At 55.2% G+C, this 111,051-nt stretch carries 122 protein-coding genes, 4 tRNA genes, 3 pseudogenes and 1 riboswitch (1 of these 130 only partly in view); of the genes and pseudogenes, 68 read left to right on the top strand and 61 right to left on the bottom strand.

The window, feature by feature from the left end:
* From C7964_RS13830 to C7964_RS13795, 8 genes are all read left to right on the top strand, one after another.
* Positions 1-307, top strand: partial view of a UPF0262 family protein gene (locus C7964_RS13830; protein WP_110280202.1) — the 3' portion only. The gene continues 173 nt to the left of window position 1, outside the view; 307 of the gene's 480 nt are visible here — the last part of the coding sequence; its start codon lies beyond the left edge, outside the window; the stop codon is at positions 305-307.
* 3 nt (positions 308-310) lie between these two features.
* Entirely contained in the window at positions 311-781 is a 471-nt protein-coding gene (locus C7964_RS13825; RefSeq protein ID WP_110280201.1) for an arsenate-mycothiol transferase ArsC, read from the top strand.
* 65 nt (positions 782-846) lie between these two features.
* Positions 847-2,184 (top strand): methyl-accepting chemotaxis protein, encoded by a 1,338-nt coding sequence (locus C7964_RS13820; RefSeq protein WP_110280200.1) that lies wholly within the window; start codon positions 847-849, stop codon positions 2,182-2,184.
* Between the two features lie 162 nt (positions 2,185-2,346).
* Positions 2,347-2,565, top strand: a complete 219-nt coding sequence (infA, locus tag C7964_RS13815; RefSeq protein WP_007205486.1) for a translation initiation factor IF-1 — start codon at positions 2,347-2,349, stop codon at positions 2,563-2,565.
* A gap of 78 nt (positions 2,566-2,643) precedes the next feature.
* Positions 2,644-3,249 carry a Maf family protein gene (locus C7964_RS13810; protein WP_110280199.1) on the top strand — a complete coding sequence of 202 codons (606 nt, stop codon included), beginning with the start codon at positions 2,644-2,646 and terminating at the stop codon, positions 3,247-3,249.
* A complete protein-coding gene (locus C7964_RS13805; RefSeq protein ID WP_110280198.1) occupies positions 3,246-4,280 on the top strand; it encodes a ribonuclease E/G in 1,035 nt (344 codons plus the stop codon). The genes C7964_RS13810 and C7964_RS13805 overlap by 4 nt, the downstream gene beginning before the upstream one ends.
* Positions 4,280-4,465 (top strand): DNA gyrase inhibitor YacG, encoded by a 186-nt coding sequence (locus C7964_RS13800; RefSeq protein WP_110280197.1) that lies wholly within the window; start codon positions 4,280-4,282, stop codon positions 4,463-4,465. Before C7964_RS13805 ends, C7964_RS13800 begins: the two co-directional genes overlap by 1 nt.
* A gap of 95 nt (positions 4,466-4,560) precedes the next feature.
* A tRNA-Phe gene (locus C7964_RS13795) sits at positions 4,561-4,635 on the top strand.
* A 356-nt stretch (positions 4,636-4,991) separates the two neighbouring features.
* On the opposite strand, the gene C7964_RS13790 is transcribed toward C7964_RS13795, so the two are convergent.
* The 11 genes from C7964_RS13790 to C7964_RS20230 all read right to left on the bottom strand — a co-directional run bounded on the left by C7964_RS13790 (position 4,992) and on the right by C7964_RS20230 (position 8,921).
* Positions 4,992-5,276 (bottom strand): hypothetical protein, encoded by a 285-nt coding sequence (locus C7964_RS13790; RefSeq protein WP_110280196.1) that lies wholly within the window; start codon positions 5,274-5,276, stop codon positions 4,992-4,994.
* 11 nt (positions 5,277-5,287) lie between these two features.
* The gene (locus tag C7964_RS13785) at positions 5,288-5,611 is read right to left on the bottom strand and encodes a nuclear transport factor 2 family protein (RefSeq protein WP_110280195.1); all 324 of its coding nucleotides are present in this window, start codon (positions 5,609-5,611) and stop codon (positions 5,288-5,290) included.
* Between the two features lie 41 nt (positions 5,612-5,652).
* Positions 5,653-5,907, bottom strand: a complete 255-nt coding sequence (locus C7964_RS13780; protein WP_110280194.1) for a DUF3303 domain-containing protein — start codon at positions 5,905-5,907, stop codon at positions 5,653-5,655.
* Entirely contained in the window at positions 5,907-6,248 is a 342-nt protein-coding gene (locus C7964_RS13775; RefSeq protein ID WP_110280193.1) for a hypothetical protein, read from the bottom strand. The genes C7964_RS13780 and C7964_RS13775 overlap by 1 nt, the downstream gene beginning before the upstream one ends.
* Before the next feature lie 29 nt (positions 6,249-6,277).
* On the bottom strand, positions 6,278-6,607 hold the full coding sequence (locus C7964_RS13770; protein WP_110280192.1) for a nuclear transport factor 2 family protein: 330 nt from the start codon (positions 6,605-6,607) through the stop codon (positions 6,278-6,280).
* Between the two features lie 3 nt (positions 6,608-6,610).
* A complete protein-coding gene (locus tag C7964_RS13765; protein WP_110280191.1) occupies positions 6,611-6,958 on the bottom strand; it encodes a cupin domain-containing protein in 348 nt (115 codons plus the stop codon).
* A gap of 89 nt (positions 6,959-7,047) precedes the next feature.
* The gene (locus C7964_RS13760; protein ID WP_286163944.1) at positions 7,048-7,332 is read right to left on the bottom strand and encodes a hypothetical protein; all 285 of its coding nucleotides are present in this window, start codon (positions 7,330-7,332) and stop codon (positions 7,048-7,050) included.
* 223 nt (positions 7,333-7,555) lie between these two features.
* The gene (locus C7964_RS19755) at positions 7,556-7,885 is read right to left on the bottom strand and encodes a hypothetical protein (RefSeq protein WP_146214864.1); all 330 of its coding nucleotides are present in this window, start codon (positions 7,883-7,885) and stop codon (positions 7,556-7,558) included.
* Between the two features lie 54 nt (positions 7,886-7,939).
* Positions 7,940-8,314, bottom strand: a complete 375-nt coding sequence (locus tag C7964_RS13755; protein WP_110280190.1) for a hypothetical protein — start codon at positions 8,312-8,314, stop codon at positions 7,940-7,942.
* A gap of 34 nt (positions 8,315-8,348) precedes the next feature.
* Positions 8,349-8,633: a hypothetical protein gene (locus tag C7964_RS13750; protein ID WP_110280189.1), complete on the bottom strand. Its 285-nt coding sequence runs from the start codon at positions 8,631-8,633 to the stop codon at positions 8,349-8,351.
* A gap of 27 nt (positions 8,634-8,660) precedes the next feature.
* A complete protein-coding gene (locus tag C7964_RS20230) occupies positions 8,661-8,921 on the bottom strand; it encodes a hypothetical protein (RefSeq protein ID WP_286163943.1) in 261 nt (86 codons plus the stop codon).
* A 693-nt stretch (positions 8,922-9,614) separates the two neighbouring features.
* On the opposite strand from C7964_RS20230, the gene C7964_RS13740 reads away from it, so the two are divergent.
* The 4 genes from C7964_RS13740 to C7964_RS13725 all read left to right on the top strand — a co-directional run bounded on the left by C7964_RS13740 (position 9,615) and on the right by C7964_RS13725 (position 13,195).
* Positions 9,615-10,076: a winged helix-turn-helix transcriptional regulator gene (locus C7964_RS13740; protein ID WP_286163942.1), complete on the top strand. Its 462-nt coding sequence runs from the start codon at positions 9,615-9,617 to the stop codon at positions 10,074-10,076.
* Positions 10,077-10,188: 112 nt separating this feature from the next.
* Complete coding sequence (locus C7964_RS13735; protein WP_110280187.1) at positions 10,189-10,743, top strand: hypothetical protein; 555 nt, start codon at positions 10,189-10,191, stop codon at positions 10,741-10,743.
* 71 nt (positions 10,744-10,814) lie between these two features.
* The gene (locus C7964_RS13730) at positions 10,815-12,050 is read left to right on the top strand and encodes a tyrosine-type recombinase/integrase (protein ID WP_110280186.1); all 1,236 of its coding nucleotides are present in this window, start codon (positions 10,815-10,817) and stop codon (positions 12,048-12,050) included.
* 302 nt (positions 12,051-12,352) lie between these two features.
* A complete protein-coding gene (locus C7964_RS13725) occupies positions 12,353-13,195 on the top strand; it encodes a heparin lyase I family protein (RefSeq protein ID WP_181417181.1) in 843 nt (280 codons plus the stop codon).
* Positions 13,196-13,202: 7 nt separating this feature from the next.
* Here C7964_RS13725 and C7964_RS13720 read toward each other — a convergent pair whose 3' ends face one another.
* Positions 13,203-13,769: a tyrosine-type recombinase/integrase gene (locus C7964_RS13720; RefSeq protein ID WP_110280184.1), complete on the bottom strand. Its 567-nt coding sequence runs from the start codon at positions 13,767-13,769 to the stop codon at positions 13,203-13,205.
* A gap of 392 nt (positions 13,770-14,161) precedes the next feature.
* On the opposite strand from C7964_RS13720, the gene C7964_RS13715 reads away from it, so the two are divergent.
* Positions 14,162-14,401, top strand: a complete 240-nt coding sequence (locus C7964_RS13715; RefSeq protein WP_110280183.1) for a hypothetical protein — start codon at positions 14,162-14,164, stop codon at positions 14,399-14,401.
* Positions 14,402-14,423: 22 nt separating this feature from the next.
* A tRNA-Ile gene (locus C7964_RS13710) sits at positions 14,424-14,500 on the top strand.
* Between the two features lie 794 nt (positions 14,501-15,294).
* Here C7964_RS13710 and C7964_RS13705 read toward each other — a convergent pair.
* Complete coding sequence (locus C7964_RS13705) at positions 15,295-15,591, bottom strand: DUF3768 domain-containing protein (protein ID WP_286163951.1); 297 nt, start codon at positions 15,589-15,591, stop codon at positions 15,295-15,297.
* A gap of 22 nt (positions 15,592-15,613) precedes the next feature.
* On the bottom strand, positions 15,614-16,072 hold the full coding sequence (locus tag C7964_RS13700) for a hypothetical protein (RefSeq protein ID WP_110280181.1): 459 nt from the start codon (positions 16,070-16,072) through the stop codon (positions 15,614-15,616).
* Positions 16,073-16,285: 213 nt separating this feature from the next.
* Here C7964_RS13700 and C7964_RS13695 point away from each other — a divergent pair, with 213 nt between their 5' ends.
* The gene (locus C7964_RS13695; RefSeq protein WP_110280180.1) at positions 16,286-16,612 is read left to right on the top strand and encodes a DUF6626 family protein; all 327 of its coding nucleotides are present in this window, start codon (positions 16,286-16,288) and stop codon (positions 16,610-16,612) included.
* Between the two features lie 369 nt (positions 16,613-16,981).
* On the opposite strand, the gene C7964_RS13690 is transcribed toward C7964_RS13695, so the two are convergent.
* The 4 genes from C7964_RS13690 to C7964_RS13675 form a co-directional block, all read right to left on the bottom strand.
* Positions 16,982-17,305, bottom strand: a complete 324-nt coding sequence (locus C7964_RS13690; protein ID WP_110280179.1) for a hypothetical protein — start codon at positions 17,303-17,305, stop codon at positions 16,982-16,984.
* A gap of 71 nt (positions 17,306-17,376) precedes the next feature.
* Positions 17,377-17,667, bottom strand: a complete 291-nt coding sequence (locus C7964_RS13685; protein WP_110280178.1) for a hypothetical protein — start codon at positions 17,665-17,667, stop codon at positions 17,377-17,379.
* Positions 17,667-18,374 carry an AAA family ATPase gene (locus C7964_RS13680; RefSeq protein ID WP_110280177.1) on the bottom strand — a complete coding sequence of 236 codons (708 nt, stop codon included), beginning with the start codon at positions 18,372-18,374 and terminating at the stop codon, positions 17,667-17,669. Before C7964_RS13680 ends, C7964_RS13685 begins: the two co-directional genes overlap by 1 nt.
* A 72-nt stretch (positions 18,375-18,446) precedes the next feature.
* Positions 18,447-19,256, bottom strand: coding sequence for a hypothetical protein (locus C7964_RS13675; protein ID WP_110280176.1), 810 nt, complete (start codon positions 19,254-19,256; stop codon positions 18,447-18,449).
* A gap of 231 nt (positions 19,257-19,487) precedes the next feature.
* Here C7964_RS13675 and C7964_RS13670 point away from each other — a divergent pair, with 231 nt between their 5' ends.
* The 4 genes from C7964_RS13670 to C7964_RS13655 all read left to right on the top strand — a co-directional run bounded on the left by C7964_RS13670 (position 19,488) and on the right by C7964_RS13655 (position 23,599).
* On the top strand, positions 19,488-20,291 hold the full coding sequence (locus tag C7964_RS13670) for a hypothetical protein (protein WP_146214861.1): 804 nt from the start codon (positions 19,488-19,490) through the stop codon (positions 20,289-20,291).
* Positions 20,292-20,757: 466 nt separating this feature from the next.
* A complete protein-coding gene (locus C7964_RS19750; protein WP_146214860.1) occupies positions 20,758-21,084 on the top strand; it encodes a DUF6626 family protein in 327 nt (108 codons plus the stop codon).
* 496 nt (positions 21,085-21,580) lie between these two features.
* Complete coding sequence (locus tag C7964_RS13665) at positions 21,581-22,000, top strand: hypothetical protein (RefSeq protein WP_110280174.1); 420 nt, start codon at positions 21,581-21,583, stop codon at positions 21,998-22,000.
* Positions 22,001-22,543: 543 nt separating this feature from the next.
* Positions 22,544-23,599 (top strand): glycosyltransferase family 8 protein, encoded by a 1,056-nt coding sequence (locus tag C7964_RS13655; protein ID WP_181417180.1) that lies wholly within the window; start codon positions 22,544-22,546, stop codon positions 23,597-23,599.
* Between the two features lie 18 nt (positions 23,600-23,617).
* Here C7964_RS13655 and C7964_RS13650 read toward each other — a convergent pair whose 3' ends face one another.
* From C7964_RS13650 to C7964_RS20135, 6 genes are all read right to left on the bottom strand, one after another.
* Entirely contained in the window at positions 23,618-24,691 is a 1,074-nt protein-coding gene (locus C7964_RS13650) for a glycosyltransferase family 8 protein (RefSeq protein ID WP_110280171.1), read from the bottom strand.
* Entirely contained in the window at positions 24,688-25,503 is an 816-nt protein-coding gene (locus tag C7964_RS13645) for a class I SAM-dependent methyltransferase (RefSeq protein WP_110280170.1), read from the bottom strand. Before C7964_RS13645 ends, C7964_RS13650 begins: the two co-directional genes overlap by 4 nt.
* A gap of 148 nt (positions 25,504-25,651) precedes the next feature.
* Positions 25,652-26,590 (bottom strand): glycosyltransferase family 2 protein, encoded by a 939-nt coding sequence (locus tag C7964_RS13640; RefSeq protein ID WP_110280169.1) that lies wholly within the window; start codon positions 26,588-26,590, stop codon positions 25,652-25,654.
* A gap of 37 nt (positions 26,591-26,627) precedes the next feature.
* A complete protein-coding gene (locus C7964_RS13635; protein WP_110280168.1) occupies positions 26,628-27,386 on the bottom strand; it encodes a glycosyltransferase family protein in 759 nt (252 codons plus the stop codon).
* An 8-nt stretch (positions 27,387-27,394) separates the two neighbouring features.
* Positions 27,395-28,540: a capsular polysaccharide export protein, LipB/KpsS family gene (locus C7964_RS13630; RefSeq protein WP_110280167.1), complete on the bottom strand. Its 1,146-nt coding sequence runs from the start codon at positions 28,538-28,540 to the stop codon at positions 27,395-27,397.
* Between the two features lie 1,177 nt (positions 28,541-29,717).
* Positions 29,718-29,891, bottom strand: a complete 174-nt coding sequence (locus C7964_RS20135; RefSeq protein ID WP_220000178.1) for a hypothetical protein — start codon at positions 29,889-29,891, stop codon at positions 29,718-29,720.
* Positions 29,892-30,339: 448 nt separating this feature from the next.
* Between C7964_RS20135 and C7964_RS13625 the strand changes: the two genes are divergently transcribed.
* On the top strand, positions 30,340-31,311 hold the full coding sequence (locus C7964_RS13625; protein ID WP_181417178.1) for a glycosyltransferase family 8 protein: 972 nt from the start codon (positions 30,340-30,342) through the stop codon (positions 31,309-31,311).
* Positions 31,312-31,320: 9 nt separating this feature from the next.
* Here C7964_RS13625 and C7964_RS13620 read toward each other — a convergent pair.
* Both C7964_RS13620 and C7964_RS13615 read right to left on the bottom strand, forming a co-directional pair.
* Positions 31,321-32,058 (bottom strand): annotated as a pseudogene (locus C7964_RS13620) (IS5 family transposase).
* Positions 32,059-32,279: 221 nt separating this feature from the next.
* A complete protein-coding gene (locus tag C7964_RS13615; RefSeq protein WP_110280165.1) occupies positions 32,280-32,963 on the bottom strand; it encodes a fumarylacetoacetate hydrolase family protein in 684 nt (227 codons plus the stop codon).
* Positions 32,964-33,221: 258 nt separating this feature from the next.
* Here C7964_RS13615 and C7964_RS13610 point away from each other — a divergent pair, with 258 nt between their 5' ends.
* Complete coding sequence (locus C7964_RS13610; protein ID WP_110280164.1) at positions 33,222-33,992, top strand: fumarylacetoacetate hydrolase family protein; 771 nt, start codon at positions 33,222-33,224, stop codon at positions 33,990-33,992.
* Positions 33,993-34,030: 38 nt separating this feature from the next.
* On the opposite strand, the gene C7964_RS13605 is transcribed toward C7964_RS13610, so the two are convergent.
* Positions 34,031-34,468 (bottom strand): EF-hand domain-containing protein, encoded by a 438-nt coding sequence (locus C7964_RS13605; RefSeq protein WP_110280163.1) that lies wholly within the window; start codon positions 34,466-34,468, stop codon positions 34,031-34,033.
* 107 nt (positions 34,469-34,575) lie between these two features.
* On the opposite strand from C7964_RS13605, the gene C7964_RS13600 reads away from it, so the two are divergent.
* The 7 genes from C7964_RS13600 (at position 34,576) to arsB (ending at position 41,559) form a co-directional block, all read left to right on the top strand.
* Positions 34,576-35,040 carry an RrF2 family transcriptional regulator gene (locus tag C7964_RS13600; protein ID WP_110280162.1) on the top strand — a complete coding sequence of 155 codons (465 nt, stop codon included), beginning with the start codon at positions 34,576-34,578 and terminating at the stop codon, positions 35,038-35,040.
* Positions 35,037-35,708 (top strand): Crp/Fnr family transcriptional regulator, encoded by a 672-nt coding sequence (locus tag C7964_RS13595; RefSeq protein ID WP_110280161.1) that lies wholly within the window; start codon positions 35,037-35,039, stop codon positions 35,706-35,708. Before C7964_RS13600 ends, C7964_RS13595 begins: the two co-directional genes overlap by 4 nt.
* A gap of 85 nt (positions 35,709-35,793) precedes the next feature.
* Entirely contained in the window at positions 35,794-36,006 is a 213-nt protein-coding gene (locus tag C7964_RS13590; protein WP_110280160.1) for a YgaP family membrane protein, read from the top strand.
* A gap of 41 nt (positions 36,007-36,047) precedes the next feature.
* Positions 36,048-36,929: an MBL fold metallo-hydrolase gene (locus C7964_RS13585; RefSeq protein ID WP_110280159.1), complete on the top strand. Its 882-nt coding sequence runs from the start codon at positions 36,048-36,050 to the stop codon at positions 36,927-36,929.
* Positions 36,930-36,944: 15 nt separating this feature from the next.
* On the top strand, positions 36,945-38,618 hold the full coding sequence (locus C7964_RS13580) for a bifunctional protein tyrosine phosphatase family protein/NAD(P)/FAD-dependent oxidoreductase (protein WP_110280158.1): 1,674 nt from the start codon (positions 36,945-36,947) through the stop codon (positions 38,616-38,618).
* A gap of 57 nt (positions 38,619-38,675) precedes the next feature.
* Positions 38,676-40,400, top strand: coding sequence for a SulP family inorganic anion transporter (locus C7964_RS13575; protein WP_110280157.1), 1,725 nt, complete (start codon positions 38,676-38,678; stop codon positions 40,398-40,400).
* Between the two features lie 139 nt (positions 40,401-40,539).
* Complete coding sequence (gene arsB, locus C7964_RS13570) at positions 40,540-41,559, top strand: ACR3 family arsenite efflux transporter (RefSeq protein WP_110280156.1); 1,020 nt, start codon at positions 40,540-40,542, stop codon at positions 41,557-41,559.
* A 24-nt stretch (positions 41,560-41,583) separates the two neighbouring features.
* Here the strand turns inward: arsB and C7964_RS13565 are convergent, their stop codons facing one another.
* Together C7964_RS13565 and C7964_RS13560 are read right to left on the bottom strand one after the other, a co-directional pair.
* Complete coding sequence (locus C7964_RS13565) at positions 41,584-42,252, bottom strand: YjbF family lipoprotein (protein ID WP_110280155.1); 669 nt, start codon at positions 42,250-42,252, stop codon at positions 41,584-41,586.
* Positions 42,249-44,225, bottom strand: a complete 1,977-nt coding sequence (locus C7964_RS13560; RefSeq protein WP_110280154.1) for a YjbH domain-containing protein — start codon at positions 44,223-44,225, stop codon at positions 42,249-42,251. The genes C7964_RS13565 and C7964_RS13560 overlap by 4 nt, the downstream gene beginning before the upstream one ends.
* A gap of 102 nt (positions 44,226-44,327) precedes the next feature.
* Here C7964_RS13560 and C7964_RS13555 point away from each other — a divergent pair, with 102 nt between their 5' ends.
* From C7964_RS13555 to C7964_RS13515, 9 genes are all read left to right on the top strand, one after another.
* Positions 44,328-44,720 carry an STAS domain-containing protein gene (locus C7964_RS13555; protein WP_110280153.1) on the top strand — a complete coding sequence of 131 codons (393 nt, stop codon included), beginning with the start codon at positions 44,328-44,330 and terminating at the stop codon, positions 44,718-44,720.
* Entirely contained in the window at positions 44,717-45,085 is a 369-nt protein-coding gene (locus C7964_RS13550; protein ID WP_110280152.1) for a response regulator, read from the top strand. The genes C7964_RS13555 and C7964_RS13550 overlap by 4 nt, the downstream gene beginning before the upstream one ends.
* A 3-nt stretch (positions 45,086-45,088) precedes the next feature.
* Entirely contained in the window at positions 45,089-47,185 is a 2,097-nt protein-coding gene (locus C7964_RS13545) for a chemotaxis protein CheA (protein ID WP_110280151.1), read from the top strand.
* Positions 47,172-47,639: a chemotaxis protein CheW gene (locus C7964_RS13540; protein ID WP_110280150.1), complete on the top strand. Its 468-nt coding sequence runs from the start codon at positions 47,172-47,174 to the stop codon at positions 47,637-47,639. Before C7964_RS13545 ends, C7964_RS13540 begins: the two co-directional genes overlap by 14 nt.
* Positions 47,636-48,547, top strand: coding sequence for a CheR family methyltransferase (locus tag C7964_RS13535; protein WP_220000175.1), 912 nt, complete (start codon positions 47,636-47,638; stop codon positions 48,545-48,547). Before C7964_RS13540 ends, C7964_RS13535 begins: the two co-directional genes overlap by 4 nt.
* On the top strand, positions 48,544-48,930 hold the full coding sequence (locus tag C7964_RS13530) for a response regulator (protein ID WP_110280149.1): 387 nt from the start codon (positions 48,544-48,546) through the stop codon (positions 48,928-48,930). The genes C7964_RS13535 and C7964_RS13530 overlap by 4 nt, the downstream gene beginning before the upstream one ends.
* Positions 48,927-49,310, top strand: a complete 384-nt coding sequence (locus tag C7964_RS13525; RefSeq protein ID WP_110280148.1) for a DUF8776 family protein — start codon at positions 48,927-48,929, stop codon at positions 49,308-49,310. Before C7964_RS13530 ends, C7964_RS13525 begins: the two co-directional genes overlap by 4 nt.
* Before the next feature lie 174 nt (positions 49,311-49,484).
* Positions 49,485-50,468: a CheB methylesterase domain-containing protein gene (locus C7964_RS13520; RefSeq protein WP_110280147.1), complete on the top strand. Its 984-nt coding sequence runs from the start codon at positions 49,485-49,487 to the stop codon at positions 50,466-50,468.
* Positions 50,465-50,986, top strand: coding sequence for a chemotaxis protein CheD (locus C7964_RS13515; RefSeq protein WP_181417177.1), 522 nt, complete (start codon positions 50,465-50,467; stop codon positions 50,984-50,986). Before C7964_RS13520 ends, C7964_RS13515 begins: the two co-directional genes overlap by 4 nt.
* 2 nt (positions 50,987-50,988) lie before the next feature.
* On the opposite strand, the gene C7964_RS13510 is transcribed toward C7964_RS13515, so the two are convergent.
* The 4 genes from C7964_RS13510 to C7964_RS13495 form a co-directional block, all read right to left on the bottom strand.
* Entirely contained in the window at positions 50,989-51,873 is an 885-nt protein-coding gene (locus tag C7964_RS13510) for an NAD(P)-dependent oxidoreductase (protein ID WP_110280146.1), read from the bottom strand.
* Positions 51,874-51,911: 38 nt separating this feature from the next.
* Positions 51,912-53,798: an acyl-CoA synthetase gene (locus C7964_RS13505; RefSeq protein WP_110280145.1), complete on the bottom strand. Its 1,887-nt coding sequence runs from the start codon at positions 53,796-53,798 to the stop codon at positions 51,912-51,914.
* Between the two features lie 108 nt (positions 53,799-53,906).
* Positions 53,907-55,697, bottom strand: coding sequence for an ABC transporter transmembrane domain-containing protein (locus C7964_RS13500; RefSeq protein ID WP_110280144.1), 1,791 nt, complete (start codon positions 55,695-55,697; stop codon positions 53,907-53,909).
* A gap of 97 nt (positions 55,698-55,794) precedes the next feature.
* A tRNA-Gly gene (locus C7964_RS13495) sits at positions 55,795-55,868 on the bottom strand.
* Positions 55,869-56,159: 291 nt separating this feature from the next.
* Between C7964_RS13495 and C7964_RS13490 the strand changes: the two genes are divergently transcribed.
* The 3 genes from C7964_RS13490 (at position 56,160) to C7964_RS13480 (ending at position 59,063) form a co-directional block, all read left to right on the top strand.
* Complete coding sequence (locus C7964_RS13490; RefSeq protein WP_110280143.1) at positions 56,160-57,170, top strand: helix-turn-helix domain-containing protein; 1,011 nt, start codon at positions 56,160-56,162, stop codon at positions 57,168-57,170.
* A 280-nt stretch (positions 57,171-57,450) separates the two neighbouring features.
* On the top strand, positions 57,451-58,458 hold the full coding sequence (locus C7964_RS13485; RefSeq protein ID WP_110280142.1) for an SDR family oxidoreductase: 1,008 nt from the start codon (positions 57,451-57,453) through the stop codon (positions 58,456-58,458).
* Entirely contained in the window at positions 58,455-59,063 is a 609-nt protein-coding gene (locus C7964_RS13480; protein ID WP_110280141.1) for a glutathione S-transferase family protein, read from the top strand. The genes C7964_RS13485 and C7964_RS13480 overlap by 4 nt, the downstream gene beginning before the upstream one ends.
* Positions 59,064-59,155: 92 nt before the next feature.
* On the opposite strand, the gene C7964_RS13475 is transcribed toward C7964_RS13480, so the two are convergent.
* The 3 genes and pseudogenes from C7964_RS13475 to C7964_RS20225 form a co-directional block, all read right to left on the bottom strand.
* Positions 59,156-59,338 carry a helix-turn-helix domain-containing protein gene (locus C7964_RS13475; RefSeq protein WP_353652417.1) on the bottom strand — a complete coding sequence of 61 codons (183 nt, stop codon included), beginning with the start codon at positions 59,336-59,338 and terminating at the stop codon, positions 59,156-59,158.
* 27 nt (positions 59,339-59,365) lie between these two features.
* Positions 59,366-59,500, bottom strand: a pseudogene (locus C7964_RS20395) (IS3-like element IS1133 family transposase); the annotation flags it as partial.
* Positions 59,496-59,696: pseudogene (locus tag C7964_RS20225) on the bottom strand (transposase); the annotation flags it as partial. The pseudogenes C7964_RS20395 and C7964_RS20225, both read right to left, overlap by 5 nt.
* Before the next feature lie 248 nt (positions 59,697-59,944).
* Between C7964_RS20225 and C7964_RS13470 the strand changes: the two are divergent.
* Positions 59,945-61,684 (top strand): Tad domain-containing protein, encoded by a 1,740-nt coding sequence (locus C7964_RS13470; protein ID WP_110280140.1) that lies wholly within the window; start codon positions 59,945-59,947, stop codon positions 61,682-61,684.
* A gap of 739 nt (positions 61,685-62,423) precedes the next feature.
* Here the strand turns inward: C7964_RS13470 and C7964_RS13465 are convergent.
* The gene (locus C7964_RS13465) at positions 62,424-62,729 is read right to left on the bottom strand and encodes a hypothetical protein (protein ID WP_220000177.1); all 306 of its coding nucleotides are present in this window, start codon (positions 62,727-62,729) and stop codon (positions 62,424-62,426) included.
* A gap of 996 nt (positions 62,730-63,725) precedes the next feature.
* On the opposite strand from C7964_RS13465, the gene C7964_RS13455 reads away from it, so the two are divergent.
* Entirely contained in the window at positions 63,726-64,880 is a 1,155-nt protein-coding gene (locus tag C7964_RS13455) for a helix-turn-helix transcriptional regulator (RefSeq protein ID WP_110280137.1), read from the top strand.
* A gap of 707 nt (positions 64,881-65,587) precedes the next feature.
* Here the strand turns inward: C7964_RS13455 and C7964_RS13445 are convergent.
* Positions 65,588-66,022 (bottom strand): thioredoxin family protein, encoded by a 435-nt coding sequence (locus tag C7964_RS13445; RefSeq protein ID WP_110280135.1) that lies wholly within the window; start codon positions 66,020-66,022, stop codon positions 65,588-65,590.
* 351 nt (positions 66,023-66,373) lie between these two features.
* Between C7964_RS13445 and C7964_RS13440 the strand changes: the two genes are divergently transcribed.
* The 4 genes from C7964_RS13440 to C7964_RS13425 all read left to right on the top strand — a co-directional run bounded on the left by C7964_RS13440 (position 66,374) and on the right by C7964_RS13425 (position 71,879).
* Entirely contained in the window at positions 66,374-67,093 is a 720-nt protein-coding gene (locus C7964_RS13440; protein WP_110280134.1) for an SGNH/GDSL hydrolase family protein, read from the top strand.
* Positions 67,094-67,197: 104 nt separating this feature from the next.
* The gene (locus C7964_RS13435) at positions 67,198-68,157 is read left to right on the top strand and encodes a DUF808 domain-containing protein (protein WP_110280133.1); all 960 of its coding nucleotides are present in this window, start codon (positions 67,198-67,200) and stop codon (positions 68,155-68,157) included.
* Positions 68,158-68,270: 113 nt separating this feature from the next.
* The gene (locus C7964_RS13430; RefSeq protein WP_146214859.1) at positions 68,271-69,587 is read left to right on the top strand and encodes a 3-deoxy-D-manno-octulosonic acid transferase; all 1,317 of its coding nucleotides are present in this window, start codon (positions 68,271-68,273) and stop codon (positions 69,585-69,587) included.
* A 693-nt stretch (positions 69,588-70,280) separates the two neighbouring features.
* Entirely contained in the window at positions 70,281-71,879 is a 1,599-nt protein-coding gene (locus tag C7964_RS13425) for a phosphate ABC transporter substrate-binding/OmpA family protein (RefSeq protein ID WP_110280131.1), read from the top strand.
* Between the two features lie 148 nt (positions 71,880-72,027).
* On the opposite strand, the gene proB is transcribed toward C7964_RS13425, so the two are convergent.
* A complete protein-coding gene (proB, locus tag C7964_RS13420; RefSeq protein ID WP_110280130.1) occupies positions 72,028-73,188 on the bottom strand; it encodes a glutamate 5-kinase in 1,161 nt (386 codons plus the stop codon).
* A 273-nt stretch (positions 73,189-73,461) separates the two neighbouring features.
* On the opposite strand from proB, the gene proC reads away from it, so the two are divergent.
* The 3 genes from proC to C7964_RS13405 all read left to right on the top strand — a co-directional run bounded on the left by proC (position 73,462) and on the right by C7964_RS13405 (position 76,202).
* Positions 73,462-74,241: a pyrroline-5-carboxylate reductase gene (gene proC / locus C7964_RS13415; protein ID WP_110280129.1), complete on the top strand. Its 780-nt coding sequence runs from the start codon at positions 73,462-73,464 to the stop codon at positions 74,239-74,241.
* A 17-nt stretch (positions 74,242-74,258) separates the two neighbouring features.
* Positions 74,259-75,539, top strand: coding sequence for a glutamate-5-semialdehyde dehydrogenase (locus tag C7964_RS13410; RefSeq protein WP_110280128.1), 1,281 nt, complete (start codon positions 74,259-74,261; stop codon positions 75,537-75,539).
* Positions 75,540-75,653: 114 nt separating this feature from the next.
* Positions 75,654-76,202 carry a YaeQ family protein gene (locus C7964_RS13405; protein WP_110280127.1) on the top strand — a complete coding sequence of 183 codons (549 nt, stop codon included), beginning with the start codon at positions 75,654-75,656 and terminating at the stop codon, positions 76,200-76,202.
* A gap of 24 nt (positions 76,203-76,226) precedes the next feature.
* Here C7964_RS13405 and C7964_RS13400 read toward each other — a convergent pair whose 3' ends face one another.
* From C7964_RS13400 to C7964_RS13380, 5 genes are all read right to left on the bottom strand, one after another.
* Positions 76,227-77,600, bottom strand: coding sequence for an aspartate aminotransferase family protein (locus tag C7964_RS13400; RefSeq protein ID WP_110280126.1), 1,374 nt, complete (start codon positions 77,598-77,600; stop codon positions 76,227-76,229).
* Positions 77,601-77,859: 259 nt separating this feature from the next.
* Positions 77,860-78,576: an LrgB family protein gene (locus C7964_RS13395; RefSeq protein WP_110280125.1), complete on the bottom strand. Its 717-nt coding sequence runs from the start codon at positions 78,574-78,576 to the stop codon at positions 77,860-77,862.
* Positions 78,573-78,926, bottom strand: coding sequence for a CidA/LrgA family protein (locus C7964_RS13390; protein ID WP_076659001.1), 354 nt, complete (start codon positions 78,924-78,926; stop codon positions 78,573-78,575). Before C7964_RS13390 ends, C7964_RS13395 begins: the two co-directional genes overlap by 4 nt.
* Before the next feature lie 79 nt (positions 78,927-79,005).
* The gene (locus C7964_RS13385; protein ID WP_110280124.1) at positions 79,006-79,842 is read right to left on the bottom strand and encodes an alpha/beta fold hydrolase; all 837 of its coding nucleotides are present in this window, start codon (positions 79,840-79,842) and stop codon (positions 79,006-79,008) included.
* 174 nt (positions 79,843-80,016) lie between these two features.
* Positions 80,017-80,092, bottom strand: a tRNA-Thr gene (locus tag C7964_RS13380).
* 206 nt (positions 80,093-80,298) lie between these two features.
* Between C7964_RS13380 and C7964_RS13370 the strand changes: the two genes are divergently transcribed.
* Positions 80,299-81,180: an alpha/beta hydrolase gene (locus C7964_RS13370; protein WP_110280122.1), complete on the top strand. Its 882-nt coding sequence runs from the start codon at positions 80,299-80,301 to the stop codon at positions 81,178-81,180.
* Between the two features lie 3 nt (positions 81,181-81,183).
* On the opposite strand, the gene C7964_RS13365 is transcribed toward C7964_RS13370, so the two are convergent.
* A complete protein-coding gene (locus tag C7964_RS13365; protein WP_110280121.1) occupies positions 81,184-81,441 on the bottom strand; it encodes a DUF2312 domain-containing protein in 258 nt (85 codons plus the stop codon).
* Between the two features lie 107 nt (positions 81,442-81,548).
* On the opposite strand from C7964_RS13365, the gene C7964_RS13360 reads away from it, so the two are divergent.
* Complete coding sequence (locus C7964_RS13360; RefSeq protein ID WP_110280120.1) at positions 81,549-81,764, top strand: hypothetical protein; 216 nt, start codon at positions 81,549-81,551, stop codon at positions 81,762-81,764.
* Here C7964_RS13360 and C7964_RS13355 read toward each other — a convergent pair.
* A complete protein-coding gene (locus C7964_RS13355; RefSeq protein ID WP_110280119.1) occupies positions 81,761-82,810 on the bottom strand; it encodes a phosphotransferase family protein in 1,050 nt (349 codons plus the stop codon). The genes C7964_RS13360 and C7964_RS13355 overlap by 4 nt on opposite strands.
* A 98-nt stretch (positions 82,811-82,908) precedes the next feature.
* Between C7964_RS13355 and C7964_RS13350 the strand changes: the two genes are divergently transcribed.
* Positions 82,909-84,138, top strand: coding sequence for an acyl-CoA dehydrogenase family protein (locus tag C7964_RS13350; protein WP_110280118.1), 1,230 nt, complete (start codon positions 82,909-82,911; stop codon positions 84,136-84,138).
* Here the strand turns inward: C7964_RS13350 and C7964_RS13345 are convergent.
* Positions 84,111-84,428 carry an ArsR/SmtB family transcription factor gene (locus tag C7964_RS13345; protein WP_055296461.1) on the bottom strand — a complete coding sequence of 106 codons (318 nt, stop codon included), beginning with the start codon at positions 84,426-84,428 and terminating at the stop codon, positions 84,111-84,113. The genes C7964_RS13350 and C7964_RS13345 overlap by 28 nt on opposite strands.
* Before the next feature lie 87 nt (positions 84,429-84,515).
* Here C7964_RS13345 and C7964_RS13340 point away from each other — a divergent pair, with 87 nt between their 5' ends.
* Genes C7964_RS13340 through C7964_RS13325 form a run of 4 tightly spaced genes read left to right on the top strand, consistent with a single transcriptional unit; the run spans position 84,516 to position 86,698 of the window.
* Positions 84,516-85,379, top strand: coding sequence for an MBL fold metallo-hydrolase (locus tag C7964_RS13340; RefSeq protein ID WP_110280117.1), 864 nt, complete (start codon positions 84,516-84,518; stop codon positions 85,377-85,379).
* A 27-nt stretch (positions 85,380-85,406) separates the two neighbouring features.
* Positions 85,407-85,832 carry a YeeE/YedE family protein gene (locus tag C7964_RS13335; RefSeq protein ID WP_110280116.1) on the top strand — a complete coding sequence of 142 codons (426 nt, stop codon included), beginning with the start codon at positions 85,407-85,409 and terminating at the stop codon, positions 85,830-85,832.
* On the top strand, positions 85,832-86,263 hold the full coding sequence (locus C7964_RS13330) for a DUF6691 family protein (RefSeq protein WP_110280115.1): 432 nt from the start codon (positions 85,832-85,834) through the stop codon (positions 86,261-86,263). The genes C7964_RS13335 and C7964_RS13330 overlap by 1 nt, the downstream gene beginning before the upstream one ends.
* 9 nt (positions 86,264-86,272) lie before the next feature.
* A complete protein-coding gene (locus C7964_RS13325) occupies positions 86,273-86,698 on the top strand; it encodes a protein tyrosine phosphatase family protein (protein ID WP_110280114.1) in 426 nt (141 codons plus the stop codon).
* On the opposite strand, the gene C7964_RS13320 is transcribed toward C7964_RS13325, so the two are convergent.
* The 5 genes from C7964_RS13320 to C7964_RS13300 all read right to left on the bottom strand — a co-directional run bounded on the left by C7964_RS13320 (position 86,695) and on the right by C7964_RS13300 (position 92,536).
* Positions 86,695-87,777, bottom strand: a complete 1,083-nt coding sequence (locus tag C7964_RS13320) for a FliM/FliN family flagellar motor switch protein (protein ID WP_110280113.1) — start codon at positions 87,775-87,777, stop codon at positions 86,695-86,697. The two genes, C7964_RS13325 and C7964_RS13320, sit on opposite strands and share 4 nt — an antisense overlap.
* Positions 87,778-87,820: 43 nt before the next feature.
* Entirely contained in the window at positions 87,821-90,517 is a 2,697-nt protein-coding gene (locus C7964_RS13315) for a sensor histidine kinase (protein ID WP_110280112.1), read from the bottom strand.
* Complete coding sequence (locus C7964_RS13310) at positions 90,514-90,789, bottom strand: hypothetical protein (protein ID WP_110280111.1); 276 nt, start codon at positions 90,787-90,789, stop codon at positions 90,514-90,516. The genes C7964_RS13315 and C7964_RS13310 overlap by 4 nt, the downstream gene beginning before the upstream one ends.
* A complete protein-coding gene (locus C7964_RS13305; protein ID WP_110280110.1) occupies positions 90,786-91,154 on the bottom strand; it encodes a response regulator transcription factor in 369 nt (122 codons plus the stop codon). The genes C7964_RS13310 and C7964_RS13305 overlap by 4 nt, the downstream gene beginning before the upstream one ends.
* Positions 91,155-91,234: 80 nt before the next feature.
* Positions 91,235-92,536, bottom strand: coding sequence for an XRE family transcriptional regulator (locus tag C7964_RS13300; protein ID WP_110280109.1), 1,302 nt, complete (start codon positions 92,534-92,536; stop codon positions 91,235-91,237).
* A 221-nt stretch (positions 92,537-92,757) separates the two neighbouring features.
* On the opposite strand from C7964_RS13300, the gene C7964_RS13295 reads away from it, so the two are divergent.
* From C7964_RS13295 to aat, 9 genes are all read left to right on the top strand, one after another.
* Positions 92,758-94,101 carry a substrate-binding protein gene (locus tag C7964_RS13295; protein ID WP_110280108.1) on the top strand — a complete coding sequence of 448 codons (1,344 nt, stop codon included), beginning with the start codon at positions 92,758-92,760 and terminating at the stop codon, positions 94,099-94,101.
* A 130-nt stretch (positions 94,102-94,231) separates the two neighbouring features.
* Complete coding sequence (locus C7964_RS13290) at positions 94,232-95,263, top strand: branched-chain amino acid ABC transporter permease (RefSeq protein ID WP_110280107.1); 1,032 nt, start codon at positions 94,232-94,234, stop codon at positions 95,261-95,263.
* Between the two features lie 3 nt (positions 95,264-95,266).
* Positions 95,267-96,466, top strand: a complete 1,200-nt coding sequence (locus C7964_RS13285) for a branched-chain amino acid ABC transporter permease (protein ID WP_110280106.1) — start codon at positions 95,267-95,269, stop codon at positions 96,464-96,466.
* 11 nt (positions 96,467-96,477) lie between these two features.
* Entirely contained in the window at positions 96,478-97,236 is a 759-nt protein-coding gene (locus tag C7964_RS13280; RefSeq protein ID WP_110280105.1) for an ABC transporter ATP-binding protein, read from the top strand.
* A 54-nt stretch (positions 97,237-97,290) separates the two neighbouring features.
* Positions 97,291-98,040 carry an ABC transporter ATP-binding protein gene (locus C7964_RS13275; protein WP_110280104.1) on the top strand — a complete coding sequence of 250 codons (750 nt, stop codon included), beginning with the start codon at positions 97,291-97,293 and terminating at the stop codon, positions 98,038-98,040.
* 110 nt (positions 98,041-98,150) lie between these two features.
* On the top strand, positions 98,151-98,486 hold the full coding sequence (locus tag C7964_RS13270) for a hypothetical protein (protein WP_110280103.1): 336 nt from the start codon (positions 98,151-98,153) through the stop codon (positions 98,484-98,486).
* A 118-nt stretch (positions 98,487-98,604) separates the two neighbouring features.
* The gene (accB, locus tag C7964_RS13265; RefSeq protein WP_110280102.1) at positions 98,605-99,099 is read left to right on the top strand and encodes an acetyl-CoA carboxylase biotin carboxyl carrier protein; all 495 of its coding nucleotides are present in this window, start codon (positions 98,605-98,607) and stop codon (positions 99,097-99,099) included.
* A gap of 10 nt (positions 99,100-99,109) precedes the next feature.
* On the top strand, positions 99,110-100,456 hold the full coding sequence (gene accC / locus C7964_RS13260; protein WP_110280101.1) for an acetyl-CoA carboxylase biotin carboxylase subunit: 1,347 nt from the start codon (positions 99,110-99,112) through the stop codon (positions 100,454-100,456).
* A gap of 6 nt (positions 100,457-100,462) precedes the next feature.
* Positions 100,463-101,113 (top strand): leucyl/phenylalanyl-tRNA--protein transferase, encoded by a 651-nt coding sequence (gene aat / locus C7964_RS13255; RefSeq protein WP_110280100.1) that lies wholly within the window; start codon positions 100,463-100,465, stop codon positions 101,111-101,113.
* Here aat and C7964_RS13250 read toward each other — a convergent pair.
* The 7 genes from C7964_RS13250 to metZ form a co-directional block, all read right to left on the bottom strand.
* Positions 101,077-101,562: a DUF2155 domain-containing protein gene (locus tag C7964_RS13250; RefSeq protein ID WP_110280099.1), complete on the bottom strand. Its 486-nt coding sequence runs from the start codon at positions 101,560-101,562 to the stop codon at positions 101,077-101,079. The genes aat and C7964_RS13250 overlap by 37 nt on opposite strands.
* A gap of 11 nt (positions 101,563-101,573) precedes the next feature.
* Positions 101,574-101,957 (bottom strand): NADH:ubiquinone oxidoreductase subunit NDUFA12, encoded by a 384-nt coding sequence (locus C7964_RS13245; protein ID WP_055296442.1) that lies wholly within the window; start codon positions 101,955-101,957, stop codon positions 101,574-101,576.
* Positions 101,958-102,016: 59 nt separating this feature from the next.
* A complete protein-coding gene (locus tag C7964_RS13240) occupies positions 102,017-102,400 on the bottom strand; it encodes a RidA family protein (protein ID WP_110280098.1) in 384 nt (127 codons plus the stop codon).
* Between the two features lie 4 nt (positions 102,401-102,404).
* Positions 102,405-103,670 (bottom strand): ATP-dependent Clp protease ATP-binding subunit ClpX, encoded by a 1,266-nt coding sequence (gene clpX / locus C7964_RS13235; protein WP_110280097.1) that lies wholly within the window; start codon positions 103,668-103,670, stop codon positions 102,405-102,407.
* Positions 103,671-103,893: 223 nt separating this feature from the next.
* Entirely contained in the window at positions 103,894-104,514 is a 621-nt protein-coding gene (locus C7964_RS13230) for an ATP-dependent Clp protease proteolytic subunit (RefSeq protein ID WP_055687549.1), read from the bottom strand.
* Between the two features lie 147 nt (positions 104,515-104,661).
* On the bottom strand, positions 104,662-105,765 hold the full coding sequence (folE2, locus tag C7964_RS13225; protein WP_110280276.1) for a GTP cyclohydrolase FolE2: 1,104 nt from the start codon (positions 105,763-105,765) through the stop codon (positions 104,662-104,664).
* A 174-nt stretch (positions 105,766-105,939) separates the two neighbouring features.
* A complete protein-coding gene (metZ, locus tag C7964_RS13220) occupies positions 105,940-107,115 on the bottom strand; it encodes an O-succinylhomoserine sulfhydrylase (protein ID WP_110280096.1) in 1,176 nt (391 codons plus the stop codon).
* 63 nt (positions 107,116-107,178) lie between these two features.
* Positions 107,179-107,256, bottom strand: a riboswitch (SAM riboswitch).
* A gap of 185 nt (positions 107,257-107,441) precedes the next feature.
* On the opposite strand from metZ, the gene C7964_RS13215 reads away from it, so the two are divergent.
* Genes C7964_RS13215 through C7964_RS13205 form a run of 3 tightly spaced genes read left to right on the top strand, consistent with a single transcriptional unit; the run spans position 107,442 to position 109,452 of the window.
* Positions 107,442-108,329: an alpha/beta fold hydrolase gene (locus C7964_RS13215; RefSeq protein ID WP_181417175.1), complete on the top strand. Its 888-nt coding sequence runs from the start codon at positions 107,442-107,444 to the stop codon at positions 108,327-108,329.
* Positions 108,330-108,358: 29 nt separating this feature from the next.
* Complete coding sequence (locus C7964_RS13210) at positions 108,359-109,066, top strand: glutathione S-transferase N-terminal domain-containing protein (RefSeq protein ID WP_110280094.1); 708 nt, start codon at positions 108,359-108,361, stop codon at positions 109,064-109,066.
* A gap of 56 nt (positions 109,067-109,122) precedes the next feature.
* Entirely contained in the window at positions 109,123-109,452 is a 330-nt protein-coding gene (locus tag C7964_RS13205) for a PilZ domain-containing protein (protein WP_110280093.1), read from the top strand.
* On the opposite strand, the gene C7964_RS13200 is transcribed toward C7964_RS13205, so the two are convergent.
* A complete protein-coding gene (locus C7964_RS13200; RefSeq protein ID WP_110280092.1) occupies positions 109,449-110,060 on the bottom strand; it encodes an inner membrane-spanning protein YciB in 612 nt (203 codons plus the stop codon). The two genes, C7964_RS13205 and C7964_RS13200, sit on opposite strands and share 4 nt — an antisense overlap.
* An 11-nt stretch (positions 110,061-110,071) precedes the next feature.
* Complete coding sequence (locus C7964_RS13195) at positions 110,072-110,983, bottom strand: DMT family transporter (RefSeq protein ID WP_110280091.1); 912 nt, start codon at positions 110,981-110,983, stop codon at positions 110,072-110,074.
* Between the last annotated feature and the right edge of the window lie 68 nt (positions 110,984-111,051).

Here is a 111,051-nt window from a genome sequence, read left to right as displayed (position 1 = left end):
GATCAAGGAACGCAGGCTTGTCTTTGATATCAAACAAGAAGATGACAGCGTGGCCGGTGAATTCCATCTGTCGCTCGGGCCGTTCCGGCAGGTCGTGAAGGACTATTTCCAGATTTGCGAGAGCTATTTTGACGCGGTCAAAACCCTGCCCCCCAGCCAGATCGAGACAATTGATATGGCGCGGCGCGGCATCCACAACGAAGGCGCGCGGGTGTTACAGGAACGTCTGGAGGGCAAGGCCGACGTTGATATTGATACCGCCCGCCGGCTCTTTACGTTGATTTGCGTGCTGCACTTTGGGGGCTAGGTAATGACGCAAGACAGCACATACGCACCCCTTCCCCAGTCGGTGCTGTTTTGCTGTGACCACAATTCTGTCCGCTCCCCCATGGCCGAAGGGATCATGAAAAAGCTCTATGGCAAACAGTGCTATATCCAGTCGGTTGGCGTGAAAAACGATCTGGAGATTGACGGGTTTGCAGTGGCTGTCTGTGCCGAATTGGGGGTGGAACTGTCGCGGCACCGGTCGCGATCTTTTGACGAAATGGAAGACTGGGGCGATGACCTGTCGTCGTTCGATCTGGTGCTGGCGCTATCGCCCGCAAGCCAGCGGCGCGCGCTTGACCTGACCCGGTTCTATCATCTCGACGTCGAGTACTGGCCGATCCTTGACCCCACAGGCCTTGGCGAGAGCCGCGAGGCGCGGCTGGACAGTTATCGCAAGACCCGCGATCAAATCATGAACAAGCTTGTGTCGCGGTTCGGCCCGGCATCCGTGTGACTTTTACCAAAGCTTAATTGCACCTTTGTATGGGTTGAAGAAATTCTTCCCGAGGTGATGAGATTATGTTTTGGACCAGGTCACTTGCACGAAATGCTGATGACGACGCCGTTCTTGCGGCCGCTTATCAGTCGCAAGCGATTATCTTCTTTGAGCCCGATGGCACGATCGTCAATGCTAACGCGGCGTTTGTTGCGACGATGGGTTATGACGACGCGTCAGAAATTATTGGCAAACACCACCGTATCTTTCTCTCCGAGGCGGACAGCAATTCCGACGGATACAAAGAGTTCTGGCCCAGCCTCGCGCGCGGTGAAATATCGTCGGGCGAATTCAAACGGATTTCGAAATCCGGGGATGAGGTCTGGATTTCCGCCTCTTATGCGCCCGTTCGCGATGCGCAAGGCAATGTCAGACAAGTCGTGAAGCTGGCCAGTGACGTCACTGCCTCGCACCGGATTATGCAGTTGCTGGTCGAAGGGCTTGCCGCACTTCGTGAAGGTGACCTTACGGCGCGCATTTCCGATCCTGTCGCGCCACAACACCAATCCGTCAAATCAAGCTTCAACGAAACGCTCGCGGGGCTGGAGGATCTGATGAATACGATCCGGTCCGGATCGGTCCGGCTGCATGATGTCGGCAGGGCTGTACAAAACGGGGCGCGGCAATTGCAGCAAAAGGCGCAAGCGCAAAAGGATATGCTTGCGGAAACCACAAGCTCTCTCAGCCAGATATCACAAGCGGTCGCAGGCACGAGCAATTCAACCCGTGAACTTGATCAAGAGGCCGCGCTAACGGCGGACAAGTCGCGCGAGGGCAGCCGAATCGTCGCGGACACGATCACAGCGATCAAACGTATCGAAACCCTCTCGAAAGAGGTTTCAAAAACCACAGAAGTCATTGAGGGCTTTGCATTTCAAACAAATCTGCTGTCGTTAAATGCCGCGGTCGAGGCCGCACGCGCCGGCGCGGCCGGCAGCGGGTTTGCGGTGGTCGCAAGCGAGGTGCGCAATTTGTCGAACCGGTCTGCAGAGGCCTCGAAAGAGATCGCGAAACTGACCCGCAGTTGTGAAACCGAAGTCATGAAGGGCCGCACTTTGATTGAAACTGCCGGTGCCTCGCTGGATGCTATCAATCACGGCGCTGCAACTGTGGCAGAGGCGGTTGACCGGATTGCCCGCACGGCGACACAACAATCACAAAGCGTTTTGGACATCGAATCCGCAATTCGCGCCATCGACATTGGCGTGCAGAATGTGGCCACCCTTTCAGATGACAGCGCGGAGCAAGTCAAACGGCTTTCGGATGAATTGGCGATCCTGGACAACCTGCTGTCACGCTTCCAAACCAGGCAAGCCCTGCCGCAAATACCTGCGCAGATGAACCTTCGACAAGCAGGATAGCACCTGATGTGGCGGTCATGACGGGCCGTGGCGACACTGCTTGCGCACGTCACGGCCAGCGCATCGCCGAGATATTCACGATTCACCCTTGAAAAATACTGTATTCAGGCGCATCTAGGCGGCGCCCGCTTGTTGATGCGGGTGTGAAACATAGGAGATCACATGGCCAAGGAAGAACTGCTCGAATTCCCAGGTGTCGTGAAAGAACTTCTGCCAAACGCGACGTTTCGGGTCGAGCTGGAAAACGGCCATGAGATTATCGCGCATACGGCAGGAAAGATGCGCAAGAACCGCATTCGTGTTCTGGCTGGCGACAAGGTACAGGTGGAAATGACACCTTACGATCTGACCAAGGGTCGGATTAACTATCGCTTTAAGTAGCGTGAAGCGCAGCTTCGCGCGGCGCGGTGAACGGACTTGCCGGTCGCAAGTCACCGCCGCGCTGGTGGATGTTGATAGATGACCACCCTCCCCCCAAATCCCGCTTTGAAGCTTGTTCTTGGCTCCGGTTCTCCCCGGAGGCTGGAGCTGTTGGCGCAGCTTGGGCTGGTGCCCAGCGCGGTGCGCCCGCCCGATATTGATGAAGACGTGCGCAAGGGTGAATTGCCCCGCGATTACGTCAAACGGATTGCTGCGGAAAAGGTGGCGGCTGTGCCTGCTGGCGCGGATGAAGTCGTCCTCTGTGCCGATACCACGGTGGCCTTGGGGCGGCGGATCATGGGCAAACCCGCAGATGCCGCCGAGGCTGCGCAGTTTCTTTTTGCCCTGTCAGGGCGGCGCCATAAGGTTATCACCGCACTCGCGGTAAAACGTGAAGGGCAGATCTGGACGAAAGATGTGCAAAGCACGGTCGCGTTCAAGCAATTGTCGGACACGGAGCTGAACGCCTACCTCGCGTCGGGCGACTGGCACGGCAAGGCCGGGGGTTATGCGATCCAGGGGCCGGCTGGTGTATTCATTCCCTGGATCAACGGGTCCTATACCGGCATCGTTGGTCTGCCGCTTACCGAAACCGCCGGTCTGCTGACAGCGGCGGGCGTTGTGCTTTATGGAGGTGGCGCATGAAGGGCCGCATGATTGTTCTGGACCATATCGGCGAAATAGAGGCGGCTGCCTATCTGGTGGATGGCAAGCTGGATGATCTCCTGATTGATCACGAAGACGCCCCCCGCCCGGGTGCGATCTTTCGTGCGATCTGTGACCGGCCGATCAAGGGCCAGGGGGGCATGATGCTGCGCCTGCCCGCGGGTGAAACGGCATTTCTGCGCCACGGAAAGGGCCTGAAACCCGGTCAGGCGATGCTGGTGCAGGTCACGGGTATTGCAGAGGACAGCAAGGCTGTGCCGGTCACGGACCGCGTGTTGTTCAAGAGCCGCTATGCGATTGTAACGCCGGGCAAGCCCGGGCTGAATATTTCGCGCCAGATCACCGATGAAGATGTGCGCGATGAGCTTTTGGCGGTCGCACATGAGGTGTTTGACAGCCCGCATGGTTTGATCCTGCGCTCCTCCTGCGAAGGCGCCGACGAGGCCGAGATTGCCGATGATATCCTCGCCATGGTCGCTTTGGCCGACGCGGTGCTGGCAGATGCCGACGGCAATGAGCCCGAGGCCCTGACCGAAGGCGACGGCCCGCACCTGGTCGCGTGGCGCGAATGGACAGGTGCGGCAGAGGTGATTACGCGTGCAGGGTCTTTTGCCGATCTTGGCGTGCTGGATCAGGTTGGTGCACTCAGCCAGCCACAGGTGGTCCTGGGCGAAGGGTATATGTATGTGGAGCCCACGCGCGCACTTGTGGCAGTGGATGTGAATACCGGCAACGATACCTCGCCTGCGGCTGCACTGAAGGCGAATTTGGCGGCGGCGCGCGCTTTGCCGCGTGCCTTGCGTTTGCGGGGGCTCGCGGGGCAGATTTCGGTGGATTTCGTGTCCATGTCAAAGGCGCACCGCAAGCAGGTGGAACAATCGCTGCGCGCCTCGTTCAAGGCTGATCCGATCGAGACGTCTTTGGTGGGCTGGACCCCCATGGGCCTGTTCGAATTGCAGCGCAAACGCGAGCGCCCGCCCTTTCCCAAACACCTGTTCAAGGACATCTGATGCCCTGCCCGATCTGCGACAAACCGACCGAAACCGACTTCCGCCCGTTCTGTTCAAAGCGCTGCGCGGACATTGATTTGGCGAAATGGTTTTCGGGGGCATACGCCATTCCTGCGGACAATCCCGAGGATCTGGAAGAGCTTGAACAGGAGTTGGACGCGGCACAAAGGCAGAAACCGCATTAGCGATCTGCTTTTCCAACAAATCCCTCTGGACACCCCCCTTTCCCGCGTCTAAAACGCCGCTACCCGATGTGGGCGCATAGCGCCAACATCCCGGTGCCCGGGTAGCTCAGGGGTAGAGCAGTGGATTGAAAATCCTCGTGTCGGTGGTTCGATTCCGCCCCCGGGCACCACTTTTACCAATTAAAACAGTGGCTTAGATCGTCGCCAAACGCCCTATGCGTGTGTAAATCAAAAACACACCAAACACACACTTTTTGCCGTGTTTTGGGGCTGGGCAGTGAGTGGAATCACGGTGTTGAACACTGTGAAGTTGCTGTGTGCTGTGTTGGCGCAAGAACAGTGAGCACAGTGTTGCCCTCTATGTTCGGAATACTGTGTTGTGGGTTTGTGTTTCAAACACTGTGTTGGGGACACTGTGTTGGCGGAATTTTGGGGCAAAATGGTTCGTGACACAGGCTTTACTGGAACTGGGTTCATTTCATTAAGCTGCTTGGCCATGTTGAGACACTTACCCAACTAAGTACAACTATACTACCAAGTCACCTGTCATGGGCAGCGTGTGTCGATCAACTTCATTATATTCCTGCAAGAGTGGTCTTTGGCTATCCAACCAAGCCACGCCGCGTTGGATATTCTCATGAAGCATTTCGCTATCCCTCACTACTATGGCGACTACTTCCTCATTGGTACGCATAAGCAGGTGGTCGTCATCTGCGTGAACTTGCGACTGCCAGGCTTGGATATTCTGCAAGAATTCATCAAAACATTCAGGTTTAGGTTTGAAGCGCACTATTGATAGCTTTTTGGTCATGTCTTTCTCCTTTATTTTATTGGTGTGGAGCCTGTTTCTATTTTTCGCATTAGCCCATCTTCTTTTTGAACATAATACAGAACAGCATCTTTCGTTCCATTTGGAAATGGCATGATAAAATGCATTATCATCACATCTTCATTTTCGTACAAACAACGTCTATTCTTAGGTGTGAACTTTTGGATCAGAGGTCCAAGGCGTTCAAGATATTCGTTTTTTGACGCAACGGAACCTGACGAGTGCATAACCATCTCAAAGTTCGGATGACATAGAGCGGCTAGCATATCAATGTTTTTTGCATCCAAGGCTTCCGCATACTTTTCGTAAAGCGTCATATATGATTTCTCCACATCCTACTTTTTCAATATTCTTTCAGTCACCTTTTGACGACTGGTGTAACCTCGAAATTTCCCATTTCAAGAATTGGGTCGAAAGCAGCATCTAGTTGCTCAAAGGTATCTGCTTCAAGTATCATAAACGAAGTATGCTCAAGGCGATTTGAATAGCTTCCATGAACTTTGATTCCGTGGTTGCCAACATTTGCTAAGGTGTCCCTAAACAAAGGGAACTTCTCCGGATGATGCGCTTGGCACGTTGTATAATCATGCGTAAGTTTTACCATGAATAACATTATGTTCTCTCCTGCTTGTGTGCGCGACTGTCAAAGATTAATTCAGGCAGTGGCGGCGGAGAGGCGTTGACATCCATTCCATGAACGTCAGCTGCGAATTCAGCAAAATCAGGAGGCATTGTTGCCATGATTTTTGTCCAACTTGCAGCGGGATCATCACCTTCCAAGGTTATGATCAATAAGTCCCCTGCCGGTGTCCGCTGTACAAAGGTTCTTTCGTGCACACCAACTGCTTCCCTGGATTCGGAAAATTCAGGTGTAGACTTCACGTGATCCATCATCGCTTGCCACTTTTCCATCTTACCTGGCAAAATCGGCATACATATCGCTAGCAAAGGCATGAATTGTATCTCTCTATATGTTGGGCAAATCACCTGATGGGTGTCGCGCCTGTTTCAGTCCGGATGATTTTGCCATCTTGCAAAAAATTGACGACCAGCACTGCTTCTGACGTACCGTCGGGAAAAGTCATAAACGAGTGTTCGACCATGATCTCGTCGTTTTCATAAAGGCATCTTTGATTATTGAACGACAAGGCGTCGCTCTGCATCATGCTCATCAGTGTTGGTGTCCAATCGGACTTGCTAACTTTCGTTCCAGATTGATGCCGAACAAATACGAAGTCTTCGTGGAGACAGTCCAAGTAGGCTTCGATGTCTTTGCTATTCTGTGCCGCATTTATTTTCTGATACAGAGACATCCCTCATTCTCCCCACATGCCAGCGAATTCATAGACAACGGCACGCTTCCCACCGACACACCAAGCGTCATGGTTAGGTGAAATCGCATAAGCATCGCCTGCTGTGTAGGTTGCTTCAGAGCCGTCGTCGCAGACACAATGGATAGTGCCCTCAACGATGATACCTGTGTGCGTGGCTTGGCAGCTTGGCGTGCCCACAAGTGGCTTGATGTCGGTGGACCATTTCCAGTCCGGCGCAAGCGTCAACTTCATGATACGCTGACCAAGAACGTTTACAGCCTCCATACGTGCATTTGGCATGTCCTTGGCTTCGTCAGCTTGAGTTGCGAAGTTTTTTACTTCTAATGGCATACTGATCTCGCTTCCTTTGTGGTTATTTGGATAAGTTGGGTTGAAAAGTAGTGAATTAGCACTGTAATTTTCACCCCATTCTCTTTACGTCATCGAGTGAAGGATTCTCCACTCATTGGTGTAATCACAGTAGTTTCCAAGATGGCGCCTGCGGCGGCTCTTTTGGCCTTGAGTCCCTCATGGCCGCCAAAGGCTTTCATGGCTTCAGGCGACTCAAAATCGATTATTACCATCAATTTATTATCGTTGTCCTTTTCGGTGCCTGCGAAAATTAACTTTCCGCCAAGTGCATTTAGAGCGGCTTCGTTTTCATGAAACATATCTTTCCAGGGTTTAAAGCCACGTGCCAAATCCTGTGTGAGTTTTACAATCATGATAGATTTCCATTGTTTTTTGGTTATGCGCCAAAATCATTGTTGGGCACAGCACTACGTTGGTTTGGCGATAGGGTTTTAGTTCGCAGCGACTACGTGATACATCTGCTGGCCTGTGTTCAGCATGCCAGTGACAGTGCCAACAAATTCCTGTCCGACATATTGCTCGTACTTGCCACTGCCTGCAGTGAGTGAGCCAACATATTCAAGTTGTGGCGTTATCTCACCAAAAAAAAATGGCCAAATCGCCATCTGGATCCACCATGCTACAAACGCCCACGCCTCCGAATGGCGCACCTTCCGCAGTTAGTGCTACTGTTTGATTGCATTCGGCCGTTACCAGTGTTGGGAAGCCCTCAGGCGCTTCTGACCAATCCCATAAATCGGTTGAGCTATTGATTATGATCGATCCAGTTGTGCCTTCCATCATCTGAGAAGAAGACGGTGCGTTTGCAAGGCCTGCCATGTTCCAAAGTTGCGAGTGACTATCTGCGAGAACAGCACTAGAGCTGCATACAAAGAGTGCCGCAACGATTTTAGTAATTTTGATCATACGTACGTTCCTATATTCCTAGTTTTTCTCTAGTTGGATCTGTTGCGCTGAGTCTTACAGCGTCTCAATGACCTCACCGTTCACGACCAGGACACTCCCAAACTCAGTGATTGTAGTGATAAAGGATTGAAAGTTATTCCAGCTTTGTCCCGCAGCCAAATGTTGATCGATGCCCTCAGGCATCACGTAGACTTCGTTGATGGAATAGAGAACTCGACCGGTTGTGCCTTGAGTTGGGTCAGCGGCGTTTACAAGCTCATGTGCTTTTGAGACATAGTAGTGTACGAGCTGTATCTTGCTGTCGTCATAACTATGGGCTTCACGCATCCACTTAGCATGATCGGACAGGGAAGCTTCAACTTCGTCCACTGAATCCGCAGGTACGGACAGGGCGAAATTAAAGGTTCGTTGTTGGAGTTGTACGTTCATCTTGTTTATCCTAAATTCTGGTGATTTTGAGACCTTAACTGCATGCAAAAACTTCACCTTCTTTCGCATCCAGCATAGTCATTGGTAGTTCCGTCGCTGCTTGAGAGCGGATGGCTGCGATTTTCTCTTTCGCTTGAGCGGCCGCCTCTGAACTAGTAAAGTGAGAAATAACTGATAGATTATTCTCTCCGGTGCGAACCATTTGTACTGCAGTAGCGCCAACACTCATGATCATCGGGACAAATTTACTCTGCCCAATCTCATCCATTTCAGTTGTCCATTCCTGCGTCGACCAGTTAGATACCATTATATAAGACATGTTCGCTTTCCTTGAATTTTAGAGGAATTAACCGTTAGGGAGGGCAGGCAACGACCGGAGATACATGATCACCGCATCAAGATCGTTCTGGGTCATTCGGGCAAAGTTGATGTATGGCATTGGGGGCATCATCGGTATGCCCCCTGGACGTACGCCCCCAGCAATCATGCCGATAAGTTCCGCGTCGGAGTATTCGGACAGACCGGTTGGTGTGATGTTGGGGGCAACTGAGACGCCCCAAGGGCCATGGAATTCGTAACCACCGGCCCCGAGGTGTGTATCGAACATTGGTCCTTGCGGTCCAAACGTGGAGTGACATTCAATACAGTGTGCGACCGGACCAGCGAGGTATTCTCCGTATGTAACGGTCACACTGGGCACTAGGGCTTCCACAGTATCGATGGGCGGGCCATAGGAGTCTGGCAGTGGAATATTGTAGACGCTTTGTCCTGGATCATGCTCCACGGCTGGCACCTGCCGAAGATACATGACGATGCTCATCAAATCATCATCCGATAGACCCCGATACAGACCGATCGGCATCGGCGGGCCAATGATAGAACCGTCTGGCCGCATGCCCTCTCTAATAGCGCGAGCGAGTTCGGCGTCAGTCCACTCTGCTATTCGGCTTCCAGGTGTTATGTTTGAGGCCACAGCAGTGAACGCTGCATTTTGTTCGATGAGCATGCCACCAAGATAGAGCGAAGGAATGGGGCCATCAGGACCTTGTGGCGTGTGGCAGTTACCGCAGGCGGCAGGGCCTTCTACCAGATAGATGCCCCTCTCGAGTGATGGTTCGGCACTGGCAAAGTTTGCCATGTTCAAGGCTAAAGTTCCGGTCAGGACCGCTATGTATGCCTTGTTACAATTATGTTGCATTCGCGGTGTACCTCATCATCAGCGTTGTGATCATGCTTGCATCCGCACTCACTTCAATCTAGTCTAAATATTGAAGTAGTTTTCCGGGGGGGGGGTGAAACGATGCCCGATCATTATGTTGAGCAAGAAATGTGTCCGATCGCGCTGGCTTCGCATCTTCTTGGCGACAAATGGATACCTATCATCATTAGAGACATCGCTCTTTTTGATAGGCGAACGTTCAATGATCTATTGAAAAACAACCTGGAAAAAATTTCGTCTGGTTCTTTGACATCTCGCTTACAGCGACTTGTCCATTTAGAGATGTTAGAAGTAACGAGCGACGACACGCATTCTCAGAAAAGAATCTATAGCTTGACCGAATCGGGAATTGGGTTTGTTCCAGTTGTCTTTAAGATGGCAAGTTGGACTGCAGAGTTCCGAAATCCATCTCCAGTGGTTGTTGCGATGTCTCAGCCCTATATTGATGGTGATGCTGATGCTATTGATTTCTTTTTGAAGACTATTCGTGATATTCACATTCACAAGACTACTGTTCCTGAGCCATTGTGGTGGAAGAGTTAATCCGGATAATTCGCGAAGAAGCGGTGAGGGTGGCGTTAGCTTTTGAGCTGCGGTATTTTTGGGTGTGGTCGCAAATATAAGCGTTGCTGCGGCTCGAATTGAGGAAATGCAGATGAGCGCAAAAAAGCCAACTTGGCGCGATGTTAAGTCGGTGCTGCAGGACTGGGAAAAGGATCGGCTGATTGGCTTGATCCAAGACCTGCACAAACTGAGCGCGGCAAACGCAGATTTTCTAAATGCCCGTCTGCTTGACGCAGATGCCGCGCAGAGCCTCGCGCCATACAAGAAGCGGATCATGCAGGCCATCAGTCCAGCACAGCCGTGGAAGCAAGACGTACAGCTACGCGAAGGCAGAAAAGCGATCAGCGATTACAAGAAGGCCAGTGGGGATGTGCGCGGCGTACTGTCTCTGATGGTTTACTACATTCAATGTGGCAACGATTTCACGTTGGAGTTTGGGGATATCGACGACACCTTCTACAACAGTCTTTGCTCGATGCTGGATCAGGTGAAGAAACAGCTTATTGCTGGAGGCGACCCTAAGCTGGCTGCTGAGTTTATTCCTGTGCTTGAGCAGGAGTTTCAGCGTATTGATGGGCAGATGGGCTGGGGCTATCCAGACGAATTTGGTGAGCAGGTAGCAGAGTTGCGCGAACGGTTCGGCTAAAGCTATGCTTCAAGCACACTTTCATAGACTTGTTGGTGCAGTGAGCCTACTGTTGCTGCGAGGGGCATGGAATGCGGCAGCTGCGCGACGACACACATCTGATACTGGACGGCGAAGTTCGCGTGTACAGGCGCGAGCGCAGTAAACGTTGGCAGGCGGCGTTCAACATCGACGGACACACCATCCGAATCAGCACGGGCAAACGCGACTTGGCTGAAGCCAAGGAATACGCCCGTGACACCTACCTTGAATACAAGTTCCGCCACAAAAACGATCTGCCCATTGTCACTAAAAAGTTCTCTGACGTGGCCAGACTGGCGATAGTGGATATGCGCAAGCAGCTGGATGCGGGCTTGGGCAAGAAGGTGTATGCAGATTACTGCGTCTGCATTGAACGCTATCTGATCCCGTTCTTCGGCGCTCAGTATGTCACATCCATCAACTACGAAAAAATCCAACAATTCTACGAATGGCGGCGGGAGCGTATGGGGCGCGAACCGAAAGCCTCAACGCTGAACACCCATAACTCCGCAATGAACCGCGTGTTTGAAGAAGCTGTGGCACGGGGTTTTCTGGCCCATAAAGATGTACCCATACTGGCCAACAAAGGCGAAGGCAGTGAGCGTCGTCCTGACTTTACACGCGATGAATACAGGACGCTGATCCGCAAACTGCCCCATTGGATCAAGCAGGGCAAAGCAGGCAAGCCAACCGACATGCGGGACCTGATGCGCGACTATGTGTTGATACTGGCCAATACGGGAATGAGGCATGGCACGGAGGCGCTGAACCTGCAGTGGAAGCATGTGACGCTGTTTGAGGAAAAGGGGCTGCAGTACTTGGAGATGTCAGTACGCGGCAAAACTGGGCGTCGTGACATTATCTGCCGTTCAGGTGCGATCAACTATCTCAGGCGCATTCACGAACGCAGCAACGACATCAAGCACATCCCATTCGAAGACTTGCTCCGTCAACGAGTGGATTTGCCTGTGTTCCGTTTACCGGATGGCACAGTCTCAAAAAACCTGCATCAGACATTTCGTGCTTTCGTAACAGAGACAGGGCTGATCACCTGTCCACGTACTGGGCAAAACCGAACGCTGTATAGTCTGCGGCATACCTATGCCACGTTTGCACTGCTGAATGACGGGATGGATATACATGCGCTGGCCATACAGATGGGCACAAGCATTGGCATGATTGAGCGGCATTACAGTCATCTTACGCCGCGTCTGAAGAAGGACATGCTCACAGGCAAGCGGCATGACTTGCCAGCGGACGAGTTCCTGCAGCGATATAAGTCATAGCAGCTCAACAGCAGCCGTCAGCTGTTCCGCTTCTACTTCGATATAACGCTGCGTGGTTAAGATATGGCCACGCTCAAAGAAAGCATCACGCATCTGATGTGGCGGAACAGGGTGAATGCACGACGCCTCGCTGTTAAAAAAACTCGGCTGAAAAATTTACTAAAGTTCATGACCTTTTTGGTCCGTGTGAGTTGCCCTCGCACTCGGCGAAGCCTATCCCGATACTGGACATGTTAGGAGAAAAAGTTTGCCTCTTGGAAAATCTAACATACTTCTTTCTAGGCTTATGCGGGGAGTTTCAGATGATGAACATGCTAAAACAAGCAGTAGGTATTCTGGGTGCAACCATCATCCTAGCATCCTGTCAGTTGGATACTGCTCAGCTTGCTGATGACAGCGCCGCTACTCGTAACCCATTTGCCGACATGCGTTGGGGTGATGCTTACTGGCAAACGAGTGATCTCGAGGTTCAGGGGGGGTACTCTGTTGTGCCTGATCCTGAAACAAACGCTGGCGTTGTGCAACGCTTTACTCTGCGAGAAGGTCAATGCTCAGGACAAGACTGCCGTTATAATTCAGGGCGATTTGAATTCACGGAAAATATTTGGGATCGACCTCGGTTTGGCGATGTCAGGCAGCCGACAACGTCATGGTATAGCTGGGAAGTTCGGCTAGATGAGGATACACTTTATGGTCGAAATCAGCCGATTGGCCCGATCATTTTAGGTCAATTCAAGCAAGGTATGGTGAATTGCCCACTCTTAATCTTTCGCCATCAATCGGGCTATAATGACACAAGCTTGAATGTTACTTTGAGTCGTGACAGTGGGCTTGAGCCTCCCTATGATTGTCCATCGATTGGTGATGAGCGAGTTGGTAGCGTTACGGAACTTATCGGTCGGTGGGCTCGAGTTGAAATGTTCATTCGATGGAGCAGTGGCGAAGACGGGCGTGTTGACGTGTACATCGATGGCACTCAGCGAATGAGTTACGCGGGACCTACCTGCATTGATGATTGCGCCAAGATCTATCGAAAATACGGCATTTATTTCGCGAACCAGCGCGGCGGTACTCCCCTGACCGAAATCAATGCACTTTACCGAAATATTGGTAGAGCGTCTACACGTGAAGGATTGCCTCGTTAAGCCGGCATTACAGGAGTTCAACAGCAGCGGTCAGCTGTTCAGCGTTCACGTCGATGTAACGCTGTGTGGTTGAGATGTGTGAATGCCCCGCCAATTCTGCCAGCAAGCGCACGCCCACGCCCTTGTTTGCCAGTCTGGTAATATAAGTCCTGCGTCCCGAGTGGCTTGAAGCGTCTTTGAGCCCCACCGCCTTGTAGATATCCAAGAACAGCTGGCACATGGTGTTGGCCAAAAAGTGCCCGCCTTTTTGGCTCTCAAACAAGGGACGCTGTGGGTTGTTGTTCGGAAGGCCAGCACCGTATTCAGCGAGCGCACGGCGCAAGCGTTGGTTCAAGTATACCGTGCGTGTCTTGCCGCCCTTGCTCTGTGCTGCTGCAAGGATGAACTGCTCACGCACTGCGCCCGCATCGTCAAAAATGTCCCCACGTGTAAGCGCGGCGATTTCTTTGGCCCGTAGCCCTGCGTAGAAGCTGAACAGGATGATGGTTTCGTCACGAACAGGATGACGACGACTACGGCAGTAGTGTAGTACCCTACGCAGTTGAGCTTCGTTCAATGTCTGTGCTTGGCGCATGGCGCAATCCCCCAAAAACCTCATTATATCATATGCTTGACTATAAAGTCTGAGGTATTGGTTGGTCGACCGGAAACTGCACCAAATGGTCTTCAAATGAATTCAATGACTTACCCAATAATCTCATACAATACTAGTTCTATGAGGTTTTGTGTTCTGTGTTACTGAGCAAGAAAAACTGAAGGGCTAGTTTAGTATGCTCCGCTGTCTACAACGCACTCCTCCCAAAACGCGGAAACAGCGGAGCATGGCAGCGCTAGCAGCGCTACGACCCAATCAGGCTGCCATTATAATAAAATCCAGCCAAGTGATCTTACGATAGGCGTCACAGCAGCACTTGCGCGGTGCACACCATTGCCTAAATCACGGTTGAAACAGTGCAGGGGTGGACAATGACAAATCAGCAGGACTTTCAGAACATCATCAAACAGCTGCGCACAGACGCTGACCCCGTTGCGCTGATGCGCAGCTTAGTAATTCAATCGGGCGGCCAATGGGCGGATCACAGCGATGACACCCTTTTCGAAATCAATTTCCTTGGCATCGCCGGATTGGGCTATGGCGCAGCAGCTGCCGTAGCGAACTGGGTCGAAAACGCACAGCGCACAAACACGGTCGACACTGCTGCATAGGCGTTTTATTTGGGTGATGCGTGGGCCTGTAGCTCAATTGGTTAGAGCAGAGCGCTCATAACGCTTTGGTTGCGGGTTCAAGTCCTGCCGGGCCTACCACGCGAATTTTCTATTAATATGCCATGCGTGGCGACAACACATAACCTACGGCCTTTCCAGCAAGCCGGTTTGACCGCTTTTGCCCCGGTTTTTTGCTTAAGTTGATAAATAAACTTGAACACAAAGACACTTAGGCAACTGTAAAGGCACCACAAACTGGATCAAGGTTAGCACGCCGACTGTAATCGTGCCGCAAGTCCGTTCTGAAGTGTGACGGTGAGTAAATGTAGTGCCAGTTCTATGCTTCAATCGACTACCCCATCCTCGTAGGTGGGATGCCTAAAGCTGTTAAGGTGCAAATGTTTGACCAGCCCTCAGCTTCGATTGTCGTAATGGTAAGGTGCCATAAGAATATTATGGATTGGCAAAAGTGAGACGGATGACAACCTCGCAAGAGAACCGTCAACACACAGGGCAGCCCTGCTGTATGGGCCTGTGTGTGCGTGGTAGCTGGTAATAGAGATGATCGCAAAACCTACTCTTCCCGGAAACGGGTTCAGTTATACAGCCTAGTGCGCGACTGCAGATAGCAGCGACGTGCTTTTGGACCGACGCCTCAATAGGCGTTGGTCTAGTGGCTCATTGCAGATGCCAAAAGAAAATATTCAAACAAAATCAATCATATAAATCACAAGACGTCTTTGAGCTCTTCAAGATGAAATCAATCAGCGGCGATTGCATTGTGAGGCGCAGCGATAGCAAGCACGAACAACAAGAGCAGCACATAGATGCGAAGCAGATATGTTGTATCCACTGAAACACATAATCCATATTGCCAGACAAATGGCGAAAAATCAGTATTCGTCTGCCAGCATGATGGTGAGTACGCGGGTGGTGACAGCTGCATCACTGGCATCAGGTGAATGCATGCCCATGTCCACGTCGTAATAGTCCCATTTCCAGAAGATCAGATCATCGCCATGCCGAAACGAGCCAAAGTCATGTTCGTGATATGGGTCATTCTCTGGCGTGAACACATCATACCAGCGCACCTGATCCAGTACATCTGCCATATCGTCCATGGCTTGAATGCCCTGCGTTATGACAACACGACAGCCAGTAAATGACTGCCGTGCGTCATCGTTCAACACACGTATTTTGTCAGTGTTACATTCAGCCATTTGCTGCTGCCTTGGCCGCGCCGGGTTTGATACGGGGTTTGCGTTCAGCTGTTTTGGCGATAGCTGCGTCCAACTCCCCTGCTGATGCTGCTGAGAGGAATACATCCAACACAGCACCTACGTCCTTGAGTGTTTTGACGAACACAGCGTTATTGGTGCCATCTGCCGCAATCACACGTGCCCCATAACGGCACTGCACATACCAACCGCCATCTTGCTCAAAGAACCACGGGCGCACACGACGATGCGTTTTGACCAAGACCCGCTCACCCTGCTCGTTTGTCATCCACTTTGATCGTTCAACGCGGTGGTCTTGGCTTTTGAGTGCTGCTGCGTGAACCAATTGCTGTTCCTTCAATCCGGCCACCAACTTGTCACGTCGTGCCACAACAGGATCACGTGTGTTGCTGCGTGTGACTGTTTTGAAAGCCAGTTTTGCCAAATGTGTCATGTGTCTGTGCTCCTCTGTGATACACTTATAACGCGAGCATATGGTCAGAGATTCAGCTGGACGACCGAAAAGACAGGTGTTGTCGCGGTCAAACACAGGCTGTGAAATCTTCATCCGTTTCAAGCAAGAACACAGTCTTCGTGAACACTGCCGAAAACACGCTGCATCGCCGGGCGCGGAATAAATACATGTGTTACAAACAGGAGGACGAGTATGTCGAGACAGATATTAGAGCAGGTATGCGATGAACTGACCAAATGCGGAGCAGTTGCATCAAACAGAGAGTTTTGTGAAAACTGGTTGGCACGCGATCCCAGCTATATGCGTGGACTGCGTTTCCGTGATCTTGATCCCAGTGCTGCCACAATGGCGACCTGCAGCAGCAAGCTGGCCTATTATGCCAAGCACTTGGCACAGAGCACACAGCCTCAACATCAAGATTGGCACCAGCGCTTTAGAAAGCTGCATCAGTTATGTGAGCAGGCGCTGGAGCAGCAGGCACGTGCGCAATGGATGACGCCCAAGCGCATGGGGATTTGACTGTGGGACGAGAGAGATTTGTGCTCAGAAGATTATCAGCTACGGATTTTGACGGCCAAGTACTTATCGTTTCGAGCTGGTGATTTTGCATCACCCCATATCTGTGGGCGGACCTGCAGTCGTCACTGTTCGAATGTCCAGCCATTTCAGCGCTTAATCACAACACAGTAAGATTGAGAAAACATGCTGTGTTTGGATAAAAACTGCAGGCACTGTGTTGTTGTCAAAACTTCGAATGCTGTGTCGCAAACACTGTGTTGCGAACAAAATGGGGAAACATAGTCCGCCCCACACAGAACTTGTGACGCTGTGGGCACAAAAAAGCCGCCAGCACGCATGCTGACGGCGATGTTTCATTTGTGATGTCGATCAGAGATCAAAGTCTCTATCGCGTTCGGGGTCTGGTAATCCAGCACGTTCGCAAAGGTACTGACGCTGTTGCGCGGGGTCCAAACGGTCCCAGTATCGCCGAAACCCAGCATAATCCGCGTCTGACATCCGCGCCAATGCCGTGCTTTCTACTGCTTGCTTGAGTTCGTTATTTGCCAAGTCGCGCAGCATGGGCAACGGATTGAAGCCTTCATACCAATTCTGCAAATCATCGATCTGCTCTTGACGCTGCAGCACCTTGACGACGCGGGGGGTGATCAACTGCTCAATGTTAAACAAGCGCAGCATTGTGTCCATTGTCATGGTGATTTTCTCCTATTCGATTGTTGGGGAATGTGGTGTGCCGCCGATTGAGACCGGCGACACAAAACGGTTTAGCTGTGCTCAAATGCCCGAAAGATGATGTGCATTTGCTGCTCAGGCGTGAAGCGTTGCCACACAGCTTTGAACCGTTCCGCTTGACCTTCTGACAAGCGTTGATCTGCTTTGAGCATGACCATATCGGGTAGAACGTCGAGTGGGTTTTGAATGTGACCGACATCCAAGTCGAACAGCTCCGAGCAATTCGTCAGCGCTTCCCACTCAAGGTACTGATTGAGAACACGTCCAATATCGTCGTCCAACAGCTCTTGAAGGTAGGCCAGTTCGATTTCCAACGTTTCCATTACTTGCCCCCCGTGCCATTGATGGTGTGTGCGCACTGGTGTGCTGGGGCTGGCGGCGTTGTGACCTGTGCCATCATGCGCTGAAGGCGAAACACATAGTCTTCCATCCAATCATCCAGTTTGCGCCCACTGCCTTCAAAACCTCTGAGCAACCCTGCTGCTTGTACTGTTGTGACGGGAATACCTTCAGCTGCGAGAACAGACACCACACGTGGCACCCACTGCGTGATGCTGGGGTAATCTATAAATACGGGCCGAAAACGGTCTTTGAGCGGTCCATCAATGAGATGCAGATTGTTGGTGGTGGCGATAATTGTGCCGATTTCGTACTGATCAATGAACGCCCGCAACTTGTGCTGCATCGGCAGCGTAAACTGGTCCAATTCGTCGAACACTGAGCAGCCCATGCCTGACCCCATTGAATGCTGCAGGTCCCACTGCTGCAGCGCAAATTCGAAGCCGTCATACTTGGCCTGATAGGCTTTGGCGTTCCATGGCTCACCAAGCCCTGCCTGCCAAATCACGCCCAAGCGTTCTTTGAGCACGAGCTGTGCTGATACAGATTTGCCAGTGCCTTTGGGCCCATAAAGCAGCAAGTGCTTGTCGCGCTGATTGTTAGCGTATTCGTTGAGTGTTTGCTTTACGTCCGCGTCTGCGCAGATCACGTCGTTAAGCGTTTGCGGGCGGTGCTTTTTGTCGAACTTCATCTGAGTTCCTTTCAATAAAAAATAAGAGGGGTGAGCAGGCAGCTGAACTGCTGCCTGCTGTGTTGTTTGCGATTAGAATGATGCTGCTTCCGTTGCGGGCACTGTGACCTGCACCTGAGATTGAAAGCCATTTCCAAGCAGCTCTTGTGCAAGCAGTTCCATGTTTTCAGCACGCTGTTCTGCATCGTGCTTTGTGACGTTCTGCTCAGCAGTCTGTACAGCACGCTCCTTCAGCGCTTTGCCTGCAATTGTCAGTACAGTGTTCACTGCTGCAGCGTTGTTGGTGCCGAACACGATTGATCCGGTACCGTCCTCGTTCTTGCGAACCAGCGCCAAGCTGTAGCGAGCGCCATCTACCGGCTGAAGAACATCTACCATTGCAACAGGTGCCACTGTGCTTTGGTTCACCAGTGCTGCTTCGGCAAAGTTGCGAGCACGTTTGGCTTTTTGTGCGTCCGTTTCCCCGTCCTTGCCCTGCCGACGCAACTCATCGATCCCGTTGTTGTCGGCAATGAACTGAGGCACCTGTGCGCCGGTGATGCCCGCTTCCGATGCAATGGTGAGAACACGAGCGTAGGTATATGCGCGATTTTCGATCTTCTGTTCGCGCCCCTTGCCCACGAACACGAGCCGCACAATTTTTAGCGCTAAGCTGGTGTTGCTGTTGTAGCCAATGCCGTGCTGATCCAGCAGATCGGTCACTGCGCGGCTTAGCTCCACGCTCCTGCGCACCTTAATGAACAGATCGAGCGTACTGCCAAGCAATGCATAGAGTTCTGCGTTGCTTGCGGCGTATGTGCCTTCTTCCCAAATACGACGCTGTTCAATCAATGCGTCTACGATGTTGCTGAGCTCGAACTTCTTTTCTGTAGTGTTGGTCATGTGAATATCTCCTTGTGTCTGACCGCGACCGGCGTGATTGCCGTGTCGATGAACCAGTTGTATTCGGAGTTAGCCCATCAGTCCCTTTACTGTGTAATATGGACAAGTATGGGATAATGATGTTCATATTAATGTATGAAACCTGTTCGCACACAACATGACAGCCCTAGAGCCGCAGACTTTCACAACGACGGTGTATGGGCCACAAAGCTGGGATTCTATCTGCTGTGGATGGAGTATCTGGCTGTAAGCCCAAGCTACGAGCTGGCACGGCGCTATAGGGCTGGGATTTTGACGCACGCAGAACGAACACGACTGCCAGCTGATTTTGAAGATGTGCTGGCGGTGTATGACGATTTGGGCGACATTCAGCGTGTGAGTTTCTTGGACTGGTGGAGCGAACGCGGGTTGACCGTATTCGGCTACGAAGGGGCGAAACCCCGTGTGCAGCGCATCGACAATTTACGCAGCAATCGGCACCGCAAAGCAGCTCAGCGTCTACAAGGCTTCATTGAAAATGACTGGACCGAGCAAGGGCAACCAAATGCTATGTTGGTGAGCATTCCTGTGGGTTTGACCAAAACACAGATCACCCGACAGTTGGGGAAACTGTTGGCGCGGTACGAAGACGAACACCGTGTGCTGCCTGCGCGTAAAGCGAAATATCCATTGGTGGGCACAAGGCAGCGCAAAGATACTCTGTTTCGCTATCTGTTCGTGGTTTGGGTGCGCTGCGCAATGCCACGCCAACCATTATGGCGGGTGGGTGCTCGGGCCAAGGTCAGTGACACATATAGCCGAGAACTTGATGCTGGCGCACGAATAGCACGTGGTGAACAGGTATATGATCGCTCAGTTTTGGCGGTGCTAACAAGCCGTGCTTGGAGCAGAGGGCTGGCGCTGGCTGAGAATGCCGCCCGTGGTCGTTTCCCGAGCTATGACATGCCAGATCACGCTGTCGAGCCAAATACCCATGATCTGTGGGACATGATCTATAGCCGTCGCAGGTGGAAGAAGCGGATCAAGCCGCGCTGAGCGTTGGAAAGTTCTATGTCCCAAACACTGTGTTCTCAACAAAATGGGGAAACATAGTTCGTCAAACACAGAACCTGTGACGCTGTTTCAACAAAGAACCCGTGACACTGTGAGAACAGAAAACTTGAGAAGTTGCCGTGACACAGAACTTGTGATGAGGCTCAACGCAGAACCGACCACTTTCGGTATTGGCCACAGGTGCCAGACGCTGGTGTTTGTGCGTGATTGTGCCCACCGCCCAAGCATTCCCCTCGTGTTGTTGGTGACGCTGTAGACACAAAGGCACGGGTTGCGTTGGCTTTGCGGGCACCAGCCCAGCGTTCACAAGTGGCGCACAGTTTCATGTTGGGCGAATATGTGGGCATTTTGCTCTCCTGCACGTACTTGAACGTTACGGTCACGACACATCAATGAGCAACAGAAAATCGGATAAATATCTGTGAACATGAGATTTTTAGGAGGTGGTATGAGCGTGAAACTGTTGGAACACTTGAGAGATGAGCTGCTTGCGTGTGGGGCTGCGCAAAACACGCCAGAGTTTTGTCGGGCATGGCTGGGGCGCAGTGAAGGCTATATCCGAACGCTGCGCAATCACGGCACGGGACCGAGCGTTGAAACACTTGCTATCTGCTCTCATAAGTTGGGCCATTACGCAGATCGTCTGCGATCAAGTGGCGATAGGGAGCACGGCCGTTTGGCAGAGCAGTTTGATCGGCTGAAGCTGCTCTGTGACCAAGCCATAGCTGAACATGCGGAAGCAGTATGGCGTGCGCCGGAAAGGATGTCTGCGTGATGTCCTGTCCGAAATGGGTCCTGCCCCGAGAAAATCTGGGTGCGCAGTTTTTGGCAGGGAAGTACTTATCAAATCAGCCTGGTGATTTTGCATCACCCCATCAGTGCAGGTCTGCACTGTGCTGGTGAGCGAGATCGTGGGCGAAGCTTGGTGTAAGCGGCATCCCAAGCCAAAACAGTTGCCCATACCAGGGCCCACAAAACCCAAGCCACGCCCGAAGCCCAAAAAGCGTGCCAAACCCAAGCCATTCAACGAACCCAAGTCTGACGAGTTGAGTTGATGGCGTCACAAACAAGCTGTGCGGGCCGTGCTTGCGTCGGTTGGTGGTGTGCGCTGGCCCATGTAGCGAGCAACACCTGTTGAAGCTGTACGCTGCATTTTGACTCAATTGTTCACGCTTCATGCTGAGACTTGGCATCCCTCTTACCAGTTGACCTAAAGACTGGCAGGCATAGCGAAAATGACCTAATCTGCTTTCGAAGCAGGGAGATAGCACATGGATCAGTCAGCACGAGTAAAGTTTTTTGAGCGTATCGAGGCTGCCCCGCTGGCTGCGCGAGGCTTTTTTGAAAGCGTGGATGAGCATTTTCGGCAGCGTAACGATGTGGACGTTCGCTTCACCCACACAACGTTTGCAGACATGAGGCTATGGGCTGTTTGGGAAACCGACAATGGGAAACAGCGCGAGCAGATATTCGCAACGATGACTTGGCAACCGAAAAACCTTGCTGTGTTTGCGCGAACCAAGCTCACGCCACCGGAGTTCGCCTATTTGGGCTTTGAAGGTGCAGAAAAACCTAAAGCAGATAGTGAGCCCCAAAACAGTGATATTCGCCTATTCGAAGAGGATTGGCGTTATGGCGCACTTCCGTTCATCCGCGCACTTGCAGCAGCCAAAATGAAAATTTTGAACTGAAAAGGGCGACCTGAAGGCCGCCCCTCTGGATTCTTGTTAGTGGGTTTTAAAACTGGTGTTCGAGGTTGAGCGCAAAACTTGAGCGAGTGGTGTCGCCGACCCTGTCCATGATCACCCGGAATTCCACATTGCTCAGGCCATCCTCGGAACGGCTGTTCAAGCCTATTTCAGCACCACCACCGCAGTCTTGGCGCATAACCCCAGCGTCAACCCGTTCGCAGATCAGGCGTGGGGCAAAGCTGAATTGACTGTTGCTGTCTGCAACTGTGTCCGCGTCCAGTGCCCAGACCACGCCCCGCCCGCATAGCGATCAGCAAGTGTTAGCGCTCTACGTGCGTCTTTGTTCACAACCAGACAGTTTGGGCGATCTCAAGTGAATTCGCTCCGCTTGACACAGGGGCTGGAAGGCATAGCACAAATGGTTTAGACATTGCCGATGCGGTGTACTCGCCGAGCATAGCTATTTAATCCGGATATCTGAGTTGAACAAAACGTCACGTCATTGGAAGCACGGCAAACCAATTCAGAGCACAACACAATGTATTGAGATGCCAATTCATCGGTTCATCTGCAAAAAGTATTCATCTTTCCAATTTCTGCATATCATCAGCTTTTGAGGACAACGGCTTGGTCAATTATACTGCATCGCGTCCTGCAAAGTTTCGAAAAGCTGTTTTTCTATGCTGTGATCACGATTTTTCAAAGTTTGCTGCTTTCTTGATTCAACAGATAGCTGAAAAACATCCAACCGCTGATTTTGATATTTGCCTATGCAGCGAGGATAAAATCGAGTTGCCCGCGTCATTGGCGCAGTTGCCGGTCAGGCTTTGCCAGATCAGGATACAGGACACCATCGCGCAGGCGCCAGTCAGTGAAAGGATCAACGCGGCATCATACCTGCGGTTGCTGCTACCATCGGCATTCGCGGCTGACTACGATCGCATTCTCTACCTTGACGCAGATATTTTTCTGATCGGTGGTGATCTGTCTCGCTTGCTGGAGGTCGAACTGCTTGCAGGGCATCCAATCGCCGCCGTCAGAACAAGCCACCAGCGCAACAAAATGCGCAGGCTGATGCCCGAGTTCAAGAAACTGCGCATGACACCGGCCCCTTACTTCAATGCCGGCGTATTGCTGATTGACGTTCCCCGCTGGGAAGGGACCGAAACGTTGTCCCGCGCACTGAAAGTCATTTCGGATCACCCAGACGCTTTGGTCATGCATGATCAATCCGTGTTGAATCTTGTATTTCGTGGACGCTGGTCAGAGCTATCTGTCGTCTGGAACTGGATGTATTCGGGCCGCTTCAGCTATATGATTGAGGCGTGCGATCCGTTTCTTATTCACTTTGCAGGTCGTATGAAACCGTGGAACACATTGACCGGAGAGTTTCCGCCCAAATACCCCAATGCCTACCGCGATTTTTTCCTGCAGCATTACCCCGAGGCTGCAGCCCAGATGCCTGTTCCAAAATCAATCTTTGCCGCACCGAAGTTTCATAAGAAATCACTGCTCAAACAGTGGTATGACTTCAACCGGTTCATGCCGTATATGACGCGGTTTGACGATCCGTATTGTGCAGTTGATCCCGATGTGTGACCGCCAGAACGCTGCGAATTAAATCGAAATGGCCGAATCTTCCACAAGGAGTTTCCTGCCAGTAAATGTTAACTTTGGTTTTACAGTCTGAAATTCACTTCGAGTATCTAAAGAAAAACAATTGGCAGAAAGAGAATCTCTAAAAAAATGTTCATACTCACACCTTCTGATTTCCCATCGCTTTCTGAGCCTTTTTTCTTTTCTAGAAGTTATTCCAATTCTCGATAAGTATTGGCGGACTTTCCATTTTATCACAGTTAAAAAATCAGGTTTAGGATGTCGACGATCTTCATGCTGCGAGGTAATATCCAAATTTGCTTGCTCAAAAAGAAATTTGTAAATTCGATATCCATTCTCTTCAAAGTTATTATCTTTAAACCATGGCTTCCTATCTTGACTATAGTGATATAAAATAGGATTAAAAAAATCTTCAAATCCAAAATGAAATAGTGCAGCTTGAAAGTTCCACTGTGGACTGAGCTCAACCCATTTATCTTGGAACATGTAATTCAAAAAATCTTGGTCATACATAAATACTTTGCTCCCGTAATTCTCAAAATAATCAGTAAGTTTTGCAGCGAAATTCTCCTGGCACCACTTCCTCACGTCAATCACCAGTACGCCAGAGTTAAAGTATCTGTCGCTAGCAACCCCGATACTATCAAGCCACTCTCTCCTGCTAATCGTAAGGCCTAACGGCTGCGATCTAGCAACAACTAAATCATGGACCGCCGCCAAGCCGCTCGGTAACTCTAAAGACCATATTCTTTCATCAAAATGGCGACAATGAACGTCTGCATCTAGGTAAATCACTCGATCATAATTCTGCAAAAAGAAAGGAGCAAATACTCGCAAATAGACAATAGCTGGCCATTTTTTACTCCCGGGTAAATTGGGTGGAAGCATTTCGCCAAGAACGTCGTAGTGATACTTTATGGAAGAAACTGAGGATAGCTCCAAAACAGCGGCATACCTGTCCCGCCGTTCTACGAAAATATGAACATCACACCCAGTGAGCTTGGTGATATTCAAGGCTTGTGCGCTCACAACGTTAGCAAGAATTTCGTCAACCACAAAGAAAAACGCTTTCATATTAGCACCTTGAGCGGAATTGCATAAAGCCACTGCATTGGCATACCACGTTGTTCATCTAAGAGAATTGCCCGCTGGCAAAGATCATACTCTTCTAATTCGGGATAGTGCCCAAAGCTATGATCAATTTGTTGAATAATTTTCAGTTCATGTGACTCACGGAGGAAATCTGTAAGCGCCTCCGTTACTCCTGGCTTAATGTGTTCATGCAATTCTATTAGAAAAATGGAAGATTGTGATACGACTTTTGGAAAATTTAATATCTCTAGCTCAAATCCCTCACAGTCAAATATAAAGCAGCCAAGATCATGACATGTTGGATCTACAGTGTTAAGTGGATCATAGTAATCAAAGCTGTCTAGTCGTGTCACTTCTACATTATTAGCTTGAGCACACTCTGCCAAAATCCCAAAGGAACGTTCATCAATATCATAGGTATAGCATTGCGCAGCTGGAAGCCTTCTCTTCATGCCAATCGCATAATATCCTTCTGAAGCACCTACATTTAGAACAAACTTTGGACGTCGCTGGATTATATCGTCGATAGCTGGAAACAGTTCGAGTTCATAAGCACCAACGATTTTTGAAGCAATATCAAGGTCACTCCATGACCCAAATTTAGGTAGTTTCAGCCCCTTAAATGGGCCTTCTGTAATTGTATACCTCGTAGCTTCACCAATTTGGCGCACAAGATATTTCTTATATTCCGTCGTGATCTTTAGAACGTCGTTATATATGTGTTTTTCGCTATACTTGTAGACTTGGAACCCAAGCGGCTTAAGTAAGCGATTTAGTATGTTTCTGCGCCCCATTGAAGGCTCCTGTTATCGCTATTGTCTCTTATACTTAACTAGCATGAATGTGATTTTTAATGCCAATTCGCGTACTGGGCGCAAAGTGACTGAGATCGCTTGACCTGCAGTGCCGCATAGCTCTCCTGAACCCCCATGTTTAATGTAACTACTGCATGCGTGATCTATTTTCTTGTTTATATTGACGGATTGCCGCAGTCTTCTTGAGCTTCCAGAAAATCCAACCTCGCAAGCGCCAGTCGATCGGCTTGATGTCCGCCAAAAGGCTGATGGCCACATTGTCCACACCCTTATACGCGGCATGGCGTAATATTCTACGGATGAGAAACCAGCGATCAGCAGAGCGTTGCGGGAAATAGGGGTGGTTTCGTTGATAGGTACGAAGTCGACACTCGGCCTCTACTAACGAATCTGTTCCCGTGGAAAGTGTTGTTACAAGTTGGCCGCCAGTTTCATAGGCCTTGTGGATTCGGACACCTGGCGCTGCTTCAAACCAGCATGTGTGCCCAAAGCCGAACAACCGGCAAAACAGATCGCCATCCTCATCGACAATCTGTGCGGGACAAATGCCCCCGACATCCTGAAATGTGGCTTTGCGGATCCAGACCCCGCGGCTTAGTCCCGGCATCTTGTCTTGCAAGGGGACGTTTGCAGTGAGAACACCCTGTTGTAGCGCCTTACTCTTCTCCTTGGTGCTACTTCGTTCCGTGTTCAGCCGGTGATCCACCAACAGCGCTGCGGAAAAACCAAAATCGGCCTTGCTGTGTGCCGCTGCGGCCAAAACCCGTTCAGGGTAGTCGGGGATCAGTTCATCGTCATCATCGAGAAAAAGGATGATGTCACCCCGCGCGATACTGACGCCGAAATTACGCGCGCCTGCGGCACCTTTATCGCCATCATTTGCAACAATTCTAAGTCGCGGATCGCCAGACATTGAAATCAGTGCTGTTTGGGCCGTGTTGGAACGGTCATCTACAACGATGATCTCGGCGCTTTCCGGGCAGGCTACTAGTGCAGAGGCCACCGCGCGCGGCAAGATGGACGGGCGGTTGTAGGTGGGAATGATGATAGAGAGGCGATGTCGCATTTTCAAAGCCTCCTTACGTGCAGGGCATCGTAACAAATCATCTGTCTAAACCTGCCAACAGTGCGTCCACCTTTGCTTTGAATTTAATTGTTGATGACCTGCAGACATCAAGCATGTCGGCGTGTGCTATACCAGTATCCAACTTGCTCAACCAGTTTTTCGAAGTCGCGTAAGCGGGTGACATCCGATACCCAAAAAATTTGTTAGAAAACGGGATACAGATCGTCTTGCGCCCCAGTAGCAGCGACCAGTAAACGCCGTGATAGCTATTCGAGATTACAGTCCTGCCGCTCGCAATAAATCGGATTGAATCCTCAAAGGTACCAACGTTATTGGCCTTTTGTGGCATTCCTTTAGGTATGCGAATGTTTTGCTTTTCCGTTTTCCCACCATGCAAGTAAAAGACAACATCGTGCTCGGGTGTCATGTTTTCATCAAACAGTGGCGACATGCAGCTTGCGCAGGGTGCGAAATCATAACGTCTATCGCCCCAATCACGGCTTCCAACCAGATTGCACAGTTTGCTTGCGCGCAGATATTTGGGGGAAAAGGGAAAGGTCTGACGCGTTCCCACGCCCCACGCGATGTGCAACGGTGATCGCTCGCGGTTGACCCCTTTGGCCTCAGCCAGGCCACCAAAGATTTTGCCGCCACCAAATACACAGGCATCATAGGGCGCTGAAGGGTCGCGCATATCTTTCACTGTGGCACTTCCCCAGTCAAAATAGTCAAACGGGCTACAAGAAAAATCGCCAATGTTCGCCGTCTGTCGCAGGTGCTGAAAGATAAGATTCACACTATAGCCTAAACAAGATCATCGGCGTTTCTAGCAGTTTGCGCGTCCCAGAAGCCATTGTCATCAGGCCCACTGATCCGCTCTATGATTGCCGCGTTTGCAGGAGCAGATAACTCAGGGTAGTAGCACTTGTCGACATAGTTCAAAAACGCATGCCGAGCCGCCGTATCATACGTCACTGACTCAGGATCAGCCATGATGCGCTCAATGTCTTTCAGTGTTGTTGCTTTGGCCGCGATACCATCTATCGCCCAAAAGCAATCCCCACATGCGGCGACAGGTTTGTCAAAAAACATCGCTTCCAAACCGACCGAGGAGTTGACCGTCAAAATCAGTTTTGCTTTTTTCACTTGCTCAAACGTGTCCGTTGTATTGTCAAGAACGACATTGCTAACCCCAGATTTGTCAATGGCGTCACGAACAAATGGTGCCGCCGAAGGATGTTCTTTGATCCGTATATGCCAACCTTTGGGGCAATGTACGGACGCTTCTAGAATCGCATCTACAAATAATTCTACAGTCTTAAAGGCCCCACCATATATGCGTAGCTGGCTGTCTCCAGGCACTTGAAGTGGCACAAAGATAAAGGGGGCGGTAAGTGGCAGGTTGGCATCTGTCCTATCTGCAACTGCGCGCGACTTGCGTTGTGTGATGGTGTCACGCAATTTATGCCAATGTTCTGGGTCTTTGACATGTTTGGAAGCCCATGTGACGTAGGGAGCCTGATCGCGAGGCAGCGAGTTGGCAAAATTAACCCCGCGCGGGTCAATCGTGATGCGATTTGCAAATGGCGCTAACTCAAAAAACAAGGTTTTGTTGCCAGCATCTTTGGCGGCATCCATAAAAACACGCCGAGTGCCATTCAGACCATTCCATGCGACGGCAACCAAATTTGGATCACGAGCAAAGTAGGCTCGACTACCTGCATATTGCCGCCTCAGCAGCCACAGCTTTGCGCGACGAGCAATCGCCGAACGAGGTTGTTTCGTTGCAGTCGCCAAGGCCAATGCGGCCCGCGTGTCACTTTCAGCGTAATGGATAAAACCAAGCGGTACTGCATTGATAAATTTCACCACACCAGCTGCCGAAAGCATCATCTGCATCCATCGCCTTTTGTTTTTATGCGGATTTAGGCAAACAAACGTGACGGGCATGAATGATGCTTTCTCTTCTGGCTTCACCAAATTGTATTTAAAGATGCGATCAATTTCACGACTACGACCTCATGTATAAAACACCAACATGACTTCACAGGCAGGTTAAGTTAAGTGTTCAAAACTGTCATTATCTTCAGTGTTGCAAAATATACTCGGTAGACATTTCGCCAATCTGACGCGTTGACTGCGTCCTTACCAGAAGGTTGTTCTACCTCAATCGCGCAACCCTAGCGGCATGCAGGCAATGGCAATACTTGTCCAGAACACCTCAAATCGGCCGTTTTTCGCAGTCAGCCACAAGATCAGCCCTATCTGTCGTCCCAATGCATATACATTGCACAACTTCCATGCATAAGGTTGAAAAATTCAAACTTTTGAATTTGGTCCCTGAGCGTCATGAAAAGGATTACACCCAACCGACCGACCAAGTATTGTGTTTGCGAATGTGTTCCCCAATACTCTGTCCAACACAGTGTTTCAGGTTACTGTGTTCAACATAGTAATTACCGCCCTACCCTGTCAAATCACCAAAAACACACTTTTACGCACACCAAAACTTTCGTACGCTAAGTCACAGTAATCGAACAGAAATCTACTGCCACCTGCATTGAAAATCCTCGTGTCGGTGGTTCGATTCCGCCCCTGGGCACCATTTCTACCAAAGACTAACGTCTAATACTAATAGCTTGGTTTTTACTTTCTGAGTCGCAAGCTGATCGCAATGTTCTATGCGTGTTGGTGCTTTTTACGCTGAATTGCTGTGCTAACACAACGCAGCCACGGGCTGTATTGACGCTATATGTAACACAGTATGAGCTATGCCCCGTTTGCAGGACAGGATCTGACGTAAACCGAGCTACTCTTTGCACCTGCCAATCGGAACCGCGTTGTCTTACTGCCTCTAGACCACGGACGATGACTGCCCGCCAAAGACTGAGCACGGGTTATTGTGGATGTCGAAGACCATCCACTTACTGTGGTACCTGCTTTTGCCTCTGATCCGGGACCTAGGTATGCCGGTAGACGCATTCATACTTCAGAGACGACCAGAGCCGTGCGGCGAACAGGTTGTCAAGGAACCGGACCTTGCCATCCATTCAGATACGCACGTTTGAGTGCCGCAGCCTGTTCGGACAAGCACTATCTGCTGCGCCGAACTTGTGGATCGCTTCGTTCAGCGCGACGATGCGACAGCCGCCACCTTGCGTGTGTCCCAGGTCATGATCGCCACAAGACACAAAATCCGCGCCGGATGGGGCCGGCAGGCAATGTTGGCGCACCAAACCTGATTGAGCCGCGCTTCATAGACGGCCAGCATGTTCTGGCCATAGCGCGAAAATAAACCCAAAATACCTTCAAGCAAAGCGCGCTACAATTGGTGGATCATCATCGCGCACCCCGAAATGGCGCGCCAGCTCGCTGGCTAGCTCCTGACGCTCTGGCGTCAAACAGCATCTCTGCGCTTACCGCGCACAACCCTGCCCTGCCTGCACCCAGCAGAAAGTGATGTGGTCTTCGTCGTAACCGTGAGGGCATAACCCATCCCAGCCGGCTTTGCTTTACACAGGGGCTGGCAGGCATAGTAAAAAAGGTATAGGCTTTGCACCATCAGACAACTTACGTCGCACAGGTTTTCACCAAGATATTTGAGTTGAACAACGCATCACCTCTTTTCGAGTGCGGTTCGGTATTTCGGAACAGCACACGATGCGTTAAGACGCCAGTTCAACCGTATGACAACAAATATGTCTCCTTTGTGCAATCTCTGCCAATCAACGATTTTTGAGGACAGTCATTTGATCAACTTTACGGCATCCCGTCCTGCAAGATTTCGTAAAGCTGTATTTCTATGTTGTGATAAAGCGTTTTCAAAATATGCCATCTTCTTGATTAAACAGATAGTGGAAAAACATCCAATTGCTGATTTTGATATTTGCCTGTGCAGCGAGGAAGAACTCAATCTTCCAGATACATTAGCGCATTTGCCGATCAGGCTGTGTCGCATCAAAATGCCAGACATAGTCGTGAAAGCGCCGGGCAGTGACAGGATCAGTCCGGCATCATATTTGCGGTTGCTTCTCCCAACAGCATTTGCGTCTGACTACGATCGCATTTTGTATCTCGATGCCGACATTTTTCTTGCGGGTGGTGATCTGTCACGCTTGCTTGATGTTGAACTGCTGGCCGACCATCCAGTCGCTGCTGTTAGGACCAGCCACCAGCGCAATAAGATGCGCAGGCATATGCCCGAGTTCAAGCGCTTGCGCTTACCACCTGCCCCTTATTTCAATGCAGGAGTATTGCTGATTGATGTTCCCCGCTGGGAGCAGGCCAATACACTTACCCGCGCACTTAGGGTGATATCTGACCATCCCGACGCGTTGGACATGCATGACCAGTCTGTCTTAAACCTTGTCTTTCGCGGGCGCTGGTCAGAACTGTCTGTCGCATGGAATTGGATGTATTCGGGCCGCTTCAGCTATATGATCGAGGCGTGCGATCCGTTCCTGATCCACTTTGCAGGCCGTTTCAAACCCTGGAATACCCTTACGGGAGAGTTCCCACCCAAATACCCCAATGCCTACCGTGATTTTTTCCTGCAGCATTACCCCGAGGCTGCAGCCCGGATCCCTGTTCCAAAATCAATCTTTGCCGCATCGAAGTTTCATAAGAAATCACTGCTCAAACAGTGGTATGACTTCAACAGGTTCAAGCCGTATATGATGCGTTTTGATGATCCGTATTGTGTTATGGATCCGGATTCCTAGGGTCAGGACTCAAAACCCGAATATGACGGTTGCGGCGAGAGCGATTGCCGGCAGGAAGACCTCGGGGCAACGATCATAGCGGGTTAAAACGCGTCTCCAGTCTTTGAGTCTGCCGAACATGCGCTCGATGCAGTTCCGGCGTTTGTAGCGACGCTTGTCTTATCTGACGACCTTGTTGCATGACTTTCGACCTGGGATGCAGGGACGAGTTCCCCTGTCTTCTAAGGCTACCCGGAACCAATCTGCATCAGAGCCCCGATCCGCCAATAGCCATTCAGCATCTGGTAGACTGCTCGGCAAAGCCATTGCCCGGTATAATCGCTGACCTGGCCAGCGTGATAAAGAAGCGGATCAGGCGACCACTGGTGTCCGTGACAGCATGCAGCTTGGTGTTAGTGCCGCCCTTGGTCTGCCCAATCAGACGCCCACGCCCCCCTTTTTCAACCGCAGGCTTGAGGCTGCGCGGGGCGCTTTGAGGTAGGTCGCATCAATTGAGATTGTCTTTTTGTCTGAAGCCTCTGCGACCAATCCAGTCATGATCCGCGCAAATACTCCCATATCGCTCCATCACTTCCAGCGGTTGTACAACGTCTTGGGTGGGCCATAGTCTGCTGGCGGACCACACCAGCGTAAGCCATTGCGATTGATGAAGATAGTCCCGCTCAATACACGCCGATCATCAACGCGTTGTCGACCTCGGCTCTTGGCAAAGAACGGTCGGAGCTGCACCATTTGCGCTTCTGTCAGCCATTAAAGACTGCTCTTCCGTCCCCCAAATCGTTTGGGTTCGTGAATCATGACCTCAACTCAGCGGCAAGCCAATTAATGGGTCCTGAATTAGAGGTAAAGAACAGCGCCCCACATAGGGTTCCAGATGTGGCCGTTTTCACCCCATCACGTTTGCGCTTGTACGCCAAGTATGCGGGAAATATCTGCGAACTGCGCCCTTTGGGTCATGCTCATCAGATCTAGACCACCTTCACTGTCAGGTCGTCCAACCCCGCGATCGTGACCACCATGGTGTCGCCCTTTTCAACCGGACCGACGCCGGCAGGCGTGCCTGACATGATCACGTCACCTGCCGCGAGTGCAAAGTAGTCTGACAGATAGGAAATCATTTCCGGGACTTTCCAGATCATCTGGTTCAGATCACCAGTCTGGCGAACCTCACCATTGACGGCCAGGGCGATCGTACCGTGATCCAGATGGCCCACATCCGCAACTGACTGTAATGGACCTACAGGCGCAGAGCGTTCAAAGGCTTTACCAATCTCCCAAGGGCGCCCCATCTTCTTGGCAATGCCCTGCAGATCGCGCCGCGTCATATCGAGCGCGGGTGCATAGCCCCAGACATGCCCAAGCGCGTCTTCAACCGCGATATTGGTGCCGCCTGACTTGAGCGCGACCAGCAGTTCGACCTCGTGGTGCACGTCGTTCGTCTGGCTTGGGTAAGGAAACGTCCCGCTTGCATCAAGATTGTCGGGGTTCTTTTGAAAAAAGAATGGTGGATCACGATCGGGATCATGGCCCATTTCAACGGCATGGGCTGCGTAGTTGCGCCCGATGCAATAGACGCGGCGGACAGGAAAGGCCCCACCACCCGCGACAGGAATGGTGACAACGGGCGGGCTTGGGATAACAAAGTCGGTCACTTATTGCTCCAGATTGTTTGCGGGCCTGCGTTGTGATTGAGCCGCACATATATCGCTTAATCCTGCGCTATTTTGCCTGCGATGGAAATAGAACACCGCGCGGCAGCTGTGCATATCACGTGGTCCGGCTGCGCGCAGGCGAGAACCTGACAACCTCCTGGAATGCATCGCCGTCTCAAGGCGCACGCGACGGGGCTTTATCCTTGACCAAAGACCTGCCAGATTGCGCAGGTACAGGTGTATAGGGGAGGCTTCGCGATGAAATGGGCACGTGGAAAAACGGGTGACGGCACGGAACTTACAGGCGTGATCATGGATGACATGCTGCATCCGCGTGTGGCACTTGGATCGGAGCAGAGTGCAGGCGACCCGATTTCGCTGGCCGATGTCAGTTTGCTGGCGCCGGTAACCCCGGGCAAATTCATCGGGCTTTGGAACAACTTCAAGGCCGCCGCCGAGAAGGGCGGGATGGTGCACCCCGCGCATCCTTTGTATTTCTTGAAGGCCGATACGTCGCTGACCGGTCCGGGCGGCACTGTGGTTCTGCCGACATCCGCAGGCCGTGTGCTGTTCGAAGGGGAATTGGGCATCGTGATCGGCAAGACGTGCAAAGACGTCAGCATCGCAGACGCCGAAGACGCGATTTTGGGCTATACCTGCATCAATGACTTTACCTCGCTCGATATTCTGAACGCGGATCCGTCTTTTCCGCAGTGGACCCGCGCCAAGAGCTTTGACGGGTTCGGCGTGGTTGGCCCCGTGATCGAGACCGACATCGACTGGCGCGACTTGACGATCAAGGTACTCGTCGATGGCCGTGAGCGGCAGTCCTATCCGGCCGCCGACATGATCCTGCCGCCTGCACAGATTGTCAGCGCCCTATCACAAGATATGACGCTCAACCCCGGTGATGTGATTGCCTGCGGCACCTCGATCGGTGCGCGCCCCGTGAAACCCGGCATGGTGGTCGAAGTCGTGATCGAAGGGATCGGCACCGTCGGTGTGACGACCAGCGCCCCGGCGGACTAAGGGCACCCCTGCCCCGCCGAGGATGCCAGCGCGTGAATTCAGCTGCCTTGTGGTCCAAAATCACCCGCGGTGATTTCACCGTCACCGTCACGATCGACTTGCGCGACCCAGGCGGCGGACTGGGAGATGAATTCTTCCATTGAGACCGCGCCGTCTTGATTGGTGTCATTGAATGCAAGCGTCAGGCCAACTTGCATGCGGTCACCGCCTTTGCCGTGCCCGCCTGCATTCATTTCCATATCCGCAGCGCGTGTTTCGTCAAACATGACGTATTCTTCCGCGTCCAGCATGCCGTTCTGGTCATTGTCGAACATGTTGAACACCATTTCACGACGTTCTGTGATTTCCGCGACGCTCACAGCGCCGCTTGCATCGAGATCCCAATTGGCAATGAAATGGGATCCGGGCGTATCTTGGGCCAGAACAGCGCAGGGCGCGAGAGCAGCCACTGTAGCGATAGCAAGCAGGTGTTTCATATCTTTTCCTATATTTGAAATAGTGGTTTATGGACAGGCAATAGCTCAAACTATTTACAAATGCAATACTTTGAATGTATCTTTTATCTACCGCAACAGGAAGCACCATGAAACTGACCAGTTATACGAACTACGCGCTGCGCTCTCTCCAGCTTGCAGCACTGAAAGCGCCGGACCTTGTGCGCGTCGATGATGTTGCCAAAATTCACGGGCTTTCGCGCCCACATATTATGAAGGTCGTGCATGAGCTGGGCAAAGCAGACTATCTGGAAACCGTGCGCGGACGCGGCGGCGGCTTTCGTCTCTCCCGCCCGCCGGAAGAGATGATCGTCGGCGATATAGTGCGGATTACAGAAGGCCCGCTTGATGTCGTTGAATGTTTTAATCCCGAAAAGAATACCTGCCCGCTGATGGGCATCTGCGTATTATCCCGCAAAATGCAGGAGGCCACGGCGGCCTTTATGGCCGTGCTTGACGATCTGACAATCGCGGATATTTCCGCAAACCGCGGCCAACTGATGGAGCGGATCGCCCCGCTGGAAACACCCAGAACCGCGGCGGCAGCCCGATGACCGATACACAGGAATGGGTCGAACGGTTCCCCGGGCTTTCGCGGCTGGAACCCCATATCAAACAACTTTTGTTGTCGCGCAGCGCAATCATCGAGGTGCCCGGCGGGATCACGCTCTTTGGGCCCGGAAACTCGCCCGAGAATATGCTGTTCTTGTTGGACGGAACCGTCAGGGTCCAGCAGGTATCGGATACGGGGCATGAAATTGTGCTCTATCGCATCCATGCCGGCGAAAGTTGCGTTCTGACAACCGCCTGCCTGCTGGCTTATGAAAACTACGCGGCCGAAGGGATATCAGAAACTGCCGTGCAAGCCGCCGCGGTTCCGCGCGAAGTCTTCGATGATCTTGTGGCCCAGTCCAAATCGTTTCGGGATTTTGTTTTCGCGGCGTTTTCCAAACGCATCACAGACCTGTTTTTGATGATCGATGAAGTTGCCTTTCAGCGGATCGACGTCCGGCTTGCAGATAAATTGCTCAAACTCTGTGACGGGCAGGATGTCGTCGCAACAACACACCAAAAGCTTTCGGTCGAATTGGGGACAGCACGCGAAGTCATCTCGCGCCAGCTTCAGGAATTCCAGCGCCGCGGCTGGATCGAGCAGGCGCGCGGCAGCGTGACGATCCTTGACCGCGCGCACCTCGAAAGACTGGCCGACCATTCCGCGTAACTGATTTGCGTGCTTGGTGACAATATCACCGAAGTCTGCGCCGCTAAGGTCTATGAAGAATGTATCTTTCATAGGAGATAGCAAAATGACTAAGAATATTGGCACTATTGACCGCATTTTCCGCCTCGTGCTTGGCATCATCCTGCTTGCCGCGCCATTTGTCAGCGGCATGGCCGTGTTTCAGTCCAGCACCGCAACGATCATTTCCGTTGTTGTGGGCCTCGTAATGCTGGGCACATCAACACTGAAATTCTGCCCGCTTTACCGCATCTTTGGCATCCAGACCTGCAAGATCTGATTGCGCCGCACAGGCACGCCTCATCAAAACAAGGAACGCACATGACCTATCCCGTCGATATGTCCATTACACCCGAGGTGTCCGCCCATTTTGATGAGGCGACAAACACCATCACCTATATCGTCAAGGACCCTAACAGCGATCATTGCGCCATCATCGATAGCGTGATGGACATCGACTATGCTGCAGGCCGGATCACCTATGATGCGGCCGACGCGCTGATTAAGGAAATCACGGACCGCGGACTGGTCCTTGATTGGATCATCGAAACGCACGTCCATGCAGATCACCTGAGCGCGGCACCTTACCTGCAGCAAAAGCTTGGTGGCAAAATCGGTGTCGGCGAAAAGATCATGGTCGTCCAGGAAACCTTTGGGAAAGTCTTTAACGAGGGAACGGAGTTCCAGCGGGACGGGTCGCAGTTTGATGCGCTGTTCAAGGATGGCGACACCTATATGATCGGCACCATGCCTGCCTTTGCGATGTACACACCGGGACATACGCCCGCCTGTATGGTGCATGTTATAGGCAACGCAGCCTTCGCAGGCGATACGTTGTTCATGCCCGACGGCGGCTCGGCCCGCGCCGATTTCCCCGGGGGGGATGCAGGCGTGCTTTATGACAGTATCCAGAAGGTTCTGTCCCTGCCTGACGAGATGCGCCTCTTTATGTGCCACGACTACGGCCCCAACGGCCGGGCAATCGAGTGGGAAACCACCGTGGCAGAGCAGAAAGCCAACAACATCCACGTAGGCGGCGGCAAGACGCGCGATGAATTCATCAAGTTCCGCACCGCACGTGATGCTCAACTGGCCATGCCAAAGCTGATCATCCCGTCGCTGCAAGTGAACATGCGCGCCGGAGAAATCCCTGCCGACCAAGACGGCAACCCGATGCTGAAAGTACCGATCAACGCCCTTTGATCAGAGAGAGTTATTATGGATATCAAGCCACTGACCGCCGGTCTCTGTGTTAGCCCACAGATCATGCCCGACGATATGCAAGCCATCAAAGACGCGGGTTTTCGCGCCATTATCTGCAACCGCCCCGACGGCGAAGGCGCCGATCAGCCGACGTTCGAAGAAATTGCGACTGCGGCCAAGAAAGCAGGCCTTGAGGCGACCTATCTGCCGATTGTCGCCGGCAAGGTGACGGACGAAGACGCAAGCGCATTCGGCAAGGCACTGACCGAATTGCCCGGTCCGGTGCTAGCCTATTGTCGCACTGGCACGCGCTCGGCGACCCTGTGGTCGCTTGCGCAGGCGGGCCAGCGCAGCCTTGCTGATATCCTCGCGGCGACCAAGGCCGCAGGCTATGATATGGCGGGCGTCGTGCGCCGGATCGTCAACGGGGGCAAGACGCCCACCGACACTGGCGACGCCAGTTATGAAGTCGTCATCGTCGGTGCGGGCGCAGGCGGTATTGCGGCGGCAGCCAGCCTGAAAGCCCGTAAACCCGGCCTTGAAATCGCGATCATTGATCCGGCCGATATCCACTACTACCAGCCGGGCTGGACAATGGTGGGCGGTGGCGTATTCGACGCCGAAGAGACCGCGCGCACAATGGCGTCGCTGATCCCCAAGGGCGTACACTGGATCAAATCGGCCGTTGCCGCCTTTGAACCAGAGAACAATGCAGTCATCCTCGACGGGTGCCGCGTCGTGAAATACACCCGTCTGATCGTCTGCCCCGGTATCAAGCTGGACTGGAACAAGATCGAAGGTCTGGTTCAGACGCTGGGCCAGAACGGGGTGACCTCGAACTATCGCTATGACCTTGCGCCTTACACGTGGGAACTGGTGAACGGCATGAAAGAGGGCCGCGCGATCTTTACACAGCCCCCCATGCCCATCAAATGTGCCGGTGCGCCGCAAAAGGCCATGTATCTGTCAGGTGACGCGTGGCTGCGCCGCGGTGTCCTGAAAAACATTGATATCCAGTTCAACAACGCAGGTGGTGTGCTTTTCGGCGTCAAGGAATACGTCCCTGCCCTGATGGAATATGTCAAGAAATACGACGCGCATCTGAATTTCTTCCATAACCTTGTTGCGGTCGACGGTCCTGCCAAGAAAGCATGGTTTGACGTGGCCAAGCCCGACACGCCGGTGGAACGGGTCGAGATGGAGTTTGACATGATGCATGTCTGTCCGCCACAGACTGCACCTGATTTCATCCGTGTTTCGCCTCTGGCTGACGCGGCGGGCTGGGTTGATGTCGATCAATCCAATTTGCGCCACAAGACCTATGATAATATCTGGTCCTTGGGCGATGTGATGAACGCACCCAACGCCAAAACGATGGCCGCGGCACGTATTCAAGCCCCTGTTGTGGTCGAAAATATGGTGGCTGACATGGCGGGGAGATCTCCGGTGGCGCAATATAACGGCTACGGGTCCTGCCCGCTGACCGTCGAGCGCGGCAAGATCGTTCTGGCCGAGTTCGGCTATGGCGGGAAACTGTTGCCCAGCTTCCCCAAAGCGATCATTGACGGCACAAAGCCATCCCGTGCGGCATGGTTCCTGAAAGAAAAACTGCTGCCGCCGATCTATTGGAAAGGCATGCTCAAGGGTCGCGAATGGATGGCCAAGCCTGAAAAAGTGACCGTGAAATAGACAACAACGACCCCCGTACCATCCGATGCGGGGGCACCCGAACCGCCAGAGAAGACCATGAAAACCGATATGACGCGCTACCTGCCCATCCTGACTTGGGGCCGGACGTATAACCGCACTGCCCTGTCCAACGATCTTGTTGCCGCATTGATCGTGACGATTATGCTGATCCCGCAATCGCTGGCTTATGCGTTGCTTGCGGGGCTGCCGGCCGAGGCCGGCCTTTATGCGTCGATCGTGCCGATCATGCTTTATGCGGTCTTTGGCACCAGCCGTGCACTGGCGGTCGGGCCTGTGGCCGTTGTCTCCCTGATGACGGCTGCAGCACTGAGCAATATCGTTGAACAAGGCACGATGGGCTACGCTGTTGCCGCCTTGTCGCTTGCCGCACTTTCGGGCGCGATCCTTTTGGCGATGGGGCTGTTCCGCCTCGGTTTCATCGCGAATTTCCTGTCCCACCCGGTGATTGCGGGCTTTATCACCGCATCAGGCATCATCATTGCGGCCAGCCAGCTCAAGCACATTCTCGGGATCAGTGCCGAAGGCCATAACCTTCTGGAACTGGTCATCTCGCTGACAGAGCATCTGGGCGAGACCAACTGGATCACTGCGATCATCGGCATCCTTGCGACCGGATTCCTGTTCTGGGTGCGCAAGGGTCTGAAACCCTTGCTCAAGCGGTTTGGCATGTCGGACAGCCTGACCGGTGTCTTTGTGAAAACCGGCCCTGTGTTTGTTGTTGTCGCGACAACGGCGGCGGTCTGGGGCCTTGGGCTCGCGGACAAAGGTGTCAGCATCGTGGGTGAGGTTCCGCAAAGCCTGCCACCTCTGACGCTGCCGTCATTCTCGCCGGACCTGCTGTGGCAACTTTTGCTGCCGGCCTTCCTGATCTCGATCATCGGCTTTGTGGAATCGATTTCCGTCGCACAGACCCTTGCCGCCAAGAAACGCCAGCGTATTGATCCCGATCAGGAATTGATCGGTCTTGGTGCGGCCAATATCGGTGCCTCACTAACAGGTGGGTTTCCCGTCACGGGCGGATTTTCACGCTCTGTCGTGAACTTTGATGCGGGTGCCGAAACCCCCGCTGCCGGTGCCTTTACCGCAATCGGTCTGGCCATTGCCGCGCTTGCTCTGACGCCACTGATCTATTTTCTGCCCAAGGCAACCTTGGCTGCCACAATCATTGTGGCCGTGCTCAGTCTGGTGGATTTCTCGATCCTCAAACGCAGCTGGAACTACTCCAAGGCGGATTTTGCCGCCGTTCTGGCAACGATCCTGCTGACCCTTACCCTGGGTGTCGAGGCGGGTGTTTCCGCAGGCGTCGGGCTGTCGATCCTGTTGCATCTTTATAAATCCTCCAAGCCGCATATCGCAGAGGTCGGTCAAGTGCCCGGAACAGAGCACTTCCGCAATATCCTGCGCCACGATGTGATCACGGACCCGTCCATCGTCACCCTGCGCGTGGATGAGAGCCTGTATTTCGCCAACGCCCGCTATCTTGAAGACAAGATCCAGAACCGCGTCGCGAAAGACAAAGATATCCGTCACGTGATCCTGCAATGTGCAGCAATCAACGAGATTGACCTCAGTGCGCTTGAATCGCTTGAAGCCATCAATGAAAGGCTGAAAGAGATGGATGTGAAGCTGCATCTGTCCGAGGTCAAAGGCCCCGTGATGGACCGCTTAAAGCGGGAACACTTCCTGTCGGAAATGACCGGTCAGGTGTTCCTGTCCCAGTTTGAAGCCACCAAGGCCCTGCGTCCGGCATTGGCCACCTGATCAAGCTGATCCATCCGGCACGGACCGCGCGGCTGGTCAAACCCGTTGCTTGACGCGCGTACCTGTGCAAATCAGACAAAGGTGTTTGACGCATAACCGTCAAGCTAGGCGCGTCAGGAACTGAAAGAGCGGCAGTATCATGGGCTTGTTCGAGCGATATCTTTCCATCTGGATCGGGTTGGCGATGGTGGCGGGCATTGCCCTCGGCAGTGTCGCACCCGGCCTCGTCAATCTTGTTGCGGCGGCCGAGTTTGCCAGCGTCAACCTCGTCGTTGCCGTTCTGATCTGGGCCATGGTCTATCCCATGATGGTCGGGGTTGATCCGGCCAGTCTGAAAGATGTGCTCAAGCAACCCAAAGGCCTGGCTATCACGCTGGTGGTCAACTGGCTGATCAAACCGTTTTCAATGGCGGCCCTGGGCGTGCTGTTCTTTGAGGTGGTCTTTGCCGATCTCATCGCACCGGAGGATGCGCAGCAATATCTGGCGGGTCTGATCCTGCTGGGTGCCGCGCCCTGTACCGCGATGGTTTTTGTGTGGTCGCAACTGACCAAAGGCGACGAGAGCTACACGCTCTTGCAGGTCTCGGTCAACGATGTGGTAATGGTCTTTGCCTTCGCGCCTATCGTGGCTTTTCTGCTGGGTGTCACGGACATCATCGTGCCGTGGGAAACGCTTGTTTTATCGGTCGTCCTGTTTGTCGCTCTGCCGCTCGCCGCGGGTCTTTACACACGGGCGCGGCTCGGTTCTATGGCACGGATCGCGGCGTTTCAGGCACGCGTCAAACCTTGGTCAGTGATCGGATTGATCGTAACCGTTGTGATCCTCTTTGGCCTGCAAGGACAGGTTATTCTTGACCGCCCGCAGGTGATCGCGCTGATCGCGGTGCCGATCCTGCTGCAATCCTATGGCATTTTCGCGCTGGCCTATGCGGCGGCCTTTGCCTTGCGGGTGCCACACCGTATCGCAGCACCCTGTGCTTTGATCGGCACGTCGAACTTTTTCGAACTGGCCGTCGCCGTGGCGATCAGCCTGTTCGGGCTCAACTCTGGTGCGGCCTTGGCGACCGTGGTGGGGGTTCTGGTCGAAGTACCCGTGATGCTGTCGCTGGTGGCCTTCGCCAACCGGACGCGCGGCAGGTTCAGCGACAGATCGGCATAGCGCGGGCGACAACCGGCGGATCTATCATGCGTCCGGGTCGAATTGCTCGATCACATCCACCTGAATGTTGGTTTGTACGGGGCCAGTCCACTGGCTCGTGCGCCAGATGCGGCCCGTCCCGGCATCAAGATAATGGACGTTGTTGAAATTTTCTCCGGCCTGCGTCGTGCAGATCTCGACAACTTCCACGACCTGCCGCGTGGCCTCGGCCACCTCGATGGCAAGGCTGCGCCCCACCTGATTGCGGCAGGTCGCTGTGATCTGCGCAAATTCCGTGCCGCGCTGCGCGATATAATAGGTGCGTGTCACCTCGGCAGGCCATGCCCCTGCGCGCGTCTCTCGCACAAGCGGATCATCACTCTGTGTCGTCACCGCCTGCAAGTTGGTGCCTAACCCAAGGGTGGCATAGACCAACCCGCCCTCAAGCGTAATGCCACGGTTATCGTTCGCGTTATAGATGATCCGCCCGTCACGCATCTGGATCGCCACCCCGACCGACCCCAACCCGATTGTCGGACTTAACACCAGCACAGCCGCAAGATCGGCCTCTTCGATGGCGGCGCGATTGACACCTGGCACCCGCACTTCGACCTCGGGGTTGGGGTTCAGGATTGCATCACGCATCTGCCCCAAGGTTCCGATACAGCCCGAAAGCGAAGCAATCAGACCTGCGCAAACAACACCTTTGATCAATTCCAGAACTCCCCAAAGCCGTCTTCGATGCGTCTTTTGTCCGACGCGCGCAGTTCATCATAAAGCAGTCCGGTGCCGGACACGCGCGACCCGAAATCACCCGATTGGCCGCCCACAAACAGATTGGTCGCCCCGACACCGCCCTCAACCGACGTCCAGGACAACGGAATAGAGACCTCGGCGCCGAATTTCAGCGGTGCTGTTTCCTCTTCGCTCCATGTCGTCGATGCGGCGATCCGCCAACCGTTGCGGTAGTTGCGGCCAATGGTCAGGCCTACCGCGAAATCATCCGCCAGATGCTGGCCCGCGTCGAGGATGACGAAATTGCCGTTTGTGCCGACATTGGCATAAATGCTGCCAATCAGCGTCGAGGCATCCGCGTCTTCAAACCCGAACCAGCCCTCATAGGCGCGTTTTTGCACGTAGGTTGCCTCAAGCCCCAAGGCAAAGTTCTGTTCAGGGTCACGCCAGAGCACTTCACCGCTCACACCGCCATAGGCACGTTCAAAAAGCCCTGCAGAAACGCGGCTGTAAAGCTCTGGCGCGATCCGGAAACGGTGCCGGACCGACAGCGATTGCAGATAGACGATATCAGGTGCGTAGGACGTAAAGTCGGACCGCGGTTGCGGTTCGGCGGGCGGGTCTTCCTGCGTCCATTGGTTCAGGAAGCGGTAGCCAACGGATGCAGCGGCGAATGTCTGCGGTGAAAACGTATAGCGGGCGTTTGCGTTCAGCGTGCCGGTCAGCTCCAGCGTATCCGACGTAATGAAATCGGCGCGGAACGATGGCGCAATGCCATAGGTGAGGCGCGGCTCAAAACGATCCGCGATCAGTCCCTCGGGCCGATTGCGCGGGCTTGCCTCAAACGACGTGGCATCCCACGCCAGTTCTGCGGCATTGGGCGCACCAACCGCACGATCTAGCCCTGCCCTGTCCAGCACCACGACATTGCTGTCAAAGGCGCCTGTGTTCTGTGTCACACGGAATGTCGTGATGTTTGCAGGTGCGACTGCCGAAAGGATACGCGCAACCCGGCCGACTGTGCGCGCAAAGACAACATCCTTGTCGGAAGAGGCCGTCACATCAATCGTGTCGCCTTCCATCACAAAGCGGCTGATACGGATATCTTCTTTCTCGGCACGCTCGTTCAAAAGCGCCAAAACCTGCGCGGCGGTCGGTTGTGGCTGGCTGGCGCGCGCGGGCGTGTTCGGCACGTAAGGGTGCGGACCCCGCCCCATGTTTTCCTGCGCCAGTGACTGCGCGGGATTTGCTGCGAACTGCAATCGCAGGCCCGCGTTGCCTTGGTTGTTGACCAAGCCGGTGACGGTCAGCCCATCCAGAACCTCGTAAGACAGGCTGGCGGCGAAGGTCTCATCGGCCTCTGCACCTTCAATGCCACTGTATTCAGCCGCCGCCACGAGGCCTGCCACACCGGTATCCCAGACGATATTCGCGAAAGGCGCAGCATCGCCCTCAAACAGGTGATCCGTCCGGATGACCCCGTCATCCGTGCCGCGATCTTCCGGCACAGCCAGCGCGTAACGCCCCCACCCCATGCCGACAGAGGCCGAAAGCGTTCCAAATGTCTTGCTGGCAAGCACATATTCGCCCGACCCGCGATCATCGCTGCCGAAGCCCACGATCCCGACCGTCAGACCGGGCGTGTAGGTGCCTTCTTCCAAGAGCCGCACGCCAAAGCTCAGCTCGTTCCCGCTCGAACTGCCTGCATCGTCATCATAGGTCGGAAAACTGATCCCGATCTCAAGCCAATCGCTCGGCTGCAGTCCGAGAGACAACGCGCGGTAATCTTCGCGAAAATCAAAAAGAATAACGAAATCATCGGCAACGCCACTGGGCGCGCGGGGGGTATCAATGGCTTGCGACAGCCCGCCGATGCCTTCTGCCGCAGCGCCTGCGGCAAGCAGGGATGACAAAACCAACGAAAGGGCGATCCCGTGGGGTTTATGGCTCATGTGGTTCTTTCAACCCTTCGGTAACTGATCCGCAGCATTCAGGGCAACCTAGCCAAGGACCGAGGGCAATGTCGAGCCATTTGCCCGGATTGCGCGGAGGGCATGAAAAATATTGTCCCGCATTTACGTGAAATTAAGCCAGCCACCGTCATACGCATTCTGGGCAACAACCGCGACTTTGGCACTTTGAAAAGGAGTAGTCCCAGAATGACTGACGACACGGCAAGTTTTGAACTTCCCAAGATCATGAAGGTTGAGGATTGTGAAACATTGCATGGGTTTCTGGCCAGCGCCCAAAGCAAGCACATCGCGTTTGATTGTTCATCCGTCGAAAGACTAAGTGGTTTATCGGCGCAAATGCTGGTGATGGCGGCAAACGTCTGGCGCAGCCAGTCGCTTGACGTTACGTTTACCGGGCCTTCGGATGGCTTTGTACAGAGTGTCGCCATCCTCGGTCTGAATGATCTTCTTTTGCCACCACAGGTGGCCGCATGACCGCGCATATCCTTGCCATTGACGATTCGCGCACAATCCGTGCGCTGCTGACCGCGACGTTGGAGAAAGCGGGCTTTGCCGTGACCACGGCCGTAGACGGGGTGGACGGGGTTGAAAAATTCCAGAGTGCCAACGCCGATCTGGTGATTACCGATGTGAATATGCCGAACAAGGACGGCTTTGGTGTGATTGAAGATATCCGCCAGGGGGTCGTGAACCGCGCAGTACCAGTCCTTGTTCTGACAACAGAAAGCGGCGCCGCACTTAAGGAGCGTGCGCGCAAGGCTGGCGCCACAGGTTGGATTGTAAAGCCTTTCGACGATGATGCGCTGGTCTCCGTCATCAAGCGGCTGACAGGGACCTGAACCATGACAGATAGTGCAATTCTTGACGCCTTTTTCGAGGAATGTGAGGACCTTCTGGTCGCTTTGTCGGACGGCCTGGAAGACATGCGCGAAGGCAAGGCCGACAGTGAAACCGTGAATGCCGTGTTCCGCTCCGTCCACTCGATCAAAGGTGCGGCTGGTGCCTTCTCGCTCGAAGATCTGGTGAGCTTTGCACATATATTTGAGACGGTTCTGGATGAGGTGCGCGCTGGCAAGCTGAGCACCGATGATGCGCTCTTGCGGGTGCTGCAACGCGCCGGTGACATCCTTGCCGATCTGGTGGATGCCGCCCGTGACGGGCTTCCGGCCGATGCCGAGCAGGTGGATCCGGTGGTAAAGGAGCTGCAGTCTTTCTTGGGCGAAGACGGTCTGGTCGAAGAGGAATTCGTGTTCGAAGCCCTCACCTTGGGCTTTGACGATACCCCGATCACGGCAACGTATCAGGTGCAATTCCGGCCCGGTCGCGAATTTTATGCCACGGGCAACGATCCGGCGCTGATGATTGCAGCCTTGCAGGATTTGGGCCCCTGCACGGTGCGCATCCTTGGCGGGGATCTTCCACAGGATTTTGCCGATTTCCAATGGGACGAAGGCTATCTGACCTGGCAGATTGATGTGATGGATCAGCAAAGCGATTTGGCCATCAGAGAGGTCTTTCAATTCGTTGACGATCTCTGTGATCTGAATATCACCGAGCAATTTGATGATGAGACGGACGCCTTGGCGCAAGAAATCGCCCCTTTGGGCGTCCCCGCGTCCAATACCGAACAGCCCGCACCTGACGTCACGCAAGTGCCTGTCGCAGCCAGCGCCGATGTCGACGACACTCCGGTGAAGGCCGATAAACCTGCCAAGCGCCCGGCAAGCACCCTGCGCGTTGATCCCGAGCGCGTTGACCGCTTGATCAACGCAGTCGGTGAGTTGATTATCAATCAATCCGTGATTTCACAGCGGATCGACGAAGCGGGTCTGCCCAATAGTGCCGAACTGCACGGCGATCTTGACGACTACAAACTTCTGGCCCGCGAAATCCAGGAAGGGGTCATGGCCATACGCGCACAGCCTGTCAAACCGCTGTTTCAACGGATGTTGCGCATCGCACGGGAAGCGGCAGATGCCACCGGCAAGGAAGTCAACCTCGTGACGGAAGGCGATGCAACCGAGGTCGACAAGATTGTCGTTGAGCGGCTGGCTGATCCGCTGACCCACATGATCCGCAATGCGATTGATCACGGTATTGAGAAGCCGCAAGACCGGATCAGTACGGGAAAACCCGCAACCGGCACGCTGCGCCTGACAGCCAGCCAGCGTTCCGGCAGTATCGTGATCGAAATTATTGATGATGGGGCAGGCCTCAACCGCAAGCGCATCAAAGAGATTGCAATTAACAAGGGGCTGATATCCGCGGACATGCAGCTGACCGAGCAGGAGATTGACCACCTTTTGTTTGCGCCTGGGTTTTCCACGGCTGCCGAGGTGACCAATCTGTCAGGTCGCGGGGTTGGCATGGATGTGGTCAAGACAGCGATTACAGCCTTGGGCGGCCGTATTGCAATCAGCAGCATCACCGGCCAGGGAACCACATTCTCGATCACCCTACCACTCACGCTCGCCGTCATGGACGGGATGATCATCAATGTGGGCGGCCAGACAATGGTGGTGCCAATTTCCAGCATCCTCGAAACCATCCGTCCCACCAAGGCCGATCTTTCGCGGATTGGCCTGCATAGCCAGTTGCTCCGCATTCGGGGCGATTACGTTCCGATTATTGATCTGGCGGAACGGCTTGGGGTGCGACCGTCATCAGAAACCATGACTGATCGGGTTCTCTTGCTCATACAGACGGAATCCGTGACGCAATGTGCGCTGGCTGTCGATGATATTTTCGACCAGCGGCAGGTTGTCGTGAAGAGCATGCAAGGCAGCTACGGAGAAATCGCCGGCATTTCGGGGGCCACGATCCTGGGCGATGGCAAGATTGCCCTGATTATCGATCCCGACGCAATTGCCGCAGCCCCGACCACTGAACTGAAGTTGCAAATCCAAGCCCAAAGAGAGGTCGCACATGCAGCAACATGAAGATCCCAAAGCCGCGAAACAGATAGAGTTTGTGACACTGGTTGCAGGGGGGCAAAGCTTCTGCATTGAAATCACGCAAATTCGCGAAATCCGGCGTTGGACACCCGTCACCCTGCTGCCGCATTCGCCACCCTATGTTCTCGGTGTGATCAATTTGCGTGGTGCCGTCATTCCCATTTTGGACCTTGCCGCCAAGCTAGGCTTTCAGGCAATCGAGCCAACCGAACGCCATGTGATCATCATCATTTCGGTCGAAGAACGCATCGTCGGGCTTTTGGTAGAATCTGTCTCTGAAATCTTGGGGATCAGTTCCGACATGGTGCGCGAAACGCCCCGCACAGAAGAAGATGAATCCACCCGCGCGATCGACGGGATCATACCGACAGGGGACGACATGATCAAAATTCTTAGTCTAGAGGCACTCTTGCCCGCAAAGCTGGCGACGGCCGCATGATGGCGCACCTCCAGTCCTCTCCTGTAGAAACGTCGCATGAGTTCACATTTTCGGATCATGATTTTCAGATGATTTCTGAACTCGCGAACGCGCGCTACGGTCTTTTCTTGCAACCATCCAAGAAGGCGCTTGTTCACTCCCGCCTTGCAAAGCGTTTGCGGGCGCTCAACCTCTCCAGTTTTGAGGACTATTGCAGTCTCCTCAATAAAACAGAGGGCGATGCGGAGCGCCCGCATTTGCTATCGGCACTGACCACGAATGTGACGCATTTTTTCCGCGAGATTCATCACTTTGATTTTGTCAAAGATGTATTGATGCCGCAGTTGATCGAAAAGTTGCAGGCAGGCACTCCTGTGCGGCTTTGGTCTTCGGCCTGTTCAACCGGACAAGAGGCATATTCTCTTGCCGCGACACTTGTTGCCGCCACTCCTAAACTTTCCCAATATGATATCAAAATCCTTGCCACAGATATCGATCCACAGGTGGTGCAGACCGCCAAGCGCGCGGTCTATCCAACCGAGCAGATCGCGACGATCCCCCCCTTTTGGCGCGACCTGTTGACTGGCTCCACAGGACCGCAATCCGGTGAGTTCCGGATTGACCCAAACCTGCAAAGGCTCGTCTCATTTGGCGAACTCAATTTGGTTGCAGACTGGCCGATGAAGGGCAGATTCGACGTCATTTTTTGCCGAAACGCGGCCATATATTTCGATAAGGCCACGCAAGCACGCCTTTGGGGACGTTTCGCAGATGTGATGCTTGAAGGGGGGCATCTTATGATCGGTCACTCCGAGCGACTGAGCGGCCCTGCACAATCAGCATTCAAGAGCGTCGGTATCACAACCTACCAAAAACTGGCAGGGCCGCCCGCCTCTACGGGCACTAAGGACAAAGGAGACAGAAATTGAGCCTGAAAGACTCCTTGCGGGTAATGATCGTTGACGACATGGGCGTCAGCCGCGGCCTTCTGGTACAAGCGATCGAAGAGATGGGTATCTGGAAAAACCAGGCCGAGAACGACGGGCGCGCGGCCCTTCAAAAACTGATCGCAGATCCGGTGCACTTGGTCCTCTCTGACTACAATATGCCAGGCATGGACGGGCTGCAGCTACTGCAGGCGCTGCGCCAAAACAGATCAACAGCGCGGATCGGATTCATTCTGGTGACAGGCAATCCGACGCCCGATCTTGTCAGCAAGGGGAAAGCGCTTGGCTTGAACAACATCATAAGGAAACCGTTCACCACAGCGACTATGAAGCAATGTATTGAGAGCGTGGTGGGGCGATTATGAGCATCTTACCGCGTGATTGCCGGAATGCTGAGATCCCACTCCGCGAGGTCTTGCAGAAAACGGGGATCGGTCTGACGCAGTTGAGCGAGAAAATCCTTGATCTGGAGCACGCAATCTGGGGAGCGCAAACCGCACTTGATGCCCCCCTGGAGCACGGCAACGCATTGCAGACACTCGATTTATTGAAACAGGCAACAGATGATCTGGCGGGTCTACTCGACCGATTGGGAAATGCTGTCCCATATTCCCTCGGAGTAAGCGAGATTGATGTCATTGCCCCTATGAAACTCGAGGCGTTGCGCCGGATTGTAAGCTCCAGCAGCAATGTACTGCAAACCTCCGACCAAGGCACGCAACAAGAGGAGGTGGAATTATTTTGATGACTTCGCATTTGCGCCGAACCCGCTCTTTCAAGGACTGTCAGCTTTCGTCTCTTCGCATTCAGTACCAAACAAGACGTTTACACCATCCGGCATCCAGCTTCTCACGGTGCGCAGAAGGCAACCTGACCTAACCCGTCGAAACGACGACCGATCATCTATTCCGGACCACAAATGAAATTTCTGATTACACATCAATCTCAGCTTTCCCTGGCACGTGTCCGGCGTGCGATAACGGCTGTGCTTCCGCAAGCGCAGCTACTGACGGCCACATCTCTGACCGATGCATATAATTTGTCAGAACACCATGAACCGCACTGCGTCCTCATCTCCGAAACGCTCGCCAACCTTCCTGAATGCGAGCTTCTCTTTTCACTTCTTGGCATCCTCAAACTTACCTGTGTCGTCTTGACTGAAGGAAAAACCGGAGCTGATGTTCATTCCCTTCCCCCCGCGACGCCAAAAGTACCGGAAACGGAACTGGAATTGCACATCGGCCAGATCGTGCAGGCAGCAGGCCGAACCGTTCCCGCAACAAAGCTTGACCCGAAAAGAGAAGGCAGCGTCGCCGACTATGATCCCAACAAGCTTATCCTTATCGGGGCGTCCACCGGCGGGATTGATGCGTTAATCACAATCGCCCAGCATTTTGCAGAGGACTGCCCGCCGGTTCTGATTGTACAGCACACCGGAGGCAGCTTTGCCAGAAGCCTGATCCGTCTGTTGAATAGTGCATGCCGTGCCACGGTAACGCCTGCCGAGGAAGGGGCCGCCGCCAGAACGGGGCATATCTATCTGGCCCCTGATGATCGATATCACCTCACGCTTGCCCAGCGCAGGAGACCGTATATTCATCTACAGTCCGGCGGTTTGATATCCGGGCATCGGCCTTCGATTGACGCGCTGTTTATGTCGGCCGTGCCGATGGCCGCGAATGTCACTGCCGCCCTTCTCACAGGGATGGGCAAAGATGGTGCTGCCGGACTGACCGAATTGCGCAGGGCCGGCGCGCAGACGATCGGACAAGACCAGCATACCAGCGTTGTCTACGGGATGCCGCGCGTCGCCATGGAAATGGGTGGCGTGGGTCAGCAACTCCCGCTTGGTGCAATCGGGCCGGCGCTGCTGGCGGCATCTACGACAAAGGTGCGCGCATGAATTCCACGCAAAAGCTGATCACGATCATTCAGGGCGATTATGCTGTCTCAAGCGATCCGACTGTTGTGATGTCAACGGTGCTGGGGTCCTGTGTCGCGGTTTGTCTCTATGACGCACGGGCGGGTGTGGGTGGCATGAACCACTTTCTGTTGGCCGGAACGGGTGCTGCGCGCGGGGCTGATCTGCGCTACGGTGTCAATGCGATGGAGCTCTTGATCAATGAGATGCTCCGTGCCGGTGCAGACCGTCATAAGCTTGCAGCGAAACTCTTTGGTGGCGCGCGCATGACAGAGCATTCCCGCGACATCGGTCAATCCAACGCGCGGTTTGCGTCTGATTTCCTGACACAAGAGGGTATCCCCTGCCTGTCCCAGAGCCTTGGCGGTGATCAGGCGCGCCGCGTGCAATTTACACCGACCACCGGTGCCGCACGCCAGTTGCAAATTGCAGGTGTCACGCCCGAGATCATTCCCGAAAAGCCGGCGGCACCGCCTCCGCCGGACATTACGCTCTTCTAGTCTCAGACAGATTTTTCATCGATCGCCTGAAGGCGCTTGAGCAAGGATGACGTGTCCCAACGCCCCCCACCAAGTTTTTGCACGTCTTTGTAAAACTGGTCGACCAGCGCTGTCACCGGCAGGCTCGCCCCGTTTTCGTCAGCGGCATCAAGGCAGATTCCCAGATCCTTGCGCATCCAATCCACCGCGAACCCGTGATCCCACTTATCGCCCAGCATCGTTTGATAGCGGTTCGACATCTGCCAGCTCCCTGCGGCACCCTGGCTGATGACTTCAACGACGGCTTCACCATCAAGGCCTGCCTTTTGCGCAAAATGAAGCGCCTCGGACAAACCCTGCACCAGCCCTGCAATCGCGATCTGGTTGCACATTTTGGTCATTTGCCCGGCACCGCTATCGCCAATGCGACGGCAGAGCTTGGCATAGGCAGCGATGACAGCCTCGGCGCGGGCGTAGCTCTCTTCCGCGCCGCCACACATGACCGAAAGCGCGCCGTTTTCGGCCCCGGCCTGTCCGCCCGATACGGGTGCATCGACAAAGGCGATGCCTTTTTTTGCCGCCAGATCATGCAACTCGCGCGTGACTGCCGCAGAAACCGTCGTGTGATCGACAAAAATCGCGCCCTCCGGCATCGCCGCAAAGGCCCCGTCCTCGCCCAAACATACCGAGCGCAGGTCATCATCGTTGCCCACGCAGGCCATGACCAAAGCGGCCCCTTCTGCTGCCCCGCGCGGCGTTTCAGCCATTGCGCCACCGTGCTGTGCCACCCATTTTTCTGCCTTGGCCGTTGTGCGGTTATATACCGTCACATCGTGACCCGCCGCCTGAAGGTGGCCAGCCATAGGATACCCCATGACCCCGAGGCCCAAAAACGCAAGTTTCGTCATCACAGTTGTCCTTATATTTCGTCTGCTTTGAGCAATACTTAGCCCACCAGCTCCCAAGGTATAGTGTAAGCGTTCAGTGCTTTGCCGATTTCTGCATCCGACGCATTGCCGGTCTTGACGATATGGGCAACCAAGCCGCGCTTTTTATCTTCGCTGACGTCATGGACCTCCGCACCAACATCTTTCAACGCTGCATTGAAGACGCGGGTGATCGCCAATCTGCGCAGATCCGGCTTAAAGATTTTCCCAACCGCCGTTTTGGGCAACTCATCCAATATTCCCAGATACTTGGGATGCGCTGCACGTTCATGCACATGTTCCTTGGCATAGGCCATCAGCTCTTCTTCCGTCACCTCTGCCCCATCGACAAGTTCGACATAAACGCAAGGCACTTCACCTGCGTGTTCATCGGGCTGACCAATGGCACCGGCAAAGGCCACGGCCTCATGCCCTGCCAGGGCTTCTTCGATCTCGGCGGGGTCGATGTTGTGACCCCCACGGATGATCAGGTCTTTGGCGCGCCCCGTGATCCACAGATAGCCATCGCTGTCAAACCGTCCCAAGTCACCTGTCCGCAGATATTGCTGGTCGGACTTTTCGCCGGGATAGAAGAGGTTCTTGTTCTTGTCGGCGTCCGTATAGGTCTGGCCGTCAAAGACACCGGGGTTGGAAACGCAGATTTCGCCGATTTCATCCACGTCGCGGATTTCGCCATCGGCGGGATTGACGATTTTGATGTCCGTGTAGGGGAAAGGCAAACCGATGGAGCCGACGCGCTTTTCACCAGCGGGTGGATTGATCGAGACAAGACATGTTGCCTCGGTCAGCCCGTAGCCTTCGCAGATCGTGACACCTGCGGCCTTTTCAAAGCGGCGGTAAAGCTCGAGCGGCAGCGGCGCCGAGCCGCAAAAGGCCAGGCGTAGTGTGGAAATATCCGCGTCGACCTTGCGCTGCATCAGTGCGGACATGGCTGTGGGCACGGTGATCATAAAAGTCACTTTGTGCCTTTCGATCAGCTTCCAGAAGTTATCGAACACGCCCTCACCACGATACCCCTGCGGCGTCGGGAATACGATATGCGCCCCCGACCCCAGCGAAGCGCCCAAGGACACGATGGTTGCAAAAACATGGAACAACGGAAGCGGGCAGATTTGTACGTCCTCTTCGGTGAAGAGCAAACGATCACCGAGCCATGCGTTGTAGATGATACCGGAGTAACGGTGCTGCACGACCTTGGGCATGCCCGTCGTGCCACCGGTGTGGAAATAGGCGGCGACCCTGTCGACCTTGCTGTCCTCGAAGTTCAGCGTTTTGGGCAGTTTGTTCATCTCGGCGTTGAAATCAAGTACTGTGGCTTTGTGGGCCACCGGATTCTTGGGCCGGATCAGCGGCACGATCAGACGTTTCAATCCTGTCAGATAACGGTGCAGATCGACTTCCAGCACATGGGTGACATTGGGTGCTAACCGCACGGCCTCGGCGGCCTTTTGCGCAACATCCGTTTTCGGAAAGGCCTTGAGTGTGACCAGTACTTTGGCCTTGGTTTCACGCAGGATGGCCGCGATTTGTTCCGCGTCAAGCAGCGGGTTGATCGGGTTCACGATCCCTGCCACCTGCCCGCCCAGATATGTCAGAACGGTCTCGGTGGCATTGGGCATCAGGTAGGCCACGACATCATCTTCGCCGACACCCAGACTGCGGAACATGTTGGCGGCTTGTGCCGTCTTGTCGCGCAGGGTGTTCCAGTCAAGCGTTTCGCATTTCGCATCGGGGTCAGAGAACAGGCTGAAGGTGACGGCCTTTCTTGAACCATGTTTTGCGGCAGTCCGGTTGAGCAGTTCAAAGGTGGTTGTGGCCTTATCGCGGGCCTCCCACGGCTTTTCGTTTTCGATGGCGTCCCGATCAGCGACAGTTGCAAAAGCCATGTCGTCTCCTCCCTGTTTTCTTTTCACGCAGCACGACGCTGCCTCCCTGAGCAGACAGGGTGGTGAAAAACAAAAACAATCACAAGTCTGACGCTACGAAAAACGCAGCTATTCCGCCGCGACACCTTCTGTGAACTGCAGCCGCGCCAGCCGCGCATAAAGCCCGCCTTGGGCGACAAGCGCGTCATGTGTGCCTTGGGCCGCGATTTTGCCGTCTTCCAGAACGATGATGCGGTCAGCCTTTTTGACGGTGGCCAGCCTGTGCGCGACAATCAATGTCGTGCGGGTCCGCGCCAGTTCCTCGACCGCGCGCTGCACAGCATATTCGCTTTCGGCATCCAGCGCGCTCGTGGCCTCGTCCAAGAGCAGGATCGGCGCATCGCGCAGAATGGCGCGCGCAATCGCGATCCGCTGTTTTTGCCCACCCGAAAGCATCACGCCGCGTTCGCCGACGTAGCTTTCGAAACCGTCAGGCAGGGCTTTGAGAAAATCATAGGCGGCGGCAGCCTTTGCGGCCTCTTCGACCTCGGCGTCGGTCGCAGTGGGCCTGCCGAAGCGGATATTTTCGCGCGCCGTATCGGCAAAGATCACAGGATCTTGCGGGACAAGCGCGATGTGCTGGCGGAACTCGGAGCGCATCAGATCACGCAGATCCATGCCGTCGATTTTGACCGCACCGGACTGCGGATCATAGAACCGCTGTACCATCTGGATGATCGTGCTTTTGCCCGCTCCGGACGGGCCGACAAGTGCGACGGTCTCACCTGCTTTGATCTCAAGATTGATGCCATCAAGGGCAGAGACCTGCGGCCGCGAAGGATAATGGAACTGCACGTTCTCGAATTGCAGCGTGCCTTTGACGGGCTGGGGCAATGTCTTGGGCTCTGCAGGATCCTGCACGGTATCTTCGGCGGTCAGAAGCTCGACCAGACGTTCCGTCGCACCTGCGGCGCGTTGCAATTCACCCCAGACCTCGGACAAGGCCGCGACAGCGCCGCCGACCATGATGGTGTAGATCATGAACTGCACCAACCCGCCTTCGGTGATTTCGCCAGCGACTACGTCTTGTGAACCCATCTGCAAAAACAGCACGATCGCGGCGAAGACCATGAAGATCACAATGGCCGTCAGCGCCGCACGCGTCATGATCCGGCGGCGGGCGGAACGATAGCTTTGTTCCGTCACTTCGTCGAATTTGGCGCGGCTGAGTTCTTCGTGTGTAAAGGCCTGAACGGTTTGTGCAGACAAGAGCTGTTCGGACGCATCGCCACTCGATTCAGCAATCAGGTCCTGGTTTTCCTTGGACAGGCTGCGCACACGGCGACCGAGAAACAGGATCGGGAACAGGACCACGGGGATCGGCCAAAGGACCATCACGCTCATCTTGACCGAAGTCAGCAGCATCAGGATGACGCCACCAATGAAGATCAGGATGTTGCGCAATGCGATCGAAACCGAGCTACCAATGACCGAAAGGATCAATGTCGTATCTGTAGTAATGCGGCTAAGCACCTCACCTGTCATGATTTTTTCGTAAAACGCAGGGCTCATGCTGATCATACGGTTGAACACGGCCTTGCGGATATCGGCCACAACCCGTTCACCTAGCCTGGTGACTAAGTAATAGCGCAGCGCTGTCCCGAAGGCGAGCAGCACCGCGATGATGAGCATCGTCACAAAGTGCTGGCTAATCTCGCCGCTGGCCAAACCGAAGGTATCGACAACCTGCCCCGCCGCAATTGGCAAGCTCAGCGCGACCATGGCCGTAAAGACAAGCGCAAAGCCCGCCGCGATCATGTTGAAGCGGTAGGTTCTCATGAAAGGCCAAAGCGCTTTCAGCGCGCTGACACGCTTGCCGACGGGCCGATCTTCGGCGGTGGGTTTTTGGGTTTCAGCCATGCACTGTCCTCATGTTCTGGGGATGACATAAAACTGAACCAACTGTTTCACAAGGCAACCCTGTGTATCTGCGGTATTTTGGTTATCGGGGAGCGATTGGAGCGGGCGGCGGGAATCGAACCCGCGTCTCTTGCTTGGAAGGCAAGGGTCTTACCATTACACAACGCCCGCGAACCTTTACGCATCTATTGTACCGGCGAATTGAGGTCAAGATGCGTGTATAGGATCACTCGTAATTTGCGAAACGACCGTCATTTCGGGCGGGAGACGGTCATTAGCTGCACGTGCAAAACTCCCGCCGTCGTCATTGGACGCAGACATTCATGCGTTCGTCGGAACCGCTGTCGATGATGCGGGACGCACGATGAAGGAATACGAACGGCACATCACGCAAGTGAATTGGCACATAAGGCAATTGGCTGAACAACGTCTTTCCTGTACCTTTTGGATTTGGAGGGTCACATGCGGCGATTAACCGACCAACCGACTGTGCATGTTGGCAAGGTCTGGCGGCTGATGCTGGCCGATCTTGGTCTGAGTGATGTAGCAGTCTTGCGCAGTGCGGGGCTGCCGAGCGGGCTGTTGGACGGCGATGGCAGCCGCATCACGCTGGATGAATTCTATGCACTTTGGGATAGCTTTGATACTGAGGCACAATCACCGACGCTGGCACTTAGGCTCGGTCAGATCGAAGCAAGCGAGTTCTTCGACCCAGCCTTCTTTGCGGCGATGTGCGCGCCCAATATGACGGTGGCAGGACAGCGGCTGGGGGAATTCAAGCGCCTGGTTGGTGCCTTCAGCCTTGATGTGGATGTGATGCCGACAGCGACACGGTTTAGCTATCGATGCAAGTATCGCCCGGATTTGCCAACGACGCTCGCGGCAACCGAGATTGTCTTTCTCGTCAATTTGCTGCGTCGCGCCACACGCCGGCGCATTGTGCCGAAGGCTGTTTGCCTGCCATCGGCACTCCGGGAGACCTCTGCATTCGAAAACTGGTTTGGATGTGGGATCTCACATGGTGAAACGGCATCTTTCAGCCTCGATCCGATCGACGCCATGCGCCCCTTCCTGACCCATGACAATCAGATGTGGCAATCCTTTGAGCCGGACTTGCGGCGTAGAATGGACGCGGCCCGCGAAGACCTGGGCATGCGCGCCCGCGTGGAAAACGCCTTGCTGGAACTGCTGCCCAGCGGACGGACGCAAATTGATGATGTGGCCGGTGAACTTGCCGTCAGCCGCCGATCACTCCAAAGACGGCTTTCGGAAGAAGGCACAACATGGCTGGATGTTCTCAACGCCGCGCGTATGCGACTTGCCCAGCACTATCTGACGAATACGAACCTCGGTGCGGCCGAGATCAGCTTCCTGCTCGGATTTGAGGATCCAAACTCTTTTTTCAGGGCCTTTCGCCGTTGGACAGACGCCACACCCGAGGCGTGGCGCGAGGCACAACGGCTGAGAGCCTGATGAGGCGCATCGTGCAAGTGATATGGCGCTTCCTGCGAGTGACGCGCGCTGTCTGAATGTCCAAATTGAGATCAACGCGACCTGATCACTGCGAGGGCTCATGACAACATCTACCGCCATCCGTCGCCGCGCCGCTGGCGCCTTTCGCGATCCGAGACGGGCAGATCATCACCGGCCAACAACAGCAAAGCACGCAGCCTTTCTCTGATCTGCTCATTGAAGCGCTGGCTGAATAATCCGCCAGTGTTGCCCCCCATCAAACACTTAAGGGAGTATATTTATGACCAAAGTCTTTCTGACCGGTGCGTCCGGTTTTATTGCCAAACACATTTTGCGTGAGTTGCTGGAGCAAGGCTATGAGGTGCGTGCCTCGGTCCGCTCTGACAAACGCAAGGCAGAATTGCAGGACCTCTTTCCGGATGCCGCACTGGAGTTTGCAACGCTCGACCTGACGAGGGACGAAGGCTGGCAGGATGCCTTACAGGGTTGCGATGTCTTGATGCACACCGCCTCGCCGTTTCCGCTGGCCGAGCCGAAAGACCCGCAAGACCTGATCCGCCCTGCGGTAGACGGTACGCTCCGCGCGATGCGTGCGGCAAAGCAAGCCGGTATCACCCGTGTCATTCTGACGTCGTCCTGTGCCGCAATCTACAAACAGGCGGACAAACCGAAGATGCAGCCTTCGGACGAGACCAACTGGACAAGCCCCGAAGATCGGTCTGTCGGCGCCTATGAAGCTTCCAAGACGCTGGCCGAGAAAGCCGCATGGGATTTCGTTGCCGACAACCCCGATATCGCGCTGACCACGATCAATCCCGGCGCGGTCTTCGGCCCACCGATGGATGCACGGTATGGCGCATCGCTCGAACTGGTCGAACAATTGATGACTGGAAAGGTTCCGATGGCCCCACCTGTCGACATGGTTGCCGTCGACGTGCGGGACGTGGCGCGGATGCATGTCGCAGCGATCGATCTTGAGGCAGCCAAAGGCCAACGCTTTGCAGCCGCAAGCGGAACCTATTCCTTCATCGAATTTGGCAAAATGCTGAAAAGCTGGGACGCAAGCCTGAAGACGCCCGGACGGGAGGCTCCTGTCTGGCTGCTGCGGATCATGGGGCTGTTTTCCAAGGATGTGAAAGGCGTGCTCGAAAACGTGGGGCGTACCCTCGCCGTTTCGGGTGCCAAGGCGGAGAATACCTTCGGGTTCAAGTTTATTCCGGTCAAAGATGCGCTGGTTGCCTCGGCCAAAGCAGTCCAGACCTACAAACTGAAAGAGACATCCAAATGATCACTGCATATCTCTGGGGCACACCCAACGGCTACAAAGTAGCCATCGCACTTGAGGAAATGGGTCTGGACTATGAGATCAACTGGGTGAACATCGGGACTGGGCAGCAGCACGACCCCGCGTACCTGAAGATTGCGCCCAACGGGAAAATACCTGCGATCGTGGATCATGAAACCGGGATCAGCCTGATGGAATCCGGGGCAATCCTGCAATATCTGGCCGAAAAGTCGGGGAAATTCCGGGGCGAAACCCCGCAAGACCGCTGGAAAGTGACGCAGTGGCTGCATTGGCAGATGGGCGGCCTTGGCCCGATGATGGGTCAGGCCAACCATTTCCGCGGACTGAAAGAGAAGGTCCCCTATGGCGAGACCCGTTACAAGAACGAGACCGCGCGTCTATTCGGCGTGCTTGATAAGCAGTTGGAAGGCCGCGACTACATTGCAGGCGAGTATTCCATCGCCGATATGGCGACCGTCGCCTGGGCTGGCATGGCCCCCATGATGGAGGATGACCGGCTGACGACGTGCAACAATGTCATGGCATGGATCGCGCGCAACGTGGCACGTCCCGCGACTGCGCACGCAATAAGCCTGTCGCCGAGCTAGCCTCGCCTGGCTGGAAAAGCGGTAGTCCGACCATCAGCATTGAGCCAATGAGCCCGGCGGTTCATATTAACCAGTCTGCATCATTCGGACGATCACTCCGCAGCCAGCGCAGCTCTGTCTTGACGCGGTGACTGGCCGAACTTCCTCGCATATTCGCGCGAGAACTGGGCCGAGCTTTCGTAGCCAACGCGAAAGGCTATCTCCGAAACTTTAGCATCGGAAGCACGGAGTGCGTCACGGGCGTGCAGCAGGCGCAGATCCTTTTGGTATTGCAGCGGTTTATTGCCGCCCTAAGTGCCCATTTAGGCCACTTTCCGTTCGAAGGCGGCCGGGCTTTTCCAACCCAGTACTGAGTGTCGTCGGCGCGGATTGTAGAAGCCATTGATGTACTGGAAGCTGGGCAACTCGGTGTCTCTGCGCGTCTGCCGCGATCTGCGCAAGGTCTTGATCTTTGTCGGACGCAACTTTGGTGCCACGATGCGCCGTCACCCAGTTGTTCAATGTCAACATGCCAACACCCAAATTTGACGCCAACCGCCTACTTGTCAGCCCGCTCGTAGGCGCAATCCGGACCGCATCAGCAACAAACTCGTCCGTTCTTTTCGTTCCCCAGGTCTGTCTCGTTTGTCGCAACAAATGCTACCAAGGGAGCGGTATCAAACCGCAACACGTCCACGTTTCAACAGTTCTGTTGGGTACCTGCTCGCTGTCTCGTTGATGCCCTTCCATACCAGTTGTGAGCTGGACTCTTTGGCAGAACGGGAGGTGGTTCATAGTCTGTTCATGTTCATGAATTTACAGATAATTCCTGACAAGCCTACTGCGCCGACAGCCACGGGGAGCCAAAAACTGTGATTTCCAACAACCGTCAGAGCAAGAAGATGAAGCTGAAACAATTGCTTTGTGACGACACTGAGGAACAGGTTTTCATATGCCGGTTTAGGAAAGACGAAAACGGCGGGTTGATTGTCCTAACATTGCTCTTGCTAATCTCGATGCTGGTTGTGGGAGGTATGGCAGTTGATTTCATGCGCTACGAGTCTGAACGAACTAAGCTCCAGAGTGTATCAGACCGTGCTGTCCTTTCAGCCGCAAATTTGAACCAAAATCGCGATCCGCAAGACGTGCTTGTGGAATTCTTTGACGCCGAAGGCTATGCAGGGTCGATTGTAGGCTCTCCCGTTACCGAAAGAACCGCATCCCGAAGTGTTGTCTCGCTCAGTTCGAGCATTGAGATGGATACCTTCTTCCTCAGGCTCATAGGCATGGATACGCTCACTGCGCCAGCGAGAGCGACGGCCATCGAGGGAGTCGCGAATGTCGAAGTTTCACTCGTGTTGGATATCTCCGGTTCCATGGCGCAAGAGATGCAAGGTCCCATCATTCAATATGAAAACGGAGTACCAATACGAGATCAAAACGGGGATATCGTGACCGTTGACGGGACAGGGACAAGAATGTTTTTCCTGCAACAGGCCGCAAGCCAATTCATTGATGATCTCTTGCTGCCGCAATATCGGGATCGAATTTCGATCAACCTAATCGCCTACTCGCAGCACGTGTCAATCGGCGACGACCTGTATTATGCGCTCCGCACGACACCTGACTCAATATCAGCACCGGAAGACGTTGATGGCAACGCGGTACAATCTGTCATTGGCAGCTCGTATGGTACCGTCGTCGAAGGTGAGGATGGTGTACCTTTTACTCTCCCGTATTTCGACGGCAGCATCATTGATGATTACAGTAGCGGAGGTCTCGTTGTTCCGACGAGCTTTGGTTGGGTCCCGAATCGTACCCCTGTCTTCACCAACCTATCGCGCTGCGTCACGTTTACCGACGAAGAATATAATACGCTGACATTCAATACCGAACGGGTTTACGAGCAGGTTGAACTTGCGGATTACTACTGGATCGGCACAAATCTGATACCTGGCCTTGAGGCATGCCCTACTGAGGATTTTCACGGTATCATTTTGATGTCACAGAACGCTGCGGCTTTGAAATCTGCGATCATGCAGTACCAGCCGTCTGTGAACACCTCTATCCATCGCGGCATGAAATGGGGTGCAAGCTTGCTGGATCCATCCATGCGCAGCCTGATTTCCAATATCCCAACTGTCGACCCGGCGTTTCGTTTCTCAAGACCGGCCGCTTATAATGACCCGACAACAGAGAAGTACATCGTTATCATGACGGATGGGGAAACGGTATCGTCTGTCAAAATCCGAGACGAATATTATGACGAATTCGAAGAAAGAGCAGGGCTCAGCACGCAGACCGCATACTATTACGCGAATAATAACCCTGATCCTTCATCTTCGACATCAGCGAGCATTGATGGAGACACAGGTGAAATAGTAAACACTATGGTCGAATCGATCGGTACGGAAAATGATTTGAATTTGAAACTAAGCCAGATCTGCAATTTGGCCGGAGCTGAAGTTACCGATATTTTCACAATCTCACTTGGTGTCCAAAACCCAACCATGACGAACTGCGCAAGCGAGCCAGGGAATGCATTTTTTGCCGCAGTGACAAATGATCCAAACGAACCCGGCTTGGGCGAGATCTTCGCGCGGATTGCGGAACAGATTACCGCATTGCGCCTCGCGTTATAATTGGTGATTTGCACCAAGAAATAGCCATCGCCTATTCGTGCAACTGATGGAATTTGTTACGGACGATTTGAATTGTAGGCATATCCATGTCGAATGTAATTCGAATGCTTTGCCACCTGAAAACGGAATCGATTGAAACTGGATTTTCCGTTTGCTTTGCTTGTCTGGAAAAATCGCTAAAGCACCGATCAAAACAGAATTGGTGATTTCGGAAGCGTTGAGTATATCTGCCGTTCAACGCCTCAGGAATTGCTTTATTGCTCCATCTTCTGCCCGGGTTTTACGATCGCAACAGCGTCAAGATCACCATCACTCTGAGCTTCAGAGAATGAGAAAAGGTCTGTATTAACCCGCAGATAATCAGGGCTTTGTTCTACTGCCTGACCCAGTGATGCCGCAGACCAGAGACCAGTAATGGTAGCTACCGCTGCATACGAGGCTCTCAAATGGCCAGACAGGACGAAAAGAAACCAGCATCGACCGGATCATCCAGAACGAAACAAAGTGAGTAAATGGGGCAAGACTTGGTGACAATATCGGCACCGCTCGCATTTACGTGCAACACGCTTTCGGAAACCTTGAGCATGTTCAAAATTGCAAATGACGGCCCTTTGTAGGGGCCGTCATGATAAGAATTGTCTGTCAGCTCGGTGCCTTAGCTTCTTCTCGACAGGCTGAAAGCCTGAGATGAGGTGCCGCAGATGCTAGCTTAGGCTGGATCTGTAGAGCCACTATTCAGTTAGTTGGTTGGCGAGATATCTGTATTGTCAATGTTGCCGTCAGGGCAAAGATCAGGATCGTCACACTGGTTTTCAGCATTGTTAACCATGAGAGAACTGCCTGGTGCAGCTTGGTCGCCATTACCCCAACCGTTGTTCATGTTTGCACAGAACGGCAGGTCGGCTCTCTCTTTGCCGGCCGCAATGTTATCAATTAGGGCTTCATTATTGGACGCAACGCACCCAGTATTCGCCAAACCCGGTGACGCAAAGCCCATGGCTGTCGCCGTGGCCAAACCGCCGATAAGTAGTGTGAATTTTTTCATCATTCATTTCCTCGATGATACATTAGCGCTTAACGCCAATATCTAGATTCTAAATAGCATAAATAAGGCCAAATTGGTATCTAAAAATGACTCTATTGCCCCAGTCGCTACAATGCCACCATTGGGGCCGCATTGTCCGCAAAAAAGGCTTTTCTACTTGCTAGGTCTGCATTTTTGCCCACAGATAACCATTTTCCTGAGTGTTGTTTTTCTTAAGAAGTCGAAGTCACTGACCGTCATCAACGGTATGAGAGCGAAGAGCGGCTTCAACAAAAATGGATTTTGGCGCGTATGTTTTGCTTGAATTTGCAGAGCAGTAAACCTTGCAGGCGTCGCCCATATTTCCGTCAAAGGCTGTCATAGACTATCGGTCAGATCACAGCGCGGGGTCCGAAGTTGCCTGCCATTTATCAGTCGTTTGACCGCCGCAGCATCAAATGCGCTCCCGCTTGCAGGAATAGCCTCTAAGTTGGCAGATGGCCGCTTGCCAACAGTGCCGTAGGGCATGCCCATTTGGCTGTTTGTCGACTGGGTCTCTCGACTTGTCTTACGTCACTTTTTCCAAACAAAGGTATGTTTCAGCGGTGAAACCGCTTTGAAGCAGGAATCGGACTCAGGATCAGGATTAATAAAATCGTTGATCTGAACGACCAACGCAAGACAACCTTCTTGCAATCACTGAAATCGCCAATTGCCGAAACCGACGATCCCTATCCGTGCTTCAGCGCTAAGAGTGTCCACTTTCCACAGGGAGGCGCGGCAATAGGTGATATTGAATCCGACGATATCTTCAAGGCAATGTTCCTCGACGATGCGCAGGCGGCAAAGAGGAAAAGAGTGCCCGACAGTCTCTTACTTGAAGTGTCTCACCGACTATTCGTTTTTTCTCGACTGAGTTGCAGCCCGAGGACAACACTCAGTTTCGTGCATACGAAAGCAACTGAACACTCCGGTTCGTGCCGTTTCAGAGACATTGGGAAGATGGATCAGTAACCCATGACGACCATTGGAGAATGCTTGTTATCAATTTACGATGCGGCGCTTTCAGATCGGAATTGGGTGCGCGCTTTAGACAATTGCCAGCGCTTTCTGAACGCTGACGCTGCACTCATCTATGGCGCGTGTCAGACGGAAAGAGCCCATTTTTCGTTGGATAAGGCAAGCGCGAGTTTGCGCCAATTCGGGCACCTGATAGACCAGTACAACCAGTTGATACTGGAGGGCCGCGACTCCCAGTTTGATCTTGAAGGCAGGAAATACGTTCATCACACTTCCGCCTATTCCGTCAGCCTCTACAGTGACATCTGGGCCATCAATGACGTCTACAAGACCCGTCCCGAGATCATGATAGGCATGCAAGGCGGCTTTCTGCGACGCGGCTTCATCAACCTGTCAAATGATCCGGGATACTGGGGAGGTCTCGTCCTGCTATATGGGCGACACTGCGATTTGGAAATACCGCCGACGGTGTCCACCTATGGCCCGCAAATCGCACCGCACCTCGCCAAAGCAGCCGAGGTGTTTCGGATAACCGAGGGTCTGCGCAGGCGCTACAACGCAGTGCTGTCGGTATTGGACCAAATGCTGGTAGGCATTCTGGTTGTGACTGACCGAGGCGATATTGTTATCGCCAACTCAGTTGCGAACGCCTTTTTGGATGCGCAGGACGGACTGATCCGATCTCAGGGAAAACTGGCTGCGACCAATACCGACTTGCGCGCAGAACTGGGTCACAAGATCTACAGTGCGTCGGCTACGGCAAACGGCAACAGCGATCAGGCAAGTGCGACAGTCGAACTCCGCAGGCGTTCTGCAACTACGCCACTCGTCGCATATATTTCCCCCCTTCGCGATGCCGAGATGGAGTTAGAAAAAGACTTCACCGGTGCTTTGGTCACGCTGGTTGACCCGTCACAGCCGCGAGACATCGATATCGACGTTCTTGCCGAGCTTTACTGCCTGACGAAAGCAGAATGCCGCGTTGCCGATCTCGTCCTGAAAGGGCTCTCGAATACGTCGATTGCAGAGCATCTCGGCGTTGGGCCAGAAACAGTGAAGAGCCAGTTCAGTTCGGTCTTGGCAAAAACAAACTGCAGGAACCGGGTGGCGTTCATCTGGCGGGTCTTTCAGATTCTGCCGCCGATTAAGTAACACTGTCCCCCGACTGGGGGATGACGCCTGGCGCGGGTTCCTTAGGGTGAACGTCACAAGATTTAATCGGCTGGAATGGTGATCAGGGCGTTCTGGATCAGAAATACTGCAATTTTCTCTTGGCCACACCTAGCAATAGCAGTCGGTCGTGTCGCCCAAATATTCAGTCTGACTCTGTTGCTGATACCCGTCCTCGGAAAACGATTTATGGCTCAGGCGTATGTGAGAGGCGACCTAATCGAGAGGGATTACCTTTGACCGCATGGATATTTCAGACACAGGTTGTCAGGGCCTGGCGCGCAAATGGTTGAGACAAAAATCCTTCTTTCGCGCCGTGCAGCACTCCCAGCTATTGGCGGTTCTTTTATGGCTTTTTCAGGCTGCCAGCCCGAGGCTGCAGCCGTCAGTGTCCCTGATGAAACAGCGTCTGCAAATAGACCACAGCGCATGCGCACTATTCGCACCGGGGCCCCGCCACGCAACCTGACACCCCAAACCCAAGGCCTCACACCGCAGTTTTATGAGGGGGCCAACAATACGCCGGATCTGGTGGAAATTGGATACTCATTGCATTGTGGCGGCACACGGGCCTGGATGCGCCGGAATGGGCGACAGTTGGCGAGGTGGCACTGTATTTCACCAAGCCGTCAGGAAATGCAATCCGCAGCTGGCAGTGAAACACCACGCCGTTTGCGCAGGCGTCTTGCTCAAAGATGCTGCCGCACGAAATCTGCGATGTCCTGCGCAGGCCGCGCACCGGACAAACGCGCAACTTCGCGGCCTTTGGCATAGAGGATTAGCAAAGGGATGCCCCTGATCTGCAGGCGTTGCGAGACAGCGGGAAACTGCTCGGTATCAATCTTTGCAAAACGCACATTTGTGCGCAGCGTGTCAGATGCCTTGGCGAATTCGGGGGCCATCATCTTGCAGGGCCCGCACCAAGGCGCCCAGTAGTCGACAATCAATGGTAGTTCATCGGTGCGCACTGCCTTGTCGTGGAGTGGCATACCCAACTCGGCGACTGTTCCATCCAGCAGCGCTGCGCTGCATTTCGCACATTTGGGCCCTGCCCCGCGCTTTGCCGTTGGCACCCTGTTCGTCTGCCCGCAAGAGAGACAGGTCAGTTTGACGGCGTCTTGCATTTTGTCGTGTCCTTTTGTGTTTTCATCTTTGCGCACCAAGGATCCCCACCAATACAGTGGTCGCATTTTTCGAGCATGATTATGAACGCATATCAATGACGTCAAATCTATCGCGACGCAGGCACCCGGATTTGACAATGATCAATCGCTGCGCGGCCAACGGCCCTAATCTTGTCACCGGGCATCACCGCGTAAACACGGCAGCCCTTTGAAAATGCCCGATGTGACCTAACTAGAAAGATAGTGATAACAATTTTGCTTTCGCGTCACAGGCGCGTTGATGGAGGATAAGCCGCACACGGGGCATCTCCATTGCACATTTGACGCGAAACCTCTCGTTTGGAGGCTGAGATGTTGGACCTTGCTGCGCGTACTCTGCTGTTTCCTGTCCTTGTTGTCCAAGGCGCTCTTGTGCGTCGGTCGGCCCTGCATCTGGATGATCCTTCGGGGCGGCGGCATGGTGTCAGCGGACAGGGACCCGACCTGCGTCTTTTGATCATCGGTGACAGTTCCGCAGTCGGCGTCGGGACATCGCATCAGGAAGAGGCGCTCTTGGGGCATATGCGCAAACGGCTATCCCAGACCAACACGGTCTATTGGTCAGTCGACGCCAAGACAGGCGCGACAACAGCCGAAACGATCGCGCGGCTACAGCAGCATGCGCCTGAGAAATTTGATGTGGTGTCGGTATCACTGGGCGTGAATGACATTACCTCACGCGTGCCTCTTGCCAAATGGCTACGAAGTTTTTCAACACTGCTCGATCTGATCGAAGACAGGTTTGAGGCCGATGTGATCTGCGTGTCCGGCATTCCGCCGATCCGGTATTTCCCTTTGCTGCCACAACCGCTGCGCTGGGTCTTGGGCGCGCAAGCTACACGCTTTGATCAGGCACTGCGCACACTTGTCGCTGACCGCGCCGGGTGCCGGTTTGTCGAAATGGATTTTGAACCCGACGTGACAAAAATGAGCCCTGACGGCTTTCATCCAGGGCCAAAGATCTATTCCGAGTGGGGCCGAAAGGTCTATCGTGCAATCCGTCGCGATATCCGGCAACTGCATAAGACCTGAAGCTGACCTGGCTTGAAGTATGGCCACGGCTCAGACATCATGGACGCTCTGGCCGGTGTTTGAACGCCGCCGTCAATTGATTTGCAGAACCAAGGCGATTTTTCATGAGCGGACTACTGGCCCTACTGGACGATGTCGCCGCGATTGCCAAACTCGCGGCCACCCAGCTTGACGATGTCGCAGCACAAGCCAGCAAGGCCGGCATGAAAGCCGCAGGTGTTGTCATTGATGATGCCGCCGTGACACCAAAATATGTCACCGGCCTGCCAGCGGCCCGCGAATTACCGATCGTCTGGAAAATCGCACGCGCGTCTTTTTTCAACAAGCTGGTCATCCTGTTACCGGCGGCGCTGCTGTTGCAGGCATTTGCACCGTGGCTCCTGACACCGCTCTTGATGCTCGGTGGTGCGTATTTGTGTTTTGAAGGGGCCGAGAAAGTCTGGCACCTCTTCGCGCCGCACAAAGAGCACGGCCCCCAGCAGGCAAAGACGCTGGATGCGGCGCATCTGGAAGAGCAGCGGGTCAAAGGGGCCATCAAGACGGACTTTATCCTGTCTGCCGAAATCATGACGATTTCACTTTCGCAGATCGACATTGATACCTTCTGGATTCAGGCGGCCGCACTGGCAGCGGTCGCGATTGGTATCACGGCACTTGTCTATGGCGCGGTGGCACTGCTGGTGAAAGCAGATGACTTCGGGATGTTGCTGAGTGCGCAGGGCCGGCTTTCCCTGACGCGGGCGGTTGGACGCGGGATCGTGAAATCAATGCCCACGCTCATGATCGTGATTGCAACAATAGGAACGGTCGCGATGCTATGGGTGGGCGGCAGTATCCTTGTGCACGGGATCCGCGATCTTGGCTGGCCTGTGCCCTATGAGATGATCAAACACGCCGCACAGGTGGTGGCAGACGCGGCCGGTTCCGCACAAGGGTTCTTGCGATGGTTTGTGACCGCGGGCCTAGACGGGGTCATCGGGCTGGCGGCAGGCTTTGTGCTTATCCCCATTGTCATGAAAGCGGTGGTGCCGACAATGACATGGCTCTTTCCTGAAAAGACCTAATGCATTGAAAACCGTGCCACACCCGCGCGATTTTGGGTTGCTGGCGGCGCGTTGATCGGCTTATTCCCAAGGTTAAGCGCGTATTTGGCGTGACATGGGAAGCCTTGGAACAGATGAAACTCACGCTTTTTATGGTCTTCTACCGGTTGCTTTGGACCCTGCTCTTGCCGTTTGTCCTGCTCTATCTGTGGCGCAGGGGGCGGCGGGACCCTGATTACACCGGGCAACTGTCCGAGCGCTTCGGGTTCTACAGTTCCCCTCTGCCGCAACAGGCCATCTGGCTGCATGCCGTCAGCATCGGTGAGACACGCTCTGCCATTGCGCTGATCCGGCGTATCCTTACACGCGGGGACAAAGTGGTCCTGACCCACTTCACGCCGGCAGGCCGCCGCGACTCGACCCGCCAGTTCGCTGCTGAAATTGCCTCGGGGCAGTTGGCCGTCGTTTGGGCCCCTTTTGACATGCTGTGGTGTTACCGTCGCTTCTTTCGGGCGTGTCAGCCGCAAATCGGCTTGCCCCTTGAGGTCGAGGTCTGGCCTGCCATGATCTATGCTGCGCGCGCCGCCGGCGTGCCGCTCTATATGTGCAACGCGCAATACGCCCCCGGCCCGTTCGCGCGTGACCGCAAGTGGCTTCCGTTCCGGCGATGGTGTATCGCAGCCTTCGCCGGTGCCTTTGTAAAGTCCCAAGGTCAGGCAGAGCGGTTTACCTTGGTGGGCTTGAAGAATGTGAAGGTCACGGGCGAATTGCGTTTTGATCAGCCGGTCTCGCCGGCGCTGATAGCGGCAGCGCAAGAGTTGCGCCCTGCCCTCGCGCCGGAGCGCGAGATCGTGGCGATTGCCAGCGGGGTTGAAGGCGAAGAGGATCTTTATGTCGCGGTGCTGTCGCAGCACACTGCAACCTGCCGCGCCGCAGGCAGGCCAGCACCGTTTTTCATCTACGTGCCACGTGCGCCCGAAAGGTTTGATGCGGTCGCCGCGAAGTTGCAGAATGCCGGGCTGTCGGTTTGCAGGCGCAGCGATGTGCTGGATGCGGCCTTGCGGCCCGTCACGACCTTGGGCGATCAAGACGTTTTGCTGGGCGATAGTCTGGGCGAGATGTTCTTTTACCTGTCGCTCGCTGACCGCGTGATCGTTGGCGGCGGCTTCACGCCACGCGGGGCGCACAATATTATCGAGCCGCTCTTGCTGAAAAAGCCGGTTCTGACAGGTCCTTGGGTCTGGCCGATCGAATTTCCCTTTACTGAAGCCGCAGCAGCGGGGGTTGCGATGAGCGTGGCCGATCAGGACGCGCTCATCGAGGCGCTGAATGTACCACTTGCGAACCAGACCGCCCAGATAGACACCTTCCTTGCCCAGCATGTTGGCGCAAGCGAACGCACCCTGCGTGAAATCGATGCGGTCATCGGCAGAACATCAAAGACATCGTAGCGCAGTTACGCGTCCGCAGCGCAAACTGAAACTGAAACTGACAATCTGACAGAAGAACCAGCCTCATATTGCCGTCAATTGTGACAAACTCTGCCCGGAACCGCTCAAAAAATGGGATTTCGGGTCCCTACGGGGCCCATACCACACGCGATTTCACGCCAAAAAGATAAAAGCCAGCCCAGCGCGCATACTAAATGATCTGTGATCAACGCCATGTTCCACGTCAATCAGGGCCCTTTCAAAGACAGATAATGCAGAGTTAGCGGTAACACACAGCCCTTGCCCGCATGACCCTATCACCCCTGTTGTACCGCGATCTGCAGCCAGAAAACCCACAATCGCAGTCCGCATAAACCGTTGTTAAAGCGTTCTATTTTGTCACATCTCTGCGACCGCTCCGCATAGGCGCCAAACCAAACCATGCGCGGAGGCCAAGCCCGTTTGCGTCTTTGAACAACCAATCACACCCACGGCGCCAAGGCTTCCAAAGCACAGCAAACACAGTGAAGTGCCACGCCAACAGGCTTAAAAAAACTAACAAAGAAACAAGATTTGGACACAAATTGATCCAAATCGGCTGTTTGTTTCTGGATCAGATGAAGGACACGAGAAGGGTGCGCCCATCCATCACAGTGGCTTTGGCTTTTTGAATGGTCTGAGCCGGGGCAAGAGATTTAAAGAGGAGAAACAGCATTGGCTTACGATCTCAAGAACCAACTTAAGACCTCGGCGGCAGCTGTCGCTTTGGTATCGGGACTTATGTTCCCTGTCGCAGGTGCGGCAGACCAGATCAGCCTGAAGTCGACAGACGGCACGATCGATCTGGTCGGTGAATTCGTAGAATTCGCAAACGACACATATATTATCCGGACATCACTTGGTGACCTGCGGATTTCAGCACGCAGCGTGATTTGTGAAGGCGCTGCCTGCCCGACATTCGACGATGTCACGGCAGATGTCGCCATTGTCGGCGCGGACTCGGTCGGCCTTGGTATGATGCCATTGCTGATGACAGGTTTTGCTGCATCCCTTGATGCAGAAGCCGAAATCACCAACCCCTCTGCTGGTGAATCGCTGGCGACACTGATTGATGACGGTGGTTTTGGTGACGAGATCGGGACATTCCTTGTGTCGTCCACCAATGACAACAACGCATTTGAATCCCTGCTTGATCGTAGCGCAATGATCGGCATGACATCCCGCCGGATCACACAAGACGAAGCCCGCGCACTGCGTGCGGACGGTGCAGGCAGCATGGTAAGCCCCGAGCAGGAGCGCATCATCGCCGTCGATAGTATGGTTGTTGCAACACATGCTTCAAACCCGGTCCAGACGCTGACACAGGCGCAGCTTCAGGGCATTTTCTCGGGTCAGATCACAAACTGGTCCCAGGTTGGTGGTCCGAACAAGCGCATCACAGTGATCGCACAGGACGAAGATTCCGCAGGTCATGACTACTTCATGTCGTACCTGTTTGGTGAAGAGCGCCCAAACTTCCGCCCACAGGCCATTTCACCTGACGACCAGACCGTTTCCAACGTTCTGTTCCACGACACGAATGCCATCGGCTATCTTGGCTATGCGTTCCAGCGTGGCGCCAAGCCGGTGACACTGGTCAACGAATGCGGCATTGCAAACACGCCGGATGCGTTCTCTGCCAAAACGGAAGAGTATGAGCTTGGCCGTCGTATGTACCTGTACAACCGTGCCGACAATCTTGACGAGAAGGCCCAGCAGTTCCTGGACTTCGCAATCTCCAGCGAGGCAGACAGCGTTATCGGTAAGTCGGGCTTCATTGACCTCGGCATCCTGCGCCGCAGCCAGGCCGAAGGCGATGCACGCCGTGCGGCACTGACGAACGAAATGACCCGCTACGACATCGGCTTCGAAGGTGAAGTGATCGGTGACATGCTTGAGCAGATGGACAACTACGACCGTCTTTCTACAACATTCCGTTTCCGCACAGGGTCATCCCGTATCGATGAACGCGGTCGCTTGGACATGGAGCGTTTGATCGATTACCTCGAAGACGCACCTGCGGGCACAGAACTGACATTTGTCGGCTTTACCGATGATGTTGGTGCATTCGAAGGCAACCGCCAGCTTGCGATGCAGCGTGCAGAAGCCGTATTGGAAGAAGTCCGCGCTGTTGCCGGTGACCGCCTGAACAACGTCACGATGTCCACAACAGGATTTGGTGAGATTGCACCATCCGCCTGTAACGTGACCGAGCGTGGCCGTGCGATCAACCGCCGTGTTGAAGTATGGGTCTCCAAGACACAAGAGAGCTAAAACCTGCGCAGCGATGCGGGCACCAGTTGCCCGTATCCTCGCATAAGAAAACAAAACGGGCCCTACGGGGCCCGTTTTTTCGCCCGATTTTTCAACGCAATGAAGACAATGAAATCATTGGAACCGGCCACGCACCGCCGCGAGTGATCTATGCGGGAATGACCAGTTTGAGTTCATCTTCGGGCGCATCAAGTGGCAGATGGTTATCCTCAAGAACCAGCAGGTTCTCGACACCGATCACGTCACTTTTGGTCTTATAGCCGATCAGGTCTTCGACATTCATGTCGACGTGTCGCGCCATGAGCATCGTCTCTTCCGAGGAAAAGTTTGTCAGCCCGCGCGCCACCTCTGCACCGTCCTCATCGTAGACATGCAGCACATCACCCTTTGTGAAATCACCCTGAATTGAGAGCACATCCTGCCGACCGATACCGCAATCCCCTGCAACAACAGCAGCAGCGACGGCATTCGGGACCACCAAAGTGCCCGAGACCTGCAATCTGTTGCTCAGCCAGACCATAAGCGGCGACGCTGTCTTGCCGGTGACAAGGCAACGGGTAAAGCGGCGTTCGTTTTCAAGAACCGACGAGATTGGGCGCTCAATGATGCCCTCGGCGATAATGGTCTCGACACCCGCGTTCTGGGCCATGTTTGCCGCTTGCATCTTGGTTAACATACCGCCGCTGCCCAGCGCGCTGATGGCTGTTGTCGACTCCAGATGTTCGCTGACGTCATCAATTTCCGCGATAAACTTGGCATTTGGTTCGGACGGATCACGGTCATAAAGGCCCTCGACACTGGTCAGAATGACCAGAAGATCCGCATCCACCATCTGGGCAACCTTGGCAGACAGCCTGTCATTATCACCCACGCGCAGGTCGCGTGTTGCGACAGAATCGTTCTCGTTGATGATGGGCAGAATGTCGTTTTCGAACAGTCTCAGCATCGTGTTCTTGATGTTCAGAAAGCGGCGTCGATCTTCCATGTCATCGACTGTCACAAGCATCTGTGCCACGTCCATATTATGCTCTGAAGCGATCTGGCGGTAGGCGTTCATCAACAGTGGCTGCCCACAGGCAGCGGCCGCCTGTTTGTCCAGAATGCCCGCATCTTCGGGGCGTTTTCCAACCATATTCAGGCCCAGAGCAACCGACCCCGAAGACGTCAGGATAACATCGTGCCCGTCTTTTTTCAGTTGCGCCAGATCGCTGAGAAGACCGTTGATAAAGGCATAGCGCAGGGTCAGGTTTTCGTCATTCGCAAGCAGACTTGAACCGATTTTGACGACGATCTTTTTCTTCTTTGGCATGAAAGCCTCCGGTAAATTATTGTTTTTAATGAATGAAACGCTATCGGTTTGCGTCACACGACGCAGCCCTGTAGCACTGCCCATTCAATGATTCGCCGACGTATAACATGTACTGCGCCCCTGAAAGCAAACAGGTCGCCACGAAGAGCCGCCGATTGGCATGCCCTTTCCGGTCCGGTCATTGACAAGAAACAGACCGGCTGATGCGTGATGCGATGCTGCACTGCTGCAACCATATGGCGCGTCCCGTCAGCTCGGAAGAAGGAGACGAAAATGAACATACTCTTGATTGGCTGCGGAAAGATGGGCGGCGCGATGCTGCGGCAGTGGGCAAACCACCGCGGGAACAGTTTTACGGTCGCCGATCCCGCGGCAAGTGACCTTCCCGACGGTGTGGCGCATGTGTCAAAAGCGACAGATTTGCCCGCACAGGAATTCGACGTGGTTTTGATCGCAATCAAGCCACAGATGATTGCAGATGTGCTGCCTGCCTACACACATGCGCTCAAAGACGGCGGCATCTTTGTCTCGATTGCGGCAGGCACCAGTGTTGCGTCTCTGGAAAAGGTCGTGGGTGACGCGGCGATTGCGCGGGTCATGCCGAATATGGCCGCACTTGTCGGCATGGGCGTATCGGGGCTCTACGCAAACGACCGCTGCACGCCACAGCAGACATGCGATATTGTGGCACTCATTGACCAGACCGGCACGTGCATTGCCGTTGAAAGCGAGGACCAGATCGACCGCCTGACCGCTGTCAGCGGCAGCGGACCGGGCTATGTTTTCGAGCTATTGCGCAACTATGTCGCCGCTGCCGAGGCGCTTGGCTTTGACCATGAGACAGCGCGCACGCTGGTATTTGATACCGTCACAGGCACGGTCGAGGCGGCACGCCAGTCTGAGTTGAGTTTGGAGGAACTCCGCGACTCCGTGACCAGCAAGAACGGAACAACGCAGGCCGGTCTGGGCGCGTTGATGCAGGGCGGAACGCTGGAGGCCTTGCTCCATGACACTTTGCAAGCGGCCTACGCCCGCGCAGAGGAATTAAGATAGGACGGAAAGGGAACACAATGAACGATATGAGCACCGAACCGAAAAGCTCCGACATCGCCACCATCGTGGCCGATCTTGGCCAGCGCGCCAAAACAGCCGCCCGCGATCTGTCCATGGCCACCACTGCGCAACGCAATACGGCACTGACCGAGGCGGCCAAGGCCCTGCGCGCAAAAACCGCCGATATTCTGGCCGCGAATGATAAAGACCTTGAGAGCATCCGCGACAGTGGCAAGGATGCCGCTTTCATCGACCGGCTGAAACTGACCGATGACCGCGTAGCCGCCATGGCCGATGCGCTCGACGCGATTGCGACACAGGATGATCCCTTGGGCCGCACACTTGCCACCTTCGACCGTCCCAACGGCCTCAGGATCGAGCGCGTCAGCGTGCCAATCGGCGTGATCGCCATGATCTATGAATCGCGCCCGAATGTCGGCTCTGACGCCGGTGCGCTGTGCATCAAATCCGGCAATGCGGTTATTCTGCGTGGCGGATCAGAAAGCCTGCACTCCTCGCGCGTGATCGTCGGCTGCTTGGCGCAGGGTCTTGCAGCCGCAGGCCTGCCCGAAGATGCTGTGCAACTGGTCGACACCCGCGACCGCGAGGCGGTGAAGGCACTGCTGCACAGTACAGACACGGTTGATCTGGTTATTCCACGCGGCGGACGCGGTCTTGTGTCCCTGGTTCAGCGCGAGGCCCGCGTGCCGACGCTGCTGCACCTTGATGGCAACAACCACACCTATGTGCATGAAAGTGCCGATATCGAAAAAGCGATTGGCATCATCAGGAATGCGAAGATGCGCAGAACTGGTATCTGCGGCGCGACGGAATGTGTTGTGATCGACGCCAAGATCGCCGCACAGGTTCTGCCCTTGATGGCCGTGGCTTTAAACGATTGTGAACTGCGCGGCGACGACGTGGCACGGGCGATCCTGCCAGACATGGTGCCTGCAACGGATGACGACTGGCACACGGAATACCTGAGTAATATCCTGTCCGTGAAGATTGTGGATAACACCGATGCGGCCATCGCATTCGTTCAGGCCCACTCCTCGGGCCACACCGATGCGATCGTCGCAGAAGACGCGCAAGCCGCCAAACGCTTCATGGCGGCGATCGACTCAGCGGTTGTCATGCACAACGCCTCGACCCAGTTTTCGGACGGCGGTGAGTTTGGCATGGGTGCAGAGATCGGGATCGCCACCGGCAAGATGCACGCGCGCGGCCCCGTCGGCGCTGAGCAGCTGACCAGCTTCAAATACTTCGTCCATGGTGACGGGCAGCAAAGGCCCTAAGGCCCGTAAAAGCTGCCGAACCACTGCAGGGGCCCCTTCTTGGGGCCCTTATCTGCTTTCACAAACCCGCAAGAGGCATTAGGCAGGACCATCTTCGCTATTCCGGGGCATACCATGGCGCAAAAATCCACGATCTATAAAGTCGAGCTTTCGGTCTCCGATATGGATCGTCACTACTACGAGACCCATAAACTTACCGTCGCCAAACACCCCTCGGAGACGGACGAGCGGATGATGGTCCGTCTGGTGGCCTTTGCGCTGAATGCCCATGAGCACCTGGAAATGACCAAGGGCATTTCCACCGATGATGAACCCGATATCTGGCAGAAAAGCCTGAGCGGCGAATTGGAGTTGTGGGTCGCGCTCGGCCTACCCTCTGAAAAGATCATCCGGCAATCCTGCGGCAAAGCCAAAGCCGTGCGCATCTATGCCTATGGCGGCAAGCCAGCCGGGATGTGGTGGGAGAAGGTCAAGAACAGCACCACCCGCTTTGACAACCTTCAAGTGGTAAACTTCGCGGAAGAAGAGACCAAGGCGCTTGGCGAACTGGCCAGTCGCGCGATGAGAATTCAGGTGAATATTCAGGACGAGGAGGTGATGGTCAGCGTGGATGATACCATCGTCTATGTGACCCCACAGGAATGGAAGCGCGCCCAGAACTGATCATCGGCGCGCGACCATAGAGTGTTATCCCAAGACCGTGGTGACCGCCTGCACAGTTGCCGCAACCACCTGATCGGCTTCGTCATGGGTCAGACAGAACGGTGGTGCAAAACCCAGAATATCGCCCTGTGGCATGGCACGGGCAATCACGCTGTTCTGCTCCAGCAGCTTGGCTGCAATTTGCGGGCCGATCTTGTCGCCCGCGTCATAGAACGTCCGGCTGTCTTTATCGGCCACAAACTCGACCGCACAGATCATGCCTGTGCCGCGCACGTCGCCCACATGGGGATGATCGGCGAGTGCGGCGCGCATCTGATCATTCAGGTAATTGCCTACAGTGCCCGCGTTCTCGACCAGCCCCAGCTTGTCGATCAGCGCCAGATTGGCCACGCCCGCAGCCGCACCGATCGGATGCGCCGAATAGGTCCAGCCGTGGCCGATCGGCCCGTTCTCGTCCGTGCCTTTTTCAAGCACAGACCACATCTTGTCAGACACAATAGAGCCCGACAGCGGCGCGTAAGCGGATGTCAGTCCCTTTGCGATTGTGATCAAATCGGGGCGCATCCCATAGTGATCGGACCCGAACATCGTGCCAAGCCGCCCGAAACCGGTGACCACTTCGTCTGCGACCAGCAGAATGTCGTGGCGGTCCAGAACGGCCTGAATGGCTGGCCAATAGCCTTCGGGTGGCGGCACAATCCCGCCTGTGCCAAGCACGGGTTCACCGATAAAGGCCGCGATTGTGTCGGCGCCTTCGCGGTCGATCATCGCCTCCAGCTCTGACACACAATGCGCCACAAACGCGGCCTCGCTTTGTGCCAGATCCGTGCGGCGGAAATAGTATGGCGCCTCCGTGTGAATGACTTGCGCCAGTGGCAGATCAAACTTTTTGTGGAACAGTTCCAACCCCGTCAGCGATCCGGTCATCAGGCCCGAGCCATGATACCCCCGCCAACGAGAAATGATCTTCTTCTTTTCAGGACGGCCCAGGATGTTGTTGTAGTACCAGATCAGCTTGATGTTGGTTTCATTCGCATCCGACCCCGACAGACCGAAATAGACCTTGGACATATGATCCGGCGCTCGGTCCAACACCATTTTTGCCAGTGTAATCGACGCCTCGGTGCCATGACCGACATAGGCGTGGTAATAGGCCAGCTCCTTGGCCTGTTCGGCAATAGCCTCGGCAATCTCAGGCCGTCCGTAGCCCACGTTCACGCAATAAAGCCCCGCGAATGCATCCAGCATGCGATTGCCATCGCGATCCTCGATGTAGCAGCCCGAACCACCCGTTATCACGCGATGCGGCAGGTTTCCGCGTGCAAATTCCGCAAGGTGGGTGGAGGGATGAAAGAAATTCTCACGGTCCCATTGTTGCAATTGATCATTATGTAGCATGGCATATCCCTTTGCATGGCGGCGCGCCGCCTGACGATTAATGAAAGGAGCCTGTTGCACGCTGCGGGTCACGGATGACGCCGACTATGAGCAGAAAAGGCTCCGCTCACCCAAGCAGCAGCGCGCAATGCCTTTATTGCCAAGGTAACATGCGACTTGAACCATGGCGCATCATGCAAGATCAACCATAAACTTGCCCCAAGGCGCTTTGCCCGTCACTGGGCAGACGAGACAGGCGGCACTGGTGTCATGCACGCAATCAAACCAGCCAGCGTACAAGGACCGGCACAATCAGACTTGTCAGCAGCGCGTTCAATGCCATTGCAATGCCAGCGTAGGCCCCCGCAACCGGATTTACCTGAAATGCCCGCGCCGTCCCGATACCATGGGCGGCCACGCCCACCGCAAACCCGCGCGCACGCCAGTCCGTGATGCGCAGCAGGTTCATGACAGGAGTGACTGTCACGGCACCGATGATCCCCGTCAGAATGACCAGAACGGCCGTCAGCGCCGGTAACCCGCCGATGGCTTCAGAGATCCCAAGCGCCACAGGTGCGGTCGTGGATTTCGGCGCCAAAGACAGCAGCACCTCCATCGGAAGAGAAAAGGCACGCGCCAGCAGGATCGCCGACCCGGCCGCCACGAGAGACCCCGCAATCAAGGCCAGGACAATCGGCGCAACCGACGTCCGGATTGTTTCGCGGTTTTCCCAGAGCGGCAAAGCCAGCGCGACTGTCGCGGGACCCAGCAGAAAATGGATGAACTGCGCCCCCTCGAAATAGGTCGGGTAGTCCGTGTTTGACAGCCAAAGAACAGGCGCGATCAAAAGGACTGACAGCAGCACCGGATTGGCCCAAGGAGGGTTGCCAAGCCTGCGCGCCAGCCCGTCAGCGACCAAATAAGCCAGCGTCGTTGTCGTGAGCCAGATTAGCGGCGTTGTGGACAGATAGCTCCAAAGCTCGGCAACGTCCGTCATGTGGTCTTGCCTTCAATCAGATAGCGCACACCAATAAACGTGCCGACCGCCGCCAGCATTGAAAGCACGGTCGAGACAGTCAGGATAAACAGCAATACCAGCCCGTCATCTGAGAACACCTGCAAGTTGCCGATCACGCCGACACCCGCCGGAACAAACAGGAACGACAAATTCGCCAATATGACCGTTGTTGTGGGCCTCAGCTGTTCCGTGAGTGCGGGTCTCAGGCTCAGGAGCAGGACCAACAACGCAAGTCCGAGCACCGGGCCGGGGATCGGCAAGCCCGCACCCCGAACAGTAATTTCACCCAAGAGCTGGCAGCCTAACAGAAGACCAAGTGTCTGAAGCATGAGAATTCTCCGCTGAACGCGCTTGCCCTGTCAGTCTGATCGCAAAAACGTTGCAGGAACAAAGGAAATGTTCAGGTCTTTATACGGGCGTGCGCTTGCAGGCCTTCGTGAAAGCCGAAAGGTCTGTGGCAAAACGGTCAGGTGCCTCAAGGAACGGTGCATGGCCGATACCTTCATAGGGCACGTATTGCCCGTTTCGCATGGAGTGCGCCGCCGCCTCTCCTGTCGCTGGCGTGACAACCTCATCCTGCGTGCCGTGGATCACAAGAGCGGGGCAGTTCATTTGGCCAAAAACAGGCCGTAAATCCACATCGGCGCGGAACAAGGCCCTGCGGACATGGGCAGGACAAAGCATGTTTGCGCCCACCATTTCCGCATAGGTCCTGCGGTCCAATGGCGCGGCAGTGCATGCATCCACAAAACGCGCCGTGGCCGCAAGTCGGCGGGGCACGTCATCGGTATAAAGATCACGGTCAAGGCCCGGGCTTGCGGGCCCCGCCATCCAGCTCTCGCGGTGGGCTCCGATAGCAAGAACGCCACCTGCAAGGACGACACCGGCGATATCGGCATCGCCCTTGACGTCAAGATAGGCCGCGATCACGCGCGCGCCATAAGACCACCCCACCAGCACGGGCATATCCAGTTTTGCTGCGTCCATCACTGCCTGAACATCGTCTGCCCAAAGGGCAGTGCCGGTATAGGCGGCCTCGTTTTCCGGTTTATCTGAGCTTCCATGCCCCCGAAGGTCCATTGCGACGACAAAGTAGTGATCTTGCAGTCTTTCCCAAAGGGGTTGCCAACACATCCACTGCTGGGCCCAGCCATGGATGAGCAAAATAGAAGGACGTGTCGCGTCACCAAAACAGGTGAAACCGATACGCGTCCCGTCCGATGAGATGGCATGTGACGTTGACATAAGGATCGGTAACAGCGTTCGCTGCAAAGGGAAAGGCGCGGGCCTTCGCAGGGTCGGACGTGGCTGTATCAATATCGACAGGCTTTTTCACGCGACGCAATGCACATGCCGCATTGAAGACGCACGTTTTGTTGGGTTTCACCAACAAAAGAAAATGTCCGGGACTTTAGAAAATGGTGCCCCCACACGGACTCGAACCGCGGACCTACTGATTACAAATCAGTTGCTCTACCAGCTGAGCTATAGGGGCACTGGTGCACCGTATGCGGTGCATCGGATCATCCGAATGCGCGGCGTATAGCAGGGACAAATGGCGATGTGCAATGGTGTTTTCGCATTGCCGGCAGAAAAAATTCGCCGCTTGCGTAGCCCGCGAGACGGATGTTGTGATACCTGCTTTCGCGCAGGCCAAATCGCCCTATGATGGCCGCAGACAATCCGGCAAAAGGACGCTTCATGCAAATCGCATTTCATATCGGCGCGAATTGCACAGATGAAGACAGGCTGCTGAAATCGGTTCTCAGAAATGCCGATACTCTTCTGCAAGAAGGAATCGCTGTTCCCGGGCCGGGGCGGTATCGCAAATTGCTGCGCGAGGCGATCGACGCTCTGGATGGCGGGCGCCCCACGGCTGACGCCCGCGATGTGCTGGTTGATGCGATTGTCGAAGACGACAAGATCACCCGCCTTGTGCTGAGCAACGATAACTTTCTGACAGTTCCGCGGCGGATTTTCGATCATGGTGTGTTTTATCATCAGGCCGAAAAGAAAGTGCACGGTTTGCACAGTCTCTTCCCCAATGACGACATCACGCTCTTTATGGGGATGCGGCACCCCGCCAGTTTTCTGCAGGAAACCGCGACACGTGCCGGAGTGACGGGTCTCAACGAATATCTCGGTCTGCTCCCGCCGCTTGAATTGCGCTGGTCGGACGTCATCCGCCGCATCAAGCGCGCCGCACCGCGGACGCCGCTTTATGTCTGGTGCAACGAGGACACGCCACTGATCTGGGAAGAGCTGATACGGCTCTTCTCCGGTGTTCCGGCGGATATGCCGGTTGCGGGCCAATTTGATGTGCTTTCGGGCGTCGTCAGTGCCGAAGGTCTGGCGTTGCTCACATCCCGGATCGCGGCGCTGGACCATGACGATGTCGACGCGCGGCAGGACCTGATCGCCGAAGCACTGGAAACACACGCCCTGCCCGAGCAGCTGGAAGAGAGCATCGACCTGCCCGAACTTAACGAGGATTTGGTTCGGGCGATGACCGAATCCTATGAGGCCGATCTTGATCTGATCGGCCGGATGGAAGGGGTGGAGCTGATCCTCCCCTTCGACTGATCCTTACATGCCAAGTGCTGCTTTATACATATCCAGCACGGCTTCTTCTTCAGCCAGATCATTCGCATCGCGCTTGCGGATGGCGACAATCTTGCGCAGGACTTTGGTGTCATAGCCACGCCCTTTGGCTTCGGCCATGACCTCTTTTTGCGCGTCTGCGATGTCTTTCTTCTCCGCCTCAAGACGTTCATAGCGCTCAATAAACTGCCGGATTTCCTGGCCTGCGACGGTGCTTGCGGTATCGGTCACTGAATCGTTCATCAAAGCTCTCCTGAAAAGTTGTCTTTCACTAGCTCCTGCCCCCGAAAGCCGCAACCCTTGCGCCGACACCTGTGGCACGCTAGGTCCGGCAAAAAGAGGTATTGATCATGGAAATCGTTGTTTGGATTGGTGCGGGTCTTTCGGTCGTCGGGCTATGCGGGATCGTCTATAGCATTGTGGCCGTCACAAAGGCCAAACGCGCGAACCTGCCAGATGAGGAATTGCGCGCGCGCATCTCGAAAGTCTTGCCGGTCAACCTCGGGGCGCTGCTGATTTCGGTCATTGGCCTGATGGCCGTGGTGATCGGGGTGATGCTGGGCTAAAGGTCGGCCCCTTCGTGCATGACAATCGTGGCCATCGCCGCAAGCGCAGGCACCGCCGCGCCGTATTTCCGCGCCATGGCCGGGTTTGAAGCATTGCCAGCCGCGGCACGTGCCGCAACCCCCGCCAGAATTGCCGCCAGCCGGAAGAAGGCGAACACCAGATAGAAAGGCCAGTTGTCGATAGCACCCAAGCCGCGCCGTGCCACATAGGCGGCCACATATTGCGCCTCATCCGGCAGGCCGTAAGCTGCGCGGTCGATCCCGGCCAACCCGCGCATGTCACCCGCGTTGGGCAGCCGCCACTGCATGCATTGATAGGCCAGATCAGCCATCGGATGGCCCAGCGTTGACAGCTCCCAATCCAGCACGCCGATGATTTGCGGCGTATCAGGCGCAAACATGATATTGTCGAGCCGGTAGTCCCCGTGCACCAGTGCCACCTGTCCGTCATCGGGCGGCATATGGGCGCCAAGCCATGCCATGATGTCTGTCATTGCCTCTGATGGGGTGTCGGTTGAGGCCAGATATTGCTGGCTCCAGCGGTCCAGTTGGCGGGCGAAGTAATTGCCAGGCTTGCCGAAATCAGCAAGACCAACCGCAGCGGGATCGATATCATGCAAAGCCGCCAAGGCCGCATTCATCGCGTCGTAGATCGCTGCCCGCTCCCTCGAGGCACTGTCAGGCAAGGCCGGATCCCAAAAGATACGCCCCGGCAGATAGCGCATGACGAAAAACGCGCGCCTGCTGGGCGACATCTCGGCCTCTGCCAGATGCAGGACCGCAGGCACCGGCACATCCGTCTCGGCCAAGGCCTGCATCACACGAAATTCGCGTTCAACAGCGTGAGCGGAGGGAAGCAACCGCCCAGGCGGTTTGCTGCGCAAGACATAGGTGCCGCTGTCGGCGGTGAGCTGATAGGTCGGGTTCGACTGGCCGGTGCCGAATTTCGTGACCGCCGTCAGCCCCGCAAATTCGGGGATCGCATTACTGAGGTATGCATCCAGATCAGGCAGGCTGATCCCAAGGTTTTTTGCGGCTTCTTTCATGACCGCATTAGGGCTGGCCGCTGGCCGAACTGCAAGCCTTTGATTGACACCCCGCCCCCACGGTGCACGATAGCGCAACACAAATACGGGGCGCGAAAATGGACCTTGGACATACCGAGCGGCTTTTGCCGGTACTTGCGGCGGTGAAAGCGATGATCACCGATGAGATCGCCCCTTTGGACGCAGAATTCCTGTCCGAGGTCAGCATCGGCGACCGTTGGACATTCACGCCACGCCAGACCGAAATTCTCGAAGGCCTCAAGGCCAAGGCACAGGAACGCGGGCTTTGGAATTTCTGGGACACCTTCCGCGATGGCCCGCAGTTGAACACGGTCGAATACGCCTATCTGGCAGAGGAAATGGGCAAGAGCCATCTGGCCGCCGAGGTCTTTAACTGCAACGCGCCCGATACGGGCAATATGGAAGTCTTTGCCCGCTACGGCACCGACGCCATGAAAGACCAGTGGTTGAAACCGCTGATGGCGGGCACGATCCGCTCGGCCTATCTCATGACAGAGCCGGATATCGCCAGCTCGGATGCCACGAATATCGCCATGCGGTGTGAGCGCGACGGGGACAGCTATGTCCTGAATGGCCAGAAATGGTGGGCGACCGGTGCAGGTGATCCGCGCTGTGCTGTGCATATCGTCATGGTGCGCACCGCCCATGAAGGACCCAAACATCAGCAACACTCCATGATCGTCGTCCCCGCCGATACCCCCGGCATCAAAAAACTGCGCGCGATGGAGGTTTACGGCCACGACGATGCCCCCCACGGCCATATGCATTTCCGCTATGACGACGTGCGTGTGCCTGCGGAGAATATGCTGCTTGGTGAAGGGCGCGGTTTCGAGATTGCGCAGGGGCGGCTTGGGCCGGGGCGTATCCACCACTGCATGCGCGCGATCGGACAGGCCGAGAAGGCGCTTCAATTGATGTGTGAACGGTCTTTGGCACGCGAGGCCTTCGGCAAACCGCTGGCACAGCTGGGCGAGAATTTCGATATCATCGCCAAGGCGCGCATGGATATCGAACAGGCGCGGCTCTTGTGCCTCAAGGCGGCGTGGATGATGGATCAAGGCGACAAACGCGCCGCCGCCCCCTGGATCAGCCAGATCAAGGTGGTGGCCCCGCAAATCGCGCTCGATATTACGGACAAGGCAGTACAGATGTACGGGGCTGCTGGCGTGTCACAAGATACCCCGCTGGCACGGCAATGGACCCATCTACGCACATTGCGGCTTGCGGATGGGCCGGATGCGGTACATCGCAGGCAGGTCGCGCGGGCCGAACTGGCCCGTTATTCGGTGGGGCAGAACAGCTCGTAAACCCGTTCAAGCAGAGGGCGGATGCGCGGGTCGGAAAGGCTATACCGCATGCTCCGGCCGTTGCGCTGGCAGGACACTAGCCCTTCGTTGCGCAGGCGCAAAAGTTGCCCGGAGACATACGACTGGCTCGCGCCGAGTGCCGTTTCCAGTTCGCTTACACTCAGATCACGCGGAACCAGCGCACAGAGAATGCGCAATCGGCCAGGATTGGAAAGCGACTTGAAAAGGTCAGCCGCTTCCGCTGCTGCCTCGTCCATTGGGTCTGCGAGTTCTTGAACCGGATTTGTCATGCGAAATAAAATACCTCATCGTTAAATACATTTCAACATTGAAATGTGTTTCGAACTCCCTATTTTGTAATCCAAAGGAGATTCGATATGACCCCACATGTAAAAGCATTCTTCGACGACGCAACCAACACTGTGTCATATGTCGTCCGCGAACCGGAAGGTCGCACCTGTGCGATCATTGATAGTGTGTTGGATTACGATCCCGCCTCGGGGCGCACCAACATGAAATCCGCCGATGAGATCATCGCTTGGGTAAAGGCCGAGGACCTGCAGGTTGCGTGGATTCTGGAAAGCCATGTCCACGCCGATCACCTCTCTGCGGCGCCTTATCTGCAAGAGCACTTGGGCGGCAAGATCGGGATTGGTGCGAATATCACCATAGTGCAGGATACATTCGGCAAGGTCTTCAACGAAGGCACAGAATTCCAGCGGGATGGATCACAGTTCGATGCGCTGTTTGAAGATGGTGACAGCTTCCACATCGGACAAATGCGTGCTGACGTGCTGCATACACCCGGCCACACACCTGCTTGCCTGACCTATGTCATCGGCGACGCGGCTTTTGTGGGTGATACACTCTTTATGCCGGACTTCGGCACGGCCCGTTGCGACTTCCCCGGTGGCTCGGCCGAGGATCTCTACACCTCGATCCAGAAAATCCTGTCTCTGCCTGATGAGACCCGCATCTTTGTGGGCCACGACTATAAGGCGCCGGGGCGTGATGAATTCGCGTGGGAAACCACCGTGGGTGAGCAAAAGGCGCTGAATGTCCACATCGGTGCAGGCCGCCCAATGGAAGAATTCGTATCCATGCGGCAGGAACGGGATGCAAAACTTGGCATGCCACGGCTGATCTTGCCGTCATTGCAGACAAACATGCGCGCGGGGAACCTTCCCGAGCCGGAAGACAACGGGCAACGCTACTTCAAAGTGCCCATCAACACACTGTAAAACCTACGGAATGGAATAGGACTGAACATGCCAATAGATTGGATCATGGGGCTCGTCGGTGGCGTGCTCATCGGAACGGCCGCTGCGATTTTCCTGCTCGTGAACGGGCGGATCATGGGCGCATCGGGTATCATCGGCGGCCTCGTCGATGGCAGCGGGCGTAGTGACTGGCAAGAGCGGGCGGCGCTGATTGCGGGGCTGTTTATCGTTCCCGGCCTCGCGGCACTTGCGATGGGCGGGTCGGAGACAAACCTGACCAGCAACTGGGCCATCATCATCGCGGCCGGCCTTCTGGTGGGTGTCGGCACGCGTTTTGCCAATGGCTGCACCTCGGGCCATGGCGTCTGCGGGATTTCGCGGCTGTCTCTGCGCGGCATCGTTGCCACCGCCTTCTACATCGGTGCCGGCGGTCTGACCGTCGTTCTCTTCAAACATATACTGGGAGTGATCTGATGCGCACCTTCGTTTCTTTCCTTGTCGGATCGCTCTTCGGCCTTGGCCTATTGATTTCCGGCATGACAAACACGTCCAAAGTACAAGGGTGGCTTGATATCTTTGGCGATTGGGATCCGACGCTTGCCTTCGTAATGGGCGGTGCGATCATTCCGATGGCCATCGCATGGCGCTTCACAATCGGGCGCAAACCGGTGCTGGCCGATGCCTTCCCGCCCGCGCCCGAGCAAAAGCTGGGGCGTAACCTTGTGCTGGGCTCAACACTCTTCGGCATGGGCTGGGGTCTGGCCGGACTGTGCCCCGGGCCGGCCATCGCCTCGCTGAGTTTCGCAGGTCCTGGCGGGTGGCTCTTTGTCGGTGCAATGATCGCTGGCATGTTGGCGGCACCTTCCTTGCGGGCGCGTATGGACCAAAGGGCTGTGGCGGTTTAAAGAACGCTTATGGATATTCGTCACATCAGCCCGACCTACGCCGTCACCCCGCAAATCGCAGTGGAGGATATCCCTGCGATTGCCGAGGCCGGTTTTCAAACAATCATCTGCAACCGACCGGATGCAGAAATCCCGCCGTCCCACCACGCCAGTGTGATCGGGGCGGCGGCCAAGGCCGCAGGGCTGGACTTTGTGATCAATGAAGTGACGCATCAAACGCTGAACATGGATATGGTCACAAAGCAGAAGGCAGCAATGGACGCGTCAAGCGGTCCTACCCTTGCCTACTGCGCCTCTGGCACACGGTCGACGATTGTCTGGGCGCTGGGACAGGCCAGCGAGATGTCAGCCGATGACATTCTCTCAGCCGCTTCGGGCGCGGGCTATGATCTTGGCGGGATGCGCCCACAGTTGAATGCGCTTGCAGGCAATTAGGACGGATCAATCGTTTCCGATATGTCCGGTAAACCGGGCATATCACCGCCTGTAAAATCCAGCGCGTCCGTCGCATTCGGAAGATCAAGCATTTCTGATGATGCCTCCGGCAAATCTGCCGGAGGCATCATTGCGTCTACATCCATCATGTCGGGCATGCCAAGTTGTGTTGTGATTGCTTGATGTGGCAGTTCGGCAAGCTGTGGCGCAGGGGCCGTTTCTAGCCGCACAGCGCGATAGCCCCCGATCTGACCCAGTTTCGCCTGTGCCAATTCGTGCCCATCACGCGACAAGAGCCGCACAGAATTCACCGTACATCCGGGCAGTGGCAGGACGGTACCCACTTTCAAGGATTGCGCTGTCGCCAGCGAAATCGGCGCGCGATACAAAAGCGCCTCAAGACAGGCGGGGGCCTCATAGATGTTTTCCTGAAAAACCTGCTGCCAATCAACTGGCGCAGGCGGTGCAGGCTCCTGCACGGTGGCCGCTTCTGCCAACGGCAGCGCGATCACCAGTTGCGCGCGACGGTCAGCAACCCCGAGATCAACGCCCATCCGGACAATCCGGTAGGTACTGTCCGTCAATACGAGCCCGGCAGCACGCGCGCTTTCCACCTTTGCGCCAATGCCAATGCCATCCATCCAGCCTTCAAGCGGGGTCCCGAGAACGGCCTGCGGAAAAGCCGCGATAAAACTGCGCAGTACCGGATCGCAGAGCACCTTATCCGTATGTGTCGGTGCACGCGTTTCAGCAGGCTGCGCCAGCACCGCACCCATGGTTTCCATTTCCAGCACGGCCGCACGCATTTCCATATCAAGCGCGATCAGGCCTGACAGCGCGCCGTCGCGTTCCAGCCCCACCAGCATGAGATCGGAACCAAAGGTCGCAAGCATGTCATCCAGCGCAATCACCTCTTCGCCCACGCTCTCGACCGTGAGCACGAGACCCACACTGTCATTGGCAGCTTTCGTCAATGCCAGCCGCACAGCACGTGACGAGGTCAGCGGGTTTTCGGTTTCCCCCTGCCCTTGCGGACGGGTCATCCGCCGCAGCAATGTCACATGTGTGCCTGTCGTCATTTGCCTGCCACAGATATTGAAACTCTGTCATAGGCAAAATTGGTTACGTTTCTTCTAACGTCACCACTGTTTTCACCTTGGGCAAGCGGACCCGAAACGCGGCTCCGCGGCTTTGGGGCAGATAATGCACCGCGCCACCAAGGCGCTGCATAATCTCGCGACAGATCGCAAGCCCAAGCCCGGCGCCGCCCGCCTTGGACCCATCCGCCACGCGCGAGAATTTCTCAAAGATCAGGTCCTGCTTCTCAGGCGCAATCCCGCTGCCGTTGTCGATGAAGTCAACGCAGTACCCCGCGCTATCCTCACTCACCTTGATCGTCAGATGCGGGGTCTTTGCATCACAGTATTTCTGCGCATTCGCGATCAAATTGATAAAGACCTGCCCGAGACGGTCGATATCTGTCGTCAGGGTCACATCCTCTGACGCAGGGTCGCGACTGATTTTCAAAGCACCTTCATGCAGACCCGCCGCCCGCACCGCACGATCCAGCAGATCTGACAAATGCCCGGTCTGGTCGCGCAATTCGACCTGCCCATTCTCGAGTACGGAAAGATCGAGCAAGTCATCCAGCAGCCGTGTCAGACGCACCGCCTCATCATAGATAATGCCGGCGTATTTCTCATGTTCAGCGTCACTTGTGACCCCTTCACGCAGGATATCCGAAAAAGACCGGATCGAGGTCATGGGCGTGCGCAGTTCATGGCTGATCTGGCTGAGAAACGAGTCCTTCTGGATCGACAGCGCCGTCAGCTTGTCGTTCGCGGCGCGCAGTGCCCGCGCGGTGCGTTCCTGCTCTTTGGATTTTGCCTCAAGACGGTTGGAGTATTCCAGAATTTGCGCGGCCTCATCAGCCACTGCGATCAGATCTTCCACCGATACGCTGCTACCGCCAATCAATTGGCCGATCATTGCGTGGGCGGTCGCCGCCCCCACGGAGCCTGCAAGACTCCGCTCGAGCCTTTCGATGAAATCCGAGGTCACCTCGGGCAAATATCCGACCTTCCCTTGGCGCAGCGCCTCGGCCTCAAAAATGGCCTGCGCTTCTGCGCCGCCAAGAATGCGCTGTGACATGATCAAAAGATCCTCGGCGCCAGTTGCGGCACCTGTCCACGCCGGAGCAGCGGTCGAGTGATCAAACACATTGACGAATTGCGCGCCCTGCAACCGCTCGAGCGGGGCGGGAAAAGTGACCAGTGAAAACAGGATAAAGGCGCCCGTGTTCAACAGCATGGACCACAAGATTCCGTGGACCAGCGGATCCAGACCGTTCGCGCCGAAGAGCGCTTGGGGTCTGAGCCATGACAACCCGTATGGGCCCTGCTCCATCACGGTCTGGCCGATGACCGCATCAACACCGAAGCTTGGCAGGAACAGGGTCCACATCCAGACCACCAGACCGGTGATCAGCCCTGCCGCGGCCCCGACGCCCGTCGCACCACGCCAGAAAATCCCGCCGATCATTGCGGGCAGGATCTGAACGGCACCCGTAAAGGAAATCAGACCAATCGCCGCCAGCGCCGTCCCGCCCCCGGAAATCCGGTAATAGACGAATCCCAGCAGCAGAATGGCCGCAACCGAAAGCCGCCGTGACAGCAAGATCACGTGGCGCACATCACCCGACATCACCGCCTGCTGGCTGCCCTGCAAATAGAGCCAGAAGGGCACAACCATGTGGTTCGAGACCATTGTCGCCAAAGCAATCGTCGCCACGATGACCATGGATGTGGCAGAAGAAAACCCCCCAAGAAATGACAGCACCGCCAAACCCCCGCGCCCTTCGCTGAGCGGCACAGTCAGAACAAAAAGGTCGGGGTTACTTCCGGCTGGCATCAGATCAAGGCCGATGACGGCGATGGGCACCACAAAGAGGCTCATCATGAAGAGATAAAGCGGAAAGGCCCAGCTTGCGATATGCAGGTGGCGTTCGTCGGCATTCTCGATCACCAAGACCTGGAACATGCGCGGCAGGCACAGGAACGCAGCCCCTGAGAGGAAAATGAGGCTGATCCAGCGCCCGCTTTCCTGGTTCCAGAGCACGATGTCAGACTGGTCAATCCGCGTCAGCATCTCGCCCGGTCCGCCCGCGATCCCCCAAACAACGAAAATGCCAACGGCGACCAGCGCGAAAAGCTTGACTACTGCCTCAACCGCGATGGCGATGACAACGCCGTGGTGGCGTTCGTTGGCATCAAGGTTACGGGTGCCGAAGATCACGGTAAAGACCGCCAGACCGATCGCGACCCAGAAGGCAGCAAAGTTGAAATCGTTTTGCGCCCAATCAACGCCCTCGGTCTGCGCGAATACTGCGAAAGACAGTGTCACCGACTGCAGTTGCAGCGCGATATAAGGCATGGCGGCGATCACCGAAATGACCGTGACAATCACACCCAACTGCGTTGATTTGCCAAACCGCGACGACACCATATCCGCGATGGACGTGATCCGCTGCGCCCGTCCGATCCGCACCAGACGGCGCAAGACCCACCACCAGCCCACCATCACCAAAGTAGGACCAAGGTAGATGGTCACAAACTCAAGCCCTGAACGCGCGGCGTAGCCAACCGCACCGTAGAACGTCCAGCCGGTACAATAGATGCTGAGCGAGAGCGTATAGATCCATGGCGAGGTCAGCCAGTTGGAATGGCCGTTCGCCGCGCGGCGTTCCGCCACAAAAGCAATCGCAAAGAGCAACAGCACATAGCCCAAAGCAATGGCAATCAGGGCGTTGAAGGACATCATTCCTGTGATCTATCCTGATCGGCCTGCTGCGGATGAGCCCGGATCAGTGCGGACAGCACAGCCGTCAACACAATCAATCCGATCCACACTCCGAAAATATAAACCAAGGCAGAGGCGTTTGTTGTGGCACCTTGGGCATCGTCCTGCCAGGCAAGCGGCATTATCAGCAAGACAGCTCCCAGCACCGGAACAAGCTTGGCCGCGTCACGTACGCGCCGCTGGCGGTAGCTGGCTTTCTGCAAGAAAACTGGCGTTTGGGGGCGTTGGCTCATGCCTCCATCAGGTTGCGCACGTGGTTGCGCACCTCTTCATTTGAAAACGGCTTCGTCATGAACAGCGACGCGCCAAGGCGCATGGCCAGTTCGCGATCCTTATCCTGACCGCGCGCGGTCAGCATCATCACCGGCGTTGATTTCGTCACCTCGTGACCGCGCAGGTCGCGCAAAATGTCAAAACCGCTGCGCCCGGGCAACATGACATCAAGAATGATCATATCGGGTGGCATGGCCAGCACCTTGCTCATCGCCGACGTGCCGTCTTCATGCGTATGCACTGTCCAGCCGTCACGCGACAATATAAAGCTGATCGCTTCTATAATATTCGGCTCATCCTCGATCAGCAGGACACGTTTGCCCATCCCATCGCCTCCCTTTGCGATATCCTCTTTTTGCAAAGAGTCCCCCTAGGTTGAAACTATCACGGCAAACACGGCAACTGTCAAAGTTCTGTTTTATCACCGACGCCCCCAATCGCAGGTTCACGGCGGCTGTTACATGCTGTCCGCGGACAAATCCGGCACGACAAACCGACGCCATGCGGCGCTGTCGCCGACTCAGGCGGGTCCGGCAAAACAAGCATCATGCTTTGCAGCGCAGATGGGGCATCGAACAGAACCGGCCCCACTGGTTCCGCCAAGGCAAAACACAAAAACCGCGTGGCGTTCGGAGCAGGCATCTGCACATCCATCCGGATCGGTTGGTGCGGACGGCTCAAGGCACTGTAAAGCGGCCAGAGCGGACAGGCCCCGCCAGCACGTGGCATCGTGAAACCGGGTACGGATTTAATGAAAATCAGCGCCCCTGATGCATCGCACACCACCAGCCCCATCGGCGGATGCCCGTGACTGGGTGGAAGCTGGGCCAGACGCCGCATCACCTGTGGCAAGCGCGCGTCAAGGCTCTGGGCAATCGCGGCGGGATCATAGTTCAGGGTGCGTGCCGTCTTTTCAAAGGCCGCCAGTGGCAACGCCGCCACATCACCGGCATAGACCTGCAACACGCGGAACAGGACCTTCTCCGCAGGCCCCTGCAAACCTGCTTCTTTGGCGACGACTGCCGGATCAGCGCCATCCTCGATGGACGCCACATGAAAACCCGACTTCGCAAGATACCCCTCGACCACCTCAAAGGGCGAACCGGAATGTTCCAGCACCGCCTCGGGTGCCTCGAGGTAGGTAATCAGGGCTTCACTGCTGTTGGCCAGCCGCAAGCTGTCACTATGGATATTCTCGTGAAACCTGCGTTGCCAGTCCTGGTCGATATCCTCGGGGCCGACAAGAATGGACGCTGTTGAACGGATCGCGGACACGGCCGAGATCACTTCATGCAGTGAGCCTGCAAGTTGCGGATCATAGGCGATACGATCCGTGAGTATCCGGCTCTTTTCCTCAAGTGCGGCAATCCTGCGCGCCTGCATAGCGATGAGTGCACCCCATCCGGGGTATCGCGCAGCAAGCTCCTCGGTGCGTTCAACCTCCACTTGATCACCCAAGCTGGCGGCAGCGCTGCGCATCTCATCCAGCATACCCCGCTCGGCACCGTCGGCCAGAAGCGCTGTGTCCACCTCGAGCACGCGCGCAAGGTCAGCGAGGAGTTTTCCACCGATTCTGCGCCGATTGTGTTCGATCAGGTTCAAATAAGATGGGGAAATACCGACTGTTTCGGCCACAGCAGCCTGTCGCAGGCCGCGATCCAGCCGCTTTTCTCGTATACGGGACCCGACGAGGCTGCCACTGGACACTCAGAATTCTCCCATAGGTTTCAGTTGGTTTCTGCGCGCGCAAGAAAAATCGTTTACAAAAAGATAGGAATATTTGTTCACGAATTTACAAATAAGTCCAGCCCCAAGAATGCCTTATTGTCGAAAAGGGGCATCGTCTCTGACACTGCATTAGTACTGTAAAGTGCTCGACGGCTGGAAGAAGAGGATCGACCAGCTTCAACCTTTAAGGGAGGATAATAATGTCCAACAATAGTTTCTCGCGTCGTGGCGTGCTGAAAACTGGTATGGTTGCCAGTGCTGGTCTTGCTTTGCCGCAGTATCTGCGTGCGCAAGAGTCCGGTTTCACCAATGCGCCCGGCGCCAGCGAGGTCATTCTTGGCTTCAACGTGCCACAGACTGGCCCATATGCAGACGAGGGTGCAGACGAACTGCGCGCCTATGAGCTTGCGGTCGAGCACCTGAACGGTGAAGGCGACGGTGGCATGTTGGGCACGTTCTCGTCCCAAGCGCTCGAAGGTGCTGGTATTCTGGGCCGTCGCGTCGGCTATGTGACAGGTGACACGCAGACCAAGTCTGACGCCGCCCGCGCATCTGCCCGTTCGATGATTGAAAAAGACGGCGCGATTATGATTACCGGTGGTTCGTCCTCTGGTGTGGCCGTGGCTGTGCAGGCGCTCTGCCAAGAGGCCGGCATCATCTTCATGGCTGGTCTGACGCACTCCAACGACACAACAGGTAAAGACAAGCGGGCCAACGGCTTCCGCCACTTCTTCAACTCCTACATGTCCGGTGCGGCACTCGCGCCTGTGTTGCAGGCAGCCTACGGCAGCGACCGGAAAGCCTATCACCTGACAGCTGACTACAACTGGGGTTATACCACAGAAGAAGCCGTGCGCACATCGACAGAAGCGATGGGTTGGGAAACTGTAAACACGGTCCTGACACCGCTGACACAGACCGACTTCTCGTCCTACATCGCACCTGTTCTGAACTCCGGTGCCGACGTTCTGGTTCTGAACCACTACGGCGGGAACATGGTGAACTCACTGACGAACGCTGTTCAGTTCGGTCTGCGTGAAGCACAAGCAAACGGCAAGAACTTTGAAATCGTTGTTCCGCTCTACTCGCGTCTGATGGCACGTGGTGCGGGTTCTGCGGTTGCAGGTATCTTCGGTTCGACAAACTGGCACTGGTCGCTGCAGGATGCAGGTTCACAAGCCTTCGTGCGTTCGTTCGGCACAAAGTACGGCTTCCCGCCATCCCAGGCTGCGCACACATGCTACGTGCAAACCCTGCTCTACGCAGACGCCGTAACACGCGCCGGTTCGTTCAACCCATGTGCGGTTGTTGAAGCCCTCGAGGACTTCGAGTTCGACGGCTTGGGCAACGGCCCGACACTCTACCGTGGCGAAGACCACCAGTGCTTCAAGGACGTGCTGGTTGTGAAGGGTAAAGAAAACCCAGAAAACGAATTCGACCTTCTCGAGATCGTTGAAATTACACCAGTCGCTCAGGTCACATACCCTGCAGATCACCCGCAGTTCGCTGGTGGCGCATTGGGTACATGTAACCCAGGCGCATAAGTCAAACACATCATCAGGTCACCCTTCGGGGTGACCTGAACCCATCCGGGTCAATTCACGCCGCATGTTGGCAGTGGACTGGCAAAGAGCACCCGCAGCTCACCCCCAATAACTGATCAGAGGTCACAAGATGGACCAGTTCATTCTTCAAATTCTCAACGGGTTGGACAAAGGCTCGGCTTATGCGCTGATCGCGCTCGGCCTGACGCTTATCTTCGGCACGCTTGGTGTCGTCAACTTTGCCCATGGCGCGCTGTTTATGCTCGGCGCGTTTGTCGCTGTCACGATGAGCAATCTGCTGACGCTGAGCCATAAGGTGGTTGACGAGACGCGGACAGACTTTCTGGGCAACCCGTTGCAAGTAGATGTGCCCTATCTTTACGACTTTTTCGGCCAAGCCGCCGGTGACACGATCATTGACTGGGCCGTGCCGATCTCGATCCTCGTGGCCATCCCGATCATGGTCGGCATCGGTTTCGCTATGGAGCGGGGTCTGATCAAGTACTTCTATAAGCGTCCGCATGCGGACCAGATCCTTGTGACCTTTGGCCTTGCCATCGTGATCCAGGAGATCGTCAAATATTTCTACGGCGCAAACCCGATCCCGACCCCGGCACCTGAAGCATTTGTCGGCAGTTTCGATTTCGGCGTGGTGCTTGGATTTGATCCGAACGCGATCATCTATCCCTACTGGCGTCTAGTCTATTTCTTCTTCTCGGTTGTCGTGATCGGTGCGGTCTTTGCCTTCTTGCAGTTCACCACATTCGGCATGGTCGTACGGGCTGGCATGGCCGACCGCGAAACCGTGGGTATCCTCGGGATCGACATCGACAAGCGCTTTACGATCATGTTCGGCATCGCGGCGGCAGTCGCGGGTCTCGCGGGTGTGATGTACGCGCCAATCAATTCACCCAACTACCACATGGGCATGGACTTTCTTGTGCTGAGCTTTGTGGTGGTCGTTGTGGGCGGCATGGGCTCTTTGCCCGGTGCGGTCGCAGCCGGGTTCATGCTGGGTATTCTGGAAAGCTTTGCCTCTATGTCAGCGGTCATCGACCTGCTGCCAGGCATCAACCAGATCATCATCTACCTGGTCGCAATTATCATTTTGTTGACACGTCCGCGTGGCCTGATGGGTCGCAAAGGCGTGATGGAGGAATAAGCAATGCTTGGTCTCGAAAAGAAAGACTTCCAGCTGCTCCTGATCGTCATCGGTCTGACGTTGTTCGCCCCATTCCTGCTCAATCCATTCCCCGAGGGCTCGGATTTGGCACAATTCAACGCAGGCTACCCTGACCTGATGCAGCGTTTCGTGATCTTTGGTATCTTCGCCATCGGTTTCAACATCCTGTTTGGTCTGACCGGCTATCTGTCCTTTGGCCACGCCGCCTTCTTGGGCGCGGGATCATACGGAGCGGTCTGGATGTTCAAACTGCTCAGCATGAACGTGCTTCCCGCGATTGCGATCAGTGTTGTCATTGCGGGCCTCTTCTCGCTGCTGATCGGTTATGTCTCGTTGCGGCGTTCAGGCATCTATTTCTCGATCCTGACGCTGGCCTTTGCGCAAATGTCCTTTGCACTGGCCTATTCGGTGCTGACACCGATCACAGGCGGCGAGACAGGGCTACAGCTGGCCTTGAGCGATCCACGGATCTTTGGTGCCGCGCAAACAGCGACAGGCAACATTCCTGTCCCTGCTCTCTTCGGGCTTGAGATGCGCTCGAGCTTTGAATGGAACGTGGGTGCATGGCTGTTCACGTTTAATGCGGGCTACTATCTGGCTGCATTCTTCATGATCATCGCCTTCTATATCTCGATCCGGATTTTCCGGTCACCCTTTGGCATGATGCTGCGTGCGATCAAATCCAACCAGACCCGGATGAGCTATACAGGTCTGAACGCACGTCCCTACACGCTTGCGGCCTTTGTGATCTCCGGCATGTATGCGGGTCTGGCCGGTGGCTTGATGGCATCAATGGACCCTCTGGCAGGGGCCGAGCGGATGCAGTGGACAGCATCGGGCGAGGTCGTTCTGATGACGATCCTTGGCGGTGCAGGCACATTGATCGGTCCGGTGCTTGGCGCAGGTATGATCAAGTACTTTGAAAACATCTTCTCCAAGATCAACGAAACGATCCTGCACGGGTGGTTTGCTTTCCTGCCGGATGGTCTTGAGGATGTGGTTGTTGCGATGATCTATCCGTTCATCGGCAAAGGCTGGCACCTGACCCTTGGTATCATGTTCATGCTGGTCGTGATCTTCCTGCCCGGTGGCCTTGTGCAAGGTGGCCAGAAAATCGGGGCCCTCTTCAGCCGCAAGAAAGCCGAAGAGACCAAGCCAAACGCCACTGAACCGGCCGAATAAGGAGACAGACGATGGGTTTGTTAGAAGTAAAAGGCATCAACAAGCGGTTTGGTGGTTTGCAGGCGCTCGGTGACGTGAACCTGAGCATCAAGGAAAACACCACCCACGCAATCATCGGCCCCAACGGCGCAGGCAAATCGACCCTGCTGAACGTGCTGGTGGGCAAGCTGATCCCCGATAGCGGATCGGTGATGTTTGACGGTCAATCCGTGCTGGGGCGCGCCCCGCACGAGATTAACCAGATGGGCATCAGCCGCGTGTTCCAGACACCGGAGATCTTCAGCGATCTGAGTGTGTTTGAAAACGTGATGATCCCCTGCTTTGCCAAACGCGATGGCGCGTTCCGGATGCATGCGATCGAAAGCATCTTCGCGGAAAAGGGTATCCAGCAGCAGGCAGAGGCGATCCTCGACGACGTCAATATGCTTGAGAAACGCGATATGCTCGCATCGAGCCTGTCACGCGGCGACAAGCGGCGCCTGGAAATGGCAATGTGTCTGGTGCAGGACCCGAAACTCTTGCTCTTGGACGAACCCACTGCGGGCATGGCGCGGGCAGACACGCAGAACACGATCGCGCTGCTCAAGGAAATCCGCGAAAAGCGCGGGATCACCATGGCCATCATCGAGCATGACATGAATGTGGTGTTCTCACTGGCCGAGCGGATCACCGTGCTCGCGCAGGGCACCCCGCTTGTGGAAGACATCCCTGACAACATCAAAGGGCACCCCAAGGTGCGCGAAGCATATCTGGGCGAGGCGCAAGTCTAATACCAGCGGGTCCCAGCGATGGGATCCGGCGAGCCCAACACCGGAGTTACAAACATGAACGCACCTTTCAACAAGAACGCCAATAACGCCGCCACCCACCCTGCTTTCCTGAGCCTGTGGGAGGTCGAGGCCTATTATGGCGAAAGCTACATCGTCCAGAACGTCAGCTTCAATATCCACGAGGGCGAGATCCTCGCACTTCTAGGGCGTAACGGCGCTGGCAAGACATCAACGCTGCGCACCATCGCGCGGCTGGACGATCCTGCCGTCACCCACGGCGAAATCTGGCTGGATCACAAACCCCTGCACGAGATGAAATCCCATGAAGCCGCGCAGCACGGTATTTCTCTTGTCCCAGAGGACCGGCGCATCATTCCCGGCCTGACCGTAGAGGAAAACCTGCAACTTGCCCAGATCGCCCCGCCCAAAGGCTGGTCTCTGGAACGTATTTACGAGCTGTTCCCGCGTCTGGGTGAGCGTCGCAAGCAAGAGGGTGTCACCCTGTCGGGTGGTGAGCAGCAGATGTTGGCGATTGCCCGTGCGCTTGCCCGTGACATCAAGGTGCTGCTGCTGGACGAACCCTATGAGGGTCTCGCCCCGGTCATCGTGCAGGAAATTGCCAAGACGCTGGGCGTGATCCGTGATCAGGGTATCACAACCGTGATCGTGGAACAGAACGCAGTTGCCGCGCTGAAACTGGCGGATCGCGCGGTGATCCTCGACATTGGCAAGGTCGTCTTTGACGGCTCTGCCAAAGAGGTTTTGGAAAACACCGCGCTGCGCGAGCAATACCTCGCAATTTGATCCCGCGTTAATCTTAAATCGCAGAGATATTCATCTCTGCGGTTAAGGTTTCGGTAATCCGAAAAAGCGATTTTTGGCGTGTCAACTTCACGCTTTTCGGAGCCCTGATTATGGAAATACCGCTTTCTTTTCCGGCGCCTGCGGCCGCTGCGGCCGCCGCTGGCCCCATCATTCCCCGCGCTGTCACCACCAAGGTGCAGGCAGTCGAGCCAACAGACCCAAGTGCCACACTGCCTGACAAGAAACCCTTCGTGGCACAGGTGGTGACGGCGCGATTGTCGGGGACTGATTACCCCGAAAACCCGGCGGAAATAGCCCCACCAGAGCGAACACTGCGCCCTTACGACGTGCCCATGCTCCCGTATGAGAGCGAAAGCGAGACCAACCCACCGACCGCAGCAGATGCGACGACCGCATCGGATGATCGTGACGAAACGACAGTATAAGCGTTTTTCCAGATCGCTGCGCTTTCCACCTTCGTTGGCTTGCCCTATAAGAACGCTGATGCTTTGTGACGTAACGTCGCCAAAGCCAGAATAATATGGGCAACCGGCCGAGGAAAACATGGGCAACAAAACTTCTCACGAGAGCGACGTCAGCTTTATTGCGGCACTGGCCGAGCTGTTGCGCGAAAATGATCTGACTGAACTGCAAGTCAAAAGGGACTATGGCGAAAACGACAGCCTGAACGTGCGCGTCAGCCGCCAGACCCAGACGATTGTGCAAGCGAGCGCGCCTGCGGCAGCAGCACCTGCCCCGCTCGCCCCTGCGGCACCGGCCGCGCCTGCAGCGTCCGCGGCTGATATGTCCGACCCGTCCAATCACCCCGGTGCGGTGACATCCCCCATGGTCGGCACAGTCTACATGGCCCCTGAACCTGGTGCTGCCCCTTTCGCGACAGTCGGCGCCACGGTCAAGGAAGGCGACACGATCCTGATCATCGAAGCCATGAAAACGATGAACCACATCCCTGCGCCACGCGCCGGTACGATCAAACGTATTCTGGTCGAAGATGGTGGTCCGGTCGAATTCGGCGCACCTCTTGTGATCATCGAATAAGGGCAGACCCATGTTCGATAAAATTCTTATCGCGAACCGGGGCGAAATCGCCTTGCGCGTCGTGCGCGCCTGCCGCGAAATGGGCGTCAAATCTGTTGCAGTGCATTCCACCGCTGACGCGGACGCCATGCACGTGCGCATGGCAGATGAGGCGATCTGCATCGGCCCCCCTTCTTCCGCGCAAAGCTATCTGTCGTTTCCCGCCATCATCTCGGCGTGTGAAATCACCGGCGCGCAGGCCATTCACCCCGGTTACGGCTTTCTGTCGGAAAACGCAGCCTTCGTGCAGGCGGTCGAAGACCACGACCTGACATTCATTGGCCCCACAGCCGAACATATCCGCGTCATGGGCGATAAAATCACCGCCAAAGACACGATGAAAGCATTGGGTGTGCCTTGCGTGCCCGGTTCAGACGGCGGCGTGCCGACTTTGGCGGATGCCAAGCGCATCGGCGAGGAAATCGGCTACCCGGTCATCATCAAAGCTACGGCTGGTGGCGGTGGCCGCGGCATGAAAGTGGCGCAAACCGCCGCTGACATGGAGCAGGCCTTCCATTCGGCCCGCGCCGAAGGCAAAGCCGCTTTCGGTAATGACGAAGTCTATATCGAGAAATATCTGACCACGCCGCGCCACATCGAAATTCAGGTCTTTGGCGACGGGAAAGGCAACGCAGTCCACCTTGGTGAACGTGACTGCTCACTCCAGCGCCGCCACCAGAAAGTCTTTGAAGAGGCCCCCGGCCCTTGCATCACACCCGAGTTGCGCGCGCGGATCGGTAAGGTCTGCGCCGATGCTGTCGCTAAGATCAACTATATCGGCGCAGGCACAATCGAGTTCCTGTTTGAAAACGACGAGTTCTACTTCATTGAAATGAACACGCGTTTGCAGGTGGAACATCCTGTGACTGAAGCCATCTTTGGTGTCGATCTGGTGCGTGAACAGCTGCGCGTGGCGTCAGGTCTGCCTATGTCGTTCACACAGGACGATCTGCAAATCAACGGGCATGCCATTGAAGTGCGGATCAACGCAGAAAAACTGCCGAACTTTTCACCCTGCCCCGGCACGATTACCCAATATCACGCGCCGGGGGGTTTGGGTGTCCGGATGGATTCAGCGCTTTATGACGGCTATCGCATTCCGCCCTACTACGACAGCCTGATTGGCAAGCTGATCGTCCATGGTCGCGACCGCCCGGAGGCGCTTGCGCGACTGGAGCGCGCTTTGGGAGAGTTGATCGTTGACGGCGTCGATACCACCATCCCGCTCTTCCACGCGCTCTTGGCCGAAAAAGCCGTGCAAACCGGTGACTATAACATCCACTGGCTTGAACACTGGCTTGAAGACCACCTTCACTAGCGCCCCATGAAAGATAATGCGCCCACCCTGACCGCCGATCTGCTTTTGCAGGCCTATCAGGTGGGCGTGTTTCCGATGTCAGAGGGGCGCGACGATCCGGAAGTGTTCTGGGTCGATCCACGCATGCGCGGCGTGTTCCCCTTGGACGGTTTCCGCATCTCCCGCAGTCTGGCGCGGCGGATGCGGCAAAGCGATTTTACGATCACCTTTGATGCGGCTTTTGCCGATGTGGTGCGCGGATGTGCGGACCGCGATGAAACATGGATTAACGCCACAATCTTTGACCTCTACTGCGAATTGCACGCAACCGGCTTTGCCCATTCCATTGAGGTTTGGGACAAAGAGCGGCTTGTCGGCGGGGTCTATGGTGTGACCATCGGGGCGGCGTTCTTTGGCGAAAGCATGTTCAGCCGCGCCACGGATGCATCAAAAATCGCGCTCGCCTATCTGGTCGACCGGCTGCGACTCTCGGGGTTTCAGCTTTTTGATACGCAGTTCATTACACCGCATCTGGCCAGTCTGGGGGCCATTGAAATTCCGCGCGAGCACTATCATGCGCTCTTGGCGCAAGCCCTGTCACGCGACGTTTCTTTTGATGCAAAAAGCCCCGTTCCGACAGCTCAGGACGTGATACAGCGCAACGCCCAAACGTCGTAGCGGGGGTGGTCCATCGCGTTCAGCGCAGGGGATGAGGCCAGCATCCAGCCGCTGAAAAGCGGGGTGGTTTCGCGCGTATCCCGCACCAGAATTTCCGTAAATGCATCACCCGACGGGTTCTCGACCGGATAACGGCACTCGTTCATCGTGACCGTGAGAAAGCCCAGACTGGCGGTTTCGCCTGTTCCAAGGGTCAGGTCGGTGACGTAGCCCGTCAGCTTGTCCAACACGCGCAGCTCGCCTGATGTGGCAGTGGCCACTTGCAACGTAACGGCCTCTGTCACGGTCGTCAGCAGCTCTTCTTCTTCCTCATTGGGAACCGTCGTCAATTGCCCGATCAGCTCATCCAGCGGGATCTGATCAATCGGTGTTGTCACAATTTCCTGAGCGGAAAGCGGGCACGCGATCAGGGAAAGGCTGAGAAAGGTGGATGCAACGATTGACCGCATGACAACTGCGCCTATTCCGGCGTCCAGGCCTCATAGTCCGAGCGTGCGACGGGTGCCTTCCGGCGGATGGAGCCCGCCGGGGCATAAGCCGCCATGGTGCCGGTCAGGTTTTCCTGATGCGGCTTTTCCCATGCTTTATGCGCAACGGGCACTTCGGTCGGGGGCTGATCCCATGTGTGGTGCAACCAGCCATGCCATTCGGGGGTCACGCGTGTGGCCTCGTTGTCGCCATTGTAAATGACCCAGCGGCGGCTGTCGTCCTTGTTGCGGTAATAGATATTGCCCTCGGCATCCTCACCGACTTTCGTGCCGTTGCGGCTTGTCCAAAGCTGGGTGCCGAAAGACTGACCGTCCCACCATGTGAAAATGCGTTTGATGTTGTGACCGAGGCTCATATCACGTCTCCGATTGATGCGCCTTACATGCACGAATGGCGCCGAAAGGTCCAGTGGGTTCAGGCGGGGACCCGCGCAGTCACTTCGATTTCAATTTTCATTTCCGGCGACTGCAAATCCGCAGAAATCATCGTAGCAGCAGGTCTTGCCCGCGCGAAGGCCCGAGAGGTAATGGGCCAGCATTTGGGCCATTCCGCTTTATCCGGCACGATGTAGGTGACACGCACCACATGGTCGAGCCCACTGCTCGCCTCTTCCAAGGCTTTGGCGATCGTCGCAAGGGTATTTTCGCATTGTTCTTCAATGGTCGCGGGCATGACCATACGGGCGTAATCATATCCCGTTGTGCCCGCCACAAACACCCAGCCATCAGCCACAACAGCACGGCTATAGCCGATTTGCTCCTCGAAGGGGGACCCGGTGCTGATGTGACGGACGCTCACGACCTTAGCTCGCGGTCGCGGTTTCTTTCTTTCTGCCGTCGTCGTGGATCATCAATGGAGCAACATCGGATGTCACAGCCTCTTCGTTGACCACCACTTCGGTCACCGTATCCATTCCGGGCAAATCAAACATCGTATCCAGAAGGATATCTTCCATGATCGACCGCAGGCCGCGCGCGCCGGTCTTCCGCTCGATCGCACGTTTGGCAATCGCGCTGAGGGCATCGTCGGTAAAGCTCAGTTTTGTGTCCTCAAGCTCGAAGAGGCGCTGGTACTGTTTCACCAAGGCGTTCTTTGGCTGGGTCAGGATCGTGATCAACGCGTCCTCATCAAGATCGGTCAGCGTTGCAATCACAGGCAAACGACCCACAAATTCCGGGATCAGACCAAACTTCAACAGATCTTCCGGCTCCAGATCCTTGAAGATTTCGCCAATACCGCGATCGTCCTGTTCGCGCACGTCAGCACCAAAGCCCATGCCGGACCCTTTGCCGCGCTGTGCGATGATTTTATCAAGGCCTGCAAACGCACCACCACAGATAAACAGGATGTTCGTTGTGTCCACTTGCAGGAATTCCTGCTGCGGATGCTTGCGCCCGCCCTGCGGCGGCACAGAGGCGACCGTGCCTTCCATGATTTTCAACAGCGCCTGCTGCACACCCTCGCCCGACACATCACGTGTAATCGAGGGGTTGTCAGACTTGCGCGTGATCTTGTCGACCTCGTCGATATAGACGATGCCGCGCTGCGCGCGTTCAACATTGTATTCAGAGGCCTGCAACAGTTTGAGGATGATGTTCTCCACATCCTCGCCCACATAACCCGCTTCGGTCAGGGTCGTTGCATCGGCCATGGTGAAGGGCACATCCAGAATGCGCGCCAGCGTTTGCGCCAGAAGTGTCTTACCGCAGCCTGTCGGCCCGATCAGCATGATGTTCGATTTCGCCAATTCGATATCGGTCTTATCGGCGTGGTTCAGGCGCTTGTAGTGGTTATGCACCGCCACGGACAGCACGCGCTTGGCGTGCATCTGGCCGATGACATAGTCATCCAGAACGCCGCAAATCTCGGAAGGTGTCGGAACGCCGTCGCCTGCTTTCAGGCCAGCGGTCTTGGTCTCCTCACGGATGATATCCATGCAAAGCTCGACACACTCGTCACAAATAAAGACGGTCGGCCCCGCAATCAGCTTACGCACCTCATGCTGGCTTTTGCCGCAAAAGCTGCAGTACAGCGTGTTTTTGCTTTCGGTGCCGCTCGTATTCGCCATTTCAAACCTCTTGACCTGTCAGGTCAGTCAAACATCATTCGGACTGTTTCACAACAACACTAGGACAGCCCGCCAAGGTCCACAATGTCAAAATGACCATGCTCACAACGTCATTAAGAACTCGCTAATTCCTCGGTAAATCAGGCATAGAATCATAATTGGTCAGAAAAAAGACAAACGCGGCCGAAACCGCGTTTGTTTGTCGCAGCGTTGTGAAAAAGCCTTAGTCCTCGGCTTTGGTGCGGTTTTCCACGATCTCGTCGATCAAACCCCACTCTTTTGCCTCTTCGGGCGACATGAAATTGTCACGCTCTAAGGCGGCCTCAACCTTTTTCAGGGTGTTGCCGGTGTGCTTGACGTAGATCTCATTCAGGCGGGTTTTCAGCTTCTGGGTTTCTGCGGCGTGGATCATGATGTCCGTGGCCTGTCCCTGATAGCCACCCGATGGCTGGTGCACCATGACGCGGCTGTTTGGCAGGGAGAAACGCATGCCTTCATGCCCTGCGGTCAGCAAGAGCGAGCCCATGGAGGCCGCCTGCCCGATCACCAGCGTGCTGACCTTGGGGCGGATGTATTGCATCGTATCATAGATCGACAAACCGGATGTCACCACGCCGCCGGGGCTGTTGATGTACATGCTGATTTCTTTTTTCGGGTTTTCCGACTCGAGGTGCAAGAGCTGCGCGACGATCAACTGGCTCATGCCGTCATGGACAGGGCCGTTCACAAAGATGATGCGCTCTTTCAGGAGGCGCGAGAAAATATCGTAGGCGCGCTCACCCCGTGCGGTCTGTTCGACCACCATTGGGACAAGGTTCATATAGGTCTCGACGGGGTCTTGCATAACTACTGCCTCATATTCGGACGAAGGGTCCGCGTTCCATTATCAACGCTGACTCTAGTGTTGGGCGTCAGGGGCTTCAAGGGCTGAGGCGACGTAAGTATGGTTAACGGTGCCAAGGCGTAAGGTGGGTCTTGACCCACCTTACATTCAGCCAACGTGGAACAGTGACGCAAAGAGCCTTGGATCAAGACTTTCTGCCGCGAATGTGTCGCCTTCTGTCAGCACGGACACCGCATCATGACTGTGCAGGCTTTCCTGATGGCTTGCAATCACACGGAAATCTGAAATCCGCGTATCCAGTTGCAATTGCTCGGTAAAAAGCCGCGCCGCGTCCTCGACAAAGATCGGATTAGCGGCATTGAGTTCAGCAAAGGCCTGCTCGTCCTCGCGCTTGACCATCACTTGTGTTTCGGTCGGCACCGCCGCGCGCGCGCGGTCAATCAGGTCCTCGAACCACAGCACATCAGCACCATTTTCCAAAAGCACAGAAATGCGCGCAACCGAACGCTGCGAATGAGGTGTCGCCAACTGCCCCCGGAACTGGCGGGCGTGTTCGGACAATTCCAGCGAACAGGGGCAGGTGGACGAATAGACATAATCAAGGTGCACGATCTTCTTGCGCACGCCTGCTCTTTCGACCAGTTCAAGTGCGATATCGTAATACTGATAGCCCGACAGGCCCGACCGCAGGCTTTCCACTTTCATTGGAAAGCTGAACCGCATCTGGATACGCGCATCAAAACTTTCCAGATCGGTCTTATAGGCATCCAGCGCTTTCTCGATCACTTCAAAGCTGAAGGTCTCCCCCGCATGCTTGTAGAAGGACCGCATGATGCGGGACATGTTGATGCCCTTCTTCTCCGCCTCAAGCGATACGGTGCCGGTGACGGATGTTTCGAGCGTCAAATCGCCGTTGTCGCGGGTATGGAACCGGATCGGCAGGCGGAAATTTGAAATGCCTACATGCTGGATTTGCTGCTGCGCGCCACGGATCAGGCTGGATGGCCCGTTCTGCAGGTCGGGCATCGACGCTTTATAGGCCTCGTCCACCTCGAAATCTTCGGGATAGGCCCGCGCCAAAGCAGGATAGTTCGACACCTCTTGCCCGGGGATCAAACGCGAAACCAGCGGATCGAGTGTCGCCACTTCCTCGGCCGTCACATCGACCGCCCAGCGCCGCAAAAGCGCCAACGCCGCCTCGGCCTCCGCGCGTGTAGGTTCGCGATCCATATCACGAGAGTGGATATTCATGTCTGTGCTCCCCGTCGGTGCTATCGACACCCCAACATGGGGCAGCGCATCGGATTTTCCAATGATATCTTTGTAGATACGTTGCAATTCCGCGCGTGGATCAGTCATGAGCCTAGCCTTTTTGTCCCCGTCACCTGCCCGATTAAAGCAGGAAACGGGCCCCGCGTCACCTCATCACAAATGCGCGATTGCAGCACGCAGATCAGCCAGCAGATCATCGGGGTCTTCCAAACCGACGCTCATCCGGATCAGTCCGGGAGTAATGCCCAAAATCGCCTTGGTTTCCGGCGTCAGCCGTTGGTGCGTCGTCGTCGCAGGGTGTGTCGCGATTGATTTTGCATCACCAAGGTTGTTGGAAATCGTCCAGATCTCCAGCGCGTTCAACAGCGCAAAGGCCGCCTCTTGCGACCCTGCATCAATCGCAAGCACAGTACCGCCAGCCTGCATCTGCGCCTTGGTCAGCGCGTTTTGCGCATGGCTGGCAAGACCGGGGTAGATGACATTGGCAAGTTTGCCGTCCGCTTCAAGCTGTTCGGCCAGATACTGCGCCGTCGCCGCCTGCGCGCGCACCCGCAGGTCGATTGTCTCAAGCCCCTTGAGCATCATCCACGCGGTAAACGGCGACATCGAACCACCGGTGTGCTTCATATAGGGTTCGACTGTGCCACGGATAAACTCACGCGTCCCGAGGATCACCCCGCCCAGCGCACGGCCCTGTCCGTCGATGTGTTTGGTCGCCGAATAGACAACCACATCGGCCCCCTGTTCCAACGCATTTGAAAAGACCGGCGTTGCAAAGACGTTGTCCACGATGACTGTCGCATCTACCGCATGGGCAAGCTTGGATACGGCCGCAATATCAGTCACTTCCAGCGTCGGGTTCGAGATGCTTTCGAAAAACACGACCTTGGTGTCAGGCCGGATCGCGGCCTCCCAGGCAGCAAGATCCGTGCCGTCGACAAAGGTCACCTCAACGCCATAACGTGGCAGGATTTCTTCGAGGATATAAAGACACGATCCGAAGAGCGCGCGGGCAGATACAACATGATCGCCGGCCTTGAGCATAGACGTCAGCGCCCCGTTGACCGCGGCCATACCCGAGGCCGTGGCAAACCCGTCCTCGGCCCCTTCAAGGGCTGCAATCCGGTCTTCGAACATCGCCACGGTAGGATTGCCGTAACGCGCATAGATGAATTCGTCCGCGCCCGCCTTGATGAACCGCGCCTCGGCGTCTTCGGCTGTGTCATACACAAAGCCCTGGGTCAGAAATATCGCTTCGCTGACCTCGTTATACTGGCTGCGTCTGATCCCTGAATGCACCGCCTTGGTGCGTTTTTTCCACGTATCCATCTTTTCTTCCTCGCGCATGCCGCACGCAATAAAAAACCCCGATACCGGATAAGGGCATCGAGGTTGATCAACCTAGAGTCCTCTTTAGCGGCATGTTTAACGTGGCCCGCAATCCGGTAACAAATCGCCACGGAAGAGGCGATACGCCGCTGCCGGGCAAAAATCAAGACGGCATGAACACCCATGACAAACGATAGCAGATATCGCCGATCGCACGCCTTGCACTACAAGATATGCCACCTCACTGTCACACAACCTTTGAACAAACGTCACATAGACGTCGAATAGTCGTGGCACGCACCCGTCAAGCAATGCGGGATTATCACATGGCCCACCTCGCGGTGACACAAAGCACGCCCCCCTGTGACTACAAGCTCGAATCGGCACTGCGGGGCCTCGATCCAGACGCTCCGATCGTCATTATGCTGCACGGCTTCAAATACGATCCTGCCGACCCCGCACGTGACCCTCAACGCCAGATTTACGCCTACAACCCCGACCGGCGCTTCAAGCGCGTCGCGTCATGGCCACGCCGACTGGGGCTACAGGGAAGAAAAGGTCTGGCGATCGGGTTTGGCTGGCATGCAAGCGGCACCATCTGGCAAGCCCATGCCCAAGCCGCCTGCGCCGCGAAGGCACTTGCGGCCCTGATTTGCCGTATCAGGGCGCAAACGCCACACCGGCCCATTCACATCGTTGCACATTCCTTGGGTGCCCGGGTTGCAGTAAGCGCATTGTCTGCGCTCCCTTGCGGCACTGTATCACGCGTCATTCTGATTGCAGCTGCGGTGTTCGAACATGAACTTAAGAGCGCCTTGGGTAGCCGTGTCGGAGGCAGCACCGAGATCATCAATATCCGCAGCAGGGCCAACACGCTGTTCGATTTGCTCTTGCGTGCCGCTCTGCCGCATTGGGGCCCGACTGTCGGTCGTGGCCGCCTGCGGCATCAAAAGTTGCTCGATGTCAATATTGACTGCCAGACAATGCAATCAGCACTGACCTCTGCAGGTTTTTCGCTTTCGCAATCGCAGACAGGCATTTGCCATTGGTCCGGCTATCTGCGCAAAGACGTCTGCGCCTTCTATCGGCGCTTGCTGCACAGTCCCGCGCTAACCCCCTTGGCGTATCTGCAGTCCGTTTGCGACACAGTTCCCGAGATGGCACCTCATGCGACCGTGAATAGGAGCTTGTCCTTTCGTGGACAGATGCGATGATACGGACATCTTAAGCCACGTGTGAAACGATGCCCAAACCGATTGACCTCTATTTCTGGCCCACACCCAACGGATGGAAGGCCACGATTGCACTCGAGGAGATGGGGCTGCCCTATACGCTCCATCTGGTTGATATCGGTGCGGGCGATCAGTTCAAACCCGCGTTTCTTGCGATTTCTCCCAACAACCGGATGCCGGCAATTGTCGATCCGGATGGGCCGGACGGGACCCCGATTTCAATCTTTGAATCCGGCGCGATCCTGCAATACCTCGCCCGCAAGACCGGACAGTTCTATGGCGCGAGCGAACGCGACCGCATCAGTGTGGATCAGTGGCTGATGTGGCAAATGGGCGGGCTAGGCCCAATGGCGGGACAGGCGCATCATTTCCTGAAATACGCGCCCGCAATGGACCCACCCAACGATCTGCCCTATGCCAAAGACCGCTACCGCAATGAAACCGCGCGGCTTTACGGTGTGCTGGACAGACAGCTGGCCAAACATGAATTCGTGGCGGGTGATTTCTATTCGATTGCGGATATGGCGATCTGGGGCTGGGCGTCACTTTGGGAGGGCCAGCAGCAAACCCTCGATGACAAGCCGCATATGGCGCGCTGGCTGGATACGATGGGCGCGCGCCCCGGGGTTCAGCGCGGTCGGGCGGTGGCCGCTGAAAAACGTGGCGACTTCCGCAAAGACACCGGCGCGCAGAATATCCTTTTTCGCAAGCAAACGTAACGGTTTGTTAGCGAGGCGCGTTTATCAAGGTCCCATCCAATAAACTGGGGCCCGCCATGCAATATCGTCCACATCGCTATCCAACACAGTTTCCGGTCAGGCTTTCCACACCGTCAGGACCGGTCGAATGTACGGTTCTTGACGTCAACACCACCGGCGCGCGCCTTGCATCCGCTGGCCAACTGACCCGCGGCGAGAAGGTGACGTTCCAGGTTCTCAACCACAAGGCAGTGGCAATTGTCCGCTGGGTTTCAGGGACACGTGCAGGCATTACATTTCGCCCGCATCTCACAGACTTACAGGTCGATACGCTGCGCTACCGGCGCGATAAAGGGAACTATCACCAGCACCGCGCCGGTGGCTTGCATTATCGCGAAATGCGTTAGTCTTTCGCCACCTCTGCAGGTTCGATGAAATAGCGCTGCAGCTTGTAAATCTGCACCCAGAGGAACACCATCAGCACCGCAGGGAAAGCAAAGGTCTCCAGCTTGACCCAAACGTCAGTGGTCTGTGTGCGCCAGATGATTTCATTCGCAATTCCCAGCGCCGCAAACATATAGCAAAGACGGCGGGTAAAGATCATCCAGCCCTCTTTTTCCATCGGCAGGAACTCTTCCATGACGTATTGCAAATAGCTCTGCCCTCGCAGCAAACCGATCCCCAACAGGCCCGCCATGACGCCGTAAACGATGGTCGTTTTCATTTTGAAGAACCGCTCATCATTGAAATAGGCCGTCAGACCGCCGAAGAAGATCACCATGAAGGCAGTGAAAACCTGCATCCGGCTCAGCTTGCCTGTCAGCATCCATAGCACAGCCATCGCCGCCAACAGGATCGGAATAAAGATCAGGGCAGAGACAATAAAGCCGGTGTATTCAGCGCCACCAAAGGTAAATGTCTCATCCCTGATCCGCAAATAGATCAGGAAAAACGCAATCGTTGGCCCAAGCTCCAAGACCTGTTTCAGAATTGGATTGATGGTTTTCTCAGCCATAAATGTCTCCTTTAACCACCCATTTCCACGATGACAGCGCCGAGTGCAACCAGCGCCATCAAGAACAGGCGGCGCGGGCCTACTTTTTCGCCCATGATAAACCAGCCGATCAATGCGGCAAAAACCACGGATGTTTCGCGCAGCACTGCCGCTTCACCGACTTTGTCCAAACGTGTCGCCAAAAGAACGCCGCCAAAGCTGACCCAGGCAATCAAGGCACCAACAAACCCCCGCCACATGAGCGGCCCGAGTACAGGTTGCCGCGCCATGCGCCGATAGCGCCACGCCGCGAGGAGCGGGAAATCAATGGCGGTGACAAAGAAGAACCACGCCAGAAAGGTAAAGGGATCAGGGCTTTGGCGGATACCATAAGCATCATAGGTCGTATAGATTGCGACCAGGATCCCCCCCGCCAAGGCCCACATCAACCCCAGTTTCAACGTCCGCGGGTCCAGCACCTCTTCGGCAATATTCCGCACCGCCAGCAGTAAAATCCCCCCGCTCAGACAGGCCACCCCGACCCACTGCATCGGCGTAAAATACTCTCCAAAAAACAGCGACGCCGCCAGCACGGTTACCAAGGGCCCCGTGCCCCGCACGACCGGATAAACCACCGTATAAGCCGCCCGTTCATAGGCCATGGCCATCGTCACCTTATAGGCAAAATGGATCACGATCGCGCCCACAAGGATGACGCCCGTGGTCAGGTTCGGCCAGGGTACGACAAAAAGCGCGATGGGCGCTGACAACACAAACAGCCAGCCATCAATCGCCCCCCGCGTCAGCCACGGATCATAGCGCCCTTTCTGCAACGCCCCGAAAATCGCATGGGCCAGCGCCGAAACCAGCGCGAAAACGGTGGCCAGCCGCGCGCCCTCCGGCGTGCCCGAAATCGCAACCAGCCATGCGCCAAGCTCGTTCACATGCGCCCCGGATGCCAGATGACTGCCAGTGTCTTGTCACCCAGTGCCAGTAGCGGCAAAAACGCAAA

The organism is Loktanella sp. PT4BL (genome assembly GCF_003201935.1).
In the GTDB taxonomy this organism is placed as follows: Bacteria; Pseudomonadota; Alphaproteobacteria; order Rhodobacterales; family Rhodobacteraceae; genus Yoonia.
The sequence above is the reverse complement of the archived record's forward strand: the minus strand, read 5'-3'. Positions and strand labels throughout refer to the sequence as shown.

Excerpts from the sequence above, each read along its gene's own strand:
- C7964_RS13755 (WP_110280190.1), bottom strand. The coding sequence starts at position 8,314 with ATGAACGTACAACTCCAACAACGAACCTTTAATTTCGCCCTGTCCGTA.
- C7964_RS13695 (WP_110280180.1), top strand. The coding sequence starts at position 16,286 with ATGTCGAGACAGATATTAGAGCAGGTATGCGATGAACTGACCAAATGC.
- C7964_RS13360 (WP_110280120.1), top strand. The coding sequence starts at position 81,549 with ATGGAAATCGTTGTTTGGATTGGTGCGGGTCTTTCGGTCGTCGGGCTA.
- aat (WP_110280100.1), top strand. The coding sequence starts at position 100,463 with ATGAAAGATAATGCGCCCACCCTGACCGCCGATCTGCTTTTGCAGGCC.
- C7964_RS13525 (WP_110280148.1), top strand. The coding sequence starts at position 48,927 with ATGAGCATCTTACCGCGTGATTGCCGGAATGCTGAGATCCCACTCCGC.
- C7964_RS13700 (WP_110280181.1), bottom strand. The coding sequence starts at position 16,072 with ATGACACATTTGGCAAAACTGGCTTTCAAAACAGTCACACGCAGCAAC.
- proC (WP_110280129.1), top strand. The coding sequence starts at position 73,462 with ATGAACATACTCTTGATTGGCTGCGGAAAGATGGGCGGCGCGATGCTG.
- C7964_RS13735 (WP_110280187.1), top strand. The coding sequence starts at position 10,189 with ATGAGCGCAAAAAAGCCAACTTGGCGCGATGTTAAGTCGGTGCTGCAG.
- C7964_RS13595 (WP_110280161.1), top strand. The coding sequence starts at position 35,037 with ATGACCGATACACAGGAATGGGTCGAACGGTTCCCCGGGCTTTCGCGG.
- C7964_RS13245 (WP_055296442.1), bottom strand. The coding sequence starts at position 101,957 with ATGAGCCTCGGTCACAACATCAAACGCATTTTCACATGGTGGGACGGT.
- C7964_RS13395 (WP_110280125.1), bottom strand. The coding sequence starts at position 78,576 with ATGACGGACGTTGCCGAGCTTTGGAGCTATCTGTCCACAACGCCGCTA.
- C7964_RS13680 (WP_110280177.1), bottom strand. The coding sequence starts at position 18,374 with ATGAAGTTCGACAAAAAGCACCGCCCGCAAACGCTTAACGACGTGATC.
- proB (WP_110280130.1), bottom strand. The coding sequence starts at position 73,188 with ATGCCAAAGAAGAAAAAGATCGTCGTCAAAATCGGTTCAAGTCTGCTT.
- C7964_RS13335 (WP_110280116.1), top strand. The coding sequence starts at position 85,407 with ATGCCAATAGATTGGATCATGGGGCTCGTCGGTGGCGTGCTCATCGGA.
- C7964_RS13630 (WP_110280167.1), bottom strand. The coding sequence starts at position 28,540 with ATGCCCGTCACGTTTGTTTGCCTAAATCCGCATAAAAACAAAAGGCGA.
- C7964_RS13510 (WP_110280146.1), bottom strand. The coding sequence starts at position 51,873 with ATGACGAAACTTGCGTTTTTGGGCCTCGGGGTCATGGGGTATCCTATG.
- C7964_RS13820 (WP_110280200.1), top strand. The coding sequence starts at position 847 with ATGTTTTGGACCAGGTCACTTGCACGAAATGCTGATGACGACGCCGTT.
- clpX (WP_110280097.1), bottom strand. The coding sequence starts at position 103,670 with ATGGCGAATACGAGCGGCACCGAAAGCAAAAACACGCTGTACTGCAGC.
- C7964_RS13590 (WP_110280160.1), top strand. The coding sequence starts at position 35,794 with ATGACTAAGAATATTGGCACTATTGACCGCATTTTCCGCCTCGTGCTT.
- C7964_RS13400 (WP_110280126.1), bottom strand. The coding sequence starts at position 77,600 with ATGCTACATAATGATCAATTGCAACAATGGGACCGTGAGAATTTCTTT.
- C7964_RS13365 (WP_110280121.1), bottom strand. The coding sequence starts at position 81,441 with ATGAACGATTCAGTGACCGATACCGCAAGCACCGTCGCAGGCCAGGAA.
- C7964_RS13315 (WP_110280112.1), bottom strand. The coding sequence starts at position 90,517 with ATGATGTCCTTCAACGCCCTGATTGCCATTGCTTTGGGCTATGTGCTG.
- C7964_RS13730 (WP_110280186.1), top strand. The coding sequence starts at position 10,815 with ATGCGGCAGCTGCGCGACGACACACATCTGATACTGGACGGCGAAGTT.
- C7964_RS13600 (WP_110280162.1), top strand. The coding sequence starts at position 34,576 with ATGAAACTGACCAGTTATACGAACTACGCGCTGCGCTCTCTCCAGCTT.
- C7964_RS13750 (WP_110280189.1), bottom strand. The coding sequence starts at position 8,633 with ATGTCTTATATAATGGTATCTAACTGGTCGACGCAGGAATGGACAACT.
- C7964_RS13550 (WP_110280152.1), top strand. The coding sequence starts at position 44,717 with ATGACCGCGCATATCCTTGCCATTGACGATTCGCGCACAATCCGTGCG.
- C7964_RS13545 (WP_110280151.1), top strand. The coding sequence starts at position 45,089 with ATGACAGATAGTGCAATTCTTGACGCCTTTTTCGAGGAATGTGAGGAC.
- C7964_RS13280 (WP_110280105.1), top strand. The coding sequence starts at position 96,478 with ATGGGTTTGTTAGAAGTAAAAGGCATCAACAAGCGGTTTGGTGGTTTG.
- C7964_RS13740 (WP_286163942.1), top strand. The coding sequence starts at position 9,615 with ATGCCCGATCATTATGTTGAGCAAGAAATGTGTCCGATCGCGCTGGCT.
- C7964_RS13765 (WP_110280191.1), bottom strand. The coding sequence starts at position 6,958 with ATGCCATTAGAAGTAAAAAACTTCGCAACTCAAGCTGACGAAGCCAAG.
- C7964_RS13555 (WP_110280153.1), top strand. The coding sequence starts at position 44,328 with ATGAAAAATATTGTCCCGCATTTACGTGAAATTAAGCCAGCCACCGTC.
- accC (WP_110280101.1), top strand. The coding sequence starts at position 99,110 with ATGTTCGATAAAATTCTTATCGCGAACCGGGGCGAAATCGCCTTGCGC.
- C7964_RS13790 (WP_110280196.1), bottom strand. The coding sequence starts at position 5,276 with ATGACCAAAAAGCTATCAATAGTGCGCTTCAAACCTAAACCTGAATGT.
- metZ (WP_110280096.1), bottom strand. The coding sequence starts at position 107,115 with ATGGATACGTGGAAAAAACGCACCAAGGCGGTGCATTCAGGGATCAGA.
- C7964_RS19755 (WP_146214864.1), bottom strand. The coding sequence starts at position 7,885 with ATGATCAAAATTACTAAAATCGTTGCGGCACTCTTTGTATGCAGCTCT.
- C7964_RS13810 (WP_110280199.1), top strand. The coding sequence starts at position 2,644 with ATGACCACCCTCCCCCCAAATCCCGCTTTGAAGCTTGTTCTTGGCTCC.
- C7964_RS13650 (WP_110280171.1), bottom strand. The coding sequence starts at position 24,691 with ATGAAAGCGTTTTTCTTTGTGGTTGACGAAATTCTTGCTAACGTTGTG.
- C7964_RS13285 (WP_110280106.1), top strand. The coding sequence starts at position 95,267 with ATGCTTGGTCTCGAAAAGAAAGACTTCCAGCTGCTCCTGATCGTCATC.
- C7964_RS13290 (WP_110280107.1), top strand. The coding sequence starts at position 94,232 with ATGGACCAGTTCATTCTTCAAATTCTCAACGGGTTGGACAAAGGCTCG.
- C7964_RS13585 (WP_110280159.1), top strand. The coding sequence starts at position 36,048 with ATGACCTATCCCGTCGATATGTCCATTACACCCGAGGTGTCCGCCCAT.
- C7964_RS13465 (WP_220000177.1), bottom strand. The coding sequence starts at position 62,729 with ATGAAAAAATTCACACTACTTATCGGCGGTTTGGCCACGGCGACAGCC.
- C7964_RS13435 (WP_110280133.1), top strand. The coding sequence starts at position 67,198 with ATGAGCGGACTACTGGCCCTACTGGACGATGTCGCCGCGATTGCCAAA.
- C7964_RS13295 (WP_110280108.1), top strand. The coding sequence starts at position 92,758 with ATGTCCAACAATAGTTTCTCGCGTCGTGGCGTGCTGAAAACTGGTATG.
- C7964_RS13215 (WP_181417175.1), top strand. The coding sequence starts at position 107,442 with ATGGCCCACCTCGCGGTGACACAAAGCACGCCCCCCTGTGACTACAAG.
- C7964_RS13310 (WP_110280111.1), bottom strand. The coding sequence starts at position 90,789 with ATGAGCCAACGCCCCCAAACGCCAGTTTTCTTGCAGAAAGCCAGCTAC.
- C7964_RS13405 (WP_110280127.1), top strand. The coding sequence starts at position 75,654 with ATGGCGCAAAAATCCACGATCTATAAAGTCGAGCTTTCGGTCTCCGAT.
- C7964_RS13725 (WP_181417181.1), top strand. The coding sequence starts at position 12,353 with ATGATGAACATGCTAAAACAAGCAGTAGGTATTCTGGGTGCAACCATC.
- C7964_RS13230 (WP_055687549.1), bottom strand. The coding sequence starts at position 104,514 with ATGCAAGACCCCGTCGAGACCTATATGAACCTTGTCCCAATGGTGGTC.
- C7964_RS13775 (WP_110280193.1), bottom strand. The coding sequence starts at position 6,248 with ATGCCTTTGCTAGCGATATGTATGCCGATTTTGCCAGGTAAGATGGAA.
- C7964_RS13410 (WP_110280128.1), top strand. The coding sequence starts at position 74,259 with ATGAACGATATGAGCACCGAACCGAAAAGCTCCGACATCGCCACCATC.
- C7964_RS13785 (WP_110280195.1), bottom strand. The coding sequence starts at position 5,611 with ATGACGCTTTACGAAAAGTATGCGGAAGCCTTGGATGCAAAAAACATT.
- C7964_RS13685 (WP_110280178.1), bottom strand. The coding sequence starts at position 17,667 with ATGGAAACGTTGGAAATCGAACTGGCCTACCTTCAAGAGCTGTTGGAC.
- C7964_RS13500 (WP_110280144.1), bottom strand. The coding sequence starts at position 55,697 with ATGGCTGAAACCCAAAAACCCACCGCCGAAGATCGGCCCGTCGGCAAG.
- C7964_RS13370 (WP_110280122.1), top strand. The coding sequence starts at position 80,299 with ATGCAAATCGCATTTCATATCGGCGCGAATTGCACAGATGAAGACAGG.
- C7964_RS13200 (WP_110280092.1), bottom strand. The coding sequence starts at position 110,060 with ATGGCTGAGAAAACCATCAATCCAATTCTGAAACAGGTCTTGGAGCTT.
- C7964_RS13715 (WP_110280183.1), top strand. The coding sequence starts at position 14,162 with ATGACAAATCAGCAGGACTTTCAGAACATCATCAAACAGCTGCGCACA.
- C7964_RS13670 (WP_146214861.1), top strand. The coding sequence starts at position 19,488 with ATGGAGTATCTGGCTGTAAGCCCAAGCTACGAGCTGGCACGGCGCTAT.
- infA (WP_007205486.1), top strand. The coding sequence starts at position 2,347 with ATGGCCAAGGAAGAACTGCTCGAATTCCCAGGTGTCGTGAAAGAACTT.
- C7964_RS19750 (WP_146214860.1), top strand. The coding sequence starts at position 20,758 with ATGAGCGTGAAACTGTTGGAACACTTGAGAGATGAGCTGCTTGCGTGT.
- C7964_RS13580 (WP_110280158.1), top strand. The coding sequence starts at position 36,945 with ATGGATATCAAGCCACTGACCGCCGGTCTCTGTGTTAGCCCACAGATC.
- C7964_RS13575 (WP_110280157.1), top strand. The coding sequence starts at position 38,676 with ATGAAAACCGATATGACGCGCTACCTGCCCATCCTGACTTGGGGCCGG.
- C7964_RS13780 (WP_110280194.1), bottom strand. The coding sequence starts at position 5,907 with ATGTTATTCATGGTAAAACTTACGCATGATTATACAACGTGCCAAGCG.
- C7964_RS13805 (WP_110280198.1), top strand. The coding sequence starts at position 3,246 with ATGAAGGGCCGCATGATTGTTCTGGACCATATCGGCGAAATAGAGGCG.
- C7964_RS13770 (WP_110280192.1), bottom strand. The coding sequence starts at position 6,607 with ATGTCTCTGTATCAGAAAATAAATGCGGCACAGAATAGCAAAGACATC.
- C7964_RS13540 (WP_110280150.1), top strand. The coding sequence starts at position 47,172 with ATGCAGCAACATGAAGATCCCAAAGCCGCGAAACAGATAGAGTTTGTG.
- C7964_RS13675 (WP_110280176.1), bottom strand. The coding sequence starts at position 19,256 with ATGACCAACACTACAGAAAAGAAGTTCGAGCTCAGCAACATCGTAGAC.
- C7964_RS13330 (WP_110280115.1), top strand. The coding sequence starts at position 85,832 with ATGCGCACCTTCGTTTCTTTCCTTGTCGGATCGCTCTTCGGCCTTGGC.
- folE2 (WP_110280276.1), bottom strand. The coding sequence starts at position 105,765 with ATGAATATCCACTCTCGTGATATGGATCGCGAACCTACACGCGCGGAG.
- C7964_RS13390 (WP_076659001.1), bottom strand. The coding sequence starts at position 78,926 with ATGCTTCAGACACTTGGTCTTCTGTTAGGCTGCCAGCTCTTGGGTGAA.
- C7964_RS13205 (WP_110280093.1), top strand. The coding sequence starts at position 109,123 with ATGCAATATCGTCCACATCGCTATCCAACACAGTTTCCGGTCAGGCTT.
- C7964_RS13520 (WP_110280147.1), top strand. The coding sequence starts at position 49,485 with ATGAAATTTCTGATTACACATCAATCTCAGCTTTCCCTGGCACGTGTC.
- C7964_RS13825 (WP_110280201.1), top strand. The coding sequence starts at position 311 with ATGACGCAAGACAGCACATACGCACCCCTTCCCCAGTCGGTGCTGTTT.
- C7964_RS13430 (WP_146214859.1), top strand. The coding sequence starts at position 68,271 with ATGAAACTCACGCTTTTTATGGTCTTCTACCGGTTGCTTTGGACCCTG.
- C7964_RS13350 (WP_110280118.1), top strand. The coding sequence starts at position 82,909 with ATGGACCTTGGACATACCGAGCGGCTTTTGCCGGTACTTGCGGCGGTG.
- C7964_RS13480 (WP_110280141.1), top strand. The coding sequence starts at position 58,455 with ATGATCACTGCATATCTCTGGGGCACACCCAACGGCTACAAAGTAGCC.
- C7964_RS20230 (WP_286163943.1), bottom strand. The coding sequence starts at position 8,921 with ATGTTCGATACACACCTCGGGGCCGGTGGTTACGAATTCCATGGCCCT.
- C7964_RS13605 (WP_110280163.1), bottom strand. The coding sequence starts at position 34,468 with ATGAAACACCTGCTTGCTATCGCTACAGTGGCTGCTCTCGCGCCCTGC.
- C7964_RS13800 (WP_110280197.1), top strand. The coding sequence starts at position 4,280 with ATGCCCTGCCCGATCTGCGACAAACCGACCGAAACCGACTTCCGCCCG.
- C7964_RS13610 (WP_110280164.1), top strand. The coding sequence starts at position 33,222 with ATGAAATGGGCACGTGGAAAAACGGGTGACGGCACGGAACTTACAGGC.
- C7964_RS13325 (WP_110280114.1), top strand. The coding sequence starts at position 86,273 with ATGGATATTCGTCACATCAGCCCGACCTACGCCGTCACCCCGCAAATC.
- C7964_RS13665 (WP_110280174.1), top strand. The coding sequence starts at position 21,581 with ATGGATCAGTCAGCACGAGTAAAGTTTTTTGAGCGTATCGAGGCTGCC.
- C7964_RS13250 (WP_110280099.1), bottom strand. The coding sequence starts at position 101,562 with ATGCGGTCAATCGTTGCATCCACCTTTCTCAGCCTTTCCCTGATCGCG.
- C7964_RS13270 (WP_110280103.1), top strand. The coding sequence starts at position 98,151 with ATGGAAATACCGCTTTCTTTTCCGGCGCCTGCGGCCGCTGCGGCCGCC.
- C7964_RS13690 (WP_110280179.1), bottom strand. The coding sequence starts at position 17,305 with ATGACAATGGACACAATGCTGCGCTTGTTTAACATTGAGCAGTTGATC.
- C7964_RS13560 (WP_110280154.1), bottom strand. The coding sequence starts at position 44,225 with ATGAGCCATAAACCCCACGGGATCGCCCTTTCGTTGGTTTTGTCATCC.
- C7964_RS13470 (WP_110280140.1), top strand. The coding sequence starts at position 59,945 with ATGAAGCTGAAACAATTGCTTTGTGACGACACTGAGGAACAGGTTTTC.
- C7964_RS13440 (WP_110280134.1), top strand. The coding sequence starts at position 66,374 with ATGTTGGACCTTGCTGCGCGTACTCTGCTGTTTCCTGTCCTTGTTGTC.
- C7964_RS13320 (WP_110280113.1), bottom strand. The coding sequence starts at position 87,777 with ATGACGACAGGCACACATGTGACATTGCTGCGGCGGATGACCCGTCCG.
- C7964_RS13640 (WP_110280169.1), bottom strand. The coding sequence starts at position 26,590 with ATGCGACATCGCCTCTCTATCATCATTCCCACCTACAACCGCCCGTCC.
- C7964_RS13515 (WP_181417177.1), top strand. The coding sequence starts at position 50,465 with ATGAATTCCACGCAAAAGCTGATCACGATCATTCAGGGCGATTATGCT.
- C7964_RS13385 (WP_110280124.1), bottom strand. The coding sequence starts at position 79,842 with ATGTCAACGTCACATGCCATCTCATCGGACGGGACGCGTATCGGTTTC.
- C7964_RS13455 (WP_110280137.1), top strand. The coding sequence starts at position 63,726 with ATGACGACCATTGGAGAATGCTTGTTATCAATTTACGATGCGGCGCTT.
- C7964_RS13340 (WP_110280117.1), top strand. The coding sequence starts at position 84,516 with ATGACCCCACATGTAAAAGCATTCTTCGACGACGCAACCAACACTGTG.
- C7964_RS13210 (WP_110280094.1), top strand. The coding sequence starts at position 108,359 with ATGCCCAAACCGATTGACCTCTATTTCTGGCCCACACCCAACGGATGG.
- C7964_RS13760 (WP_286163944.1), bottom strand. The coding sequence starts at position 7,332 with ATGATTGTAAAACTCACACAGGATTTGGCACGTGGCTTTAAACCCTGG.
- C7964_RS13535 (WP_220000175.1), top strand. The coding sequence starts at position 47,636 with ATGATGGCGCACCTCCAGTCCTCTCCTGTAGAAACGTCGCATGAGTTC.
- C7964_RS13355 (WP_110280119.1), bottom strand. The coding sequence starts at position 82,810 with ATGAAAGAAGCCGCAAAAAACCTTGGGATCAGCCTGCCTGATCTGGAT.
- C7964_RS13720 (WP_110280184.1), bottom strand. The coding sequence starts at position 13,769 with ATGCGCCAAGCACAGACATTGAACGAAGCTCAACTGCGTAGGGTACTA.
- C7964_RS13445 (WP_110280135.1), bottom strand. The coding sequence starts at position 66,022 with ATGCAAGACGCCGTCAAACTGACCTGTCTCTCTTGCGGGCAGACGAAC.
- arsB (WP_110280156.1), top strand. The coding sequence starts at position 40,540 with ATGGGCTTGTTCGAGCGATATCTTTCCATCTGGATCGGGTTGGCGATG.
- C7964_RS13485 (WP_110280142.1), top strand. The coding sequence starts at position 57,451 with ATGACCAAAGTCTTTCTGACCGGTGCGTCCGGTTTTATTGCCAAACAC.
- C7964_RS13490 (WP_110280143.1), top strand. The coding sequence starts at position 56,160 with ATGCGGCGATTAACCGACCAACCGACTGTGCATGTTGGCAAGGTCTGG.
- C7964_RS13305 (WP_110280110.1), bottom strand. The coding sequence starts at position 91,154 with ATGGGCAAACGTGTCCTGCTGATCGAGGATGAGCCGAATATTATAGAA.
- accB (WP_110280102.1), top strand. The coding sequence starts at position 98,605 with ATGGGCAACAAAACTTCTCACGAGAGCGACGTCAGCTTTATTGCGGCA.
- C7964_RS13345 (WP_055296461.1), bottom strand. The coding sequence starts at position 84,428 with ATGACAAATCCGGTTCAAGAACTCGCAGACCCAATGGACGAGGCAGCA.
- C7964_RS13645 (WP_110280170.1), bottom strand. The coding sequence starts at position 25,503 with ATGGGGCGCAGAAACATACTAAATCGCTTACTTAAGCCGCTTGGGTTC.
- C7964_RS13505 (WP_110280145.1), bottom strand. The coding sequence starts at position 53,798 with ATGGCTTTTGCAACTGTCGCTGATCGGGACGCCATCGAAAACGAAAAG.
- C7964_RS13275 (WP_110280104.1), top strand. The coding sequence starts at position 97,291 with ATGAACGCACCTTTCAACAAGAACGCCAATAACGCCGCCACCCACCCT.